Raw genomic sequence first — 106,290 nt, forward strand, 5'->3', positions numbered from 1 at the left:
CGCATGGCGCGTGGCGTTCGCTCTGCTTCAGCACGTCACCGACGTCACGCCCTAAACGGTCCAGCCGTCAACAACGGCCTCGAGCGGACTATTACTAAGGTTGGCACCTGGCGCGCAGTTTAGCGTAGCCGTTGGTTGGCAAGCAATAGCGCGTAGCGCAGGGCGCTGGCGGCCGGTGTCGTTATCGTGGCCTGCGTAAATGCCCGTTTATCGGCGGTTGGTACTGCTATGACGGTTGAGCGACAAGAGACAAGGCAATTGCTGCGCCCGCGCTCCTTGGTCCGTTCGATCTAGATCGCGTTCGCGTGATCCATCCGTTGGGCAAGGCACCACCCCTGGCCCTGAGTGTTTGAATATATGAAACCAGCAGCCGCAGTATTTGGCGGATGAATCCCCGGGGAACTAACTCTTCGACAATGCGTGCAGTTCGCGCAGACCTACCGCGAAATTCGCGACAAAAGTTTCGCACAGTCGATGCGGGGCTAGACAGAAGAGAATGCGCCGGAGTTGTCGGCACTGGGGCGCAGGCGCACGGCGGGATCCCCCAGAACCACGTAGTTGCGGCAATCATCGCGAGCGATACGCGCAGACAGTAACTCGCTGTCGCTAATTTTCATGCCGTATTCTCGGTTTGTGAGCAGGTCGGCCAGCTCTGTGCTGAGCACGCCCCATTGACTGTTGAACGAGTCGGTGGCTGCCCCCACGCGGTAGCCGGCGAGGAGCCGACCAATTACACCCCTGAATCCTTGCGTCTGTGCTTGACCGCGGCTCGAAAGAAAACTCGAAGCCCAGGCCTTGTCGATATGCCCTAAGGTCGCAAGCACCCCACCTTGTGGAAGCGTCATCAGGTGCTGCGGTAGTCGGGCGGTCATGGCGACTGGCGCGCAGCGCTTGGTGCCTGGCGGGGCGTTGAAATTATCGAACTCGGGTGTCCCGGCGCCGTAGCATGCAAAGAAGAAGTGGATGGCCCCATGCATTCGAGCATCGACTGGGACATCCTCGGCCGCAAACCAGTCACTGGCACCGATGTTGCCGTACCCCGCCCAGTCCTGACAAACGAGCGAACCTTGGTAGGCCGCGAGCCGTGGATCCTGCTTGTCAAAAGCCATCCCGTGTGACCCAGTGAGAATTATCGAAGGAGGTCCATCGTTGCAAGTCATTGCATTCGCCAGGCCTTTCCTCGTGGCCTCCGAGCCCAGAATCGGGTTCACGGAGAAGCCGGCGGATTTGCCGATCGGTGGCCGGGTTTTGTCACCCTCACAGAAGGGCCGCGCGACTCGCTCGGTGAATAACTGAGTCGCCCGATCGAAGTCATGGCAAGTTGCAAAAACATCTACGCTCCTTCGTGTTGTTCTGGAGCTGTCGGATTCGAATTTCTCGATGCTCTCGGCATACGCACGCAGGCCCTCTAGGTTGCCGAAGTCGAGACGTCCCACGGCCCCAACGATGTCCAGAGAATACTGGAAGGAGAACGGTACCGACGTTGGTGGGCCGACGATGGCGAGGTAGTACGGCACGCCATTACTGGGATCGATCATGCTAAGCGAAGCACCATGTCGAGTCAGCCACTTGCTCGCACTTTCGCCAGTTCGCCAACCATCGGCCCCGGAGAACACGCGAAACCGTTCGCCGGCTTCTGCCTTGCGCAATTTGATTAGCGGATGCAGTGCATCCAGGTAGGGGACTGGATCCTCTTCTGCACTAAATATTAGTCCCCAGCCGCACTGCTGCAAAGAGTTGGGGTCTGCTTCGAAGGATACGTCAAACGTCTTGTTGTAAGGTATGGGAGCACCGGCAGCTTCCTCGCCTTCACGTTGCGCGGCGCGCAACAGCGCCGGCACATCATTGGTTGGTGGCTCGAGAGGTCGGCATGTAGTAGCGTCAATGCCGAAGGAGATAGGCCCCAGCGAATCGTCCGAGATCATAGTCACACCGGCAGTGCGGCTTGCCAGATTAGATGGGCTACCTCCGGCCCGGCAATGTCGCTGTGCGCGCCGGACACGCCATCGATCTTGCAGATGAACTGACTTCCATCGACGTTGTAGATGACTGAAGACTTTAGGTCATAAGCTTCCGTTGCGGGGCGCATGAGCAGTGATTCGGTTGGCGTCCCGCAGATGCCAAAGGCACCTATAGCTCCAAACTGGGGAAGGGTGTCGTACGCGAACTGGTTCGCCACGCCCGCAGCCCACGGATAGAGCTTTCCGACGGCGTAGTCATGCTTCGATCGCGTAGTGACGATTGGCCCACTTACTTTGGAATCTGCCAGTACGCGGCTGAAGTAACCGGCTACGCCATCTTCGAACGGAATTTTTGACGCATAAGCCCATAGCGACATGGCGCCCTGTACTAGTACGCACGACGCGACAGGCCGTGGCAACGGAGACGTTGCATGGGGCCCCGCCAGAGCGGAACTCATCACGATGCACCCGAAGCTGTGTCCCATCAGGTGCACCCGCACATATGGATTCTCGGTCATTAGGCGCGCGATGAATCCGTGAAGGAAGAGTTCGCCAATCTTGCTGGCGCGCTTCTTCATCGTCCAGAAAGTTAGTTGCCGCAGAGGCGACAAAAGTGAGCCCGAGGCGCCTGACCCGAAGGACACTTCGTCCTGTGCGGTTTCAACGGTTTGGTCGGGGTTAAACGATGCGCGGTCGGCAGCGCCCTCGCCGGGCGTGCCATCTGCGCCTAGGGCCAGGGCCCGATCCAGCGCGAAGTATGCGTCGCGCGCTTTAGGTGTCAGTTCCAATGCGGCGGCGTTGGTTCGCAGTTCGGCGAACAACTGACCCAGCGCTTCACGCACGGCAGGCGTATCGCCAAGCGGCACCGCGTACTGGTCGACCAGAGTGTCTACGGTAAATGATAATTGCGGCGCGAAGCTGTCTCCGACCGCTGGCGTCTCGTCGCCCCAGGCCAGGCTTGGCCAGTGCAAGCCCACATGCAGTTCTTTGAAGCCGGGGCGGGACTTCTCCATCAGGGCCCTGTCGGCTGGTAGTCCGGAGAAGGCTCCAACCCATTTGTCGTACTGCTCATACGCCGCTGGCACATCGCCTTTCCAGCCGTGGCTCCACAAGAATACATCGGTCACGGGCGCTGCTTTCAGCAGCCGGATGATCTCGTCGGTGGTTCTGCCTCCGTTTACGTCAGGATCGGGAATCTCATGACCGTCAGAGTCGACGGCGAGCAGGTGGTACGTGGCTTGTACAGCGGGGATGTTTCTTTTGGGCATGGCTGAGATCCTTTTGTAGATCTATTTCTTTGCACAACTGACTAGGCGATCTGTGACTTGCTTGAAGAATGCCTGATATTCGGCCTCGGTAAAGTCCCCCCGCTTTGCAAGAGCACAAGCACGCCTTTTCCAGGTTTCGAGGCTTAGGTCCCACACGGCGACGCCTTCCTTTCCGGTCGAAACCAGCCATCGACCGTCCGGCGAGATGTCTAATCGCTTAACTGCAGAACGGTGGAACTCCTGTGTCACTTGCAGCGACAAGGGACGGTCTGGTTCAATGACGTAGAGCTTGCCGTTCTCGTCGCCTACGGCGATAGCACCTAACCGACTCACAGCCATTGCAGACGGGACGCTGACCGCGTCTCCTTTCCATGTCGTGAATACTCTCTCGCCGAGCGAGAAGCTGTAAATCAGACCGGCATAGTTGGCCACCCACAGTGCGGTGCCATCGGGATTGAATGCCAACGCGCGCACATCCCCGCGCGGAAGCTCCGGCAGAGCCCTGTCCATAACAGGCTCGACGCTGGGGCAGCCAATGGGGTTCGACCTGAGCCGCCAGAATGCTATGCCTTCGTTGTCTGAGGTAACGAACTCTTTGGACTTCGGCCGGAACGCAATGAGCCGAACACCACGAATTGGGAAGTCCGTCGAGAATGTCACCTCGCAAAGAGTTGTACCCCCGCCTTGTGGGTGGAAGCCCCACGCCTTCACCTGGGTTCTTATCGGTCGCCGTGTCGTCGTCGTCAACGCCATCAGCACAGATGCATCGTCGTCCACGACCACTGATTGGATTTCCTCGAAGTCCAGCTTTGCTCCTTCTAGCCGCTCGAAGGGGCGCACAGGATCTCGGCGCACAAACACCGCATCTTTTTGCGCCGCGAACAGCGCGCGACGTTCCGACGCCCATGCCAAGGCGACCGCTGAGTCCAGAGGAGCGCGCGTGAGATCGGCGCCGTGTGGTCCGTCATCGGAGACTTTTCCGGTCGATATGGCATCGGGTGTCGCGGCAAAATATACGACCGCGCCACTGGTGCCTTGTAGTGCTGCGGCATGTGCGCCCAAGAATACTTCGCGCGCGAGAGGGTGACTGTTCCCCAGCGAAACTTTCAACTGATCACCGATTTCAGTTGTCACGTAGACGGTTGTTTCGTCGGGTGCGAGTGCGGCGCTGATCAATTGGCGCGGGAGCTCGAGAATCGGCACAAGGGTTGGGGCGGACTTCCCGTCGACGGGCAACGTCCACAAGCGCAGTCGTCCGTCCCATCCCGCCGATAACAACCTGCCGTCCTTTAGGAAGCGCAGTTCGCTGACGGCGTCAGTATGTGCATCGATGCGCTGCAGGTGCTTGCCGGCAGAGTCCCACACATGGATTTTTCCCGCGCGATTGCCTGCTACTACAAGCTTCTGGGTTGGGCTCACGGCAACGCTATAGAACGCACCCCTGGAATCGTCCTCCCGCGGCTGTGCCGGCAGCGCGGTAGCTGTCGGCTTGTCGTTGGGTGAGGCAGGCGGTTTGATAATCATCACCTGCTCGTCGGTGGAGATATCGGCCGACACTAGGCGCTCCGGTGAGGTGAGTATCCCTAGCGATGACACCCGCGAGTTTTGCCTATATGTCCACAACGGCCGGGTCGGAGCCTCGGAACCGCGCGGAAGCGCCCACGCCGCTACGATTCCGCCTTCATTGCCGGAGTAGAGAACGTTCCCGGAACGCGCCAGCGCTCGTATGGGCCTGCGCATTAGAGGGTGAACACCGGTGTCGTCATCCGGGGGTACAAGAAGCGCCACACGCTTTTTGCCGGCCGGATCCCAGAGCGCAATGTTACCTTCCGAGCCCCCCGTGGCAATCCAATCATCAAGCACGAGGCCGGCCCGTACGCCCTTGGGGTGCGCTTGTTTTACTTGCTCTATCGGAATTTCCCAGATCGTCGCGCCATTTCCGGCGTCGGCGACGCGCAGCAAGTAGCGCTCTGCGCCCAATTCCGCGACCAACCGGTACTTGCCGTTGATCCAGGCATATGTAGATTTGCCCGTGCCTAAGGACTCGGTGCTTTGGATATGTCTTGTGCGGTTCAACCAGTCGCCGAGGAGGTTGCGAAAGTCGATGGCGACAAGTCCGGGATGCGCATTCTGCAGTTCCGTGCCGGCCACGACAGCAAGGCCTGCAAGGTCAACCGGTGGACTGCTGCTAAGGATTGAGTGCAGACCGGTTTGCGTAGCGGTCACGTTTTGCGTGAGTAGGAGTCTAGTTCGAGACCTGATGCTGTCCCACTGTAGGTAAGCGGCAGCGGAGACTGTCAATACGACTAGGCTAGCAAGTATGCGAAGGTTGCGCCACGTTGACCGTTGCACGCGATGGTTGCGGTGGCCCTCAAGGAAGCGTGCTTCGAGATCGGAGCAGGCCGCGCTGTCGTCATCGGGAATGCTGGCTCGGCTCTCTTGGCTCAGGGTCAAGTAGAAGGACGGTCGTTCGCCGCCGAGGTGCCACGACCTTGCCAGCTGTTGCCACACAGCAAAGTGCTCGCCACGCCATGTCTCGATGCTCAGCCGGATTGGTGCGGTTAGGCTGTCGTGCGCCAGTTCGTACCATTCATCATCTTGTCGGGACTGGCGCCGCACCAAATGCGCTTCTTGCAGCAACCGAAGTTCCTCCGCCGTCGGTGCCTCGGGGTCGGCCGGATCGACTGTCGCCGCGGAACGTAGCCCGCTTTGCGTCAGGAGCTTGCGATCGATCCAATCACGAACGATGCGCGCACGTTTCTTGTCAGTGGCACACCGAATGAGTTGTTCGTGACAGTATTCCTGGAGTGCGGTGTCAAGCCGAAAGTTTTCCAGATCCTCCGGGCTGATGGCACTGACAGGCCCTTTTTTAGCGAGCTTGCGCCACAGGTTCGCGCAAATGACCTGAAGCTGTACTGGCTCGACGGTAGTGCCAGGTACCAACTCCAGTTTGCCCTCTGGGGTTCGTACCTTTGTTTTGCTCAGCTCGTGCACGATCAGTTCGGATGCATCCATGCCAGTTTGGTCGAGCTTGAGCTCTACGCCTGCCGCCTTCAGAGGGCCTCGGATCGCTCTGATGGCCTGATCGGTGTTTAGCAGGTTAAGTCGGAACGTGTTCGACAGACGGGACGGGACTAGGTCTCTGAACTGATCCAACCAAGAAAAGTACTCCTCACGCATGCTCGCAATGAGCCAGACCGGGCTACCTTCGCGCGCAAGTAGCTCTCCTAGTTGGCGAAAGAAAGCCTGCTGCTCCCTGCCTGAGGCGCTGGTAGTGAACAGTTCCTCGAATTGGTCGATTACGAGCAGCAAGCGCTTAGGCGGTGTCGACGCGGGTAGTTCCAACCGCTCGAAATAGGTTATGAGTGAGTCTTCAATCTGAACAAGACCGAAGCCGTCCGCCTCCAGTTGCTTGAGCAGGCGCATCGTGAGCGATTTCTCCGTCGATCCGGAGAAGCGCAGGATGGGTGACACATGGAAGCGCTCGCGCAATTCGTTGAGAAGCCCATTCGCAGCCGTCAGCAACGACGTTTTTCCTGCGCCTGAGGTTGAATAGAGTACGACGATACGGTCGGCAACAGTACGCCAATGCAGTTCCTCGACCTCTGCGTCGCGACCGAATAGGAGGTCGGTTTTACCTAACGGGGCTGGCCCGACGAACGGCGAGTCCATCAGGCACCGTCGGCTCGCGTCTTCAGCTCCGCCACGAAGGTTGCGACATCGCCCCAGTACAAGCGCAGCTTGGCTTTGGCCTGCAGGTACTGTTCTATATATCGACGTGCGCTGCCCGGGTCCAAGATGCTATTCGGATCGATCTGTACTGAGAAGTGTGCGTAGTCGCTTCGCAGGTCGCGGCCCTCCAGCTGCAGCAGGCTGCGAAAGAGCACACGGAAGTCCCATGCATCGGCCTGGAAGCCGATGAAGAGTAGCCCACTGTCGCTAAGACGGCTGCGAACTGCAGGCGGAACAGCGTCCTTTGCGGCGGCGGCCATGGTCAGGTAATCGAAGAACTGGTCCTCGGTCATTACTAGTGAGCGAGGCGCTGACAGGTCACCAAACAGCTTGACTACTACGGGGAAGTCGCGCGTGGGCTTGGCGGGTGCATCCACCGGTGTGTTGTCGACGTAGGCCTGGTCGCAGGCGGCCGATGCATCATTCCATCTCAAAAGGCGCACCCGTGGATGCTTCGCACCTTGTTCTCTGAGCGCGTCGACCAACAAATCGCTGGGGTCTGTCGTGACATACACGGGGAGACGGTAACGTGCGAGCACGGTATGCGGATCCGTACCTTCGCTGTCCGCTGCACGCACTGAAATTCCGACCGCCGAGACGACTTCACTCAGGCGGTCCTGAAGATCGGCGGGCGACAATTCGGTCAGTTCCGCAGGCACGTGCTCCGGGAAACGATCCAGCAGGCGTTTGTACACGTGCTTATAGAACTCCTGCCTCGGGGACGCGGGCTGGCGGGTTACGGCAAGATACTGGGCAACTTGGGGCAGATCCTCCGTGTCTTTCCCACTCATGGGGTAGCGGTACATCTCGCCCCACTGCACCGCCAGTTCGCGCCGGGTGCCGAAGTACGGGTCGCACATTCCCGGACCAAGGATCGGCGTGCAAGAGGCGGTTCCAAGGTTGCTGATGATGGCCTGCCATGGATCGGCGCCGTCATCTGAACTGCCAAAGCCTGGGGGGTACCAAATTCTCGCACTGTCCAGCCGGGTGAAGAGGACAGGAAGCCACCAGTCCGTACGGTCCATCACCTCAAGTCGCGCAGTGGAGGCAGCGCGATCGACTTCACCGTGCTCCGAAAGTTCTCCGAAGAATATCGGCATAAATTTCTGGGCGGTATCAAAGGACAGCTTTCCTTGCATCGCGAGTACGGCAGGCACTCCCGCACTAGCGAGCATTGGCCCAATTGCGCCCATTGGATTGCGGCCGTTGCCCGTGCCCGCACTTTCGCACGAGCAGAGCACGATCAGGCTGGGCGGTCGATCCAGGCTAGCGATTCGAGCGACAAAATCTTCGCCCGTCACAATAGTTGCTTTGCCGCTGTCATCCTCTAGCCATAGCGCCGCGCCCTTGGGACCGAACGAGCCATGACACACGAGGTACAGAATATCGGCGCCATCGCGCAAACCCTGCATGATCTTTTCTAGAGTGGCAGCCCCCTCGCCGGTAAGCGTTCGCGCCTTGAGCCTTAGTAGGGATGCCTTCGCAATCCGCTCCTGATTCTCCACGTCGACGGGCTCAAAGCCTTCACTTAACTCACGCGGATTCGCGATCGCGAGTACGGCCTGGATTTCTTGTTTGGGGCGAAGCATCGGGAGGCGGAATTCGCGGGTGAACAGGTATCGCGAGAAAACGCACTTCGTGTTTCGTAGCAAAGGCATGTGGGAATCGTTCGGGTGCGTCATCGTTTCCCAGGGAATACCGTGCAACGATGCCGCAGCAGGATCCAGCCGCAGCCTCACGCGTAAGTGGAGGCCGTTGTTGGCGGAATACGTACTCGCAGCGACGAACGCATCGCGCAACTCCGTCGGCGTAAAGATCGCCTTCGACAAGATTGGACCGCTCTCGGCCGGGTTTCCGGAAAATAGGCCGGGGGCCTGCGGATCCAGGTCTAGCCTCACAAAAGGCGTGATGTTGTCGCCCGACGTCACGCGATGACGTGCGGAAGCAAACAACGCATCCGTGGAGTCGCGCTGGATGACTAGTTCCAGTTCTGAGTAGCCCCTCATCTACCCTCCTGCTGCCATTGCTGGCGCCTCGGGCATTCTGCAGCTCCGGCTCCTGGGATGCAAACGAATTTCTTCGTACGAGGTGAGCTGGTTAGAACTGTTGCGCTGTCTCGCGCCGCTGCCCTAAGCGGCTGTACGCCCTTTCTTGATCGCGGTCTCTTGAGTTGCATCGCTAGAACCGATACATCGGCTCAGCTTTAGGGCAGCGATTCATCATCCAATCTGTCGGTTCAGCGGTCGTGAACGACATCGAGTGTTCGGATGCCGTCGGGTCCTTTGCCGCTACATATAGACCTAAGACCACCGCATATGCGCATGCGCCCCAGTCCTGGAGTTTGTTCTCGCAGAAATTCTCTGCCTTTTTCGATCCCGGAGGTCCCGGAACGATCAGCACCTTTAAGCAATATCGTGCGTGATGCCTCACCGAATTCAGCGGGGAGGTGATGTTGTGATGAGTCTCGTCCCGATCAAGAAAAAGCTCGCGACGCAGCCTTGTGGCTGCACCCAGACCTTCGCTTTGGCGCTCAGTGTCTTTCAGTACCCGAAGGTTCTTCGTTAAATTCTTCGACCCTTTCGCTAGCTCTTCTTGCAGGTCTGATAGGGCCGCGATCTCGTCCCAGACTACCTTCTCGTACTGAGCGACGAGCGCTTCGCGATCCCGCCGGTCCTGCGTCTTACGAATTTCGTAGCTGATCCACAGACCGAGTCCGCCGATGGTGAGTGGCACGAGCAAGCTCGTGAAGATCTTCGCTACTTCAAGGGAGTTCCAAACACCTTTCCTCGCCTCTGGCGTGCGCTTGCGATTCTTACGAAGCGTTTGGGTTCGCGGTGGCCTGGATGTTAATGGTGCCATGCCTACCTTTCCTCTTGAAGATGGAGTAGCGCAGGTTTAGCTTGGAGGATTTTTAGATCCACCGGGGAGATGACTGCAAACTTGCCACCCCAACCAGCAGCGCGCCAAAAGGCAGAACGAACCAAAGGTTTGCTAAGGGCGCGCCGGGACCTTGTTTCCGAGAAAGGTTCTTGGCTTCAATCAAGGCTGTGGTGCCGATGCCGGCGAAGAAAAGGCCAAAACCCAACGACATCAGGGCGGCTTGATACTTGCCACTCTGTGCCATGGCGACGGTAGGCGCCGCGAAGAACACCATAGCCGCTACAACAAGCAACCTAGTTAACCAGCTCACTTAGTCTCCTACGGGGCCTTCGGCGTTCCGAAACGCCACGGCCGCGTCGGCATCGGCCCATTCGCCGTCGGCAGGTAGACGTAGCCGGCCTGACCCGCACTGTTCGCGCCGCCGCTGCCGGCCTCCGAGATCAACGTGCCGTTCTCGTCGTAGACGTACGCATAGCCCAACTGCTCGGCCGTAGGGTTCCACAGCTTTGTGAAGAACGCGATCACGCTCTGCATGACGCCCGGGCTGGCCCGGCGGGTACAGCGGCTCGGTCTTGAACACGAGCTGGCCCAGTGCGTTGTGCGCGTAGCGTGTGGTTGGACTCACGTCAGTGGCTTGCTTGGATAGTGGCATGAGCGGTTGCCGCGAGAAAAACATGCCCGACCAATATTGCAGCCAAATGGCGGCCAACGAGCTTGGCCGGGGCATGGCAAGTCCGTGCCAAGCGAGCCTCGAGCCCGTGCGTTAAAGATTTCATTTTTTTCCCTCACAGTGCCGGCCAACGGTCTTGGTTGATGCTCTGCTTTTCAGCGATTAGCCTTCGCTGTGCCGTTCCTCAACGACGACAAGCGGCAGTCTCGGAGAAACCAGATTGCCTGCGCAATCCCCTATTTGGGGGAGATGAGTTGGCGGGGGCCGAGGAATGCGGCGGGGGCGGAGTACCTGCCGACTCGGGAAACCTCAAAAGCTACAACCAGTCGAGGAGCTTCAGCGAGAGTGCGCAAACAAATGCGCAGATTTCAGCAGCCTCGGCTATCGTGAGCTGACCTTTACTTGTACGGAATCACAATGTTTTGATCTTTGGCTTCTCCTGCCGTTTCGTTGGAAGCTCGCCTTTTGTGCCATTACAACAGCCGTTTTCGGCTCCTGCCTAAGTCCGACATCTATTGCGTTGGGACTCGTCTTTGATCAGGATCAGCGGGGACATTGCGATAGGCAGTGGCAGAAGGATATTTCCCCCGCCGTTGCAACAGGGAAGAGTTCTGCGATGGATGAGGTCGACAGGGCTCGTTCCAAGTGCTCCCAGGAGGTCGATTCAAGCCTGATCGGTGAGGCAAAGGCCTTGCTGGCCGGGCGCTCTCTGATTGCCTCGAAAGATGACCATGGAGCAGAGGGCAACGCTCGTTGACAGAACTCCTTGGCGCGATGGCTGAGAACGGTCGTCGAACGAGAAAATCTGCGTGGCCTACTCATGCAGGCAGCACTTGCCTGCACTTATCCTAGAAGGTAGATGGCCCAGTCTTCCATTAGCTGCTTGCGCTTTTCCACCATGTCACTGCGGGCATACGCACGTACGGTTTGGTCTCCGACGACGTGTGCCAGCGCAAACTCCAACATCTCGTCGGGGTATTGAGTCACTTCCATGCCCCAGGTGCGGAAGGTGGCGCGGAAGCCATGCATCGTGTACTCCAGACCCATGCGGCGCATGAGCTGGGTGAACACCATGTCGCTGTAGGCTTTGCCCTTGGGGTTGAGAAACACCAAGCCGTTTGACGTCTGGTGATCTTCGATGCCCTGCAGTTTGCGCGTCTCGAGCAGGACTTCACGAGCGCGCGTTGACAGCGGCACCCGGTGCTCGCGACCGGCTTTCATGCGCTCACCCGGCACGGTCCAGGTTGAAAAATTGGCGTCGAATTCAGACCACCGAGCGCCACGAACTTCCCCGCTGCGGGCCCCTGTGAGCACGATGAATTCGAATGCGAGCTTGACGATAGGCGTGGCAGTGCCGGCTTTGACCTTGGACAGCAAAGCAGCAACTTCAGCATGCGGGCACGAGGCATGGTGCTCGACTTTCCGTGCGCGATCATTCGCACCTAGCGCCAGCTTCAGTTGCTCCCAGAATTCTTGATCGAGGCCGGTGCAATAGTCCTTGGCAGCGCCGTAGTTCAGAACGGTGCGAACCCGCTGAAATACGCGGCTTGCCGTTTCTGCCTTCTTCTTCCAAATGGGCAACAGCGCCTTCTGAATCTCGGCTTTTCCCACTGCGCCAACCGGAAGCTGGCCGCACACCGGGAAGACGTATGTTGTTAAGGTGTTGATCCACTGGTCGCCGTGCTTGGCGTTCTTCCAGTTGTCCGCGTGGGCCTTGTGGTACTCGCGGGCACATGCCTCGAAGGTCACGCTGGTTTGCGCTGCTTTAACCTCTGCAGCCTTTCGCTGCACGAGGACCGCTGAGCGATGGGCAATGGGGTCGATGCCCTGGTTTATTAGCTCCCGTTGCAGCTGCGCCAGCTCCCGTGCGCGTGCCAATCCCACGTCATACACGGAGCCCAGCCCCATCTCTCGCGATTTGCCGTTTAGGCTGTACCGCAGCAACCATGACCGGCCGCCCTTGGGTGCTATCTGAAGGTACAGGCCACGGCCGTCGAGGTAGTAGCCAGGCGGTTTGTTTTTGCTTTTTACGGCGGCGTCGGTCAGCAGGTTGTGGCGCATACAAAAGTGGTATAGCCAAAATCCGCATCCGAACTGGCTGTACCCCCAATCTTACCCCCTTTTTATACTGCGCTACCCTGGTTTTTGCTGCATTTTGCTGCACAACAGCTATCAGCTAAGTGGCTGTTTTTAAACAGTTTTTGTACCTTGTTGATTGCCCTTGCACAGCCCTGCAGTTAGAATGCGGGGGCCACACTCTCCGCCAAATCCGCCACTTCGCGCAACAGCCCATCGAAGCCGAAGCGCCGCCGCCCACTGCGCACCACTACTCAAACCGTATCTCAGCCACCGTAGGCGCATTCGGTTCCCGGGTATCGGCATTCGCAAGGGCGCCGTCCTTTTCGTTGCGGAACCAGTAGCGGCAGCCGGTTCGCGTAATCATCGTCACGCACATGGAGCCGTCGGGGTTGAAGAACCACTTGCCAGAGGCCTTGCCAGGCCCGCTTCGATTGGCAAAGTCGACGCGGCCGTCCGAATAGAACTGCCAGCGCGAGACCATGCCGGTCGAAAGATTGCTTGAAACGATGGGCTTGCCGATCAAGGTGGTCTCGATCTCGGCTTTGCTCAAAAACACGCGGTCATGGATTGGTGCGTGCTCTTCGGAGATGGCGGGCACGGCGGCAACGCAAAGCAGCGTGCGGATGGCGTAGCGTGTGAACATGACATGCCCCTCTGACGTCGCGTAGTCGGCGGGCGTACAGCCGTGCGCGTGCGTCCAACCGCCTGGTTGGCCTGTCGGTAACGCCGGATGGCGTTACATGGCATTAACTAAAAAGCGCTACATCTCTGCGCGCTAGATCCGGCCGGTGCACGCGAACGAGGCCTGCTTCTTCCTGAGCTCCACAGCCACGCCGGGAGGCTGTGGCTCGAGATCGACCCGAGGAAGGCGGCATTCTTTTTCGGCAATGACACGACTTGTGCTCCGATGGGCCCTCGGTAAGGTGGCCGAAGGGTGTTGTGGGGTGGCTTTCGCAAACTTCTTGGCAAGGTGCCAGCGACTGCGGATGAGCACTATGGATGCAACTGTGCAGTTGCTTGTATTGCGCTGTGTCGTGCGTACGGCGCTTGTAAACGGCCGCCTCGTGAAGCGCCTTGTGCGGGCGGAAGCGCGACCCCTTCGAGACCGTTGCGGAATGGCACGCTGGCCGCTTTTTTCTCGGTCTCGGCGTTGCCTAAATCCGTCAGAGTCGCACGGGTTGGTTACTGGATATGTTCGGCTAACCCAGGCCGCGGCTGCTGCTTCCCGATGCCTCGATTTCCGCGCTCCGGCGCTTTTTGCGGACGCGGCTTGGAGAGCTTGCTGGGCAACCCTGAAACCGGCTGGGTTTGCCTGCCGGACGAGGCCTTTTGTTGTCAACAGCGATAAATCCGACGCCACTGTAGGAAGTTAGCTCGACCGAATGGTCGGTCAGGATGTGAAGTCCGCACATCTTGTTGCTCACCGAAGCAGTGGTAATTCGGGTTTAGCCGTACCTTCGTATTGCACTGCAGCATGCGGACGCGGCGGCCCTCGAGGCGCCGGCGGCTCCGTTCGGGCTACAGGCGAGTTCCCTTTCATTCATGGATGTTGCGCCGATTTCCGGCGCACGCCTTTCGCATCAAGAGGTGGGGTATGCGTGTGTCGAAACTGCCTTCATTTGTTTTTCCCCGCGGCGATCGCCGCACTGCCAGCGCGAGGGCCCGTCGGGTTCCGCGCAGCCCTCATCGAGGCCGGCAGGCGGGCGCCTTCGTTCCCAAGCTGGCGGCCTATGCGCTGCTGGCCTTCGTGCTGTGGCTGATGGTGGCAACACTGGTCCAGCCGCTGTTGTCTTCGCAAGCCACCCGGGCGGTGCTGCAGGCGCCGGTCGGCCTGATCACGTCGCCGATCAACGGCGTGGTGTCGCAGATGGTGGTGCATGCGCGCGACACGGTGGAGCCCGGCACCGTCGTGGCCACGGTGCGCAACCCGACGGTGAGTCAGGAGATTCTCACCACGCTGCGCTCGCAGCATCTCGCGCTGCAAAGCCAGTTGGCGCAATTGGGCAACCAGTTCAAGGCCGACAACCAGGAGATGAGGTCGGTCGGGCAAGAGGCCACGGTTCACCGCGAGGCATCCGTGGCCCAGGCCTGGGAAGGCTGGCAGATTGCGCAGCGGCAGCGCGACGTGGCGCACAGCATGGTCGAAGAGCAGGAGAACAAGGTCAAGACCAACCAGGCCTTGCTCGAACAGGGCGCGATCAGCGAGCAGGTGATGAACGCGTCGATGGCGCAGCTGAACACGGCGCGCGCCAATGCGTCGGTGGCGGAGCAGGCCTTTGCCGGGCAGGCCCAGACCGTGGCCAGCGCGGGGCAGGGTGCGTTCGTGGGCACCGGTGGCAACAGTCTCTTTCAGACGCTCGCAAGCCGGCGCGAGGTGCTGCGCAACAGCGTGGGCCGCGCCCAGCAGGACGGCGCCGCCATCCTCCAGCAGCTCAAGCAGGTGATCCAGCTCGAAGACGAGGAACGGCGCCGGGTCGAGAAGCTGTCCTCTTACGAAATCAAGGCCTCGCAGGCGGGCCAGGTTCACTCGGTGCTCGCACCCGAAGGCGCGTACGTCACAGCGGGTGCCTCACTGGTGCGTGTGACGGACTGCAGCCGGCTCGGCGTGGTGGCGGTGTTTCCGGCGCGGGTGGCAAAGCGCCTCAGCATCGGCTCGACGCTGGACGTAACCCTGACCGAAAACGGCGCCGCGGTGCCAGCGCGCGTGGAGCAGTTGCTGCCCGTGGCGTCTGAAGAATTGCAGAGCACCTACAGCGTGCCGTTCCCCTTTGCCGAGCAGGGCTCCATCTACGCGGTGGCGCGCATCGAGGCCAAGGACGTGTCGTCGGCCGCCGCGGGCAACAACCTGTGCGCGCCCGGCAAGGTGGTATCGGCCACCCTCAAGTCCTGAGCGCGGACATAACGGCCTCGAAAGCAAACATGCAGCTGTTCCCGTTCTCCCGGACTCTGGCGCATTGCGCCGTGGCATCGGTGGCCTTGGCGCTGCCGATGTCCGCGGCCTTGGCCCAGCAGCCTCGGCAGCCCGGCAGCGCCGTGCAGAAAGAACTCGCGCGGCAGAGCTGCGAGGGCCTTCGGCGGGCCGTGGCGGAGGACCAGAAGGGCGCCGCTTCCGGGCCGCTGTTCCTCGCCAGCTACCGGCTCGCCGACCCGAAGCAGGGCACGCCGCTGGAGCCTGCGTTGGTGGGCGCGGCCTTCACGTATGACAACGCACTGGCCGGCATCGCCCTGCTGGCATGCGGCGACACCGCATCGGCCAGGCGCATCGGCGACGCCGTGGTGCGTGCGATGGAACGCGACCCGAACACGGCCGACGGGCGTGTGCGCAACGCCTATCGCGCGGGTCCGATGACCGAGGACAAAGCCGCGCTGCCGGGGCGGTGGGACACGGCCAAGAACCAGTGGATCGCCGACGCCTACCAAGTGAGCACGGCCACGGGCAACGTGGCCTGGGCGGCCTTGCTGCTGCTGAACTTGAATGAGGCCGAACCATCGCCCGCCTATCTGGCAAATGCACGCAAGCTGCTCGGCTGGATCGAGCAGCGCACGCGTGCCAAGAACGCGCCCGACGGCTACAACGGCGGCTGGTATGGCTGGGACAACGCACAACGTGCGCAGACCTGGAAGTCGACCGAGCACAACATCGACATCGCAATGACGGCCGCATGGGCGGCGCGTGCAGCAGGCGGGCAGGCTGACGCGGAGCGCCAGCAGGCGCGCACCGCGCTCGAGTTCGTGCGCCGCATGTGGAACCCGTCGGAGCAGCGCTTCTACATCGGTACCAAGGAAGACGGCGCCACCATCTCCACCGAGAGCTCCGGCCTGGATGCGCAGCTCTGGCCGTTGCTCGCCGCGCCCGAAGGCTCATGCGCCTGGACACGCGGGCTAGATTGGGTGGATAGGAACCATCGCTCCGGCGAGGGCTATGGCTTCTCGCGCAATCCCGACGGCATCTGGACCGAGGGCACCGCGCAGGCCGCTGCAACCCTGGTGGCACGCAAGGGTGCGGCGCCCGAAGCCTTGTGGCAGCTGCTGGCGTCGCAGCGCGCCGGCAACGGCCTGTACTACGCAACGCCCAGCGCGCGCATTTCCACCGGCCTGGCCATTGGCCCGGACTCCGCCGGTGCCGATTTCTTCTACTACCGCTGGCCCCACCTCGGCGCCACCGCCTGGATCGCGCTGGCCGCGACGGGCTTCAACCCCTTTACCGGCAAGACCACTGCCGCAGGAGCTGCTTCACCATGTCCCACCTGATTGCCACACCGGAGTTCCAGCTCAACGCACTCGTTGCGGGGCTCGCACTTCTCCTGATGACATGGGGGCGGGTCCAGCGCGCCTCCCATCGCACGCTGTTCGGCGGGCTCACGGCGCTGCTGTTGATGCGGTATGCGATATGGCGCGTGGCCGCCACCATGCCGCCTTCGGACCTGGGCTTTGAAACCTTGTTTGCGTGGGTGTTCCTCGCCTTCGAGCTCACGGCCATTGTCTACACGCTGATGTCCATCCACATGCTGGTGCGGCGGCGCGACAACCATGCGCTGGCCGACCGCGGTGAAGCCGAGCTGCGGCGCCTCGGTGCCAAGGTGCCGGCGGTGGACGTCTTCATCTGCACCTACAACGAAGAACTGGCCGTGCTTGAAAAGACCATCATCGCCGCACAGGCCATCGACTACCCGCAGGTGAAGGTCTGGGTGCTCGACGACACCCGTCGCGACTGGCTGCGCGACTATTGCGAGCGCAAGGGCGTGCACTATGCGCGGCGGCCCGACAACAGCCACGCCAAGGCCGGCAATCTCAACAACGGGCTGAGTATTTCAGCGGGCGTGACCAATGCGCCGTACATCCTGGTGCTCGATGCCGACTTTGCGCCGCAGCGGCAAATCATCTATCGCATGCTGGGCCTGTTCGCGGACCGCAAGGTGGGATTGGTGCAGACGCCGCAGTTCTATTACAACGCCGACCCCATCCAGCACAACCTGCGCGCGACCGACAGCTGGGTCGACGAGCAGCGCGTGTTCTTCGACGTGCTGCAGCCCGCCAAGGATGCGGTGGACTCGGCCTTCTGCGTGGGTACCTCGTTCATCGTGCGGCGCGACCTGATCACCGCCGCAGGCGGCTTTCCGGTGGGCAGCGTGTGCGAAGACATCCACACCACCTACTTGCTGCTGCGCCATGGCCACGTCACGCGCTGGCTGGGCGAGCGGCTGTCGAACGGCTTGTCGGCCGAGAGCATCATCGACTACATCAACCAGCGCAGCCGCTGGTGCCTGGGCACGGTGCAGCTTGCGCTCTTGCCCCAGGGTCCGCTGCGCGGCAAGGGCTACAGCTTCTCGGCGCGGATGCACTTCTTGCACGGCCTGCTGCACTGGCTCGGCAAGCCATTCATGGCGCTGATCATGCTGGCGCCCGCGTTGTACTGGTATGCGGGCGTCTCGGTCTTCCACGCCACGCCGCAGGCCTTTGCTGCCTACGGGCTGCCGCCGCTCGTGATGTTCTGGGCCTACAGCTACTGGATCAGCGAGCGGCGCTGCCTGCCCGTGTTCAGCGAGGTGAGCCAACTGGTGGCGGCCATGGCCGTCACCAGCACGCTCGCAAGCGCCATGCTGCGGCCTTTCGGCCGGCCTTTCAAGGTGACGAACAAGGGGCTCGACCGCTCGAAGACGGTCGTGCACTGGAAGCTGGTCGCGATGTTCGGCGGGCTCCTGGTCGCGCTGCAGCTCGGCGGCGCATCGGTCGCCTTGAACGGCGAGGCGCTCACGCCGGGTGACCAACTCAACCTGGTGTGGACCGGCATCGCACTGCTGCTGTGCCTGGCCGCGCTCATGGCCTGCGTCGATCTGCCGCGGCCGGAGCAGGAAGAGCGCTTCCCTTGGCGCGCGCGCACCCGGGTCCGCACCGCGGCGGGTGAGGGCGAGGCACGCTTCGTCAACATCGCGGCGGACGGCGCCCTGGTGGAAGCCAAGGCGCCGCTGAAACGCATGCGCGTGGGGCAGCCTCTGGAGGTGTATGTCGATACCGTGGGCTGGCTACCGGCGCGCCTTGCGCGCAAGAGCTCCGCGGGCGCCGAGTTGCGCTTCGACGCCACCTCCGAGGCCCAGCGCGAACAATTGGTGAGCCACGTGTTCACCGTGCCGCCGAGCCACGTCGCAGTCCAGGTGCGGCCATGGCGAGCCGCTTCGGCATTGCTCGAGAGCGCGGGATTCGGCGCGCCCGGCGCGGGCTTCATGCGTCTCTTTCTGCGGCTGTTCCTGCTGGTGATCGCGACATGCGTGGTGCTGGTGGTGAGCGGATGCAATCTCACCCCACCGATGAAGCAGCCAGACCTGACCGTGCCCACGCAATGGCCGGCCGGCACCGCGGCGCCAAGCGCCGAGCCGGTGGACTGGCGCAGTTTCGTGCAGGACGACGAACTGCGCGGGCTGATTGACACCGCTCTCAAGCAGAACCGCGACTTGCGCGTCTACGCTGCGAAGGCACGCGAGGCTCGAGCCGTGTATGCCGGAACCCGCGCTTCGCTGTTCCCGCAGATCGGGCTGTCGGGCCATGCCCAGCGGGCGCAGACCACGCCGCAGGGGTCGCTCAGCCCGATTGGCAACGTACCGACCAACGGGGGCGTGTCCAACAGCTTCGACGTGCAGGCGGGCGTGACCTCGTACGAACTCGACTTCTTCGGCCGCCAGCAGAGCACGGCGCAGCAAGGCGGCGCCTTGGCCGAAGCAGGCGACAAGGACTACGCGGCCGCGCGCATGAACCTGGTGGGCGAAGTGTCGAATGCCTACCTCACACTGCGGGCCGACCGCGCATTGCTCGCGCTGGCGAATACCAACGAAGGCGGGCTCTCCTCCAACGCCGACATGATCGGCCGCGCCAAGGCAGCCGGCGGCGCTGCGCAGCTTGACGTCTATCGCGCGCAGTCGCTGTTGCAGAACGCGCGCGTGCGGCAAGAGGAATACCGCATGCGCGTGGCGCAGGATCTTCAGTGGTTGAACGTGCTGGTCGGCCAGCCGGTCCCGCCCGACACGGGCAGCGCACGTCCCTGGCCAGAGCGCTCGACGGCTCCGGTGACGGCAGGCCTGCCCTCCAGCTTGCTGCAACGCCGGCCCGACCTGCTGGCGGCCTATGCGCGGGTCGAGGCTGCCAATTCAGGCGTGGGTGCGGCCAAGGCCGCGATGCTGCCGACCATCTCGCTCACGGCCTTGGCCGGCGGCATCAGCGGGGACTTGTCTTCGCTGCTCAGCAGCGGCAACAGGAGCTGGGCCGGTGTGCTTGGTGTGTCGCTGCCCCTGTTCGACTGGGGGCGCCGCTCGGCCAACATCACCGCCAACGAAGAGCGGCTTGCGGCGGCCATGTCGTCGTATGAATACGCGGCGCAAGTGGCCTTCCGGGAGACCGCCAATGCGCTGATTGCCGACGACCACCTGCGTCCGCAGTTGGAGGCGCAGCAGACCCGTGTGCAGTCGCTGGAAAAAGTGGCCAGCATTTCACGGACGCGCTTTCGCGGCGGCCTGGAAGACTACTTCTCGAGTCAGGATGCGCAGCGCGAACTCTATGCCGAGCAGCAGCAGCTGATCGAACTGCAGCTCAAGCAGGCCGTGAACCTGGTCAACCTGTACAAGGCGATCGGAGGCGGGTGGAGCAGCTCGCAGGGCTGAGTGCCTGCGAGCCGCCGGCGCAATGCGAGGGTGAGGATCAGCCCGCGTTGACGGCGTCTTTCAGCGCCTTGCCCGCCGAGAACTTGGGACTCTTGCTTGCCTTGATGGTGATCGGCTGGCCGGTCGACGGGTTGCGGCCAGTGCGTTCGGCACGGCTTGCAACGGTGAATGTGCCAAAGCCGATCAGTTGGACGGAATCGCCACGCACCAGGGCACGCGACAGGTGTTCGAGCGCCGAATCGAAAGCGCGGCCAGCGTCGGCCTTGCTGAGGTTCGTGTCTTCCGCGATGGCGGCAATGAGTTCGGTCTTGTTCAAAGCAGGAGTTCCTTTTAAGTTAGAACGGTTGTGAAATCTATCGGTGACAGCACGCGAGTTTGACGGAATGAGACCCTTGATTTTCGAACGGGCCCGCGACGGATGTCGCTGATCGTTCGTCGAATGCGGTCGCAAACTTCGCAAGTCGTGAAGTACTGGGCAGAGTTGCATCTTAGATAGCCCTTCTGACGGAAACCCAGCCCGAGCGTGAAACATTTCCTCGAAAAATGTTATCGGGCGACCTATCTTGACGCCCTTGCGGCCGGCGGCCTCAGGCTGCTCGCGCCGTCTATTCACAATTTCAACAAGGAGCCCCCATGAAAAAAACCGCTGCCACCCTGATGTTTGCCTTTGCCGTCTCTTTGCTCATGAGCGGTTGCGTGGTTCCCGTCTACGAGGGAGGGGGCGCGCAAAAAGGTGGAAACTTCTGCCCGCCCGGACAAGCCAAGAAAGGTAATTGCTGAAGGCGAACAGGCCTCCGCCATAAGTCGCCTGTCATCCCACGCGATCGATGAACCAACCCGAACCCCCCGCCTTTCGAATCCAGAACTGGCGGGGGACATTGATGGCCGCTCTGGTCGGCCTTTTGATCGCGCTCGCAATGGCCATGAAATGGCTTGTCGAATTCCAGGTCGAGGCGGCAGAGCAACGCCGCTCGCTCGAAGCGATCGCACGCGCGGCGCAGATGCGCTGCTTCGAGCTCGCATCGCATCGCGCCACCGAGGCATGCCGGGCCGCTGTCGAGGCCAAACGGGGATCCACGCCCTGACGCCCTGATGCCCTGAAGCAATGGTCACTGCTGACGCAGCTTCGGCGCCCGGACGGCGGGTGCCTGCGGCTTCTTGCTTGCGGCAGCCTCCAGCGGCGCACATCCCGCGAACTCCTGCGTACCCACATTCAGCAACGGCAGCAGTGCAGCAGCCGGTGCCACTGCACCCAGTGCCACCGCCGCACCCAGCTTGAGTGCGACCGCGCCCTTGTCGACACCGACATCCGGATTCTTGAGGGTGCCTTTGACGTACAGCGGGGAGCGCAGTGAAAGAACGCGCAGCGCCTTGTTTCGCGGCTGGATCTCCAGCGCCAGCTGTTCGTTCGAGAGGTTGATGATCCCGGTCACGTCGATGACCGATTCATCGGTGTCCAGAACGAAGGAGCGGGTCTGCATGGCGCCTTGCGTCACCTTGAAATCGCTGGCCAGGCAGTTGAGCTGAACCTGCCTGTCGCCAAAGAGCTGGGTCGCCACCACGTTGCCAATGTTCAAGCCCATGGCTTCGAGCAGAAACTTGCTCATGGTGCCCTTGCTCACCAGCGCTTTCACCTCTCCATTGGAAGTGCCCAGCAGGGCCGCAATGGAGTTGCCGGAGGCGGACAACGCGGCGTCGCCGCCCACTTCGCCCAGGCTGGCGCGCATCGTGTCCAGGCTTGGAAAGAGCTCCTTGATCTTGAGTTTGCGTGCCGACAGCTGCAGGTTCGCTCGAATGGGGTTTTGCCGGCCGTCGAGCCTCGCCGTTGCGGCCAGCGTGCCGCCCGCAACGCCAAAGCTGAGCGGCGTGAGCGAGAGCACGCTGTTTTCAAGATGCAGGTCGGCCACCAGGCTCTCGATGGGCAGGTCCTTGGCATGCAGGATCTTGCGGCCCGAAAACTTGACGTCCGCATCGATGCTGCCCCAGCTTGCCGTGTCGAACTTTTCCACCGGCAGCACCTTGTCCGCCGGCTGCACGGCAGGCGCGCCCCGCCTGGCCTTGCTTGCGTTGGAGTCCGCACCAATCAACGGCGCCAGGTCCTGCAGGCGCAGCTGGTTGGATTGCACCTGCCCGCGCAGCAGCGGCCTCGGCTGCCGGGAGATGTATTCCAGCGTGCCTGCAATGTCGCTCGCACCCACGCTGCCCTTGAAGTCCTCATACAGCCAGCGGCCGCCGGCCTTGTCGAGTTTGCCGACCAGGTGCCCTTCGGTGCTGAAAGGGGGCGTGTTGGGCAGGGTGATGCCGGTGATCGGGTACAGGTGCGCCATGCTAGCGCCCGAGAGCTTGAGCCGCAGGTCGAGTGCCGCCAGCGCATCGGGCTTGGTCAGCGTACCGGCGACGTCGATGCGGGTCGCGCCGATCTGCACGCCGGCTTGCAGCGGATAGGGCTTGCTGTCCTGCTGCAGCGAAAGCACTGCGCCGGCCTGGCCGGTTCCGCGCACCGGTGTTTGCCGGAAGGTGCCATTGAGCTTCCAGCCGATGCCGTAGCCCTCGGCGCTTTCTTTGGGCAGGCTGTCGATGTCGACCTTCAGATCGACCTTTGCCGTGGCATCCACGAGCTTGACCGTCCCATGGCTCAGCACCAGCCGCTGCAAATCGAGCTTCCAGACCGATGGGGCCGTATTGCCGGAGGCCAGCGTCCAGTTGTTCTTGCCGTCAGCGGTGCGTTCGAGCGAAAGCACCGGGCCGTCGAGTTCCAGCGTCGGAATGCGGATCGTGCGGTTCAGCAAAGGCAGCGGGTTGAGGGAAAAGGTCAGCTGCTTGATCTCGGCCAGGTGCGGGCCGGTCTTGCCCCATTCGGCATTGCCCAGCGTGATGTCTTGCGCCTTCAAGCGGGGCCAGGGTACCCAGCGCCGCCAGCCGGTTTCGGTCTCGGGGCTGTCCCACTGCAGGACCAGGTCGCCCTGGATTGCGAAGGGGCGACCAGTCGCTTCGCTGACGCGTTGGCTGATCCAGGGTTTGGCGCGGTTCCAGTCGAAGTTCAGGGCAACCGCGAGGCAGATGGCCACCAGGACCGACAGGATCAGCAGCGTCCATCCCGCGAGGCGGGGGAACATTGATTTCATTCAGACTCCCTTGGGAGGGCCCTTTGCGTGATGCAGCATTGCCGTGGACTTTACCTTCCACGGTTCTGCGTGGGCCGCAGAGGGAGTCAAAGGGGCGGGTCTTTCCGCCAACGCCGCGGGGCTATCGCAGCACGAGCACCGGAATGTGAGAGTGCGTCAGCACATGCAGTGTCTCGCTGCCCATCAGCAGCCGCGCAAAACTGCGCCGGCCGTGCGAGGCCATCACGATCAGGTCGCACTGCTGGTTCTTTGCCGTCGCGATGATGGCTTCGGCCACCTGGTTCGACTTCATGACGATGGCCTGTGCGCTGGGGACCCCCTTGGCGGTTGCGGTGCTCCGGACCGCATCGACCAGGCGCTGGCCGGTCTGGTTGGCCTGCTCTTGCGACGCTTCGATTTCGCGCTGGTTCAGCATCATCGAGCCTTCGAAATAACCGTAGGGCTGGACGTGCACGACGTTGACGCTCACCAGTTCGGCCCGGGTCAGCACGGCAAGGTCGATGGCGGTTGCAACCGCCTGTTCGGAGAGCGAAGAGCCATCGGTGGCGACGAGGATGCGCTTGTACATGGCCGACTCCTTGGCCCCCGGCACTGCGGGTGCCTTCGACTTCAGTCTAGGCACGCAACGTCCCCCCTTCAAGCAAAGTAGCTTGGCTGCGGCCTCTAATCGCAACAACATCGCTCAGCCCTGGCCCGGCGACTCCCACGCAAACCCCACGCCGTAGACCGAGCGGATCCAGTCGTGCGACGGCGTGACGACGCCGAGCTTGCGCCGCAGGTTCTTGACGTGGCTGTCGATGGCGCGTTCCGTCACGTCCATGGTGTCGTCGTAGGCCAGCTCCAGCAGGCGGGCGCGCGAGAAGATGCGGCCCGGGTGCCGCGACAGCACCTGGAGCAATCCGAACTCGCGTCGGGTGAGGTTGAGCGGCGTTCCCTCGAGCGAAGCGCGCCAGTGCACGTCGTCCAGCACGAGGCCCGGCGTGCCTTGCCGGCCCTGGCTGCGGTCATCAGGCGGTGCGGTGCGCCGCAGCACGGCGCGCACGCGCGCCACCAGTTCGCGCGGGGAGAAAGGCTTGCACATATAGTCGTCCGCACCCAGCTCCAGCCCGAGCAGGCGGTCGACTTCCTCGATGCGCGCGGTGAGCATGATGATCGGATGGCTGGTGTGCTCGCGCGCGCGGCGCAGCACTTCGATGCCGTCCAGCCGTGGCAGCATGATGTCGAGCAACGTGAGGTCGGGCGGCGAGGCGATGAGATGCTCGAGCGCGCTCTGGCCGTCGGCGAAATGCGCGGTTTCGTAGCCGGCGTGGCGCAGGTAGTCCTGCACCACCGAGGCGATGTCGAGCTCGTCCTCGACGATGACGATGCGGGTCATGGCGAAGTGCTCCTTGAAAGCGGAAGCGTGAGGGTCACGCGCAATCCTCCCAGGTCGGAAGCCTGGGCATCGATGGTGCCGCCGTGGGCCTCGATGGTCGCGCGGCAGATCGAAAGGCCGAGCCCGGAGCCGCCGAGCTCGCGGCTGCGCGACGATTCCCCGCGAAACAACCGGTCGAACAGGCGCGGCATTTCTGCCTCTGGAACGCCCGGCGCGCTGTCGTCGAAATGCAGCGTAAGGTGGTTGCCCGACCACGCACCATCGACCGTGACGCCGATGCGCAGCCGGCCACCGGCGTTGGTGTAAGCCAGCGTGTTCTCGAGCAGGTTCATGAACACCTGGTGCAGCCGGTGCGCATCGCCGTCGATCATCGGCTGCGCCCGCGCCGAGACCAGGTCGATCGCGCTGCGGTCCACCGCAATGCCGCGTGCGGCGAAGCGGTCGCGCGTGTGGTCGAGCGCTTCCTTCAGCAGCGAGAGCGGAAACACCGCCGTCGTGAGCAAGTCGCTTTGCGGCTCGCGCATGCTGCTGCGCAGGTCGTCCACCAGTTGGCCGAGCCGGATCACCTGCCGATGGAGCCGCAGCGCGGTGCGCTCGTCGAAGGTGCGCACGCCGTCCTGCAGGGCCTCGATTTCGGCGCGCATGGCGGCCAGCGGGGTGCGCAGCTCGTGCGCCGCGTCGGCCAGCCAGGCGCGGCGCGACGCCTCGACCGTGTCGAGGCGCTGCGCCATGTCGTTGAAGGTCTTGCCGAGCAGTGCGAGTTCGTCCGAACCCTGCACGGCCACGCGCGTGGACAGCCGCCCGCGCGCAACATCCTGCGCCGCCTGCGTGAGGTCGTCGATGGGCTTGAACCAGCGGCGTGCCAGCAGCCACGACAGCATCAAGGCAAACACCAGCCCGCACAGCCCGGTGAGGCCGATCACGCCCGACTGGCGCGCGAGAAAGGCGCGGTCGGCCTCGCTCTCCAGGCCCTGCACCGGTGCGAGCATCAGGTAGCCGACGACCGACCTGCCGTGCCGCAGCGGCAGGCGCGCAGCATTTTCCTGGTCGATCTGCGCCCCGACCACGTGCGCGCCCTGCGCGTCGACCACGGCCAGGCGCTGGTAGATCGAATCGGCGGCTTCGCGCGGATCGGGAAAAGACCATGGCGGCGGCAGCGGCACGAACCGCTTGGGCAGCAGGTCGAGCTGAGGCGATGACGGGGGAGGAGGCGGGCGAGAACCGTTCTCGGAGCCGCCGTCGGGACCGCTGCCGCCCGGCCCGCGGTTTTCGTACCAGGGGGGAAGCTTTCGTTCGTCGGGGTTGCTGGCACCATCGAGCACGGCCGCCAGCCGGCCCATCTGCAGGCGGTGCCAGGCATCGTCGTTGTCGCGCAGCTTCTTCCAGTCGCCATTGGCGGCGTAGTGCTTCAACAGCAGCTGGGAGAGCCAGTCCATGCGGCGGATCTCGATCTCGGCCACGTAGGAGCCGAGGCCTCGCTGCAATGCAACGATGGAAAGGCCTGCGAAGCTGAGCAGCAGAACGATCAGCAGCGCGGCCAGCGCCAGGAAGATTTTCCTGGAAAGCGTCAGACGCGGCATGGGCTCGGGAGATGCATGGCCGCATTCTGGGGCATGCGTTCGGGGCTAAGGGGCGTCATGGGGAAACCGTCGATCTTGGTTTCGAATTGCGGAGAAATATGGGAGAACCCGCCTCCCACATTTCTCCCGAATCGAATCGCACGATGCCTGCCATGAATCCGCGCATGCATCGACGTCCGAACAAGACTTTCCAGGCCCTTGCGGCCTCCGTGCTCGCATGGGCCGGGCCGGCCCATTGCGCGCCGCCGGCTTCCGCGTGGTCCTGGTCGGAGGTCTGGTCCGACCCGGGCACGGACACCCTGCTGTTCGCGCTGACCGCCCTTTTTTGGCTGGTGACCCACGTGTGGGCGCTGGTGGTCGTCTGGGCCGAGGCGCGCGCCACCCGCTCGGCCGCAGCTGGCACTGCGGCAAAGAAGGAGACGCCATGATGCAGGTGAAAAAAAAGCCGCGCTTCATCAGAGAGGGGGCCAATGTGCCCCGTCGCGCGTGAGCGCCGTGTGGCTCGCTCGCACCGAGGCGCGGCAGGACAACAGGCCCATGTCGATGCAGCGCGTGGTGGGCTTCCTGGTTTCTTGCGGGCTGGTGATCGGAGTCGTGGTGGCCGCGCGCGGCGGCTGCGCGGTAGATGACAAGGCCGATGCGGGTAACTCCGCGCTGTCCACCCTTGCCCCGATCATGGCCACGGGTGGCCAGGAAGCCCGGATGCCGAAACCCGCATGCAAAGGGCCTCAGGCCGGCCGCTCCTCGAAGACGAAGCCGACGCCATAGATCGAACGGATCCAGTCGTGCGAAGGTGACGCGGCGGCGAGCTTCTTGCGGAGGTTCTTGATGTGCCCGTCGACCGCGCGCTCGTTGACGTCGAGTGCGTCGGGGAACGCGGCTTCGAGTAGCGCCGAGCGCGGGAACACCCGGCCCGGCTCCCGGGAAAGCGTCTGCAACAGGCGCAGCTCGCGGCCTGTGAGCACAGCCGGCCGGCCCTCGATCTGCACGCGGCCCGGCGCATCCCCGAACGCCACCGAAGGCGACGGCGTGGCCAGTCGCCGCCGCTGCGCATGCCGGCGCAGGACGGTGTTCACGCGCGCCACCACCTCCCGGGGCGAAAAAGGCTTGCACACGTAGTCGTCGGCACCGAGTTCGAGCCCGCGCAGCATGTCCGCTTCGCGGGTGCGCGCCGTCAGCACGATGATCGGATGGTCGCTGTGCGAGCGCACTTCCTCGAGCACCCGCAAGCCGTCGATGCGCGGCAGCGCCGTGTCGAGCAGCGTGAGCGCCGGCGGTGACGTGAGGATGCGGTCGAGGGCGGCAACGCCGTCGTCGATGTGCTCGACATGATGGCCGGCGCGCTGCAGGCCTTCGAGCAGCAAGGAGGCCATGTCGCGGCCTTTTTCAACCAGCAGGATGCGGCTCATGGATGGGTGCTCCGCTTCAGAACGAGGTGCCGATCTGGAACTGGAAGCGCTGGGTCCGGTCCGCGGCAATGCCATTGGCTTCGTCGAGCTTCTGGTAGACGATGGGCACCGCGTAGGCCAGGCGCAGCGGACCGAGCGGGGAGATCCAGCTGATGCCCAGGCCAGCCGATGCGCGCAGGCGGTTCTGCGCCTTCCACTGCGCGTCGGTCATGCTCGCGGTGCGTTCCGCGAACACGTTGCCGGCGTCCAGGAAGGTGTAGAGCCGCAGCGTCTTGTCGTTGCCCGCGCCCGGAAAAGGTGTGCTGAATTCCATGTTGAAGATCGCCTTGCGCGTGCCCCCGAGCGCGCCGCCCGTCACCGCGTCCGTCGGCCCCAGCGAGTTCTGCTCGAAGCCGCGGATGGAGCCCAGCCCGCCCGCATAGAAGTTCTTGAAGATGGGGTACGTGGTGCCGCCGAGCGCTCTTGCGTAGCCGAGCTGGCCGTTGATGGCCAGCGTGTATTGCTTGGAAATCGGGAAGTACTGCTGGTACTGGTAGTTGGTCTTCAGGTAGCGCAGTTCGCTGCCCACGCCCACTTCGAGGTTGGCGGTTTGCAGGCGGCCGCTGGTGGGCACCAGTGCGCTGTCGCGGTCGTCGCGGCCCCAGCCGATGGTCGCGGGAATGCCCACCATGTTCTTCGATGCGCACACCACGCCCGGCGCGGTGCCCGTGCACTGGAAATAGTCGAGGTAGGCCTGCGGCGTGCCGGTGTAGACGTAAGAGCCTTCGACCAGCGTGTAGGCACCATTGGTGCCCGGCGTGAAGCTGTAGCGCTCCACGCCGATGCCCAGGTATACCGTGTCCAGCTCTCCCAGCGGCAGCCCGAAACGCACCGAACCGCCGTCGCTCGCCAGCTTGTAGTTGCCGTCGGCCTCGTAATAGGGGCGGGTGGTGTTGTGGAACACGTTGAACGTGCGCGAGATGCCGCCCGGCGTGAAGTACGGGTCGGTGGCGGTGAGGGAGATGGTGCGGTTGTACGAACTCGTGTTGACCTGCAGGCCCAGGTAGTTGCCCGAGCCGAACACGTTCTCCTGCGTGATGCCGAAGCTCAGCGACACCTTGTCGGTCGACGAATAGCCCGCGCCCAGCTGCAGCGAGCCGGTCGGCTTCTCGGCGACGGTGACCGTGAGGTCGACCAGGTCGGGCGAGCCCGGCACCTCGGTGGTTTCGACGTTCACGTCGGTGAAGAAGCCCAGGCGGTCCACGCGATCGCGCGAGAGCTTGATCTTGTTGCCGTCGTACCAGGCGCCCTCGTACTGGCGAAACTCACGGCGAATGACCTCGTCGCGTGTCCTCGCATTGCCGCCGATGTTCAGGCGCCGCACGTAGGCGCGCCGCGAGGGCTCGGCCCGCAGCATCATCACGACGCGGCGGTTGGTGCGGTCGATCTCCGGTTCCGCCTTCACGCGCGCGAACGCGTAGCCGAAGGTGCCGAAATAATCGGTGAAGGCCTTGGTGGTGGCGCTCACGTCTTCGCCGTTGTAGGGCTGGCCCGGGCGAATCGTGACGAGCGACTTGAACTCGTCTTCCCGGCCCAGGTAGTTGCCGTCGAGCTTGACGCCGGCCACCGCGAACTTCTCGCCTTCGGTGATGTTGACCGTGAGCGTGATCGTCTCCCGGTCGGGCGATATCGCAACCTGCGTGGATTCGATGCGGAACTCGAGATAGCCGCGGGTGATGTAGAACGAGCGCAGCGTTTCCAGGTCGCCATTGAGCTTGCTGCGCGAATACTGATTCGACTTGGTGTACCAGCTCAGCCAGCCGCCCTTGTCCTGGTCAAACAGGTCGAGCAGCGTGCCTTCGCTGAAGGCGTTGGCACCGACCACGCGCACGTCCGTGATGCGCGCCGACTCGCCCTCGGTCACCGTGAAGGTCAGGTTCACACGGTTGCGCTCGAGCGGCGTCACGGTGGTGATGACCTGTGCGTTGTAGAGGCTGTGGCTGATGTACTGGCGCTTGAGCTCCTGCTCGGCACGATCGGCCAGCGCCTTGTCGTAGGGCCGGCCATCGGCCAGGCCCACTTCGCGCAGCGCCTTCTGCAGCACGGCCTTGTCGAATTCCTTGGAGCCGACGAAATCGACGTCGGCGATGGTGGGCCGCTCCTCGACGACCACCACCAGCACGTTGCCGTCGGCGTCGATGTGCACGTCCTTGAAGAGGCCGAGCTCGAACAGCGACCGGATGGCCGCGCTGCCGCGCTCGTCGCTGTAGGTGTCTCCGGCCTCGATGCCGAGGGTCGAGAAGATCGTTCCCGGCTCGACGCGCTGCAGGCCTTCGAGCCGGATGTCCCTGACGGTGAACGGATCGGCGGCCCAGGCCGGGCCGCATGCAAGCGCGGTGAGCAATGCAGCGAGGGCCGCTGCGGACTTGGATGGATTCATATCGCCGCATGGTTCCCGCCAAAGTCGGAGAAATCTGGGACTCCCTCCAACGTGCAGGGGCGTGCCTGCGGCGCGTGCTATTGCAGTCCGATGCCACTCATGGCGTTGTTTGCACCCGCGATGTTCCAGCGCACCGAGATCTGCTCGCTTCTCTCGCGGCAGTTCTGCACGTGGTCTTCGACCGAGAGGCCGCCCTGGATGTCGAGCAGCCGCTGCGCCGTGCGGTCGATGGCCTCGGCATCGAGCAGCGGATAGGTGCGCGCGGTGCGCCCGTTGTTGCGTACCAGGCGCGCAATGTAGGGCAAGTCCTGCTGCGTGATCACCGCGGCCGGCATCACGCCTTCGAGCTCGACGCCCTCGCAGGGCAGCAGCACGAAGTACTGCAGGCGCAGTTCGTCGGCCAGCAGGCTTCGCAGTTGCGTGGTCTTGCGGCCGCCCTGCCATGCAGGGTCTTTCACTTCGCGTGCCCTCGTGCACCCCTGCAGGCGCAGGAACCAGCGCGGCGGCGCCTGGCCCGATTTCTTGCGGTACACGAAGGCGTTGCGCCAGGCCTTGATCTCGAACAGGTAGATGCCGGTTTCGCACACCAGCACCGCATCGATCTGTGCGGTGCGAACCGGGCTCCCCTCGGGCATGGGAATGATCAGGTTGCGAAGAATGCGCAGGTGGGAAAAGGCCGGGCTGAATGCGCTGGTGAGCTGCTGCACACCCAGCGACGCTGCGATGGTGTTCTGCAATGCAATGGTCATGTCGGGCTCCTTCGGTTGCCAAGCATTGCGCGGCTTTTGGGAGATTTCTGGTATGAAGCCTTGTGCGTTTGAAGGGCTTGGGCGTGCGCACAAACAACAGTCGGTGCAAAGCGCGCGGCATCGACCAGATTCCTCCAAATTTGAACAGGACCATCCGTCCAGCTGCTCGATGAAGAGCTGCTGAAAACCGGAGAAACCTGAATGAAGAAATCCCTCACGGCACTTGCCGCGCTGGCCGTTACCGGCCTGGCCTCTGCCCAATCGTCCGTCACGTTGTTCGGCGTCGTCGACGCCGGCGTGACCTACCAGTCGGCCACTTCGCGCGACGCGACCACGGGCTTGAGCTCCAAGCAAAGCAAGTGGAGCCTCGCCAACTCGGGCTACAACTCCAGCCGCCTCGGCTTCCGCGGCACCGAAGACCTCGGTGGCGGGCTCGCAGCGAGCTTCTGGCTCGAAGCACCGATCACCAACGACGACGGCGCCACCGGCGTTTCGACCTTCAACCGCCGTTCCACCGTGAGCCTCTCGGGCGGCTTCGGTGAAGTGCGGCTGGGCCGCGACTACACCGCCACGTTCTGGAACGACACCGTCTTCGATCCGTTCGGCACCAACGGCTCGGGTACCAACGTGATCAGCACGGTGAGCGGCAGCACCGGCCTGAACAATGCGAACTATGTGCGCGCCAGCAACATGGTCGGCTACTTCCTGCCGCCGAACCTCGGCGGCTTCTACGGGCAGTTGCAATACAGCTTCCACGAAAACACGGACACCGACTCCAGCACCACCACGACGTCGACCAACACCAACGCCGGTCGCTATGTGGGCGGACGTTTCGGCTATGCGAATGGTCCGTTGGACGTGGCCCTTGCGGTGGGCCAGAACATCGCCACCGACACCACGGCGCTGACCCGCAAGGTTCAGACCATCAACCTGGGTGCGTCGTACGATTTCGGTCCCGTCAAGCTGTTCGGCGAACTCTCGAACGTGAAGAACAAGTTCGACCTCGCCGTCGGCAACAGCCACGACAGCTACAACGGCTACCTGATCGGCGCGAGCATGCCGGTGGGCGCGGGCCTCATCCGTGCGTCGTATTCCACGGTTCGCTACAACGAAGGCGCCGTCGGCATCACCGGCGAAGATCCGCGCGTTCAGAAGCTGGCGCTCGGCTACGTGCACAACCTCTCGAAGCGCACGGCCCTGTACGCCACCGTTGCCCGCGTGAACAACCGCAACGACGCGGCCTACACCGGCAGCCTGAGCGCTGCGAGCACCACGGGCTACGGCAGCGCCGGCGTCAGCTACACGGGCTTGCCGCGTTCGTCCACCGGCTACGACTTCGGCATCCGTCACGCCTTCTGACGCCAAAGGCAGTGTGCGGCAGGGCAGTGCAGTGCGCAGCCCTGTCGCACGCGCTCGTGAACTTGCTCGTGAGTTTCAAATGATCAGATTCCATCACCTGTCGGGCGTGCTCGCCGCGGCCGTCCTTTCGGGTTGCATCATGCTTCCGCCGCCTCCACCTTTCGACCCGCCAGGCAGGGGCCCGTACCCGGGCTTTCACGGCGCCGTGCCGTTGCCGCCCGGCGGCCATGCCGCGCCGATGGCGGCATGGAATGTTTGCGAGGGGCAGCCCGAAGGTGCTCGCCCCGCGCTGCCCGGCCGGCGCGCGGATGCGTTGTCGGGGAGCTGTGAGCGCGGCGCTGGCGGCGAGCTGGAGTTCCGGCCTGTCCCGGGCCATTGAAGGCGGAGGGTTTCATGTATTCCACCAACCTGGGCCTGGGCATCGCCCTGGCCGTCGGACTGGGGCTCGCCGCGGTGCTGGGCTTCATCGTGTCGCTGTTCATCTCCAACGTGAAGGCCGGCAGGCTGGCGCGTGAAATGGCAGAGGAAGCGACGCGCGAAGCGCGCCAGAAGATGAGCCAGAGCAGCGTGCAGGACCTTCGGCCGCTCGTTGCTGCGCTGCGCGATTTCGGCCATGAGAGCGCTTCCGATCAACCCATTCGCTTCGACATCCGGGTTCCACACGAGGTGGTGCCCGTGTTCGGCATCGAGGCCGAGCTGGAAGAACTGCTCTCCAAGGTAGCCAGGTATGCGGCGAACGTGATGTCGCCCGGCGCCACCCTGCAGGTATCGGCGCGCGTGGAAAGTGGCCAGGCCGTGGTCCATTGGCGAGACCTCGATGCGGCCGACGCGAGTCCGCCGCTTGCGAGGTTTCTCGAGGCAACGCAGGCGGTCGCGCATCGCGCGAGCGCGCGGGTGTGCGAGCGCATTGCCGGCCGCCACGGCGGGCGCATCTACGCGGCACCGCACGCAGGCGGTGCGCTGGGCCTGACGCTGCGCCTGCCGCTGCTCGGGCAGGCCGCACAGTCGACGCACTGACCGGACCGAACACCGTAGGTCCTCGCACGTGGGGCTATGCGGGGACCGCAGGACGCCGGGCCTTCGCTCGCGCCATACTCGCGGCTGTCCTGGCCGCCAGTGTTTTCTCGTTCCCATGTCGAAGCTGCGATTCGTTGTTCTCCCTTTTTCTCCTGGCCGCGTCGTTCGCGTGCTCATCGCCTGCGCTGGATTCTTCGCCGTGCAGGCGCTGCATGCCCAGGCCTTGCCGCCTGGCGTGCGGCTTGGCATGACGGCCGATGAACTGCAAATTGCTGTGCCCACGGCCCAGCGTGTGCAGCGTCCGCAGCGGCTCGCGGGCGGGCTGCTGGGGAGCTGGCAGGCCGCGCCGGTTTCCATCGCCGGGCTGGTGTTCGAGCCGACTTTCTTCTTTGCCGGATCGCAGCTGCAGCGCGTCGAGTTTGTCGCGCCCGCGCAGGCCCTGCCCGATGGCGGCGCGGCCGCATTTGCCGAACTGGTTCGATGGGGACGCGGGGTCTTCGGCGGCGAGTTGGCATCGAACGATCCCGGCACCGCCTATGCGGCGTGGACGAACGACGCGGCCGATGTGTACGTGCAGCACGTGCGCGACGTGCGCCGCGCAAGCGTGCGGCTGGTTTACAAGGCGCGGCAAGTCCGCGACGGCAGCGAGCTCTGAAGAAGAAGCGGCTCAGGCCGTGGTGAGCATGCCGCGCTTCTCGATGAACGCCACCACCTCGGCCACGCCGGTGTGGGTCTTGAGGTTGGTCATCACGTAGGGGCGCTGCCGGCGCATGCGCTGCGTGTCCTGCTCCATCACGTCGAGATTCGCGCCGACGTACGGGGCGAGGTCGGTCTTGTTGATGACGAACAGGTCGCTCTTGGTGATGCCGGGCCCGCCCTTGCGCGGAATCTTCTCGCCGGCGGCCACGTCGATCACGTAGATGGTCAAGTCCGACAGCTCGGGGCTAAAGGTGGCCGCGAGGTTGTCGCCGCCCGATTCGACGAACACCACGTCGGCATCGGGAAAATCCTCGAGCATGCGGTCGATGGCCTCGAGGTTGATCGACGCGTCTTCACGGATGGCGGTATGCGGGCAGCCGCCGGTCTCCACGCCCATGATGCGCTCGGCGGGCAGGGCGCCGGCCACGGTGAGCAGGCGCTGGTCTTCCTTGGTGTAGATGTCGTTGGTGATGGCGATCAGGTCGTATTTGTCGCGCATCGCCTTGCAGAGCATTTCGAGCAGCGTGGTCTTGCCCGAGCCGACCGGTCCTCCGATGCCCACGCGCAGCGGCGGCAGTTTCTTGGTGCGGTGGGGAATGTGGTGCAGGGCGGAGGTCATGGGCGTTGTCCGGTTCGGTCAGCTTCGAAAGAGGCGCGAGTATTGTGTTTCATGGCGGGCCGACAACACCGCCAGCAGGGGCGCAAAGGCCTGGCGCTCGTCGTCGCCCAGGCGCATCGCGTGGGCGACGGCGGCAGGGATTTCGTGCGCCAGCCGCGCCAGGATGCGCTGGCCTGCGCTCTGGCCCAGGGGCACGGCCTTGACCGCCGCGGCCACCATGTTCTCGGCCCAGCCGAAGGCGAAGGCCAGGCAGCCGTCGTGTGTCGTGGCGCCGGTGCGGCTCAGCGCGAAGGCGAAGGCCACGGGGTAGCTTGCGGGCAGGTCCGCGAAGACCTCGGCCGTGTCCGCGTGGTGCAGCTTGAGCCACTCGACGAAGGAGCGGCCCATCTGCTCGGTCTGCAGGAAGAACTCGGCCGATTCGCGGGTGGCCAGGACCCACTCGTTGAGCGCGCGGATCCGTTCGGCGTCACCCGCGCGCCAGGCCGGGATGGCTTGCGCCACGAGCGCGAGGTCGCCGCGTGCGAAGCTCAGGTACAGCTGGTCGGAGAGCCATTCGATGGCTTTCGATTCCGAGTCGATGCCGGCCCATTCGACTGCAGCTTCGACTCCTTCCGAATAGGAGAAGCCGCCGACCGGCAGGGCGGGGGAGGCGAGCCAGATGAGCTGCAGGAGGCTGTGGGCGTTGTTGGACGCGTCGGACATGTCAGCTTTTGAAGTGCTCTTGTCCAGGGCGCGTGCGCAGGCCACCGGGTACTCCCCTCCGCGAATGTCCCCCGGCTTCGCCTCCTCCTTTATTTCGCTGCGGGGAGCACCCGGCGCCCTGCGCACACCGGGCGCTGCGGTTGTTCCGCTCGATCAACCACCGCTCTGAATCACGCATGGTCATGATCGTCCAGCAGCTCCGGTGCGAGTACCAGCGGCTTGGGGCCTTTTGCATGGGAGTGACCATGGTCATGCGCGTGGTCATGACCATGGCCTCCGCCGTGCGAATGCTCCTGCGACCCATAGGCACCGCCCTCGGGCTCGAAGGCTTCCTCGACCGCGACGACGATGAGGTGCATCGAACGCAACATGTCCGCCAGCACATGGTCGGGCTCGATCTTCAGGTGGTCGGGCTTGAGTTCGATGGGAACATGCCGGTTGCCCAGGTGATAGGCTGCGCGCGTCAGGTCGAACGGCGTGCCGTGGGCCGTGCAATGCGTGATGCGCAGCACCGGCTGCGGCGCGGCGATGACGCGGACCAGCGAGCCGTCTTCGGCCACCAGCACGTCGCCGCCGCGCACCGCCGTGCCGCGCGGCAGGAACACGCCGATCTGCCGGCCCTGCGAGTCGGTGGCATCGAACCGGCTTTTCTGGCGCACGTCCCAGTCGAGTTCGATCATGGCGGCGCGCTTCAGCAGCACGGGCGCAAGGCCGCGGCCTTGGGGCATGAGTTTATTGGCGGTGAGCATGGGGACTTGCTTTCAGCGGGAAGACGTCGATAATATAACGTTTGTTATAACTTTGGAGCCCTTCATGTCGGCACTCAAATTGACCCAGATCGGCAACTCCGTCGGGGTGATTCTTCCCAAGGAAGTGCTGGCGCGGCTCAAGGTGGAAAAGGGCGATACGCTGTTCCTGACCGAGGCTGCCAATGGGGTCACCCTGACACCGTACGACCCCGATGTCGAAGAACAGCTGAAACTGGGCCGCGAATTCATGCGCGAATTCCGCGACACCTTCCACCAGCTCGCCAAATGAGCGCCTGGCGCTGGATCGACAGGCGCACCCTCATCCTGTTGCACGACGAAAGCCTCGCTGAGCACGGCGGGGCCTCGGGCCTGCGCGACGAAACGATGTTGCAGTCCGCGCTGTCGCGCCCGCTCCACCTTGTGAGCTACGGATCGCCCGACGTGGCCGACCTCGCGGCAGCCTACGGGGTGGGACTGGCCAAGAACCATCCATTCATCGATGGCAACAAGCGCGCGGCTTTCTTGTCTGTCGGTCTGTTCCTTGCGCTGAACGGCCAGCGGCTGGTGGCAATGCAAGCCGAGGCCACGCTGGTGATGATCGACGTGGCGGCCAGCGCCATGGACGAAAGCAGCTTTGCCGGCTGGATCCGCGACCACATGACACCTCGTTCGGCCTGAGGCCCGCGGCATCTAGAACAGGAAATACCGCTGCGTCAACGGCAGCTGCACCGCCGGATCGCAGGTCAGCAGATGCCCGTCGGCGCGCACCGCATAGGTCTGCGCGTCGATCTCCATCTTCGGCGTGTAGCCGTTGTGAATCAGATCCTTCTTGCGCACGTTGCGGATGTTCTTCACCGCGCTGAGGTGCTTTGCCAGGCCGTAGCGTTCCTTGATGCCCGCAGCCAGCCCGGCCTGCGAGACGAAGGTGAGCGAGCTCTTGGCCAGCGAGCCGCCGTAGCTGCCGAACATCGGCCGGTAGTGCACCGGCTGTGGCGTGGGGATCGACGCGTTGGGGTCGCCCATGGCGGCCATGGCGATGGTGCCGCCCTTGATGAGGGTGAAGGGCTTCACGCCGAAGAAGGCGGGTTTCCAGATCACGATGTCGGCCCACTTGCCGACCTCGAGCGAGCCGACCTCATGCGCGATGCCGTGCGCAATGGCGGGGTTGATCGTGTATTTGGCGACGTAGCGCTTGGCGCGGAAATTGTCGTTGCGCTCGCTGCTGTCCAGCGGGTCCGCACTCGTACCGGGCGCGGGTGGCAGCCAGCCGCGCTGCAGCTTCATCTTGTGCGCGGTCTGCCAGCAGCGCAGCACCACTTCGCCCACACGGCCCATGGCCTGGCTGTCGGAGCTGAACATGCTGATGGCGCCCAGGTCGTGCAGCACGTCTTCGGCGGCAATGGTTTCCTTGCGGATACGCGACTCGGCAAAGGCCAGGTCCTCGGCAATGCCGGCGTCCAGGTGGTGGCACACCATGAGCATGTCGACGTGTTCGTCGAGCGTATTCACGGTGTAGGGCATGGTCGGGTTGGTGGAAGAGGGGAGGAAGTTCTCCTCGCCCACCACGCGCAGGATGTCGGGCGCATGGCCGCCGCCCGCGCCTTCGGTGTGAAAGGCGCAGATCGAGCGGCCGCCCACGGCCGCGATGGTGTTCTCGACAAAGCCGGATTCGTTGAGCGTGTCGCTGTGGATCGCGACCTGCGTGTCGGTGGCGTCGGCCACGTCCAGGCAGTTGCTGATGGCCGAAGGCGTGGTGCCCCAGTCTTCATGCAGCTTCAGGCCCATGACGCCCGCTTCGATCTGCTCGTGCAGGGCATCGGGCAGGCTGGCGTTGCCCTTGCCGAGGAAACCCAGGTTCATGGGGAACGCATCGGCGGCCTGCAGCATGCGTTCGATGTGCCACGGGCCGGGCGTGGCGGTGGTCGCGAAGGTGCCTGTGGCCGGGCCGGTGCCGCCGCCGAGCATGGTGGTCACGCCGGAAGCAAGCGCTTCCTCGATCTGCTGTGGGCAGATGAAGTGGATGTGGCTGTCGATGCCGCCGGCGGTGACGATGTTGCCTTCGCAGCTGATGATCTCGGTGCCCGGGCCGATGATGATGTCCACGCCCGGCTGCACGTCGGGGTTGCCGGCCTTGCCGATGGCGGCAATGCGTCCGTCCTTGAGGCCGATGTCGGCCTTCACGATGCCCCAGTGGTCGAGGATCAGCGCATTGGTCAGCACGGTGTCGACGGCGCCTTGGGCTCTTGTGCGCTGCGACTGGGCCATGCCGTCGCGAATGGTCTTGCCGCCGCCGAACTTCACTTCTTCGCCGTAGCCGCCTGCGCGCAGCGTGTAGTCGGCTTCCACTTCGATCAGCAGATCGGTGTCAGCAAGACGGACCCGGTCGCCCACCGTGGGGCCGAAGATTTCTGCATAGGCGCGTCGCCCGATGGTGGCCATTTTTTAGAGCTTCCCTTGGATCAGGCCGCGAAAGCCATAGACGATGCGGTCGCCCGAAAAGTCGACCAGCTCGACGGTGCGCTGCTGACCTGGTTCGAAGCGCACGGCGGCGCCCGAAGCGATGTTGAGCCGCATGCCGCGCGCGGCTTCGCGGTCGAAGCCGAGCGCGCCGTTGGTTTCGGCAAAGTGATAGTGCGATCCGACCTGGATCGGCCGGTCGGCGGTGTTCTGCACCACCAGCGTGAGCGTGCGGCGGCCAGGGTTGAGCGTGTGCTCGCCCTCGTCGGTGAAAAGTTCGCCGGGTGTCATGGTGGCGGTGCCCTTGTTCAGACGGCCTGCGACAGCAGCGTGGCGCCCAACGCCACCACGGCAGCGCCCGCCACGCGCGGCAGCCAGGCGTTGGCATGGCGCAGCGCCCATCCCACTGCGATGCCCGCCAGGTGCAGCAGCACGGTGGCGCCGACCATGCCGGCCAGCGTCAACGCCGCGCCTTGCTCGCCCGCGAGTTCGTGGCCATGCGCCACGCCGTGGAAGACGGCGAACACCCCGACCACCCCCGCGGCCGCCGTGGCCGGCAGGTGAATGCGCGTGGCAACCAGCAGGCCCAGCACCAGCAGCGAGGCCGCGATCATCGGTTCGACGGCCGGCAGCTGCACGCCCGCCAGTCCCATCAGCGCGCCCACGAGCAGCATGCCCGCGAAAGCCAGCGGCGCCCAAAGCAGATCGAGGCCGCGGCGCGCTGCCAGCGCACTCCAGAGGCCGACCGCGACCATGGCGGCCAAGTGGTCGGCGCCGGTGAGCGGGTGCATGAACCCAGTGACGAGGCTGTGGTGCAGGCCACCATCGACGCCGGTGTGGGCGCTGGCCGCAAACGGCAGCAGGAGGGCGACGACGGCGAGGGACTTGGAAGCGTTATGGCGCATGGCAGGTCTTTCTTGTTCTGGAGTAAGAGTCAGACGATGGGCTGGTGGACGGTGACCAGCTTGGTGCCGTCGGGGAACGTGGCTTCCACCTGGATGTCCGGGATCATCTCGGCGATGCCGTCCATCACGTCGGCGCGGGTGAGCACCGAGCGGCCTTCGCTCATGAGCGCCGCAACGCTCTTGCCGTCGCGGGCGCCTTCCATCACGGCGGCGGAGATCAGGGCGACGGCTTCGGGGTAGTTGAGCTTCAGCCCCCGCGCCTTGCGGCGTTCGGCCAGCAATGCTGCGGTGAAGATCAGCAGCTTGTCTTTTTCGCGCGGGGTCAGTTCCATGGGAGCGGCATCGGATGGCGTGGAGGTCGGCCATTATTGGGCAGGCTTCGGCTTTGCAACAGTCATGCCGGTGTTCGCCAAACGACGTATGGATGGCACGAAAGATGCACCGAAACGGTGTGAATCCCGCCGAGACTCCCACCAGCCCCGACGACGCGCCCCAGCGCATCGTCAAGGTGCGGCGTGACTACAACAGCTGGGTGGCGAGCGAAACGCTCGAGGACTACGCCCTGCGCTACACGCCGCAGCGCTTTCGCAAATGGTCCGAATGGCGCGTGGCCAACACGGCCTTCGGGGCGGCGTCGTTCCTGGTGCTGGAGGCCGTGGGCGCGACGCTGTTGGTGCAATACGGCTTCGCCAATGCGTTCTGGGCCATCGTGGTCACGGGGCTCATCATCTTCCTGGCGGGCGTGCCGATCAGCGTGTATGCCGCGCGCTACGGCGTCGACATGGACCTGCTCACGCGCGGCGCGGGCTTCGGCTACATCGGCTCCACGCTCACCTCGCTCATCTACGCGTCGTTCACCTTCATCTTCTTCGCGCTCGAGGCGGCAGTGATGGCCTACGCGCTTGAGCTGGCACTCGGCGTGCCGCCGGTCTGGGGCTACCTGGTGTGCGCGCTGGTGGTGATTCCGCTGGTCACCCACGGGGTGTCGGCCATCAGCCGGCTGCAGCTGTGGACGCAGCCGCTCTGGCTGGTGATGCTGGTGGTGCCTTTTGTTTTCGTGCTGGTGCGCGATCCTGGTGCGTTTGCGGGAATCGTGCACTACAACGGTGTCAAGACCGGTGCGAAAGGTTTTGATCTGCACCTGTTTGGCGCTGCACTGACGGTCGGCATCGCATTGATCACCCAGATGGGGGAACAGGCCGACTACCTGCGCTTCATGCCCGCGCGCACGGCGGTGAGCGCCCGGCGCTGGTGGGCAGGGGTTCTGGCTGGCGGGCCGGGGTGGGTGGTTCTGGGCGTGCTCAAGATGCTGGGCGGCGCGCTGCTGGCCTACCTGGCCATCACGCACATGGTGCCGGTCGAGCGCGCGGTCGATCCGAACCAGATGTACCTCGCGGCCTATGAGTACGTGTTCCCGAACTACGGCTGGGCCGTGGCCGCGACCGCACTGTTCGTGGTGATCTCGCAGCTCAAGATCAACGTGACCAACGCCTACGCGGGCTCGCTGGCCTGGAGCAACTTTTTCTCGCGCGTGGCGCACAGCCATCCGGGGCGCGTGGTGTGGGTGGTGTTCAACGCGCTCATCGCCTTCATGCTGATGGAGATGAACGTGTTCGAAGCGCTGGGCGACGTGCTCGGCCTTTTTGCCAACATTGCTATCGCCTGGATGATGGCGGTGGTGGCCGACCTGGTCATCAACAAGCCGCTGGGCCTGTCGCCGCCGGGCATCGAGTTCAAGCGAGCGCATCTGTGGGACATCAATCCGGTGGGCGTGGGTGCGATGGCGCTGGCCTCGGTGTTGTCCATCACCGCGCACCTCGGCGTCTTCGGACCCCTGGCGCAGGCGTTCTCGGCGCTCATCGCGCTGGGCACGGCATTGGTGGTTTCGCCGCTGCTCGCGTGGGCGACGGGCGGCAAGTACTACCTGGCGCGGGGTTCGGTGGCCCATGGCGCGGTGCCCTTCGCCCCGGCAGCCGGTCCGCGCGCAGTCCGCTGGGCGCGGGTCGAGCACGACGTGCACGAGGGCGGCGCGGAAGGCAGCTACCAGCGCCTGAAGGTGCAGCACTGCGTGATCTGCGAGCGCGAGTACGAAGGGCCCGACATGGCCCATTGCCCGGCCTACCAGGGGGCGATCTGCTCGCTGTGCTGCACGCTCGATGCGCGCTGCGGCGACCTGTGCAAGCCGCATGCAAGCCTCTCGGCGCAATGGTCGTCGGCGCTGCGCTGGCTGCTGCCGCGCTTCAGCTGGCGCTATCTCGACACCGGGCTTGGCCACTTCCTGCTGCTGATGCTGATCATCGTGCCGGTGCTGGCGGTGGTGTTCGGCGTGCTCTACCAGCAGGAGCTGCGCGCATTGGGCGAGGGTGTGCTGCAGATGGCGTCGCAATCGGAACTGGCCGAGGCCTTGGCCGGCGTGCAGCAATCGGCGTTGCGCTCGGGCTTTCTCAAGGCCTACATGGCGCTGCTGGTGATCGCGGGCGTCGTGGCCTGGTGGCTGGTGCTGGCGCACCAGAGCCGCCGGGTCGCGCAGGAAGAATCGAACCGGCAGACCCACTTGCTGATGCGAGAAATCGAGTTGCACCGCGCGACCGACCGCGCGCTGCAGTCTGCCAAGCAGACCGCGGATGAAGCGCGCGAAGTCGCCGAGCAGGCCAAGCTCGCAGCCGACGAGGCCCGGCGTGCCGCCGACCAGGCCAACCAGGCCAAGAGCCGGTACATCAGCGCCATCAGCCACGAGCTGCGCACGCCGCTCAACAGCATCCTGGGCTACGCGCAGCTGATGGGCGAAGACCAGTCCGTGCCGCCGCACCGCCAGCAAGCCGTGGCGGTGATCAAGCGCGGCGGTGAGCATCTGCTGTCGCTCATCGAGGGCACCTTGGCCATTGCCCACATCGAGGCTGGCAAGCTCACGCTGCATGCGAGGCCGATGCGCTTTGCCGACACCCTGCGCGAGCTGGCAGACATGTTCGAGCTGCAGGCGGCCGAGAAAGGATTGCGGTTTCGCTTCGAGACCACGGGCACCTTGCCCGAGTTGGTGCGTGCCGACGAGAAGCGGGTGTGCCAGATCCTCATCAACCTGCTGGGCAACGCCATCAAGTTCACGGCCGCGGGCGAGGTGACGCTGCGGCTTTCGTATGCGCGGGAGTTCGCCTCGGTCGAGATCGAGGACACCGGGCCCGGCATGACGGCCGAAGACATCGAACGCATCTTCGAGCCCTTTGCGCGCGGCGATGCGGCCGCGGCCTCCACGCCCGGCGCGGGGCTGGGCCTCACCATCGCCAAGATGCTGACCGACCTGATGGGCGGCGAGATGAAGGTGCGCAGCACGCCCGGGGAAGGCTCGCTGTTCTGCGTGCGGCTCTTCCTGCCGCGCGTGCACGACGCTGCGGGCGCCTTGGGCCGGCCGGCTCCGGTGCAGCGCGCGCGGCGCGGCTACGAAGGCCCCCGCCGGCGGCTGCTGGTGGTCGATAACGAGGAGGCCGACCGCGACCTGCTCGGCCACGTGCTGGCGCCGCTTGGCTTCGAGCTGCGCACCGCCGCCAGCGGCCACGACGCGCTCGACCTCATCGCGGCCGGCTACCGGCCCGATTCGATGTTCGTCGACCTTGCCATGCCGGGCATCGACGGCTGGGAGACGATTCGCCGCGCGCGCAAGCTCGGCTTGGCCGATGCCTCTGTGGCCATCGTCTCGGCCAATGCCTTCGACAAGGGCCTGGACAACGACGTCGGCATTGCGCCCGAAGATTTTTTCGTCAAGCCGGTGCGCCATACGGAACTGCTCGACTGGCTCGAGCGCCGCCTCGGCCTGCGATGGACCGACACGGCCGCCAAGCCGGCTCCCGCCACTGCGCCGCGCGCGATGCAGGCGCCTTCGATGGCGAGGCTGCGCGCCCTCGACGAAGCGGTGAGCCTCGGCTATTTTCGCGGCATCATGAACCAGCTCGACGAGATCGACGCCGAACAGCCCGAATGCCTGGCCTGGACCGAGACGCAGCGCGTGCTTGCGCGCCAGTTCCAGTTCGAGGCCATGGGCCGGGCGCTTGCCGCCGCGGTCAGCGCGGCCTGAAGAACAATCCCCATGGAAACCACACCGCTTGCGAAAACGCTGCGCGAACAGGGCGCCAACAGCGACCTGGTGCTGATCGTCGACGACGTGCCCGACAACCTCGCGGTGCTGCACGACGCGCTGGACGAGTCGGGCTACACCGTGCTCATTGCCACCAACGGCGAGCAGGCGCTGCAGCGTGCCGCGCAGGCGCGCCCTGACATCGTGCTGCTCGACGCGATGATGCCGGGCATCGACGGCTTCGAGGTGGCGCGCCGGCTCAAGGCCGATGCCGCGACGGCGCACATTCCCATCGTGTTCATGACCGGGCTCACCGAAACCGAGCACCTGGTGGCTGCGCTGGAGGCCGGCGGCGTCGACTACGTCACCAAGCCGATCAAGCCCAAGGAAGTGCTGGCCCGCATGAACGTGCACCTGCAGGGCGCCCGCCGCGCCCGGCAGGATGCGCGGCAGGCCGGCCAGGCGCGCAATGCGCTCGACGCCTTCGGCTACGCGAGCATTACCGTGCGCCTGCCCGAGGGCAAGCTGATCTGGCAGACGGCGCTCGCGCGCGATCTGCTACAGCGCTACTGCGACACCCGTGCACCCGAGACGCCGCCCGTGGTGCTCGAGTGGCTGCGGCGCCACGCGCCCGATGCCAGGCAGCAGGGCATCGAGCCGCCGGCGCTTTCCATCGTGCAGGGCGCGGCCGGGCCGGGCGTGGGGGATACGCCGAGCGCAAGCAGCCTCAGCTTGCGCTTGCATCGGCAGACCGGCCAGGACGACGACGGCGATGAATGGATGATCGTCATGCGCGAGGTTTCCGATACTGCCGTGATCGAAGCCATGAGCCTGAGCCTGAAGCTCACAGCGCGCGAGGCCGAGGTGCTCTACTGGGTGGTGAAGGGCAAGACCAACAAGGACATTGGAGAAATTCTCGGCAGCAGCCCCGCCACGGCCAAGAAGCACCTGGAGCGGGTGTACGTGAAGCTTGGCGTCGAGACCCGCACGGCAGCGGCCGGGGTGGCCATCAAGCGCATTCGCGAGTTGCAGCCGCAATTCGAGATCTGAAGGCGCGTCTTCATCCCTAGAATCTCCAGGTCCTCGGGGGATGCAGGCGATGAAAGACAACAAGCGCACAAGAATGATTCGACCGCCGCGAGCCGCCTGGCTGCTGGCGGGTGCCTGCGGCCTTGGGAGTGCGGGTGCGCAGGCCGCGGGTCATTTCGATATCGACGATGCCGGCACGCTCGATCCGGGCCAATGCCAGTACGAAGCCTGGTGGGGCCGCACCGGTCCGGAGCCGGTAAACGGCCTGCACATCGGCCCCTCCTGTCGCGTGGGGCCTGTCGAACTCGGGCTGAACCTCGACCGGTTTTCGGCAGCGGGCATGCACTCGGTCGTCGCAGGCCCGCAGGTCAAATGGAATTTCTTCGGCGCGGCGGCCGATGCGCCGTTGAGCGCGGCACTTTCGCTCGGTGCCGCGTTCGACCTGACGCGCGGCGGCCGGGCGGGCGGGCAGTTTGTGCTGCCGGTCACGTGGCGTCCGACGGGCAGCCTGCAGATTCACGCCAACCTCGGCGCCGATTGGGCCACCGGAACCGGGGTTCGCACGCCGCGCGGCGGGCTGGCCGCGGAATGGGCGCTCGACGACAAGGTGTCGCTCATCGCGGAGCGCAGCCGCGCGGCGGGCGTCTGGACCTCGCGCATCGGCGGGCGCTTCAGCCTCACGCCGCTGATCAGCGTGGACGTCAGCGCTTCGAGGACCGGACCGCAGGGCGTGCGTGGCTTCGTCGTGGGGCTGAATCACGAGTTCGCCTGGAAGTAGGCCCGTACGGAATCAGCGCAGGTAGCGCTGAATGCGCTTCTCGTCTTCCGCCAGTTGCTGGCGCATGAGCGAAAGAAAGTCGCGGGCAGTGGTGGAAAGCACCTTGCCCGCGGGCAGGGCCAGCACGCAGCTAAAAAATACGTCGACCGAGAGCCGGCGCACCACGAGGCCGCGTTCTGCGTAGTCGAGCGCCGTGATCGGGTTGACCAGCCCCACGCCCAGGCCGCGCACGGCCATCTCGCACACACTGGCCGCGTAAGGCGTCTGCACCATCACCCGAAGCGCTGCGCCGCGTTCGGCCAGTGCGGTTTCGAGCCCGCGGTGCGAAGGGTCCTCGGGGTTGAGGGCCAGGAAAGGCGCTTCTGCGAGCTGCTCCGGCTCGATGCACTTGAAGCGCGCCAGCGCATGGCCTTGCGGCATCACGACCACGCCGGGAAACCGCGCGAAGGTCGAGTGCTCGATGCCTTCGAGCGGCAGTTCGTCGGCCATCAGGCCGAAGTCGGAGACGCCCTTTGCCACGCGGTCGCGCACGTCCTTGGAGCTGAGCACCTGCAGCGACACCTGTGGCCAGGGACTGTCGCCCCGGTGCGCCTTCAGGCGTTCCAGCGCACGGGGCATGAAGCCGAGGCCGAAGGCCGGGTAGCAACTGAGTTCGAGCTGGTTGGTGCCGAAGTCGCGCAAGCTGCGCATGCGGTGCTCGATGGCCTCCATGCCGATGAAGACGCGCTCTACCTCAGTCCACAGCGCACGCGCCTCGGGCGTGGGCACCAGCCGTCCACCGGTGCGCTGGAACAGGAGCATGCCGGCTTGCGCCTCGAGCCGCTTGAGCGACTGGCTGATGGCCGGTTGCGTCACATGCAGCAGCGCCGCGGCCTTGCGGGTGGAGCCGGCCCGCATCAGGGCCCGGAACGTCTCTATTTCGGCGAAGCGCATCGATAAGTTTATTTATCGCTTGAGTATTTCAAGCTAGATGATTTTATTTCCAGATGCCTAAGATTTGGGCACGACTTACCCGCCTAGACCGCCTGTGAACACATCTCCGCCCGTTCCGGACTTCAAGTCCGCCGCGCTTCCCGACCTGTCGGCAAACCCATCGGGCGTCGCGCTGGCTCGAACGCTGCCGCCGGTGAGAAACCCTCGCCTGCAAGGCTTTCGGTGCCTGCGATGCGATGCCCCCTATCCCCTCACATTGGCGAACGATGGCTGTCCCGCCTGCCGGGACATCGGCATCCATGTCGGATTGCGCGCCAGCTACCTGCCCGACAGCGGCAGCCCTCTGTCCATGCCCTACACGCCCGGCTTCACGCTAGGCGAGGGCCAAACGCCGCTCACGGAGATGCCAGAGCTGGCGCGGCAGTTCGGCGTGGCGCGCCTCGCAATCAAGGACGAATCGCGCAACCCCACGGGCTCTCACAAGGACCGCATGACCGCCGTGGGCGTGGCTCAGGCGCTGGATTTCGGCGCCCACACGCTGGTGCTGGCCTCTTCGGGCAACGCCGCGATTTCGGCGGCGCACTATGCGTGGGCCGCGGGCCTGGTTTGCGAAGTGGCGACCTACGAGGGCTTGCCCGCCGCCTATGCACGGCAGCTCGACGCCCTGGGCGCCCGGCGCCACGTCTTTGCGGACAACGCCGGCCGCTGGGATTTCGTGCGTGAGCGCTCACGACATCCGGGCTATTTCGCACTGACCAATTACCGCCTGCCGGCATTGGGAAGCGCGCCGCTGGCGATCGAGGGCTACAAGCCCATTGCCCTGGAGTGCCTGATCGACGGCGGCCTGCCCGATCATGTCGTGATCCCCACGGCGCGCGGCGATCTGGCCTGGGGCATCTACGCGGGCTTTCGCGATCTGCTGGCCGCCGGACGCATTTCGCGCCTGCCGCGGCTCTGGCTGGTGGAGCCTTTTGCGCGCCTCTCGCGCGTGCTTGCCGGTGGCGCGCTCGACGGCATGTATCCCGGCGACACGGCGCAGTTTTCCACCGCCGGCGCCACCGTGACTTTCCTGCAGTGGCAGGCCGCCGTCGCCTCCGGCGGGGGCGTGGTGATGGTGAGCGACGACCAGGCCCGCGCGGCGCGGCGAAAGCTCACGGCGGCCGGCGTGAGCGCCGAACTGTGCGCGGCGGCCGGATTGGACGCCCTGCGCCAGCTGCGCGAAAGCAATGCCGTTGCCGGCGACGCCCACGTGGTGCTGATGCTCACCGCCAACGCCTCGCGCGACCCGACTTGGCCCGACGAGGCCGCCTGAACGTCCGAGCCACCCTTAAGGAATTGAAACCATGCAAGCAATGCAACGCCGCGCCTTCCTGGCTGCCGGTTCGGCCGCCCTGTTCACCGCCGCGGCGCCGCGCGCCTGGGCGGCTTTTCCCGACAAGCCCATTAAGCTGATCGTGCCGTGGGCGGCTGGCGGGAGCACCGACGCCATTGCGCGCGCCATGGCGAAACGCATGAGCCAGACGATCGGCAGCTCGGTGATCGTCGACAACCGCCCGGGTGCTGCCGGCCAGATCGGCACCGAAGCGGCGGCCAAGGCCGTGCCCGACGGCTACACGCTTGCCATTGTCGAGTTGCCGCACGCCATTGCGCCCGCGGTGACGACGCGGTTGCCCTACGACCTGCTGCGCGACTTCACGCCGGTGACGATGATCGGCACGTCGCCCCTCGTCTTCTTTGCCGGCATGGACGACGACAGCCGGGATTTCAAGACCTTCATCAAGACGGCGGCCGCCCGGCCGATGCCGCCGGCCATCGCGCACAGCGGCGCCGGCACGGTGAGCCACCTGGCGGCCGAACTGCTGGCGAGCCGCACGAAGATCAAGTTCAACATGGTTCCCTATCGCGGCTCGGCGCCTGCACTCACCGACGTAGCGGCGGGCACGGTGGCCGGACACTTCGCGACGCTGGCCAGCGGTTCCAGCCTTCTGGGCGGCAACAGGATCCGCCCGCTGCTGGTGACGAGCGCGCAGCGCGTGAACATTCCGGGCCTCAAGGATGTGCCTGGCTTGGCGGAGAGCGGGCTCAAAGGTCTCGAGATCGACCAGTGGTGGGCCATGGTGGCGCCCGCCACCACGCCGCTGGAAGTGATCGAGCGGCTGCGGCGCGAGGCGATCGCGGCGCTGGACCATCCGTCGGTGAAGGAGCGCATGGCGGTGCTGGGTGTGCAGCTGAAGGGCTCCACCACGGGTGAACTGCGGGCTTTCATGCGCTCGGAAGCCGAGCGCTGGCAGAAGGTGGCGCACGACATCGGGCTTCAGCCGCAATAAACCAGGTTCCGATGGGTCCGGCCGTTTGCCCGGCCCGCCGTTTTTTGGTTCAGCGCCCGGTTTGCACCTTGATCCGGATTGTGTTCACGTCCCAGCCCTTGCTGCGCAGCCGGGTGACCAGCATCGGGGACAGCTGGCGCAGCTTGGCGGCCGCGGCGCTGCCGTTGACCAGCAGGCACCATACGTCCCCTTCCGCCGGGCCGGCCTGCACGGCGGGCCGCATGGCCGGCGGTATCAATCCTTCGACCGCCCGCAGCCGCTCGCTGGCGTCGCGTGCGCGCGCAATCAGGCTCGCCAGGGTGGGCGAGCCTTCAGCGGCCTGCTGCAACGTGAAGGGAGGGACGGAGCGGCGATTCATGGGTAATCCGGAGGATGGAACAAGACAGCTAAAATGCCCGGTTTGCCGACGCTTGCGCCGGCAGATCGGTCTGGAGCCGCTTGCTTTCGAGGCTTGCATTCGAAGAAGGCGCGCCCAACTGCTTTCACCATATCTTAGGGAATCCGGTCGCAGTGCCTGTGTGTCAGGTGCCCGTCCATCTCCACGCCAATGGCAACCAACTTCCTGACCCAGATTTTCGGCAGTCGCAACGACCGGCTCCTCAAGCAGTATCGCAAGACGGTGGAGCGCATCAATGCGCTCGAACCCGAGTTCGAGAAGCTCAGCGACGACGGGCTGCGCGCCAAGACGCAGGAATTCAAGGACCGCATCGCCAAGGGCGAAACCCTCGATGCCGTGCTGCCGGAAGCATTCGCCACCGTGCGCGAAGGCTCCAAGCGCGTCATGAAGATGCGTCATTTCGACGTGCAGCTGCTCGGCGGCATGGCACTTCACAATGGCAAGATCGCCGAAATGCGCACTGGCGAAGGCAAGACCCTGACCGCCACGCTGCCGGTGTATTTGAACGCGCTCACTGGCAACGGCGTGCACGTGGTCACCGTGAATGACTACCTCGCCAATCGCGACGCCCAGTGGATGGGACGCCTGTACAACTTCCTGGGCTTGTCGGTGGGCATCAACCTGCCGCAGATGCCGCGCGAGGAAAAGCAGCAGGCCTACGGCAGCGACATCACGTACGGCACCAACAACGAATACGGCTTCGACTACCTGCGCGACAACATGGTGTACGAGCCCGGCGACCGGGTTCAGCGCGGCCTGAACTACGCCATCGTCGACGAGGTGGACTCCATCCTGATCGACGAGGCCCGCACGCCGCTGATCATCAGCGGCCAGGCCGAAGACCATACCGACCTGTACCTGGCCATCAACAAGGTGGTGCCCCTCTTGACCAAGCAAGAGGGCGAGGCCGATCCGCGCACGGGCGAGGGCGTCACGGTGCCTGGCGACTTCACGGTCGACGAGAAGACGCACCAGGTGTTCCTGACCGAAGACGGCCACGAGAAGGCAGAGCAGCTGCTGAGCGAATTCAAGCTGCTGCCCGAAGGCGCGTCGCTCTACGACCCGGCCAACATCACGCTGATGCATCACCTGAACGCGGCGCTGCGTGCACGTCATCTGTACCACCGCGACCAGCATTACGTGGTGCAGCAGGGCGAGGTCGTCATCGTCGACGAATTCACCGGCCGCCTCATGACGGGTCGGCGCTGGAGCGACGGCCTGCATCAGGCCGTGGAAGCCAAGGAAGGCGTGCAGATCCAGGCCGAGAACCAGACGCTCGCCTCCATCACCTTTCAGAACTATTTCCGCCTGTACAACAAGCTGGCCGGCATGACCGGCACGGCCGACACCGAGGCCTACGAGTTCCAGGAAATCTACGGCCTCGAGACCGTCATCATTCCGCCGAACCGCATCAGCAAGCGCGACGACCAGCTCGACCGCGTCTACAAGACCACGCGCGAAAAGTACGAAGCGGCGATCCAGGACATCCGCGAGTGCTACGAGCGCGGCCAACCGGTGCTGGTGGGCACCTCGTCGATCGAAAACTCCGAAATCATCGACGGCCTGCTCACCAAGGCGGACCTGCCGCACCAGGTGCTCAACGCCAAGCAGCATGCGCGCGAAGCCGACATCGTGGCGCAGGCCGGCCGCGCGAAGATGATCACCATCGCGACCAACATGGCCGGCCGCGGTACCGACATCGTGCTGGGCGGCAACATCGAGAAGATGATCGAGGCGATCGAGAACGACGAAGGCCGCGACGACGCCGCCAAGCAGGCCGACATCGCGCACATTCGCGCCGAATGGACCAAGGATCACGAGTTCGTGAAGTCGCTGGGCGGCCTGCGCATCATCGCGACCGAGCGCCACGAATCGCGCCGCATCGACAACCAGCTGCGCGGACGTTCGGGCCGCCAGGGCGACCCGGGCTCCTCGCGCTTCTACCTGAGCCTGGACGATCCGCTGATGCGCATCTTCGCGGGCGACCGCGTGAAGGCGATCATGGACCGCCTCAAGATGCCCGACGGTGAAGCCATCGAAGCCGGCATCGTCACGCGCAGCATCGAGAGTGCGCAGCGCAAGGTCGAGGCGCGCAACTTCGACATCCGCAAGCAGCTGCTCGAATACGACGACGTGTCGAACGACCAGCGCAAGGTGATCTACCAGCAGCGCAACGACATCCTCGATGCGGCCGACCTCACGGCGCAGATCGCGGCGTTGCGCGAAGGTTGCTTTACCGACCTCGTGCGGCAGTACGTGCCGTCCGAATCGGTCGAGGAACAGTGGGACCTCGACGCCCTCGAGAAGGCGCTGTCCAACGAGTGGGGCATCGACATGCCCCTCAAGAAGGAAATCGAGGCGGCCGAGGCCGTGGCCGACGAGGACATCGTCGAGAAGGTGGTCAATGCCGCCAACGACAGCTTCGGTGCCAAGGTGGCGCTGATCGGCCAGGAGAACTTCACCCAGTTCGAGCGCATGGTGTTGCTGCAGGGCATCGACACGCACTGGCGTGAACACCTGGCCTCGCTGGACTATCTGCGCCAGGGTATTCACCTGCGCGGCTATGCGCAGAAGCAGCCCAAGCAGGAATACAAGCGCGAAGCCTTCGAGCTCTTCGGCCAATTGCTCGACTCGGTCAAGAACGAAGTCACGCGCCAGCTGATGACGGTGCGCGTGCAGTCGGGCGAGCAACTCGAAGAGGCGGCGGAAGCGCTGGAGAGCCGCGGCGAGAACGTCTCGAACATCACCTACAGCGCGCCGACCGAAACCGGCGAGGTCGAGGTTCGTCTCGACGAGGAAAACCAGCGCCGCATCGCGGCCGCGGGCCTGGGGCTCGGCACGCTCAGCGCCGAAGCTGCGGCGTTCGCACGCGTCGGTCGCAACGACCCGTGCCCGTGCGGCAGCGGCAAGAAATACAAGCATTGCCACGGCAAGCTCAGCTGACCCAGAAACATCCGAAGAGAAATAACCGCCATGCCCGTGAACCTGTCCGCTCCTGATCCTGCCGCCTTGTTCGCGGTGCCCGGCGTCCGCATTGGCGTGGCCGAAGCGGGCGTGCGCAAGGCGAACCGCAAGGACCTGACCGTCGTGCTGATCGATGAAGGCTCTGCGGTTGGCGGCGTGTTCACCCAGAATCGCTTCTGCGCCGCACCGGTGCAGGTCTGCCGCGACCACCTGGCCGCCAACTACGGCATTCGCGCGATGGTGATCAACACTGGCAACGCCAATGCAGGCACGGGCGAAGACGGCCTGATGCGCACGCGTTCCACCTGCATCGCGCTCGCGCGCCATCTGGAAATCGCGCCCGAGCAGATCCTGCCTTTCTCGACCGGCGTGATCATGGAGCCGCTTCCGGTGGACCGCATCGAAGCCGGCCTGCCCGCCGCGCTGGCCGACGCTTCGGAGAACCACTGGGCACGTGCCGCTGAAGGCATCATGACCACCGACACGATCCCCAAGGCTTTCAGCCAGCAGGTTCAGGTCGGCGGTGCCACCGTCACCATCACCGGCATCAGCAAAGGCGCCGGGATGATCCGTCCGAACATGGCGACCATGCTGGGCTTCATGGCCACCGACGCCAAGATCGACGCTGCGCTGATCCAGCCGCTCGCCAAGTTGTTGGCCGATGCCTCGTTCAACCGCGTGACCATCGACGGCGACACTTCGACCAACGACTCCTTCGTGGTCATTGCCACGCAGAAGGCCGCGCACGCCACCATCACCTCGCTGGAGTCGGCCGCCGGCCAGGCACTCGTGGCCGCCATGCAGAACGTGGCCCGCCAGCTGGCGCAAGCCATCGTGCGCGACGGCGAAGGCGCCACCAAGTTCATCACCATCCAGGTCGAAGGCGGCCGCGATGCTGCCGAGTGCAAGCAGGTGGCTTATGCCGTGGCGCACTCGCCGCTGGTCAAGACCGCGTTCTTTGCCAGCGACCCGAACCTCGGCCGCATCCTGGCGGCCGTGGGCTACGCGGGCATTGCCGATCTCGACCAGACCGGCATCGACCTTTTCCTCGACGACGTGCACGTGGCGGTCAAGGGCGGGCGCAACCCGTCGTACCGCGAGGAAGACGGCCAGCGCGTGATGAAGCAGAGCGAGATCACGGTGCGCATCGCCTTGGGCCGCGGCAACGCGAGCGAGACCGTGTGGACCTGCGACCTGAGCCACGAGTACGTGACCATCAACGCCGACTACAGGTCATGAATGAAAAGTTCGAAAAGCTGATCGAACGTGCCGAACAGCTGATCGGCCGCATCGAGTCGATCCTGCCGCAGCCGCTGGCGGCGCCGGCTGATTGGAACGCGTCGATCGCGTGGCGTTACCGCCGCCGCAGCTCGGGCCATGGCGTGCTCGAGCCGGTGAAACACGTGGCCTCCATGGCGCTCGATTCGCTGAGGGAAATCGACGTCCAGAAGGAAAAGATCGAGCGCAACACGCGCCAGTTCGTCGAGGGCAAGCCGGCCAACAACGTGCTGCTGACGGGTGCGCGCGGCACGGGCAAGTCGTCGCTCATTCGCGCCTGCCTGCAGGCCTATGCGCCGCAGGGGCTGCGCCTGATCGAAGTCGACAAGGCCGAACTGACCGACCTGCCCGACATCGTCGAGGTGGTGTCGCAGCGGCCCGAAAAATTCATCGTGTTCAGCGACGACCTGAGCTTCGACGAAGGCGAGCCCGGCTACAAGGCGCTGAAGTCGATCCTGGACGGCTCGATTGCGGCGGCCACGCCCAATGTGCTGATCTACGCGACCAGCAACCGGCGCCACCTGCTGCCGGAATACATGAAGGACAACCTCAGCTACACCCATACCGAGGACGGCGAAGTGCATCCCGGCGAAGTGATCGAGGAGAAGATCTCGCTGTCGGAGCGCTTCGGCCTGTGGGTGAGCTTCTATCCCTTCAGCCAGAACGAATACCTGGCGATCGTCGCGCAGTGGCTGTCGTCGTTCGGTGTCGACAAAGCTGCCATCGAGGCAGCGCGTGCCGAGGCGCTGGTGTGGGCGCTGGAGCGCGGTTCGCGCAGCGGCCGCGTGGCCTACCAGTTCGCACGCGACTATGCCGGACGGGCTTCCGCATGAGCGCGCAGCCGCAGCCTGAAGGCCGCAAGCACACCGAGGTGGCTGTCGGCGTGTTGATTCGCCCGGCCGACGAAGCGCTGCTGCTGTCGACCCGGCCCGAGGGCAAGGCCTATGCCGGCTTCTGGGAGTTTCCGGGCGGCAAGATCGAGGCCGGCGAAACGGTGGAGCAGGCACTGCGCCGCGAGCTGCACGAAGAACTGGGCATCACCATCGCGGGCGCCGAGGTCTGGAAAGTGACCGAACACGACTACCCGCATGCGCTGGTGCGATTGCACTGGTGCAAGGTCACGGCCTGGAGCGGCGAGTTCGAAATGCGCGAAGGGCAGGCCATGTGCTGGCAGCAACTACCGCTCGACGTGGCTCCGGTGCTGCCGGGTGCCTTGCCGGTGCTCGAATGGCTGACCCAGGAGCGCGGGCTGCCCGCGTCGGCGGCGCTGGCGGTTTCGACCCTGGCCTGATGGACTGGGCCGCGAGGTCGGGCGAGCGCGGCTTGCTGGCGCCGCGGGCCTGAGACAAGAAGACATGCTGCATCCCAAGTACCGTGCCGACATCGATGGCCTGCGTGCCGTGGCGGTGGCGTCGGTGCTGGCCTTCCACGCGTTTCCCGACGCGTTGCCAGGCGGCTTCATCGGGGTCGACATCTTCTTCGTGATCTCGGGCTTCCTGATCACGACGATCATCATGCAGAGCCATGCGGTGGGCGATTTCAGCTACCGCGATTTCTATGCACGGCGCATCCGGCGGATCTTTCCGGCACTGACGCTGGTGCTGCTGGCCACGCTCGCCTTCGGCTGGTATGCGCTGCTGCCCAGGGAGTTCACCGAACTCGGCAAGCAGGCGGCGGGCGGCGCGGCCTTCATTGCCAACTTCATCTTCTGGGGCGAGGCCGGCTATTTCGATACGGCCGCGGAGACCAAGCCGCTGCTGCACCTGTGGTCGCTGGGCATCGAGGAGCAGTTCTATATTTTCTGGCCCATGTTGCTGGCGTTGGCCTGGCGTCGGCGCTGGCCGATTCTCCGGCTGCTCTGGGTGCTGGCGGTGGTTTCGTTTTTGGTCAACGTGCTGACGATCCATCCTTTTCGCACGGCGGCCTTCTACTCACCCGCTTCGCGCTTCTGGGAGCTGATGGTGGGCGGCATCCTGGCCTGCATGCGCCTGCGGCCCGCCAAGGAACCGGTGCCGGCCTGGCGCAGCCACGTGCAGTCGTGCATGGGCGTGGGACTGATCGTGCTGGGGCTCGTGATGACCCGCAGCGACAAGGCGTTTCCGGGGTGGTGGGCGCTGCTGCCCACGCTGGGCGCGGCGAGCTGTATCGCGGCCGGGCCTGCGGGCGTGCTGAACAGGCATGTGCTCGCCAGCCGTCCGATGGTGTGGATCGGTCTCATCAGCTATCCGCTCTATCTCTGGCATTGGCCCTTGCTGGTCTACGCACGTATCGTGAACGAAGGCGAGCCGGCGCCCGTCGTGCGTGCGGCGATGGTGCTGGCGAGCGTGGCGCTGGCCTGGCTCACCTATCGATTCGTCGAGCGCTTCACCCGGGCACGAGCTAACGTCGGCATCCTGCGCTTGCTCGCGGGCGGCAGCATGGCGATTGCGGTCGCCGGGCTGCTGGCGCTGGGCGGCATGGCACCGCGCAACGGCAGCGACCTGCTGCGCAAGGTGACCGACGCCACGGTGGACGACAACTACTACGCCGGCTTCGAGCAGCAGAAGATCGGCGCCTATCCGGTCAAGCGCGTGGGTAGCGGCGATCGCAAGGTCTTGCTGATCGGCGACAGCCACATCCAGCAGTACGCGCCGCGTGCGATGGAGCTTGCACGCAGCTCGCCCCAGCGCATGGCCACGACCTACTTTTCGACGTATGGCGCCTGTCCACCGGTGCCCGGCATGGTCGCCGAGGGCAACCCCGGCTGCGAGCAGGCGCGCCGCGAAATGCTCGCGCTGGCCGTCGATCCGCGGATCGACACGGTGGTGGTCGGGGCCTGCTGGAACTGCTACTTCACGGGCAACTTTCCGCTGCCGTTCTACTTTCAGGATGGCGCCTCGGGCTACCTTGTGAACAATGGCGGCGCGGGCCTCGGGCCGTCGCTCGCGTCTCTCGAAAAGCTGCTGGTGCAACTGGTGCAGCACAAGAAGAAGGTCTACCTGCTGCTGGACAACGCCAGTGGCCCCGAGTTCGAGCCGCGGCGCCTCATCGAAGGCAGCCGCATGGGCAAGATGGTGGCGCTGACCAGCACGCCTGCCGCCCCGCTGCCGCCGGAACAGGCGAGACTCAATGAGCAGCTGCGCGCGCTCGCGCTCTCCAGCGGTGCGGAGCCCATCGACGTGATGTCAAGGCTCTGTGCAGAGGGGCAGTGCCTCCGGGCGACACCCGACGATGCGCCGGCTTACAAGGACCGGGAGCACCTGCGTCCGGCGTACGTCCGCAAGCACGCGGACTACCTGGACCGCGTCTTTCTTGCGCCGTAGCGCAAGGTGCGCTTATTGGACCTTCTTCGGGTCGCCGAAGGGCTCGTCGTCGGCCGGCGCTTCTGTCGGCATCCGGAACTCCTCGCTGGCCCAGGCCCCGAAATCGTTGCCCTTGCAGCGCGCACTGCAGAACGGGCGATAGGGGTTGCGCTCGGCGTAGACACTGTCGCCGCCACACGAGGGGCAGCGGACGATCCGCTCGCCGATCTTGTTCACGTCGCTCATTGGGTAACCTCCGTGCTCCGCACTGCGGCGCGAGCCCCCTTCGGAGCGGCCGGGCGGGGGCTCATGCGCAAAGGGTGAGTTCGAATGCCGTGTCGTCCGTGCTTGAATGCAGCCGGTCGTCGGCTTCGTGCCGCATCAGCCGCACCGAAACCATGAGCCGGTTGCCACTGATCTCGGGAATGAGCCCGAGCGCGGGATCGATGCGTAGCCGCAGCAGCTGGAAGCTGCGGCCTTGCGGCAGGTTTTGCTGGAACTGGCCGCCCGCGGCAATGACCTTGTACGGTACATCGGCATCGCGCAGCAGCTTGAGTAGCAGATAGATGGATTCAGCCAGCGGGGACAGCGTGGCGGACCAACGCTCGAGATCGGCCCGGCGGCTTGCCGCGCTGCGGTGCTGCCAGGCGTAGTAGGCGGGCAGATCGAATTCGCAGGTGCCGCCCGGAATGCCCGCGCGGCTGCGAATGCTCATGAGCCACTCATTTTCGGTCAGGGCCTGGCCAGCCTTGCCGGCAACGCCGTTCAGCGTTGCGAAGTTGCGCTCGAGCTGGCTCACCACCTGGTCGAGCACGGCTTCGGCGATGGCCGGATTGCCGCGGTAGCTGTTGAAGACGTTCTTGTGCTTGTCGAGATCGCGCATCACGTCGGCCTTGAGGTCGGCGCGCGCGGCAACGTCCATGATCTCGAAGATCGTGACCAGCGCGTAGTGATGCGAGAGCGCGGATTCCGAGGGCACCAGTTCCCCGAGCCGGCGGAAGAGGTGCTCCAGCCGCAGGTAGGTGCGGATGCGCTCGTTGAAAGGGTACTCGTAGAGGATCACGCGTTTTTGTCGGTTTCCTGTCGCGCCATCATAGCTTCAGGGCGATTTCGATGGGGGCGTGGGCAGCACTTCGCGCACGGCGGTGAGCATGCGTTCTCCCAGCGCGAGCTGGCCGTGCATGGACATGTGGGTGTCGTTCGAGAAATAAAAGTCGCGAATCTGCGTGTGCTTTTCGCGTGTGAACGCGTAGAGATCGGGCCCGAGGCCGGACGCGCGGAACCCGGCTTCGAAATCCTTGGAGTAATCGGGCTTCAGGTACACGGTGGTCTTGTTGGGAATCACCATCCACATGATAGGAAGCTTGCCGTGCGCCTTTGTGAAATTCTTCATCCACTCGAGGTGCGCGGGAGTCAGCGGGCCATTGTCGTCATCTTCGGCGAAAAAGGGCATCTTGTCGCAGGAGCGATGGGAGAAGAGCTTGCAACCATCGGGCACCGGCCGCACCCAGGTGTTCCAGTCGAAGTGAACGTCTGTTGCAGAATTTTTCGCTTTCCAGGTGTTGTAGTAGGTCGTGATCCCCGTCATGAACTGCACGTTCCAGTTGGGTGCGGGGCTCGGCACGGTCTCATCGGGCGTGATCAGGGGATGGTCCATGGCGTCGAAGGGCCGGATCATCTTCTGGCACTTCATGCTGTCCTTGGTGCGGTCGCCCAGCAGGCGCTCCACGCTCTCGATGATGATCAGCTTGCCCTTGAATCCGGTGCGCGCGATCCACTGGTCGAAGTCGCCGCAGAGCGCGTTCTCGTACTGGCCCCAATAGGTGGTCGAGACGCGGTAGCCGGCCTTGGCAAGCACCGACTGCCAACGGAAGGTCATCGAGAAGCTGTCGCCGATGACCAGGACGTCGGCTTGGTCGACGGGCTTGCCCTTCAGCACGGCAGGGTCGACCTTGGGCGGCGGGGCGGTCCAACCGAATTCGCGTTCGGACAGGCGGCCGATGCGCGTGAGGTCGCCGTAAGGCACGGGGCTGGTGAGCGAAACGATCCAAAGCGCCATCAGGGCGATGTAGCCGATGAGGAAGAATCGCAGCCAGACTTTGGCGGGCGTCGTCATGTCGAATCAGAATTGGAAATAGAGGAACGGGCTGTAGTTGCCCAGCTTCGAGACGCACCAGGCGAAGAGCGCGAAAGTGCCGATCGCGAGCACGGCCGAGGAGACCCACGCCATGACAGGCTGGCCCGCAACCGCCTTCGGGTGGGGAATCCAGCGCTCGAGCGAGATCGTCGGAGGCAACGCAAGGCAGATGATGATGCCCACCAGCATGGTCTGGAAGAACTCGGGTTTGCGGAACGGCACGGGGCCGAGTTCGCTGAACGCCGACGCCGGTGCGCCATGCATTCCGAGCATGCCCTTGTAGATGGCCATGGCGGTATGCACGCCGTCGGCGCGGAAGACGATCCAGGCCAGCACCACGCAGAGGAAGGTCAGCAGCCAGCCCAGTACGTGGGCCACGCGGCCCGGCGTGGCGTTGCGCCGCACCCTGGCATTCCACAGGTGGTTGATCATCAGGAACACGCCGTGCAGCGCGCCCCAGATCACGAAGGTCCATGCGGCGCCGTGCCAGAGCCCGCCGAGCAGCATCGTGAGGAACAGGTTCAGGTAGCGCCGCGCCGGGCCCTTGCGGTTGCCGCCGAGCGGCACGTAGAGATAGTCGCGCAGGAAGTTCGACAGCGAGATGTGCCAGCGCCGCCAGAATTCGATGATGTTGGTCGACTTGTAGGGCGAGCGGAAATTGAGCGGCAGCTGCACGCCCAGGCACAGCGAGAGGCCGACGGCCATGTCCGAATAGCCCGAGAAGTCGAAATAGATCTGCAGCGTATAGGCCAGCGCGCCGAACCATGAGGTGTAGAGCGTGGGCTCGATGCCCTTGTGCACGCCGTTGAACATCATGTCGGCGTATTGGCCCATCGGGTCGGCAATCAGCAGCTTCTTTGCGAGGCCGAAGGTGAAGATCGCTACGCCGAGCGCCACCTTGTTGGGGTCGAGCCGATAGGTGGCCGGGTTCGCGAACTGCGGCATCATCTGCGCGTGATGCAGCACCGGGCCTGCGATCAGGTGCGGAAAGTAGGTGACGAACAGCACGTAGTGGATGAAGCTGCGCTCATGCACCTTGCCCTGCCAGCAGTCGACCAGGAAGGCGATCTGGGTGAAGGTGTAGAACGAGATGCCGATCGGCAGCACGATGTGCAGCATCGGAATCTGCGACAGGCCCGCCGAGGCCAGTCCTTCGTTCACGTTCGACACAAAGAAGTTGGCGTACTTGAAGACCGCGAGCACACCCAGGTTGACGACCAGCGCCAGCACCAGCAGCGACTTTCGCTTGCGGTCGTCTCGGCCGGGCGCGGGCGAGAGGTGCAGTCCGAACCAGTAGTTGATGCAGATGGACGCCACCAGCAGCGGAAGTGCCTTGACGCTCCACCAGCCGTAGAAGAACAGCGAGGCCAGGGCGAGAAAGCCCGCCGCGGACCGGGCGTTGCGCTTGCCGATCAGGAAGAAGCCGATCAGGACCAGCGGAAAAAAGACAAAAATAAAGGGATACGAATTGAAAAGCATCGCGGGAGGGAGGGCACTCCGGCGAGCGCCTTTTTGTCTTGGTCGTTATGCGGCCGCTGCGGCGGCAAGTCTCGGATTATCGCGTGCCGCGCGGAGCCCACCGCTTCCAGAGACTCCGCACCTGTCCACCGAGTTCCTCCAGTGAGAGCGACTCGTTGAAAATGACCGCATCCGCGGCAGCCCGGCGCAACTTGCGCGCAGCCTGCTGGGCGATCACCGCGCGCACGGCTTCGGCTGTCCAGCCGGAGCGCGCCACGACGCGCCGCAACTGCGTTTCCTCGCTGGCATCGACCACGAGCACCCGGTCCACGAGTGCCCGCCAGCGACCGGATTCGACCAGCAGCGGGACGTCGAAGACCACTGCGGCATCCGGACCCGCTGCGGATGCCAGACGCTCCGTCTCGGCACCGATCAGCGGGTGCAGGATCGATTCGAGGCGCTTTCTCGCGCTGTCGTCGGCGAAAACGAGTTGCCGCATGCCGGCGCGATCCAGGCCGCCGTCCGGCGCAATGGCCGTCCGTCCGAAAGCAGTCTCGATGGCGGGCATTGCGAGGCCTCCGGGCTGCGCGATGCGGCGTGCGATGGCGTCGGTGTCGACCAGTACCGCACCCTCTGCAACCAACAGCGCGGCGACGGTGCTCTTGCCGCTCCCGATGCCTCCCGTCAAGCCGATGCGCCGCATCACCGGCTCTTCAACGGGCGAATGCGCCGAGCGGGAAGGCGAAGGGAATCCATTGCCGGACGAGTTCGGGGCCCGCCACGAGGCACACGAGGCCAGCGCCGGCAAGGAAGGGACCGAAGGCCATGGGAATGTCCTTGTGCGCCAGCTTGCCGACAAAGCGCAGGGTCAGGCCGATCACGGCGCCCACCAGCGATGAGACGAGGATGATGGCAATGAGGTAGTCGGCCCCGAGCCATGCGCCGAGCGCAGCCAGCAGTTTGAAGTCGCCATACCCCATGCCTTCCTTGCCCGTGACCAGGCGATAGCCATGGTACACAAGCCAGAGGCTCAAGTAGCCGAACACGGCGCCCCAGAGCGCCGAACTCAGTGCAACGCCGGTCCAGCCCATGGCCGCGCCGATAAGCCCCAACCAGAGCAGCGGATAGTTGAGCGCGTCGGGCAGGAACTGGGTGTCGAAGTCGATCAGGAACTGGCAGATCAATAGCGCCGCGAAGGCGGCCCAGAGCGCGCCGGTGGGCGTGAGGCCGAAGCGGTAAGCGCAAAGGGCGAAGAGCGCCCCGGTGATCAGTTCGACCAGCGGATAGCGCGGGCTGATGGGTGTCTTGCAGGCACCGCAGCGGCCCCGCAGCACTAGGTAGCTCAGCACTGGAATGTTCTCGTACCAGCGGATCTTGTGGCCGCAGGCCCCGCAGCGCGAGGCCGGACGGGCCAGGTCGAAGGGCGGCAGGCCCTCGATCGCGAGCGCCGCCTTGTCCGCCGCGGCCTCGAGGCCGGCCGGCGGCGCGGTCTTCGGCCCGAACACCAGCGACCAGAGCGATGGAACATCCTTGGACGACATCAGGTTGGCCACGGCATCGGCCAGCCAGCCGCGGTACATCATCACCGGCGTGCGGTAGATCACCACGTTGAGGAAACTGCCGACCAGCAACCCGAGGACGCCGGCGAAAGCGGCGTCGAACTCCTGCGAAACCAGCATCAGACGACTTGGCCCAGCTTGAAGATGGGCAGGTACATCGACACCACGATGCCGCCGATGATCGTGCCAAGGAACACGATGATGATGGGTTCCATCAGGCTGGAGAGGCCCGCGACCATGTCGTCCACTTCGGATTCGTAGAAGTCCGCGGCCTTGCCGAGCATGTGGTCGATGGAACCGGACTCCTCGCCGATGGCCGTCATCTGGATCACCATCGAAGGAAACAGGTTCACGTTGGTCATGGCCGAGGTGAGGCTGGTGCCGGTCGAGACCTCTTGCTGGATCTTGGCCGTGGCGTCGCTGTACACCGTGTTGCCCGACGCGCCGCCCACCGAGTCGAGCGCTTCGACCAGCGGAACGCCGGCGGCGAACATGGTGGCGAGGGTGCGGGTCCATCGGGCCACGCATGATTTTTCGATCAGCGTGCCGAAGATCGGCACCCGCAGCAGCGCACGGTCCATGACTCGCTGCACGCGTTCGTTTCGCTTCCAGGCCTGCAGAAAAAAGTAAGTACCGCCGCCGATCACACTGAAGATCAGCCACCAGTAGGAGACGAAGAATTCGCTCATGGCCATCACGAACAGCGTCGGGGCCGGCAGGTCGGCGCCAAACGACGAGAACACCTGTTTGAACGCTGGAATCACGAAGATCATGATGATGGCGACCACCACGAACGCGACCACAACCACGGAAGTCGGATACATCAGCGCCGACTTGATCTTGGACTTGATCGCCTCGGTTTTTTCCATGTAGGTGGCCAGGCGGTCCAGAAGGTCTTCCAAAATACCGGCCGCTTCGCCGGCTTCCACCAGGTTGCAGTAGAGGTTGTCGAAATACTTCGGAAACTTGCGGAAGGCGGCCGAGAGCGAGGTTCCGGTCTCCACGTCGCTGCGGATGTCGTTCAGCAGCTTGGCGACGCTTGCATTGGCATTGCCCCGGCCGACGATGTCGAACGACTGCAAGAGCGGCACGCCGGCTTTCATCATCGTTGCCAGCTGGCGCGTGAAGATCGCGATGTCCTTGGGCTTGATCGCCTTGCCCGAGCGCATGCGGCGCTTCTTGATCTTGGATGCGAGAACTCCCTGGCGCCGCAAGGCGGCCTGAACCTGGTTCTCGCCGGCGGCCCGAAGCTCGCCGCGCACCAGCTTGCCGTTGCGGTCCTTGCCCTCCCACTCGTAGACGTATTCCTTGAGCGTGCTTGAGGTGCGGGTGGATGCCACTGTTGCCATTCGATCTCCGATTTGCAGTGTGTTCGTTCGTTATTCGTTGGTGACCGCCACCACTTCTTCGAGTGAGGTGAGCCCTTGCATGACTTTTCTGAGGCCGGACTGCCGTAACGAGCGAACGCCCTCGGCTTCGGACTGGCGCGCAATGTCCAGCGCACTGCCGTCGCGCAGGATGATGGCCTGGATCGTTTCGGAGATCGGCATTACCTGGTAGATGCCGACCCGGCCCTTGTAGCCGCCGTTGCACACCGAGCAGCCGACCGGACGATAGGGCTTCCAGGAACCATCGAGTTCGGCTTCCTTGAAGCCCGCGTCGAGCAGGGCCTGGCGCGGCACGTCGGCCGGCGCGCGGCATATGTGGCACAAGCGTCGGGCCAGCCGCTGCGCGGTGATCAGGATCACGCTGGAAGCAATGTTGAACGGCGCAATACCCATGTTCCGCATGCGCGTGAGCGTGGTCGGCGCGTCATTGGTGTGCAGCGTCGAAAGCACCAGGTGGCCCGTTTGCGCGGCCTTGATCGAAATGTCGGCGGTTTCGAGGTCCCGGATTTCGCCGACCATGATGATGTCGGGATCCTGCCGGAGGAAAGCGCGCAGCGCGGCGGCGAACGTGAGTCCGGCACGCTCGTTCACGTTGACCTGGTTCACGCCGGGCAGGTTGATTTCGGACGGGTCTTCGGCCGTGGCGATATTGACGCCGGGCTGGTTCAGCAGGTTCAGGCAGGTGTAAAGCGACACCGTCTTGCCGGAACCCGTGGGGCCCGTTACCAGCACCATGCCGTAGGGGCGGCCGATCGCGTTCAGCAACCGCTCCTTTTCATCGGCATCGTAGCCGAGCGCATCGATGCCCAGGCGTGCGCTGCTCGGGTCGAGAATACGGATCACGATCTTTTCGCCGAACAGCGTGGGCAGCGTGCTCACACGAAAGTCGATCACGCGGTCCGGGCCGATCTTGAGCTTCATGCGGCCGTCCTGCGGCACGCGCTTCTCGGAAATGTCGAGCCGCGAAATGACCTTGATCCGTGAAGCCAGCTTGTCCTTGATCAGCGTGGGCGGGCTCGCGATCTCGCGCAGTTCGCCGTCGATGCGAAAGCGCACGCGGTAGTTGTGCTCGTACGGCTCGAAGTGAATGTCCGAGGCCCGCATGCTGACGCCGTCGAGCAGCATCTTGTGCAGGAACCGGACGACCGGGGCATCCTCGACTTCGGCAACGGCCGCCTGTTCGTTGGCATCGCCCGACGTATCGGCTGTGACGTCGTCGAACTCGAAGTCCCCGCCGCCGACGATGTTGTTGAGGGTTTCCGACGCGCTGACAGCGGCGGCCTCGATCATGCGCGACAGCTTGTCGTATTCCGCAATGACCCAGTCCACGCCCATCTGGGACGCGAACTTGATCTTCTCCACGGCCTGCTGGTCCGAGGGGTCCGCCGTTGCAACAATGAGACGATTGTTGCGCTTGCTCAGCACCACGATGCGGTAGGCGAGGCACAGCTTCGGGTCGAGCAGATCCTTGGGCAGACGCTGGTGGTCGATGGCGTCCAGATCGAGCAGCGGCGCGCCGAAAGCGGAAGAAAGCGTGTGGGCCAGGTCTGCGGCCGATACGGCACCGCTGCCGGTCAGCTCGGCAATGAAGCTGGTGCGACTGCTCAGCGATTTCTGGTAGATGTCTTCCGCAGTCCTCGCAGGAAGCTTGCCGGCTGAAACCAGGGCGCGCGCAAGGCCCGGGAGGGCGATTTGCGTGTTTTCTTTAACAGGAAGTTCGGCGGCAGCCATTCAGCGAATTTGCAAGAGATGTGAAAAAGTGCTTCACGATCATCGCTGAACGCCCTCGCCATGTAAATCGCTACGCAGCAACAGGCATGGGCATTATTGGTGCCAGCCGAAAAGACTGGTCGGGGTGAGAGGATTCGAACCTCCGGCCTCTACGTCCCGAACGTAGCGCTCTACCAGGCTAAGCTACACCCCGATTGGTTGCAGAAAAAGAGAAGTCGTCCTTGCCAACTCTTGTGAGGTGTTCAGGCACGTCGCTCAAGCAACTGAGCCGCCAATTGTAGCAAACCGTCGGCGTACAAATTGGACGGAAAGTCGCGCAACGCATGAATCGCGCGTTTTGCCTCGTCGGCCGCGGCGGCGCGCGAGGCCTCCAGCGCGCCCGTGCTGTGAACGATCTCGACGATCTTGCCCAGTTGAGCCGTGTCGCCGGCCTCGATGGCCGCGCGCACCAGCGCGCCCTGGGCGGGGTTGCCGCGCCGCATGGCGAAGATCAGCGGCAGCGTGGTCTTGCCTTCGCGCAGATCGTCGCCCACGTTCTTTCCGGTTTCGTGGGCGTCTCCGGCGTAGTCGAGCACGTCGTCGATCACCTGGAACGCCGTGCCCAGTGCTTGGCCGTAGGTGGCGCAGGCTTCTTCGACCTCGGGCGTGGCCCCCGCCAGCACCGCAGCCAGCCGTGTGCTGGCCTCGAAAAGCTTGGCGGTCTTGGAGCGGATCACGCGCAGGTACGCCGCTTCGTCCAGCGAGGCGTCGTGCATGTTCATCAGCTGGAGCACCTCGCCTTCTGCGATCACGTTGGTCGCCTCGGCCAGAATTTGCATGATGCGCATGTTGTTTGCATCCAACATCATCTGGAAGGCGCGCGAATACAGGAAGTCGCCGACCAGCACGCTGGCGGGGTTTCCGAAGGATTCGTTGGCCGTCGGGCGTCCGCGGCGCAGCGTGGATTCGTCGACCACGTCGTCGTGCAGCAGGGTGGCCGTGTGGATGAACTCCACCACCGCCGCCAGGTTGAAGCGCTGCTCGCCCGTGTATCCGAGGGCGCCCGACATGAGGAGCAGCAGCGCCGGCCGCAGGCGTTTGCCGCCGGCGGAGATGATGTATTTGGAAACCTGGCTGACCAGGGGCACGCCAGTATCGAGGCGCCGCGCGATCACACGGTCGACTTCGACCATGTCGCCGGCGATCAAATCCAGCACGGTGGCGGTGGGGGAGGTATCGGCGGCGTGAACTGGCAAAGCGTTTGCGCGCGGCGCGTCTGAATACGAAGGTGGCAGCGGCACAAGGCCGGAAGGCGCAGATTATAGGGAGGAGCGCGTGCGGTCCCGGCGCACTTCGCGCCTAAACCATGTTAGCGCGCGCAAACCGTGCTAGAATCTTGGGCTCTGCGGAATTCGCCGCGGAGCTCATATTCCCAAGAGGTTCACATGTACGCGGTCATAAAAACCGGCGGCAAGCAGTATCGCGTTGCTTCCGGCGAAAAAATTAAAGTAGAACAGATTGCTGCGGATGTAGGCCAGGAAATCGTGATCGATCAGGTTCTCGCAGTCGGCAACGGCAGCGAAATCAAGGTTGGTACGCCCCTGGTGTCCGGCGCAACGGTGACAGTCACGGTACTGTCGCACGGCAAGCACGACAAGGTTCGCATCTTCAAGATGCGCCGTCGTAAGCACTATCAGAAACGTCAAGGCCATCGCCAGCAGTTCACCGAACTGCAAATCGGCGCGATCGCCGGCTAAGGAGCAGATTCCATGGCACAGAAAAAAGGCGGCGGCTCAACGCGAAACGGGCGCGATTCCAAGCCCAAGATGCTCGGCGTGAAGGCGTTCGGCGGCGAACTGATCAGCGCAGGCTCGATCATCGTGCGCCAGCGCGGCACCCAGTTCCACCCCGGCGTGAATGTCGGCGTGGGCAAGGACCACACGCTGTTTGCACTGGTTGACGGCCATGTGTCGTTTGGCGTCAAGGGCGCACTGAACAAGCACATGGTCAACGTGACCCCCGCGGCATAAGCCCAGGTCACTTCGATCAGCTCGAAGCCCCGCTTTGCCGGGGCTTCTTCATTTGTACACTGGATACCCCATGAAGTTCGTCGACGAAGCCTTCATCGACATCGCCGCAGGCGATGGCGGCAACGGCTGCGTGTCGTTCCGTCATGAAAAATACAAGGAATTCGGCGGCCCCAACGGCGGCGACGGCGGCCGCGGCGGCCACGTTTACGCGGTGGCCGATTCCAACCTCAACACCCTGGTCGATTTCCGCTACTCGCGCCGCCACGAGGCCAAGCGCGGCGAGCACGGCATGGGCTCCGACATGTTCGGCGCCGCGGGCGACGACATCGTGTTGAAGATGCCGGTCGGCACCATCGTTTCCGATGCCGAAACGGGCGAGGTGCTGTACGAGCTGTTGACGGAAGGCGAGGTCGTCACCATCGCCAAGGGCGGCGACGGCGGCTTCGGCAACATGCGCTTCAAGAGCGCCATCAACCGTGCCCCGCGGCAGAAGACGCCGGGCTGGCCCGGCGAGAAGAAGAGTCTCAAGCTCGAACTGAAGGTGCTTGCCGACGTCGGCCTGCTCGGCATGCCGAATGCGGGCAAGTCGACCCTGATCAGCGCCATTTCGAATGCGCGCCCGCGCATCGCCGACTATCCCTTCACCACGCTGCATCCAAATCTCGGTGTGGTGCGCGTCGGCCCGGAGCAGAGCTTCGTGGTGGCGGACCTTCCCGGCCTGATCGAAGGCGCGTCGGAAGGCGCGGGCCTCGGCCACCTGTTCCTGCGCCACCTCCAGCGCACCCGCCTGCTCTTGCACGTGATCGACATGGCGCCCTTCGACGACGCCGTCGACCCGGTGGCGCAGGCGAAGGCCATCGTCGGCGAGCTGAAGAAGTACGACACCGCGCTCTACGAGAAGCCGCGCTGGCTCGTGCTCAACAAGCTCGACATGGTGCCTGGCGACGAACGCGCGGCGCGCGTGAAAGACTTCGTGAAGCGCATGCGCTTCAAGGGGCCGGTGTTCGAAATCTCCGCGCTCACGCGGGAAGGCTGCGAGCACCTTGTGCAGGCGGTCTACCAGCACATCAAGGCGCAGCAGGTGGCGGAGCAGGTGCCGGTCGAGGTCGATCCGCGCTTTGCCGAGCTGCCGCCCGATCCGGCCTGAGCGCAGCTGAGCATCGGCAGCCGATGCAACTCCATGGATAGACCGCCGAACACGCAGTATTCACGACACGACCGCCAAAGCCTCCAATGACTTCGAACTCCGGATCCACTGCCTTGCGGGATGCCCGCCGAATCGTCGTCAAGGTGGGCTCCAGCCTCGTGACCAACGAAGGGCGAGGCCTTGACGAGGGCGCTATCGGCGAGTGGTGTCGGCAGCTTGCTGTGCTGGTGCGCGAAGGACGCGAGGTCGTGATGGTGTCGAGCGGTGCCATCGCCGAAGGCATGAAGCGGCTTGGCTGGCGCACCCGGCCGCACGAGGTTCACGAGCTGCAAGCGGCCGCCGCCGTCGGACAGATGGGCCTGGCCCAGATGTACGAAACCAAGCTGCGCGAGAACGAAATCGGCAGCGCCCAGGTGCTGCTGACCCATGCCGACCTGGCCGACCGCGAGCGCTATCTCAATGCGCGCTCGACCCTCGTCACGCTGCTCGGCCTGCGCGTGGTGCCGGTCATCAACGAGAACGACACCGTCGTCAACGACGAGATCAAGTTCGGCGACAACGACACGCTGGGCGCGCTCGTGGCCAACCTGGTCGAGGCCGACGCGCTGATCATCCTCACGGACCAGAAGGGCCTCTACACGGCCGACCCGCGCAAGGACCCTGACGCAAAGTTCGTCCATGAGGCCGCCGCCGGCGACCCCGCCCTCGAAGCCATGGCGGGCGGCGCGGGCTCCAGCCTCGGCCGCGGCGGCATGATCACCAAGATCCTCGCTGCCAAGCGCGCGGCCGGGTCGGGTGCTTCCACGGTCATTGCCTGGGGGCGCGAGCCCGATGCCCTGCTGCGCCTGACGCGCGGCGAACCCATCGGCACCTTGCTGGTGGCGCAGACGGCCAAGCACCAGGCGCGCAAGCGCTGGATGGCTGACCACCTGCAATTGCGCGGCGCCGTCACGGTCGATGCCGGGGCCGCGGCCAAGGTGCGCGCCGAAGGCAAGAGCCTGCTGCCGATCGGCATGACCAGCGTGTCGGGCGAGTTCTCGCGTGGCGACGTGATTGCGGTGCGCGATGTCGATGGCGTCGAGCTGGCCCGCGGCCTTGCCAATTACTCGAGTGTCGAGGCCCGGCTGCTGTGCCGCAAGCCTTCGAGCGAGTTCGAGCGTCTGCTGGGCTACGTGGCGGAACCCGAGATGGTCCACCGCGACAACATGGTGCTGATGCCCGGCTGATGAAAGAAGCGGGGCGCATGGCCCCGTTCTTCTTGGTTCACTGCACTTCGCGAACCGGATTGCGCAGGTTCTGGACCATATCTCCGACCGAGTTGCGCGGCGCGTTGCCGCGGCACAGCGCCTGGGTCGACAGCGCCTTGGCGTAGCGCGAGTTCAGATCGTTGATGCGCTTCCACTCCGGCGTCTTCGTTTCTTGCCAGGCGCCGTTGTTGTAGCGGGCGTAGCTCTTCAGCTCGCCGGTCGAGCAACGCACACCTTCATAGAACGCATTGACGCCGCCGCCATTGCGGTTCTGCGCCACCACCACGTAGCGCACGATGCCATCGCGGGTGATTGCGATCGTGTTCGGGTCGATGCCGAACTTCAGGCTCATGTACGGAGGCATTTCGATCGGCAGCAGACGGCTTTCGCTGAAGGCCGGCGGCGGCGGTGCCGCGGTTTCTACCCATTCGGCGTCCGCCTCGGAGCGCTTGGGCGGCGGCGGCATGCCCGATTGCGCCCAGTCCGGGTTGTCGGTGTCGTGATTGCCCGATGCGCAGCCGGCAAGAATGCCAAAGCAGGCGAGAAGAAGAATGCGCTCAGCGCTGCGACGGAAAGAAGGGCGTTTTGTTGGGGGGAAGAGAAGGTTCATCGCTCGCGGAATGGATGTCGGGATGCGGGTCGAAACTGCCGCCCGGCGGCAGGTCCAGGCCCGCGGGCGCGCCGCCGTCTGGCATGTGGCGCTCGAATTCACGGGCGCGTACGTTGCTGCGAAGGAAGCGGTTGCGGAAATCCTGCCGTGGCAGGTAGCGAGCAAGCTCGGTCAGCGCCATCTCGTAGACGCCGCGCTTGAACTCGACGACCACGTCGAGCGGCACCCAGTAGTCGTGCCAGCGCCAAGCGTCGAATTCGGGATGGTCGGTGGCACGCAGGTTCAGATCCCAGTCGTGGCCGATGAGTTGCAGCAAATACCAGATTTGTTTCTGGCCCTTGTAGTGGCCCCGTGCGTCACGGCGGATGAACCGATCCGGCACCTCGTAGCGCAACCAGTCGCGGGTACGGGCCACGATGCGCACGTGCTCCGGATGGAGCCCCACTTCCTCGTGCAGTTCCCGGAACATGGCTTGCTCCGGACTTTCGCCGCGGTCTATGCCGCCTTGCGGAAACTGCCAGGAATGCGTGCGTATGCGTTTGCCCCAGAAAACCTGGTTTCTCTGGTTGAGCAGGATGATGCCGACGTTGGGCCTGAAGCCGTCCCGGTCGAGCATAATCAAACCCCAATTTTTGAACTGAGTCGATTATGCATGCCGGGTTGCACTCGGCAAGCAACCGATGCCAGGCTCTCAGGGTCTCCCCGGAGAGTTGTCCCCCACATCCCATACCGATTCCATCACGCGCGATCCCGATGAAAGCTTCCCGATTTTTTGTCTCCACCCTCAAGGAAGCGCCCGCTGACGCCGAGGTCGCGAGCCATCGGCTCATGATGCGGGCCGGCATGATCAAGAAGCTCGGCACGGGCATCTACACCTACATGCCCATGGGCCTGCGCGTGATCCGCAAGGTCGAGGCGATCGTGCGCGAAGAGATGAACCGCGCCGGCGCCGTCGAGCTCACGATGCCCGTGGTGCAGCCGGCCGAGTTCTGGCAGGAGACCGGCCGCTTTGACAAGATGGGCCCCGAGTTGCTGCGCATCAAGGACCGGCATGACCGCGACTTCGTGATCCAGCCCACCAGCGAAGAGGTGGTGACCGACATCGCGCGCCAGGAAATCCGCAGCTACAAGCAGCTGCCGAAGAATTTCTACCAGATCCAGACCAAGTTCCGCGACGAGCGCCGTCCGCGCTTCGGCCTGATGCGCGGGCGCGAGTTCATCATGAAGGACGCCTACAGCTTCGACCGCGACCTGGGCGCTGCCAAGGCCAGCTACCAGGTCATGGCCGATGCCTACCGCCGCATCTTCGATCGCTTCGGGCTGCGCTACCGCGCGGTGGCGGCCGACAGCGGCGCCATCGGCGGCGACCTGAGCGAAGAGTTCCAGGTGATCGCCGCCACAGGCGAAGACGCCATCGTCTATTGCCCGGGCAGCGACTACGCGGCCAACATGGAAAAAGCCGAGGCACTGGCCCCGGCCGGCCCGCGCCCTGCGGCAGCCAAGACGCTCGAGAAGACGCCGACCCCCGGCAAGAGCACCTGCGCCGACGTGGCCGAGCTGCTCGGCGTGCCGCTCTCGACCACCGTCAAGTCGCTGGTGCTTGCGACCGACATCCTCGATGACGCCGGCAACTTGAAGGGCTCGCAGGTCTGGCTGCTGCTCCTGCGCGGCGACCACGACATGAACGAGATCAAGGTCAGCAAGGTGCCCGGGCTGGACAAGGGCTTCCGCTTCGCGACCCTGACCGAGATCGAAGACCACTTCGGCTGCAAGCCAGGCTACCTCGGCCCGCTCAACCTCAAGAAGCCGGTCAAGCTCGTGGCCGATCGCGAGGCCGCGGTGCTGGCCGACTGGATTACCGGTGCCAACGAGATCGACTTCCACATGACCGGCGTCAACTGGGGCCGCGACCTGCCGGAGCCCGAGCTGGTGGCGGACTTGCGCAACGTGGTGGCCGGCGACCCGTCGCCCGACGGCAAGGGCGTGCTCGCGATCGAGCGTGGGATCGAGGTGGGCCATGTGTTCGTGCTCGGCACCAAGTACAGCAAGGACATGAACGCCACCTTCCTCGACGAAGCGGGGAAGCCGCAATTCCTCGAGATGGGCTGCTACGGCATCGGCATCACGCGCCTGCCCGCCGCCGCCATCGAACAGAACCACGACGAGCGCGGCATCATCTGGCCCGACGCGCTGGCCCCGTTCACCGTGGTGGTTTGCCCCATCGGCATGGACCGCAGCCCGGAGGTCAAGGTGGCCGCCGAGGCGCTCTACGAGCAGCTGCTCGCAGCCGGTGTCGACGTGCTGCTCGACGACCGCGGCGAGCGCCCTGGCGCGATGTTCGCCGACTGGGAGCTGATCGGCGTGCCGCACCGCGTGGTCATTTCCGACCGCGGCCTGAAGGAAGGCCAGCTCGAATACCAGCATCGCCGCGACACGGCCGCTACCAAGGTGCCGGCAGCCGGCATCGCCGAGTTCATCACCGGCAAGCTCGCGAAATGAGCCTGGAGGGCGGCCTCTCGCGACGCCAGTGCCTGCGCGGCGCCGTGACGGCAGGCGCCCTGACGATGCTGTCGCTGCCTCAGGTTGCTCGCGCCGGCGCGCAGATCGAAGAACCGCTGATCGATTCGGTGCGCACCGCACTGAGTTCGGCCGTGCACAACAAGGCGCCGCCGGTGCCCGAGTTCTCGAACACCGAGGCCCGCCTGGCCTACCTGCGCTGGCTGGGCGAGATGAGCGAGCGCCTCAAGAAAAAAATAGCCGACTGGCCGACGCGCAAGGAATTCCTGCAGACCGTCTGGTACGAAAGCAAGCGCTCGGGGCTCGACGTGAGCCTGGTGCTCGGGCTGGTCCAGGTCGAGAGCAATTTCCGCAAGTTCGCCGTGTCCAGCGCCGGTGCGCGCGGCTACATGCAGGTCATGCCGTTCTGGACCCGCGTGATCGGCGACAGCGACCCGGCCAAGCTGTTCCACATGCAGACCAACCTGCGCTTCGGCTGCGTCATCCTGCGCCACTACCTCGACCGCGAGAACGGCGACTTGTACATGACCCTCGGCCGCTACAACGGCAGCCGCGGCAAGGCGCCGTACCCCAACGCCGTGTTCGCAAACCAGCGCCTCTGGACCTTCGTCGACAGAGACCGCTCGGCCGCCTGACAGTGGGCTAAGTTTTTGTCACCATGACCTGGTCGATACGGTAGCTGTCGACGTCCATCACCTCGAAGGTGTAGCCGCCCCAGCTCACGCTGTCGGTGCGTTTGGGCACTCGGCGCAGCATCACCATCAAGAAGCCCGCCAGCGTTTCGTATTCGTCCGCATGCGGCAGCTCGTCGATGTGCAGCGCGCGCTGAACGTCTTGTATTGGCGTGACACCGTCGATCAGCCACGAGCTCTCGTCGCGCTTCACGATTTGTTCCTCGTCGGGCGTCGACACCAGGTCGCCCATCACCGTGCTCATCACGTCGTTGAGCGTAATCACGCCCACCACCAGGCTGTACTCGTTGACGATGATCGCGAAGTCTTCACGCGCCTGCTGGAACTGCTCGAGCACCTCGGTGAGCGAGAGCCGGTCGGGGATGACCAGTGCCTTGTGCAGCGTCAGGCCCTGGTCGAAAGCCAGGGGCTGCCCGCTCAGCACGCGCTGGAACATCTCCTTCGCGTCGACATAGCCAAGCACGTGGTCGATGTCGCCGTCGCACACGGGGTAGGCCGAAAAAGGCTCGGCCATGATGCGAGCCCGCAGCACCGACTCCGGGTCGTCGTGCAGAAACCACGCGATGTTGTCGCGCACCGTCATCACGCTGCTGACCAGCCGCGTGTCGAGCTCGAACACGTTGGCGATCACCTGCTGCTCGCGCACGGCGAGCACGCCCGCGAGTGCGCCGGCTTCGGTCATGGCCAGGATGTCGGCCGAGGTGATCTTGTCGTCACGCACCAGCGGCATGCCAAGCAGCTTGAAGAGCATGTCGGTCGTGCGCGTGAACAGCCACACCAGCGGCTTGAAAGCGGTGATCAGCAGCAGCATCGGGCCGACCATGCGCACGGCAATACGCTCCGGGTCGCTCATGCCGAGCCGCTTGGGGAACAGGTCGGCAAACACCAGGAACACCGCGATGACGATCACGAAAGAACACAGGAAGGCCACGTTCGCCGAGGCCTCGACGCTTATCCAGTTCTCGAAGAAGCGCGCGAAGTACGGGCTGAGCGAGCCCTCACCCACTACGCCGCCGAGAATCGCCACCGCGTTGAGGCCGATCTGCACCACGGTGAAGTAGTGGCCCGGCTGCTCCTGCACGCGCAGCACTTTTTCCGCGCGCGCATCGCCATCGTCCGCCATCTGGCGCAGGCGCAGGCGCCGCGAGGCGGCAAGGGTGATCTCGGCAATGGAGAAGAACGCGCTCATCGCGATCAGCAAGACGATGATGAGCAGGCTTTGGGTAAGAGTCATGGCGGCACGGCGAAGAGTGCCATCGTGCCATGACTGGCGAGGCTAAATGCCGCCGTGTGGGTGGGTGGGGTCGATCCAGAGTACCGATTCAGGTTTTTCGACGGGTTCGATGTCGAGATTGACGGCCACGGCCTCGCCGTCGCTTCTGCACAGTACGCATTCCAGCGACTCGGTCGCGCTGGCATTGATTTCCTGGTGCGGCACGAAGGGCGGCACGTAGATGAAATCGCCCGGACCGGCTTCGGCCGTGAACTCGAGCTGCTCGCCCCATCGCATCCGGGCCCGGCCGCGTACCACGTAGATCACCGATTCAAGGTGCCCATGGTGGTGGGCGCCGGTCTTGGCATCGGCATGGATGGTGACGGTGCCGGCCCAGAGCTTCTGCGCACCCACGCGGGCGAAGTTGATCGCGGCCGCCCGGTTCATGCCGGGCGTCTGCGCAGTGTTGGCGTCGAGCTGGTTGGCGGGGATCACGCGCACGCCGTCGTGCTTCCAGGCCGGCGCGGACTCGCCGCCGTGCGAGTGGCCGTCGTGGTCGTGGCTCATGGCGGGAGCGGAGAAAATCAGGCGGGGTTGCTGCCGCCCAGGACCTGCTGCAGCTCGCCCGATTCGTACATCTCCATCATGATGTCCGAGCCACCGACGAATTCACCCTTCACGTAGAGCTGGGGAATCGTGGGCCAGTTGCTGTATTCCTTGATGCCCTGGCGGATGCCGTCGTCTTCGAGCACGTTGACGGTCTTGAGCGACTTGGTGTCGACGCCGACCGCCTTGAGGATCTGGATCGCGCGGCCGGAAAACCCGCACATCGGAAAACTCGCATTCCCTTTCATGAAGAGCACGAGGTCGTTGGATTTGACGAGATCGTCGATGCGTTGCTGGGCGTCGGACATGGGGACTCCTGAAAAGTGGGCTGGGGGGATTATTTCACCGTGCGCCAGACTCCGCCGGAGCAGCGCTGGATGCCGGCAAGATCATTGCGGCTTTGGACTTCGGCGAAACCGCGCGTTTGGAGCAGCTGGCGCACGGCCGCGGCCTGGTCGTGCCCGTGTTCGAGCAGCAGCCAGCCGCCTTCGGCGAGGTGCAAAGGAGCGTCCCGCACGATCTGGCGGATGTCATCGAGCCCGTCGGGCCCGGCTACCAGCGCGCCCATGGGCTCGTGCTGCAGCGCGGGCAGGTGCGGGTCGTTGGCGGCAATGTAGGGCGGGTTGCTGGCGATGACCGTGTAGCCGCTTGCAGCGCCGGCGAGCCAATAGGCTTGGCTGAAGCGCACCGGCAGGGCCAGGCGCTGTGCATTGGCCTGTGCAACCGCCAAGGCATCGGCACTGGCATCGACTGCGTCGACCTGCGCATCGGGCCGCGCATGCTGCAGCGCCAGCGCGATGGCGCCGCTGCCGGTGCCCAGGTCGAGCACGCGCGGCGCCTCGCGGCCTTCGAGGCACTGCAGGGCCCAATCGACCAGCGTTTCGGTGTCCGGACGCGGAATGAGCACCCGCGGGTCCACACGAAGGCTGAGGCCGTGAAACTCTTTTTCGCCGAGCAGGTAGGCGACCGGTTCGCCGACCAGGCGGCGCGACACCTGCGCTGAAAGCGTGACCCACGCCTCATCCGAAAGGGCATCGGTGTCGTGCGCCAGCAGCCACGCGCGGTCATGCGGGGCGCGGCCCAGCGCATGCAGCAGCAGCAACTGCGCGTCGAGCCGGTCGATGCCCAGCGCCGCGGCAGCAGCCAGCGCCTGCGCCACGGTGGCGGGTGTGGAGGCCGTCGTCATCGTCATGCCGGCAGGCTCGACTCCAACTCGGCCAGCTGCTCGGCCTCGCGCGCGGCGCGCAGCGCCTCCAGCACGTCGCCCAAGTCGCCTTCCATGATGGCCAACAGCTTGTAGAGCGTGAGGTTGATGCGGTGGTCGGTGAGACGGCCCTGCGGAAAGTTGTAGGTACGGATGCGGTCCGAACGGTCGCCGCTGCCGATCAGCCCCTTGCGCATCGCGGCGTCCTTGGCGGCGCGCTCGCTGCGTTCCTTTTCCTGGATTCGCGCGGAGAGGACCTGCAGCGCCTTGGCCTTGTTGCGGTGCTGGCTGCGGTCGTCTTGGCATTCGGCCACGATTCCGGTTGGAATGTGCGTGATGCGCACGGCCGAATCGGTCTTGTTGATGTGCTGGCCGCCCGCGCCGCTGGCGCGGTAAGTATCGATGCGCAGGTCGGCTGGGTTGATCTGCACCGCCACGGTCTCGTCGGGCTCGGCCAGCACGGCCACCGTGCAGGCGCTGGTGTGGATGCGGCCCTGGGTTTCGGTGGCTGGCACGCGCTGCACGCGGTGGCCGCCCGACTCGAAGCGCAGGTGACCGAACACGTCGGTGCCGACGATGCGGATTACCACTTCCTTGTAGCCGCCGAGCTCGCTTTCGCTTTCGCTCACCACTTCGCAGCGCCAGCCGGCGCGCTCGCAATAGCGCGTGTACATGCGCAGCAGGTCGCCCGCGAACAGCGCCGATTCGTCGCCGCCCGTGCCGGCGCGGATCTCGAGAAAGGCATTGCGCGCGTCGTCTGGGTCCTTGGGCAGCAAGAGGCGCTGCAGCTCTTCCTCGAGCTGCACCAGCTCGGCTTCGGCACCCGCAATTTCCTCTTTGGCCATCTCGGCCATGTCGGGGTCATCGAGCATCTCCTTCGCACCGGCGATGTCGGCCTCGCGCTGCTTGTAGCGTTCGTAGCGGCCGGCGATCTGCGTCACCTCGGCATGCTCGCGCGAGATGGTGCGGTACTGCGCCATGTCGCTCATGATGTCTTCGCGCGAAAGCAGGAAGTCGAGTTCACCGAGGCGCTGCGCGTAGCGCTCAAGTTGGTGGCGCAGAAAAGGTTTCACGTCGATAGGGGCCGAAAAGAAGAGGGGGCGCGGCTCGCGGCGGCAAGGCGCGGGGAGGCCGCGGCAACCAGGCCGGGCCGGCAGCGGCAAGCGTCGCTAACGCTCTTTGCGCAGAAAGAGGCGCGAAATGGCGTGCGCCGTCTGCTCGCGAGAAGCCGCATCGCCCGAATGCAGTTCGGCCAGCGCGCCGTGCAGCATTTTTTGCGTGAGCCCGCGCGACATGGCTTCGAGCACCGCATCGACCGACTCGCCCTTGGCCAGCAACTTGCGCGCGCGTGCGATCTCGGCCGCGCGCCATTCGTCGGTCTGGGCGTTGAGCTGCAGGATCAGCGGCACCGTGCCGCGCTGGCCCAGCCAGTGCATGAAGCTCTGCACACCGGCGTCGATGATGACCTCGGCCTGCGCCACCGCGGCCTGGCGATTGGCCTGCCCCTGCTGCACCACCTGCGCGAGATCGTCGACCGTGTACAGGTAGATGTCCTCGAGCGCCTTCACTTCGGGCTCGATGTCGCGCGGCACCGCCAGGTCGACCATGAACATCGGGCGGTGCTTGCGCGCCTTGAGCGCGCGTTCCACGGCGCCCAGGCCGATGATCGGCAGCGTGCTGGCGGTGCAGCTCACCACGATGTCGAATTCGGCCAGCCGGCTCGGCAGGTCGGCCAGCCGCATCGCCTCGCCGCCAAAGCGCGAGGCCAGCTTTGCGCCTCGTTCGAGCGTGCGGTTGGCAATGGCGATCGACTTCGGGTCCTTGGCCGCGAAATGCGTGGCGGCCAGGTCGATCATTTCGCCCGCGCCGACGAACAGCACGCGCGTCTGGTGCAAGTCTTCGAACAGCTGGCCCGCCAGTCGGACGGCCGCGGCCGCCATGCTGATGGAATGCGCGCCGATCTCGGTCGCGGTACGGACTTCTTTCGCGACCGCGAACGAGCGTTGAAACAACTGGTTGAGCGTGCTGCCGAGCGCGCCGGCGGTTTCGGCCGCGCGTACGGCGTCTTTCATCTGGCCGAGGATCTGGGCCTCGCCGAGGACCATCGAATCGAGCCCGCTGGCCACGCGGAAGACGTGGCGTGCGGCCTCGTCGTCCTGCAGGGTGTAGGCATGCGAGCGCAGCAGCGCGGGCGCCACGCCGCCGCTCTCGGCCAGCCAGCCCACCGTGTGGTCGAGCGCCGCATGCTCGGCGGCGCAGTAAATTTCGGTGCGGTTGCAGGTCGAGATGATCGCGGCCTCGACCTGGGGATGGCGGCCGGCGGCAAACGAACTGCGCAGGCTGTGCAGCGTAGGAGCCAGCTGGTCGAGCGCGAACGCGAAGCGGCCGCGCAGATCGAGCGGCGCGGTCGTGTGGTTCAACCCGAGGGCCCAGACTGACATATCCGCTGATTATAAAATCAGCAGGAGCTATGCGGCTGCCGAGGGGTTTGGCTGCCTCTCTTCTACCCACTCCATGTCCCTGCTGGATCTCCTCAACCATCTGATCAACTTCCTGGCACCCGCCTTGGCGGTCGGATTCGTGTGCGCGCTGGCGGGCGGAGTTTTAGGGCGAAAGTCCGGCGCGCCCGCCTGGTGGATTCAAGCCGCGGTCAATTCCGGCGCGGGAGCGCTGGCGCTCCTGGGCGGGCTGATCCTTTCAGGACGCGATGGCACGATGGGCGCCTACGCCGCGCTCGTGCTTGCGTGCGGTATCAGCCAATGGCTGGTGTCGCGCGGCTGGCGAGGGTAGACAGTTCGACAGGCGTGATCCGAAGGGCGTTTCAAGATGTTGCTTCGGGCAACGAAAGAATCGAGCTGACCGGCGCGGTACCTAGGCGGCGGCCACCGGTCCGGTTTCGCCGGCAGCCACAGGCGGAGGTATGGCCGCATACGGCACCAGCTCGATCCGCTCCACCCGCATCCGCTCGAGAATAGTGAACAGCAGGTCGCTTCGCACCCCGCCCGCCAGCCGCGGGCTCGGCACATAGGCAATCGCCTGGAATATGAGCAGGCCCCCTTCGACACCTTCCAGCGTGAGCGAAGGCGCGGGCGTCTCGAGGACGCCTTCGTGCGCTCGGCATGCCTCCAGGATGAGCTCGCGCACACGCTGCGCGTCGGTGGTCATCGGCATCGGCAGGCGGATGAGCACCCGGCCTTCGGCGTTGGCCAGCGTCATGTTGCGCACGGTCTTGGTAATGAACTCGGAGTTGGGCACGATCAGCGTCGAGCGGTCTCCAAGCTGGATTTCGGTGGCGCGCACGTTGATGCGCCGCACGTCGCCCTCGGTAGTGCCCAGCACCACCCAATCGCCTACCTTCACCGGCTGCTCGGCCAGGAGGATGAGGCCCGAAATGAAGTTCTGCACGATGGCCTGCAGGCCGAAGCCGATACCCACCGACAGCGCACTGGCCACCCAGGCGATGCGCTCGATGCCGATGCCCAGCGCCGACAGCGCGAACGCGACCACCAGGATGCCACCCACGTAGCCGAGCAGCGTGGTGATCGAGCTTTGCATGCCGGGCTCGAACTGCGTGCTGGGCAGATAGCTGCGCGAAAGCCAGCGCTTGAAGACGCGCAGCACGATGAAGCCGATCACCGCCACGGCGATGGCACTCAGGATGGCGCCCGGCACCAGCTGGAACTCGCCCACCTTCACGCCGGTGCCGAACTTGCCGCTGCGCTGGAACACTTCGCTGGGACCGGTGCCCAGGGGCGCCGCGAGCGCGATCAGCATGTAGAAGAAAAGCCCCACGCGGCTCAGGCCGGAAAGCACCGTGGCCGCCTGGTCGAGCGTCTGCGGCGCGAGCCCGAAGCTTTTCTGCAGGCGCTGGCCGAAGGTGCTGCGCGACGACACGCCGGCCATGAAGACGTCGTCGGCAAACTTGAACAGCACGTAGAAGGCGGCCGCGACGATGCCGCTCCAGGTGAGTTGCGAGGCCAGGAAGCTGGCGAGCGCCACGTAGCCCAGGGCCACCAGCACCCAGATCGCGAGCATCAAGATGCCGATGCAGGCCACCAGCAGCCCCACCCACATCGGCCGCTCCGGCGGGTCGGCGTCAGGCGTATCGGCGCGCAGCGGCCGCAGCCGGCGGAGCACCGCGCCGACCAGCGCGGTGAGCATCAGCGCGGTGAGCACGTGCGTGGCAACCACGGCCGCAAAGCTGGCTTCGACCAGCGCATTGATCTCGACCGGCGCCCATGCCAGCGCGGCCACCATCGCCACCAGCCACGGCAGCGGCGCGAGGCGTGTTGCCATGGCGTCGGGAATCGGCGGCAGCCGCCACGACGGCCGGCGGGTGGCCAGCAGGCCGCGGCCCAGGCCGATGACGAAGGCCATGAACACCAGCGCCTGGGCCATCGAACGCATCGCCTTGCGCGCCTGCGGCTCCCAGGTCGCGTATTCCTCGAGCACGCGAACGAACCCGTGCGCCGCCGCGGCGACCAGAAGCACATGGCTCGCCACGATGGCAATCACCAGCAGCGAACGCCGAAGCCGGCCCGCCGGCAGCAACCGCGCGGCGATGCGCGTCAGCAGATGCTCGGCCACCCAGTTACCGAGTACCGCGAGCAGCAGCGCCAGGATCAGCGCGCCAATCAGGGCGATCCGCGTCCCCTCCTGCATTGCTTGTGCGAGCCCGTCGCGCAGGCTGGCCACCATCGCTTTCAGGCGCGTCAGGTCATTCGGCCACGCCGCCTCCAGGTCGCGCCAGAACTCGCCGGTCAACGGCGAAGCGGCGCGCTCGGTGATCTGCGCTTCGAAGAGTTCGCGGCGCTGGGTCACCAGTTCGGCGGCGCGCTGCCGCACGTCGATGGAGAGCAGGCGCGCCAGCCGGATATCGGCATCCAGTGCGTTGCGTTCTTTTGTCAGCCGGGTGCGCTGGCGCGTGATGTCCGGGTCTTCGGTGACGCCTGCGGCCGGCGGATTTCCGAGTTCGCCGAGGCGGGCGTTCAGGTCGGCCAGTTCGCTGGCGCGCGCGGCGACGAACTTGTCGGCCTGCGTGCCGATGTTGCTGATCTGCGCCAGGAGCTTGCGCATGTCCTCGTTGGAATCGGCGGAGGCGGTGATCTTGGTGAGCTGCTCGCGCAGTTCGGCCACCGTGGGTTCGGGCACGGGAGCCGCGGCGGTGCTGCTGGTGCTACCGCCGATATTGCTGTCGGGCTGCGCCATCGCAGTGCCGCACGACAGCAAGGCGGCCAGGCAAAGGGCCATCAGGCGTGGGATCAAACTCATGGCTGCCATCATAGAAGGCGCCATTTCCGGGCCGCGGCGCGGCTCGTTGAAGCGTGTGACGAGCCGCTGCGGCCGGCGGCGGTCAAACGGCGGGACTGAACAGGTCGACGCGATCGGTGATGATGCCGTCGGTGCCGAGCTCGATCAGCCGCTCTGCGGCCCATTCGTCGTTGACGGTGTAGCTCAGCGCGCGCAGCCCCGCATCGTGTACTTGCGCCACCGTGGCGGCGTCCCAGAGTGCGTGGTTGCAGACGATGGCGGCGCAGTCGAGGTCGGTTGCCAGGGCGAGCCAGCCCTTGCGGAGCGTGTCGAGCAGAAGCCCGCGCGGCAGTTCGGGCTGGACCGTCTTCGCTCCCGCCAGCGATTCGGCCTGGAAAGAAGTGAGCAGCGGAGGAATGGCTGCGCCTTGCCAAAGCCGGGCCGCGAGCCGTGCCACTGCTTCGCCAGTCTCGCGCTCGGCGCCCGGGGTCGGCTTGATCTCGATGTTGAGCAGATGGCCGTTGGCAAGGCAGAAGCGCGCCAGGTTCTCGAGCGTGGCGAGCGGCTCGCCAGCAAAGGCGCGCGAGTGCCAACCGCCCGCGTCGAGCTGCGCGAGCGCACTCCAGGGCTGCGCGCCGCCGGTGCCACGGCCGTTGGTGGTGCGGTCGAGCGTGGCGTCGTGCATGAGAAAAGGCACGCCGTCGGCGCTGAGCTTGGCATCGCACTCGAACATGCGGTAGCCGTGCGAGGCGCCGAGCCGGAAGGCAGCCAGCGTGTTCTCGGGCGCCAGTTTGCCGGCGCCGCGGTGCGCGATCCAGCGCGGATAGGGCCAGGGCTTCAGCGCCGCCACTTTTTTCAGTCCGCGCGCTTGCCGGAACCGGCGTCGAACCAGTGCAGCTTGTCCTGGCGGGCCGCAATTTTTACCGTGTCGCCAGCGACCGGCGGGTGATCGCTTTCGTCGGTGCGCATGATGATCTGCTCTTCGCCGATGCGGCCGTACACCAGCCGTTCTGCGCCCAGCAGTTCGACCGACTCGACCTGCACGGACCAGCCGCTTTCGTCCAGCGTCAGGTGCTCGGGACGGATGCCGAGGATCTGGCCCGGCCGCACGCCGGGCGCGTGGTGCAGCAGGTTCATCGGCGGCGAACCGATGAAGCTGGCGACGAAGGTGGTGGCGGGCCGGTTGTAGACCTCTTCGGGCGTGGCGAACTGGTCCATCACGCCGCCATTCATCACGATGATGCGCTGGGCCAGCGTCATGGCCTCGACCTGGTCGTGCGTGACGAACAGGGAGGTGATGCCGAGTTCGCGGTGCAGCTTCTGGATCTCGATGCGGGTCTGCGCGCGCAGCTTGGCGTCGAGGTTGGAAAGCGGCTCGTCGAACAAGAACACCTGTGGCTGGCGCACGATGGCGCGGCCCATGGCCACGCGCTGGCGCTGTCCGCCGGAGAGCTCGCGCGGCTTGCGCTCGAGCAGGTGGCCCAGCTCGAGGATCTTGGCCGCCTTGTCGACCCGCGTCTTGATCTCGGGCTCCGGCACCTTGGCAATCTTGAGGCCGTAGGCCATGTTCTTGAACACGCTCATGTGCGGATAGAGCGCATAGTTCTGGAACACCATGGCAATGTCGCGCTCAGAGGGCTCGAGCTGGTTCACCACGCGCCCGCCAATGGAAATTTCGCCCGCCGAGATTTCCTCGAGGCCGGCCACCATGCGCAGCAGGGTGGACTTGCCGCAGCCCGAGGGCCCGACGATCACGATGAATTCATGGTCGGCAATCTCGGCGCTCACGCCGTGGATGACCTGGTTGGCTTTCGGCCCGTGGCCGTAGCGCTTGATGACGTTGCGAAGGGAAAGTGCAGCCATTCGAATTCTCGTTATTTCTCTGTATCAACCAGGCCCTTGACGAACCACTTTTGCATCAGCACCACCACCAGCGCGGGCGGCAGCATGGCGAGGATGGCGGTGGCCATCACGACGTTCCATTCGTTCTGGCTGTCACCGCCGGCAATCATTCGCTTGATGCCGACCACCACGGGGTACATGTCTTCGCCAGTGGTTGCGAGCAGCGGCCAGAGGTACTGGTTCCAGCCGTAGATGAACTGGATGACGAACAGTGCCGCAATCGAGGTCTTCGACAACGGCAGCAGCACGTCGAAGAAGAAGCGCATGGGGCTTGCCCCGTCCATGCGCGAGGCTTCGGTGAGCTCGTCGGGTACCGTGAGGAAGAACTGGCGGAACAGGAAGGTGGCCGTGGCCGACGCGATCAGCGGCACCGTGAGGCCCGCGTAGGTGTTCAGCATGTTCAGGTCGGACAGCACCTTGTAGGTGGGCAGGATGCGCACCTCCACCGGCAGCATCAGCGTCACGAAAATGGCCCAGAAGCAAATTTTCTTGAACGGGAACCGGAAGTAGACGATGGCGAAGGCCGACAGCAGCGAGATGGAAATCTTGCCGATCGAAATCACCAGTGCCGTCACCAGGCTCACCCACATCATGTGGGCCACGGGGGCGTTGGAGCCGGCGCTGGTTTCGCGCCCGAAGAGGGCGCCCTTGTAGCTGTCCAGCATGTTGGTGCCGGGCAAAAGCGGCATCGGCGCCTGCACGATTTCCTGTGCCGTGTGCGTGGAGGCCACGAACGCCAGGTAGAGCGGAAAGGCGACGATGAATACGCCGAGGATCATCACCACATGGGCCAGGATGCCCTGGGTGCCGCGTTTCTCAACCATGGAACGCCCCCTCGGAATTCTTGTTTTTTTTCTGCTTCATCAGTATTGAACCTTCTTTTCCACGTAGCGGAACTGGATGACAGTGAGCGCCACCACGATCGCCATCAGCACCACCGACTGCGCCGCCGAGCCGCCCAGATCCATGGCCTTGAAGCCGTCGTAGTAGACCTTGTAGACCAGGATGGCCGTGTCCTTGCCGGGGCCGCCTTGGGTGGCCGCGTCGACGATCGCGAAGGTGTCGAAGAAGGCGTAGACCACGTTGATCACCAGCAGGAAGAACGTGGTGGGCGAGAGCAGCGGAAACTGCACGGTCCAGAAGCGGCGCCACGGACGCGCGCCGTCGATGGCCGCGGCTTCGATGAGCGACTTGGGAATCGACTGCAGGCCGGCCAGGAAGAACAGGAAGTTGTAGGAGATCTGCTTCCACACCGAGGCCATCACGATCAGCGTCATGGCGTGGCCGGAGTCGAGCAGGTGGTTCCAGTCGATGCCGATCTTTCCGAGCGCATAGGCCACCACGCCCAGCGATGGGGAGAACATGAAGACCCAGAGCACGGCCGCCACGGCGGGCGCCACGGCGTAGGGCAGGATCAGCATGGTCTTGTAGAAGGTGCCGCCGCGCGTGATGCGGTCGGCAAACACCGCAAGCCCCAGCGACAGCGTGATGCCGATGCTCGCCACCAGCACCGAGAACAGCGCGGTGGTCTTGAACGACTCCACGTAGCTCGGATCGCTGAATATTTGCCGGAAGTTGTCGAGGCCGACGAATTCGACCGATGTGCCGAACGCGTCCTGCTGCTGCAGCGACTGCAGCAGTGCCTGCCCCGCCGGCCAGAAGAAAAACACGAGGATCACCGCCATTTGCGGCGTCAGCAGCAGCCAGGGCAGCCAGCCCGAGCGAAAGAAAACGCGTTTTTCCATGAACCCTCTACATAAAAAACCCGCCCGGCCCGCTCTTCTGCACGAGCGAACGGGGGGCGGGCGATATTAGCCGGACACGCGGGCCCGGTCGCCAATCGTTAGCTTTTGTTCGCCTTCTGGAAGCGTTCCAGCTGCTCGTTGCCGCGGGTCACGATGGAGTCGAGGGCTTCCTTGGCGGTCTTCTTGCCGCTCCAGACTTGTTCGAGCTCTTCGTCCTCGATGGCGCGGATCTGCACGTAATTGCCAAGGCGGATGCCGCGGCTCTTGTCGGTGACCTTGCGCACCATCTGCGTCACGGCCACGTCGGTGCCGGGGTTCTGCTTGTAGAAGCCCGAGTCTTCGGTGAGCTTGTAGGACGCCATGGTCACGGGCAGGTAGCCCGTACGCTTGTGGCTGGCCGACTGCACTTCAGGCGTCGAGATGAAGCTGAAGAACTTGGCCACGCCCTTGTACTCGGCCGGCTTCTTGCCCGACATGACCCACAGGCTGGCGCCGCCGATCACGGTGTTCTGCGGCACGCCGGGCACGTCCGGGTAGTAGGGCAGGGGAGAGACCGCGTAGGCAAACTTGGCGTTCTTGGCTACGTTGCCATAGAAGCCGGAGGACGTATTGATCATGGCGCACTCGCCCGACACGAACGAGGCTTCCGGAACGTTGCCGCGGCCCTTGTAGATGAACAGGCCCTGCTTGGCCATGTTGGCCAGGTTCTCGATGTGGCGCACGTGCAGCGGCGAATTGACCTTCATGCGCGCATCGAGCCCGGCGAGGCCGTTGCTCTTGGTCGCGAATTCGACGTTGTGCCAGGCGGAGAAGCTCTCCAGCTGCGTCCAGCCTTGCCAGGCCGTGGTGAACGGACACTTGTGGCCGCTTGCCTTCAGCTTGGCCGCGGCAGCCGTCACCTCGGGCCAGGTCGCGGGCAGCTTGGTGGTGTCGATGCCTGCGGCCTTGAAGGCGTCCTTGTTGATGTAGAACACCGTTGTCGAGCTGTTCAAGGGGAAGCTCAGCATCTGGCCGTTCGGCGCGGTGTAGTAGCCGGCCACGGCGGGAATGTAGGCGGCCGGATCGAACTTCTCGCCCGCGTCCTTCATGACCTGGCCGACGGGCACGATGGCGCCCTTGCTGGCCATCATGGTGGCGGTGCCGACCTCGAAGACCTGCAGGATGTGCGGTGCGTTGCCGGAGCGGAAGGCCGCAATGGAGGCTGTCATCGATTCGTCATACGTGCCCTTGTAGGTCGGCACGACCTTGTATTCCTTCTGGCTCTCGTTGAACTGCTTGGCCAGGTCGTTGACCCACTCGTTGTTGACGGCGGTCATGGAATGCCACCACTGGATCTCGGTCTGGGCCTGTGCCACATTGAACAGCGTGGCGGCCAACGCCGATGCCAGCGCGAGCGTCTTGAATCGCATGAAGACTCCTGATGGGAAATGAAAGCGCGGATGCTAGGCCATGTGGATGACACAGCCGCGTCACATTGGCGCACGGACCGTTGTCATCTTCCAATCGGGAAAACCCCTTTGGCGCAAGGCTTCCGGCAGAGCGCGAGCCTTCATGTTGCGTCGCAGCATGCTAGCATCGCATTCGCCTTTTTCGGCCTAGCCTGTTGCCGCGGCCGGGGCTTCCGCGAGTACGTCATGAGCAGCAAAACCTCCCTCGAAAAAAGCCGGATCAAGTTCCTTTTGCTTGAGGGCATCCACCCTTCGGCCGTGGAGGTGCTGCGCGGTGCGGGCTACACCAACATCGAGTCGCTGCCGGGTGCGCTGCCCGATGCGGAGCTCAAGGCCAAGATCGCCGACGTCCACTTCCTGGGCATCCGTTCGCGTACGCAATTGACGGCCGAGGTCTTCGCGGCCGCCCACAAGCTGGTGGCGGCAGGGTGCTTCTGCATCGGCACCAACCAGGTCGACCTGGAAGCCGCGCGCGAGCATGGCGTGGCGGTGTTCAACGCCCCGTATTCCAACACCCGCTCGGTGGCCGAGCTGGTGCTGGCCGAAGCCATCCTGCTGCTGCGCGGCGTGCCCGAAAAGAGCGCGGTGGCGCACCGCGGCGGCTGGCTCAAGTCGGCCGAGAACGCATTCGAGATCCGCGGCAAGACGCTGGGCATCGTGGGCTACGGCTCCATCGGCGCCCAGTTGTCGGTGCTGGCCGAGGCGCTGGGCATGAACGTGGCCTTCTACGACGTGGTGACCAAGCTGCCGCTGGGCAATGCGCGCCAAGTGCGCGAACTGCACCAGTTGCTGGCCCAGAGTGATATCGTGACCCTGCACGTGCCGGAGACGCAGGCCACGCAATGGATGATCGGCGCGGCGGAAATCGCCGCCATGAAGCCGGGCTCGATCCTGATCAATGCCTCGCGCGGCTCGGTCGTCGAAATCGAGCCGCTGGCCGAGGCGCTGAAGCAGAACAAGCTGCTGGGCGCCGCGATAGACGTCTTCCCGGTCGAGCCGCGCACCAACAAGGATGAGTTCCAGTCGCCGCTGCGCGGCCTCGACAACGTGATCCTCACGCCCCACATCGGCGGCTCGACGATGGAGGCGCAGGCCAACATCGGTCTCGAGGTGGCGGAAAAACTGGTGAAGTACAGCGACAACGGAACCTCGACCTCGTCGGTCAACTTTCCAGAGGTGGCGCTGCCTGCGCACCCTGGCAAGCACCGGCTGCTGCACATCCACCGCAACGTGCCGGGCGTGCTGTCGGAGATCAACAAGATCTTCTCGGACAACAACATCAACATTTCTTCGCAGTTCCTGCAGACCAACGAGAAGATCGGCTACGTGGTGACGGACATCGACGCGGCGTATTCCGACCTGGCCCTGGAAAAGCTGGCCAAGGTGAACGGGACGATCCGCAGCCGCGTGTTGTTCTGAGGTTCCCGGGGGCTACTTATAGGGGAACGGAAGCGCCCCCGGGCAAACCCCCGGGCGCTGCCCTAAAATCTCCACCCCCGGCTATGGGCGCGCAGCGCCCGGCCGAGGTGCCACCCCGATGAATGCTCCGACCGCGTTGACCACGCTGTTGTCGCAGGCCGCAGAGCCTGTACGACTGCGCGAGATCCCCTATAACTACACCAGCTTTTCCGACCGAGAGATCGTGATCCGCCTGTTGGGCGAGCGCGGCTGGGAACTGCTCCAGACCCTGCGCGCCGAGCGCCGTACCGGCCGATCGGCCCGCATGCTCTACGAGGTGCTCGGCGACATCTGGGTGGTCCAGCGCAACCCCTACCTGGTCGACGACCTGCTAGACAACCCTCGCCGCCGCGGGCAACTGGTAGATGCGCTCAGGCACCGCCTCGCTGAGGTGCAGAAGCGCCGCACCCCCGACAGCGACCTGCCACGCGACCAGCTCGTGGGCGAACTCACGGGCCTCGTCGGCCAGGCCGTCGCGGCCTTCGACACCGCCTTTCGCGATGTGGCGGCCCTTCGCCGCAAGGCCACGCGCGTACTGGGCCGCCTCACGGCCAAGGACAACATCAAGTTCGACGGCCTCTCGCGCGTGTCGCACGTGACCGACGCCACCGACTGGCGCGTGGAATATCCCTTCGTGGTGCTGTGCCCCGACACCGAGGCCGAGATGGCCCTGCTGGTCAAGGGCTGCATCGAACTGGGGCTCACCATCATTCCGCGCGGCGGCGGCACCGGCTACACCGGCGGCGCCATTCCGCTTACGTGGAAGAGCGTGGTCATCAACACCGAGAAACTCGAGGCCATGACCGAGGTCGAGATGGTCTCGCTGCCCGGCCTCGATGCGCCCGTGGCCACTGTCTGGACCGAGGCGGGCGTGGTCACGCAGCGCGTGGCCGATGCCGCCGAGCGCGCGGGCTATGTGTTCGCGGTCGACCCGACCTCCGCCGAGGCCTCGTGCGTCGGCGGCAACGTGGCGATGAACGCGGGCGGAAAGAAGGCCGTGCTCTGGGGCACGGCGCTCGACAACCTGGCGTCGTGGCGCATGGTGACGCCGCAGGCCGAATGGCTCGAAGTCACGCGCATCGGTCATAACCTCGGCAAGATCCACGACGTCGAGAGCGCCGTGTTCGAGCTGCAGTACTACGCCGCCGACGGCAAGACCAAGCTGCGCACCGAGCGACTCGACATTCCGGGCCGCACCTTCCGCAAGGAAGGCCTCGGCAAGGACGTGACCGACAAGTTCCTTTCCGGCCTGCCGGGCATCCAGAAAGAAGGCTGCGACGGCCTCATCACCAGCTGCCGCTGGGTGGTGCACCGCATGCCGGCGCACACGCGCACCGTGTGCCTCGAATTCTTCGGCAACGCGAAGGATGCGGTGCCCAGCATCGTCGAGATCAAGGACTTCATGTTCGCCGAGCAGAAGCGCTCCGGCGTACTGCTGGCCGGCCTGGAGCATCTGGACGACCGCTACCTGAAGGCAGTCGGCTACGCCACCAAGTCGAAGAAGCACGGCGGCTTGCCGAAGATGGTGCTGTTCGGCGACATCGCGGGCGACGACGCCGATGCCGTGGCGCGGGTCACGTCGGAAGTGGTGCGCATCGCCAATTCGCGCAGCGGCGAAGGCTTCATCGCCATCAGCCCTGAGGCGCGCAAGAAATTCTGGCTCGACCGAAAGCGCACGGCCGCCATCAGCAAGCACACCAACGCCTTCAAAATCAACGAAGACGTGGTGATTCCGCTGCCGCGCATGGCCGAGTACAGCGACGGCATCGAGCGCATCAACATCGAGCTCTCGCTCAAGAACAAGCTGGAGCTCACCGACGCCCTCGAAGCCTTTTTGCTGCGCGGGAACCTGCCGCTCGGCAAGAGCGACGACGCGCACGAGATTCCGGCGGCCGAGCTGCTCGAGGACCGCGTGGCGCAGGCCGTGGCGCTGGTGCAGAGCGTGCGTGCGCTCTGGGCCGAATGGCTGCGCGATGCCGACAGGCTGTTTCCGCAGCTGCAGGACCACACCCTGCGCGCCAGCTGGAAGACCCAGTTGCGCCAGCCGCTGCAGGAGATCTTCAGCGGCGCCGAATTCGCGCCCATCGTTGCCGAATGCGTAGCCATCCACAAGCAGGTGCTCAAGGGCCGCGTGTGGGTGGCGCTGCACATGCATGCCGGCGACGGCAACGTGCACACCAACATTCCCGTCAACAGCGACAACTACGACATGCTGCAGACCGCGCATGCCGCGGTGGTGCGCATCATGGCGCTGGCGCGCAGCCTCGACGGCGTGATTTCGGGCGAGCACGGCATCGGCATCACCAAGCTCGAATTCCTGAGCGACGAAGAGCTGAAGCCCTTCATGGATTACAAGCAGCGCGTCGATCCCGAAGGCCGCTTCAACAAGGGCAAGCTGGTGCGCCCCCCCGCCGGCGAAAACGTCGAGCTGCATGCCGATTTGACCAACGCCTACACGCCGAGCTTCGGCCTCATGGGTCACGAGTCGCTGATCATGCAGCAGAGCGACATCGGCGCCATTGCCGACAGCGTGAAAGACTGCCTGCGCTGCGGAAAGTGCAAGCCGGTTTGCGCCACTCACGTGCCGCGCGCCAATCTGCTGTACAGCCCGCGCAACAAGATCCTGGCAACCTCGCTGCTGGTCGAAGCCTTCCTGTATGAAGAGCAGACCCGGCGCGGCATCAGCATCAAGCATTGGGAAGAGTTCGAGGACGTGGCCGATCACTGCACCGTGTGCCACAAGTGCCTCACCCCGTGCCCGGTGAAGATCGACTTCGGCGACGTGTCGATGAACATGCGCAACCTGCTGCGCAAAATGGGGCAGAAGAGCTTCCGCCCCGGCAACGCGGCGGCGATGTTCTTCCTCAACGCGACCAATCCGCAGACCATCAAGGCGGTGCGCGCGGGCATGGTGGGTATCGGCTTCAAGGCGCAGCGCCTGGCGAACGACCTGCTGCGCGGGCTTGCCCGCAAGCAGACCGCCGCACCGCCGGCCACGCTCGGCCCGGCACCGCTCAAGGAGCAGGTGATCCACTTCATCAACAAGAAGATGCCGGGCAACCTGCCGAAGCAGACGGCACGCGCGCTGCTCGACATCGAGGATGCCGACTACGTGCCGATCATCCGCGACCCGAAGGCCACCACGTCGGAGACCGAGGCGGTGTTCTACTTTCCGGGCTGCGGGTCGGAGCGGCTGTTCTCGCAGGTGGGCCTCGCCACGCAGGCCATGCTCTGGCATGCCGGCGTGCAAACGGTGCTGCCGCCAGGATATCTGTGCTGCGGCTATCCGCAGCGCGGCAGCGGCCAGTTCGACAAGGCCGAGAAGATGATCACCGACAACCGCGTGCTCTTCCACCGCGTGGCCAACACGCTCAACTACCTGGACATCAAGACCGTGGTGGTGAGCTGCGGAACCTGCTACGACCAGCTGCAGGGCTACCAGTTCGACAAGATCTTTCCTGGCTGCCGCATCATCGACATTCACGAGTACCTGCTCGAAAAAGGCATCACGCTTGCCGATGCGGGCGGTGGCGGCTATCTGTACCACGACCCCTGCCACAGCCCGATGAAGCTGCAGGACCCGATGAAGACCGTCAAGGCGCTGGTCGGCGACAACGTGCTCAAGAACGACCGCTGCTGCGGCGAATCGGGCACCCTGGGCGTGTCGCGGCCCGACATCTCGACGCAGATCCGCTTCCGCAAGGAAGAAGAGCTGAAAAAGGGCGAGGCAGCCTTGCGCGCGAACGGCCAAGTCGGCGAAATGGACAACGTCAAGATCCTGACCAGCTGCCCGAGCTGCCTGCAAGGCCTCTCGCGCTACGGCAACGACCTGAACAACGGCCTGCTCGAAGCCGACTACATCGTGGTCGAGATGGCCAACAAGATTCTCGGCAAGAACTGGATGCCCGAGTACGTGGCTGCCGCCAACCAGGGCGGGATCGAGCGGGTGCTGGTATGACCATGGCCTCCACGATCGGCGGCGGCCCGGTTCCCGGCTGTCCATTCTGCGAAGGCCCCGGTGGCCGGATCGTGTTCGAAGGCGCGAAGCTTCGCGTCATCCATGCCGAAGAGGCGGGCTTCCCGGCCTTCTACCGCGTGATATGGCGCGAGCATGCGGCGGAGTTTTCGGATCTCGATACCGCCGACCGCGTGCTGTGCATGGAGGCGGTGGCGATAGTCGAGCAGTGCCTGCGCGAGCATCTGTCGCCGGCCAAGATCAACCTCGCGGCGCTTGGCAACATGGTGCCGCACTTGCATTGGCACGTGATTGCGCGCTTTGCAGGCGACACCCATTTTCCCGGCTCGGTCTGGGCTCCGGTGCAGCGCGAGGCGAGTGCTGCCCAACTGGCTTCCGTGTCCGCGCGCCTGCCGGAATTGGAGCGTGCGATGATGGCCCGACTGGGCACAAGGAGCTTCTGATGGCAGGTTTGCAAGCCGGCGCACCGACGCCGCAATCGATCACCGTGCATGGCCAGTCGCGCGTGCTCGAGGTCGGGTTTTCCGACGGTGCCACTTTCCGCATTCCGTTCGAGCTCATGCGCATCTACTCGCCGTCCGCGGAAGTGCAGGGCCATGGTCCCGGGCAGGAAATCCTGCAGACCGGCAAGCGAGACGTCGAACTGGTCGACCTGAAGCCGGTGGGCAACTACGCAGTGCAGCCGGTCTTCAGCGATGGCCACGACACCGGCATCTTCTCGTGGGACCTGCTGTACGAACTCGGTGCCAAACAGGTCGAGCGCTGGGCCGAGTACGAACGCCGGCTCGCCGCGGCGGGCGTCGACCGCGATGCGCCGATGATCGACAAGGGTGGTGCCGCCTGCGGCAGCCACTGACCCGGCGCGAACGCGCCCGCTCCTGAAAACATAGCCTCGCACGCAGGCGCGGCGCGTCCTGCGGCGGCCGGCTATTTGAAGAAAAAGCAACAAAAGCCCGCCGTCTTCGGAGGGTCGCGTTCTTGAGGTGTGTGCTTCCGCCCTAATATCAGCCTCATGAGCACCACCCACTTCGGCTTCGAAAAAGTCGACGAAAGCGAGAAAGCGCAACGTGTCCGCGGCGTCTTCGATTCCGTCGCCACGCGTTACGACCTCATGAACGACCTGATGTCGATGGGGCTGCACCGCGCCTGGAAGGCCTACACCGTGATGGTGGCCAACGTGGGCGAAGGCTCGCGCGTGCTCGACATCGCGGGCGGCACCGGCGACCTCGCGCTGGCCTTCTCCAAGAAGGTCGGCGCCAGCGGCCAGGTGGTGCACACAGACATCAACGAAGCCATGCTGCGCACCGGCCGCGACCGCCTGCTCGATGCCGGCGTGGCGCTGCCCACGCTGGTCTGCGACGCGGAGAAGCTGCCGTTCCCGAGCGACCATTTCGACGTGGTGACCGTGGCATTCGGCCTTCGCAACATGACGCACAAGAACATGGCGCTGAAGGAGATGAACCGCGTGCTCAAGCCGCGCGGCAAGCTCCTGGTGCTCGAGTTCTCGAAGGTCGCCAAGCCGCTCGCCAAGGCCTACGACTGGTATTCGTTCAACGTCCTGCCGCGCCTGGGCAAGCTGGTGGCGGGCGACGATGCGAGCTATCGCTACCTGGCCGAATCCATCCGGATGCATCCCGCGCAGGACGAACTCAAGACCCTCATGAAAGAGGGCGGTTTCGGGCATGTGGACTATCACAACATGACGGGTGGCGTGGTTGCCCTTCATGTTGGAATCAAGTGTTGATGACGCGAATTCTTCGCTCAAAAGAGGAGACGACATGAAAAGTTTGAGTTCTTTGTTCCTGGCCTGCGTGCTGGCCCTGGTCAGCGTGCAAGCCGATGCAGCACGCATCGGCGGCGGCAAGTCGGTCGGCCGCCAGTCGTCCAACGTGACGCAGCGCGAATCCGCATCGCCCACCGCGCCCACGCAGCAAAGCGCAACCAACGCAGCGCCGAAGCCCGCCACGCCGGCACCCGCCGCCGCGGCTCCGAAGCGTCCATGGGGCGCCATGCTCGGCGGCCTCGCCGCCGGCTTGGGTCTGGCCTGGCTCGCGAGTTCGCTGGGCCTTGGGGCCGGGTTTGCCAACATCCTGTTGATCGGGCTGCTCGTGATGGCCGCGTTGTTCGTCTGGCGCATGTTCAAGGCGCGTTCGGCAGCCTCGTCGGGTGCCAACCGCCCGGGCGGCTTCGCATTCGAAGGCGCGGGTAACCCGGCGAATGCCAGCTCCCCCGCGCAGTACAGCCCGAACAATGTCGGCAATGATGCGTCCGCCCGGCCCTGGGAGCGCAACACGAGCGCTTTCGACGCCACGCCCGCACACACCGACGAGCGGCATGGCAGCAGCCTTTCCGCGGCAGGTGCGGCGGCCGGCGGCAGCATGATCGGCTCGGCGCTGTCGGGTTCGCAGTCGTGGGGCATTCCGGTCGGCTTCGACGTGGACGGCTTCCTCAGCGCCGCCAAGCGCAACTTCGTGACCCTGCAGGACGCATGGGACCGCGCCGACGTCACGACCCTGCGCTCGATGATGACCGACGGCATGGTCGACGAGATCCGCACCCAGCTGGCCGATCGCGCCAGCCACACCGGCGGCGCCTCGAACAAGACCGAAGTCGTGATGCTCGACGCCAAGCTGCTGGGCATCGAGGAACTGGCCGACGTCTACATGGCGAGCGTGGAGTTCTCCGGCATGATCCGCGAAGACGCTTCCGCCGGCCCGGGCCCGTTCCGCGAAGTCTGGAACATGACCAAGCCCACCAGCGGCACCAGCGGCTGGCTGGTGGCGGGCGTGCAAGCGCTGCAGTAAGCGCATTCGGGCGGCCGGGAGGCCGTCTGCAGAACCGATAATGGGGACATGGCCACACCATCGTCCCCATTTTCTTTTCTCGACGACCTGTTCAACCGCATCGGCGAGCGCCTGCAGCCGCCCGCCTGGGCGGTGCACGAGATCCAGCATCGCGCGGTGCTGTTTCTGAACCATGTGCTGCAGCAGGAGCCCGAGGCCCAGCAGCGGCTGCTCCGCCAGCAGGGGCGGGTGGTGCGATTCCAGTGGCGCTTCGTGACGATGGAGCTGGTGGCCACGCCCGCCGGCCTTCTCGATCTGGCGCCTGCCGGATCGGTGCCCGAGCTCACGCTCACCGTCACCGACGAATCCCCCTTCGAGCTGGCCCGTGCCACGCTGCGCGGCGGCAAGCCTTCGGTGCAGATCATCGGCGACGTGCAACTCGCGGCCGAGGTCAACTGGCTGGTCGACCACGTGCGCTGGGATGTCGAGGACGACCTCGCCCGCGTGGTCGGCGACGTGCCGGCACACACCATTGCCAATGGCGCGCGCCGGGTCGTGGGCGCACTGCGCCAGTTCGTCGGCGATCGCAAGCCCCAGCAGGCCGGCGGTTCGTCGGCTGGCTCGGCGAGCACGCCCGAATGAGGCGCTTCTACCGCGGGCTTTTCATCGTCTTGGTCGCGCTGCGCTACGGCCTGGACGAACTCGTGCTCACGAGCTTCCAGAAACCCTGGCTGCGCGTGGTGGCGCGCGTCGTCTCCATCGGCCGCAACCTCGATGCGCCCCGCGGTCAGCGGCTGCGTGAGGCGCTCGAAAGGCTGGGCCCGATCTTCGTCAAGTTCGGCCAGGTGCTGTCCACCCGGCGCGACCTGCTGCCGCCCGACATTGCCGACGAGCTCGCGTTCCTGCAGGACCGCGTGCCGCCGTTCCCCTCGTCCGTGGCCATTGCCACCATCGAGCGCGCCTTCCGCCGTCCCGTGGGTGACGTGTTCGTGCAGTTCGACGAGACGCCGATCGCCAGCGCGTCGATCGCTCAGGTGCACTTTGCGACCATTCGCACCAACGAGGGCGAGGTGCGCGAGGTCGCGGTCAAGGTGCTGCGCCCCAACATGCGCGGCGTGATCGAGAAAGACCTGGCGCTCATGGCCATGATGGCCGGCTGGGTCGAGAAGCTCTCGCCCGACGGCAAGCGCCTGAAGCCGCGCGAGGTGGTGGGCGAGTTCGACAAGTACCTGCACGACGAGCTCGACCTGGTGCGCGAAGCGGCCAACGCTGCCCAGCTGCGCCGCAACATGGTCGAACTCGACCTGGTGCTGATCCCGGAGATGTTCTGGGACTTCTGCCATCCCGAGGTGATCGTGATGGAACGCATGAATGGCGTGCCCATTGCCCAGCTCGACCGCTTGCGTGCGGCTGGCGTCGACATTCCCAAGCTGGCGCGTGACGGTGTCACGATCTTCTTCACGCAGGTGTTTCGCGACGGCTTCTTTCACGCCGACATGCACCCGGGCAACATCCAGGTGAGCCTCGAGCCCGAGACCTTCGGGCGCTACATTTCGCTCGACTTCGGGATCATCGGCACGCTGACCGAGTCCGACAAGGAATACCTCGCGCAGAACTTCGTGGCCTTTTTCCGGCGCGACTACAAGCGCGTGGCCGAGCTTCACCTTGAAAGCGGCTGGGTGCCCGAAGGCACCCGCATCGACGAGCTGGAAGCGGCGATACGCACCGTTTGCGAACCGTACTTCGATCGGCCGCTGCGGGAAATCTCGCTCGGCATGGTGCTGATGCGTCTGTTCCAGACCTCGCGCCGCTTCCACGTCGAGATCCAGCCGCAGCTGGTGTTGTTGCAGAAAACCCTGCTCAATATCGAGGGGTTGGGCCGCCAGCTCGACCCCGAGCTCGACCTCTGGCATACCGCAAAGCCGTTTCTCGAGAAGTGGATGGTCGACCAGATCGGGCCCAGGAAGCTGTTCGAGCAGCTCAAGGCCGAGGCGCCGCGCTATGCAAAATTGCTGCCGCAATTGCCGCGCCTGCTGCACGATTTCCTAGAAAATCGGCCCGCCGACCACCGCCGCGAGCTGCTGGAGCTGCTGGCCGCGCAGAAGCGCACCAACCGGTTGCTGCAGGCCATTCTCTATGGTGGCATGGGATTTGTATTGGGGTTGCTCGCCATGCAAGTGCTGGTGCGCGTGAAGTTGTTCTAGAGGAGAGTCCCCGTGCTGTTGACGCTGGTTGTCGTTTATCTGCTGGTCACCATCGCGATCGGCCTCTACGCCGCCAAGCGGGTGAAGAACACCACCGACTTCGCGATCGCCGGGCGGCATCTGCCGCTCTACATGATCGTGACCACCACCTTCGCGACCTGGTTCGGGTCCGAAACGGTGCTGGGCATCCCGGCCAAGTTCATCGAAGGCGGCCTGAACGGGGTGATCGAAGACCCCTTCGGCGCGGGCACCTGCCTGATCCTGGTGGGGCTGTTCTTCGCGGGCAAGCTCTACCGCATGACGCTTTTGACCATCAGCGACTACTACCGCGAGCGCTATGGCCGCGGCGTCGAGGTGGCCTGCTCGCTCATCATCATGCTGAGCTACCTGGGCTGGGTGTCGGCGCAGGTCACGGCACTGGGGCTGGTGTTCAACGTGCTCTCTGCCGGTGCCATCAGCATTCCGATGGGCATGGTGATCGGCGTCGTCTCGATCCTGGCCTACACCCTGTTCGGCGGCATGTGGTCGGTGGCGGTGACCGACTTCATCCAGATGATCATCCTCGTCTCGGGGCTGGCCATCATTGCCGTGTTCGCCGGCAACATGGCCGGCGGTGCCGACAAGGTGGTGGCCTTCGCGGTCAGCAAGGATCTCTTCAAGTTCTGGCCCGAGCCCAACTGGCACGACATGGTGTTTTTCTTTGCCGCGGCCATCACGATGATGCTGGGCTCCATTCCGCAGCAGGATGTGTTCCAGCGCGTCATGTCGGCCAACAGCGCCAAGGCCGCCACGCGCGGCCCTGTCATCGGCGGGGTCGCGTACATCCTGTTCGCCTCCGTCCCCATGTTCCTGGTGGCGAGTGCGCTCCTGATCATGCCGGAGCAGACCGCCGCGCTGCTGAAGGAAGATCCGCAGAAGGTGCTGCCCACGCTGGTGCTGGAGAAGATGCCCTTTGTAATGCAGGTGCTGTTCTTCGGCGCGTTGCTGTCGGCCATCAAGTCAACCGCCTCGGCCACCTTGCTGGCGCCGAGCGTCACGTTCACCGAGAACATCTGGCGCCAGTTCCGGCCCGCGGGAACCGACCGCCAGAATCTCATGACCATGCGCATCACCGTCCTGGTCTTCAGCGCGGCCGTGCTGGCCTACGCCATCCGCATGCAGGGCACGCCCATCTACGAACTGGTGTCGGGCGCCTACCAGGTGCCGCTGGTCGGCGCTTTTGTGCCGCTGGTGTGCGGGCTGTACTGGCGCCGCGCCACCACGCAGGGCGCCGTCGCCTCGATCGTGTTCGGCATCGGTGTCTGGCTGCTGTTCCTGTCGATGCCCTGGGGCACGGCATTTCCGGCCCAACTGGCCGGGGTGCTCGCCTCGTTCACCGGCATGGTGGCCGGATCGCTTGCGCCGCAGTGGGTGGCCAATACCCGCACGCCACACCGGCTGCTGGCCACTGAACCGGCCTGAAGACGCGTCTGTTGGCGGGGCGGCCCTTATAATCGAGGGCTTTGCGAGCGGCCTTTCCCAGGCCCTAGTCAGGCCTTTGCGCCGAGTTCGCGCTGCTTTTCCACTCAATTCCAATGCCCATTTACGCCTACAAGTGCAGCGCCTGCGGCTTTGCCAAGGACGCCCTGCAAAAAATGTCCGATGCGCCGCTCACGGTGTGCCCGACGTGCGGCGCGAGTGCGTTCGAGAAGCAAGTCACCGCTGCAGGCTTCCAGCTCAAGGGTTCTGGCTGGTATGTAACCGATTTTCGCGATGGCGGCGGCAAGAAGGCTGAGCCCGCAACGGCCCCGGCAGCGGCCAATGGCGACTCCGCCGCCGCGCCAGCCCCAGCCGCCAAGACCGCGGAAGCTTCGAGCCCTGCGCCTGCCCCCGCGCCGAGTCCTGCTCCGGCGCCAGCCCCTGCAGCAGCCGCCAAGGGCGCCTGAGAACACACACCATGCTCGCCCTGCGCAAATGGCTGTTTTCCGGCTTGCTGGTGATCGTTCCGCTGTTCATCACCCTGGCGGTGCTGAAGTGGATCATCGACACGCTGGACCAGACGCTCTGGGTGCTGCCGTCGGTCTGGCAGAAATGGCTGTACGACAACAACGTGCGCGGGCTCGGCGTGCTGCTCACGCTGGGCATCCTGCTGGGCGTGGGCGCCACCGCGAGCAATTTCGTGGGCAAGCGCCTGCTCGGCTGGGGCGACGCGGTGGTGCGGCGCATCCCCGTCGTCCGCTCGATCTATTCGAGCGTCAAGCAGGTCTCTGACACGCTCTTTTCCGAGAACGGCAATGCCTTCCGGACGGCCGTGCTGGTGCAGTGGCCGCGCGAGGGGGTCTGGACCATCGCCTTTGTTACCGGCACGCCCGGCGGTGACGTGGTCGAGCACCTGGGCGGCGGCGACTACCTCAGCGTCTACGTACCGACCACGCCCAATCCCACGGGCGGTTATTTCGTGATGCTCAAGCGCAGCGACTGCATCGAACTCAAGATGAGCGTGGACGAAGCGCTCAAGTACATCGTCTCGATGGGGGTGGTCGTTCCCGGCGGCCCTTCGTCCCTCGCGAACAAGTAGAAAACGCGCCTTCGCGGCGCTGGAATCCAAGATATGGCCATGCGTACTCACTATTGCGGTCTTGTGACCGAAGCCCTGATGGGCCAAACCGTTACCCTGTGCGGCTGGGTCAACCGCCGCCGCGACCATGGCGGCGTGATCTTCGTCGACGTGCGCGACCGCGAAGGCTACGTGCAGGTGGTGTGCGACCCCGATCGCGCCTCCACCTTCGCCGTGGCCGAGAACCTGCGCAACGAGTTCTGCGTGCAGATCACCGGCCTGGTGCGTTCGCGCCCCGAAGGCACCACCAACGACCAGCTCAAGAGCGGCAAGATCGAAGTGCTGTGCCACGAGCTCAAGGTGCTGAATCCGTCGGTCACGCCGCCGTTCCTGCTGGACGACGACAACCTCAGCGAAACCACCCGCCTCACACACCGTGTGCTCGACCTGCGCCGCCCGGCCATGCAGCGCAACATGATGCTGCGCTACAAGGTGACGATGGAGACGCGCAAGTTCCTCGACGCCAACGGCTTCATCGACATCGAGACACCGATGCTCGGCAAGTCGACGCCCGAAGGTGCGCGCGACTATCTGGTGCCCAGCCGCGTGCATGACGGCAGCTTCTTCGCGCTGCCGCAGTCGCCCCAGCTCTTCAAGCAGCTGCTGATGGTGGCCGGCTACGACCGCTACTACCAGATCGTGAAGTGCTTCCGCGACGAAGACCTGCGCGCCGACCGCCAGCCCGAGTTCACGCAGATCGACATCGAGACCTCGTTCCTCGCCGAAGAAGAAATCCGCGAGATGTTCGAGGGCATGATCCGCACCGTGTTCCGCAATGCCGCGAGCATCGACCTGCCGGTGTTCCCGACCATGAGCTATGCCGACGCGATGTTCAAGTACGGCTCCGACAAGCCCGACCTGCGCGTGAAGCTCGAATTCACCGAACTCACCGAGCTCATGAAGCGCGTCGAGTTCAAGGTGTTCTCGAACGCCGCCACCATGAAGGGCGGCCGTGTCGTCGCGCTGCGCGTGCCGGGCGGCGGTGCAGAGGGCGGCCTCTCTCGCGGCGAGATCGACGCCTACCAGGAGTTCGTCAAGATCTACGGTGCCAAGGGCCTGGCCTACATCAAGGTCAATGACGCGCAGGCCGGCCGCGAAGGCCTGCAGAGCCCGATCGTCAAGAACCTCGACGACGCGGCGCTGGCCGAGATCATTGCCCGCACGGGTGCCCGCAACGGCGACATCCTGTTCTTCGGTGCCGACAAGGAAAAGGTCGTCAACGACGCCATCGGCGCGCTGCGCGTGAAGATCGGCCACAGCGCCTTCGGCAAGAAGAGCGGCCTGTTCGACGACCGCTGGGCGCCGCTGTGGGTGGTGGACTTCCCGATGTTCGAGTTCGACGAGGAAGGCCAGCGCTGGTCGGCCGTGCACCATCCGTTCACCGCACCCAAGGACGGTCATGAAGACCTCATGGACACCGCGCCCGAGAAGTGCATTGCCAAGGCCTACGACATGGTGCTCAACGGTATCGAGATGGGCGGCGGCTCGGTGCGTATCCACCGTGAGGAAGTGCAGAGCAAGGTGTTCCGCGCGCTCAAGATCAACGCAGAGGACGCGCAGCTCAAGTTCGGCTTCCTGCTCGACGCGCTGCAATATGGCGCACCGCCGCACGGCGGCATCGCCATCGGCCTTGATCGCCTGGTCATGCTCATGACCGGCGCCGAGTCGATCCGCGACGTGATTGCCTTCCCCAAGACCCAGCGCGCGCAAGACCTGCTCACGCAGGCGCCAAGCCCGGTCGACGAAAAGCAGCTGCGCGAGCTGCACATCCGGCTGCGCAACGTCCAGCAGCCCGCCTGATGCGCCCATGACGACCATCGACCGGCCCTGGAAGATTCCGGAGTCGGTGCTGGTCGTCATTCACACCCCGGCGCTCGAGGTGCTGCTGATCCGGCGCGCCGATGCCCATGAGTTCTGGCAGTCGGTCACGGGCAGCAAGGACGTGCTCGACGAGCCGCTTGTGCTCACTGCGGCGCGCGAAGTGGCCGAAGAAACCGGTATCCAGTGCGGGGAGGGCAGCCCGCTGGCGGCCCGGCTGGTCGACTGGCAGCTGCGCAACGTCTACGAAATCTATCCCGGCTGGCGTGCTCGCTACGAGCCCGGCATCACGCACAACACCGAGCATCTCTTCGGACTCTGCGTGCCCGAGCGCGTGGTGCCCACGCTCCACCCCCGCGAGCACACGGCCTGGAAATGGCTGCCCTACCGCGAGGCCGCCGATGCGTGTTTTTCCCCATCGAATGCCGAAGCCATTCTGTTGCTGCCAGAATTTGCGCGATGAACCTGCCGGCACACACGCTTCGGGTCGCGACCTACAACATCCACAAGGGTGTGCAAGGCATCGGGCCTGCCCGGCGCCTCGAGATCCATAACCTGGGGCACGCGATCGAGCAGCTCGACGCCGACATCATCTGCCTGCAAGAGGTGCGCAAGATGAACCGGCAGGCTCAGGCGCGTTTTGCGCGCTGGCCCGAGATGCCGCAGGCCGATTTTCTGGCGCCCGAGGGCTACACCGCCGTCTACGAAACCAACGCCGTCACGCGCCACGGGGAACATGGCAACGCATTGCTCACCCGCTGGCCGGTGATCCGTACCGGACACCAGGACATATCGGACCACCGCTTCGAGCAGCGCGGGCTGCTGCACGTCGTCATCGAATTCGAGGAACGGCCGGTGCATGCGATCGTGGTGCATCTGGGGCTCATCAAGGGCAGCCGCGTGCGGCAGGTGGCGCGGCTGCGCGAGTTCATCGAGCGCGAAGTGCCGGCGGGCGAGGCGGTGGTCGTCGCGGGCGACTTCAATGACTGGGGCGCGCGCATGCGCCACGCCATGAACGCCATGGGCCTGCGCGACACCAGCGACCTGCGCGGCCCGCCGACGCTCACCTATCCTTCGCGCCTGCCCGTGGCACAGCTTGATTTCATCTACGCGCGGCAGCTCGAGCCGGCCGCATGCTCGGTGCCGCGGGGCCCGATCTGGGCTCGCATGTCCGACCACCTGCCGCTGGTGGCCGATTTCACACTGGGCTGAGGCCGATCCGGCGGGCTTTGCATCCGGTGCACCGCTTCTCCCGCCCCGGCAGCCCAAATGCGTTCGCTGCTACCATGCGCGGATGCTGAGGAAAACCGACGTGGAACCGCGCCCTGATGGCAACAATGACGACGAGGGCACACCCGTCTCGGTGAAGATCCGCGAGCGCCTGACGGCCGCGCGCAAGCGCTTCAACGCCAACGACAACATCGCCGAGTTCATCGCGCCGGGCGAGCTCGAGTCCTTGCTCGACGAGGTCGAGGTCAAGATGAAGGGCGTGCTCGAAAGCCTGGTGATCGATCTCGAGAACGACCACAACACCGGCAACACCGCGCGCCGGGTGGCCAAGATGTACCTCAACGAAGTGTTCAAGGGCCGCTACGTGGCGCCGCCTTCGCTCACCGAGTTTCCGAATGCCGAGCATCTGAACGAGCTGATGATCGTCGGCCCGATCACCGTGCGCAGCGCCTGCTCGCACCACTTCTGCCCGATCATCGGCAAGCTGTGGATCGGCATCATGCCGAACGAGCACACCAACGTCATCGGCCTGTCCAAGTACGCCCGCCTGGCCGAATGGGTCATGGGCCGTCCGCAGATCCAGGAAGAAGCCGTGGTGCAATTGGCCGACCTGATCCAGGAAAAGACGCAGCCCGACGGCTTGGCGCTGGTGATGGAAGCCGAGCATTTCTGCATGGCCTGGCGCGGCGTGAAGGAAATGGACAGCAAGATGATCAACTCCGTGATGCGCGGCGTGTTCCTCAAGGATCCGAGCTTGCGCCGCGAATTTCTTTCCCTCCTGCCGAGAAGGAGCTGAACATGCTCGTGAGACTTCTCTACGCCAGCCGCGCCGTGGACAATAGCCCCGAGGCGGTCGAAGCCATCCTTGCGCAATCGCGCGCGCACAACACGTCCTGCGGCATCACCGGCATTCTTTGTTATGGCGCCGGTACCTTCCTGCAGGCCATCGAAGGCGGCCGCACGGCCATCAGCGAGCTGTACGGCCACATCCAGCGCGACGCGCGCCACAAGGACGTGGTGCTGCTGCACTACGAAGAAATTTCCGAGCGCCGCTTCGGCGGCTGGACCATGGGGCAGGTCAATCTCTCCAAGCTCAATGCCTCGACCCTGCTCAAGTATTCGGAAAAGCCCGAGCTCAATCCGTACGCGGTGTCGGGCAAGGTCTCGCTGGCGCTGCTCGAAGAACTGATGGCCACCGCCGCCATCGTCGGTCGCCACTAGCACGTGCCCCCACGCTCGGCACTTCGTGTCCTCGCTGCCCCCCGAGGGGGCCGCTCGCGCCTTGGGGCGGCCCGGCGGCGCGGTCACGTGCCCCCACGCTCGGCACTTCGTGTCCTCGCTGCCCCCCCAGGGGGCCGCTCGCGCCTTGGGGCGGCCCAGCGGCGCTCGATCGCGCGTAGCTTGTAGTCGGGGTGCCGCTTTCCGCCTTTGCGCTGATCCTGCTCGCCGGGATCATCCACGCCAGCTGGAACATCGCCGCCAAGAAGGCGAACGGCGATGCGCGCTTCGCTTTCCAGAGCGGCGTGCTCATGGCCGTCGTGTGGGCGCCCGTGGGCATCGCACTGGGATGGAGCGTGGTGCCGGGATGGGGTTACACGGAGTGGGGATTCATCGTGCTGAGCGGCGTGCTGCACGTCTTCTACTACGTCATCCTGCTGCGCGGCTACCGCAAGTCCGACCTCACGGTGGTCTATCCGCTGGCGCGCGGCTCGGGCCCGCTGCTGTCGTCGCTGGTCGCGATCCTGTTCCTTGGCGAACGCATCAGCCTGACGGGCGTCGCGGGCATTGCCGGCGTGGTGCTCGGCGTCTTCCTGGTGGCGGGCGGACCGGGCCTGTGGCGAAAGAAGCACGACCCGGTCCAGCGCGAACGGGTGAAGAAAGGCATTCGCTACGGCGTGCTGACCGGGGCCTTCATCGCAGCCTACACGGTGGCCGACAGCTACGCGGTCAAATTCCTGGCGATGTCGCCGATCCTGCTCGACTACTTCGGCAACTTCGTGCGGGTGGGCCTGTTGCTGCCCGCGGCGCTGCACGACCGCGCCACGACCGCGCGCATGTGGCGCGCGCAATGGAAGTACGCGCTGCTGGTGGCCGCGATCAGTCCGGTCTCCTACGTGCTGGTGCTCTATGCGGTGCAGCAGGCGCCCATTTCGCACGTCGCGCCGGCACGCGAGGTTTCGATGCTCTTCGCAGCGCTGATCGGCGGCCATCTGCTGCGTGAGGGTGACCGCCTGCTGCGCCTGCTGGGCGCCGCATTCATCGCCGCCGGCGTGGTGGCGCTCGCACTGGGGTGAGGGCTGGCGCGATGCTGCTCATCGGTTGCGATTTTTCATGCGCACCCACGCCACGCAAACCGATCGTCGTGGCGATGGGCAGCCCGGGCAGCTCGGGTGATGCGGGCACCTTGGCGCTGACAGGCCTGCAGCGCTTCACGACCCTCGATGCCTGGGCCCGGTGGCTGCGCACCGAGCCTGAATGGATCGGCGGCTTCGATTTTCCGTTCGGCCTTCCGCGCGAGCTGGTCGAGCATCTGCGCTGGCCGCAAGAGTGGGGCCCGCTCATGGCCCACTACGCCAGCCTCCGCCGTGCCGACATCCGTGCCACCTTTGCCGCCTTCTGCGCGGCCCGGCCGGTCGGCGGCAAGTTCGCGCACCGGGCGACCGACGCGCCCGCCGGTTCGAGCCCGTCGATGAAATGGGTCAACCCGCCCGTCGCCTTCATGCTTCATGCGGGCGTGCCACCGCTGCTGGCCGCGGGCGCGAGCCTGCCGGGCCTGCACACTGGCGGCAACCGGAACCGCGTGGCGCTGGAGGCCTATCCGGGACTGCTGGCGCGCGAGCTGATCGGGCGCCGTAGCTACAAGAGCGACGAGCTGGCCAAGCAGACCCCTGAGCGACTGGCGGCACGAGGCGACTTGCTCGCCGCGCTCGAAGCAGGTGCTTCGCGGCTGGGCCTCCGGCTGCTGGTGAGCGGTGCGCAGCGCACCGAATTGCTGAACGACGCCCGCGGCGACCACATCGATGCGGTGCTTTGCCTGGTGCAGGCGGCCTGGAGTGCACAGCGCGCTTCCACACCCGGGCCGGGCTATGGCCTGCCGGAGCAATTCGATCCGCTCGAAGGCTGGATCGTCACGGCTTGACCTTTCCTGTCCTACAGGATTTCGGGCCGCCGGCTACCCCCTGGTTGGCCTGCACGAAAGCTAGAGTGGAGGCGGCCACTGCCGTGGCCATGCCTTTTTTCCCGCTCCCTCCGAGCGACCTGGAGGATTTCAAATGAACAAGACTCGACAAACCACCGCTGTGGCGTATCCGCGCACATGGCTTTACGTATTGCTGGCCGGCGCCGCACTGACGCTCGCCGCATGCGACAGGTCAGACAACCGCACGGCCGGCGAAAAGCTCGACAGTGCCATCTCGAAGACCGAGAAGGCTGCCGATACCGCTGCCGCCAAGACTGGAGAAGCCGTCCGGGACGCCAAGGCCAAGATCGACGCCTCCGGCGCCACCGCCGAGGTCAAGGAAGGAATGGCCAACCTGAAAGACGCTGCCAAGAGCGCGGGCACCGCCATGAGCAAAACGGTGGACGACGCCGCGATCACCTCATCGGTTTCCGCCGGCCTTGCGAAGGATCCGGACCTGAGCGCAACCAAGATCGACGTCGACACCAAGGGCGGCGTCGTGAGCCTCAAGGGGCCCGCCCCCAATGCCGCCGCCAAGGCGCGGGCCGAGGAGATTGCCAAGGGTGTGCAGGGAGTGACCTCGGTGAACAATCAGCTCGAGGTGAAGGGCTGACCGTTTCCTCCGCTTCTCGCTGACCCGTCCTGCCATAGGTTGACACCTATGAAGGACATATAACCGGCTTGATCCAGCCGGCCAGAGACGCCCGATGAACTTCATCGGGCGTTTT

Annotated in this window: 99 protein-coding genes and 1 tRNA gene; 50 read left to right on the forward strand and 50 right to left on the reverse strand. The window is 64.9% G+C overall.

The genetic code is table 11. The features are described 5' to 3' along the window. Positions 1 to 482: 482 nt before the first annotated feature. The 7 genes from BLR24_RS28175 to BLR24_RS28205 form a co-directional block, all read right to left on the reverse strand. On the reverse strand, positions 483 to 1,925 hold the full coding sequence (locus BLR24_RS28175; RefSeq protein ID WP_254787637.1) for a hypothetical protein: 1,443 nt from the start codon (positions 1,923 to 1,925) through the stop codon (positions 483 to 485). A 2-nt stretch (positions 1,926 to 1,927) separates the two neighbouring features. Further along, positions 1,928 to 3,229 carry a hypothetical protein gene (locus tag BLR24_RS28180; protein ID WP_093023636.1) on the reverse strand — a complete coding sequence of 434 codons (1,302 nt, stop codon included), beginning with the start codon at positions 3,227 to 3,229 and terminating at the stop codon, positions 1,928 to 1,930. A 21-nt stretch (positions 3,230 to 3,250) separates the two neighbouring features. Then, complete coding sequence (locus BLR24_RS28185; protein ID WP_139188810.1) at positions 3,251 to 6,901, reverse strand: nSTAND1 domain-containing NTPase; 3,651 nt, start codon at positions 6,899 to 6,901, stop codon at positions 3,251 to 3,253. Then, on the reverse strand, positions 6,901 to 8,967 hold the full coding sequence (locus tag BLR24_RS28190) for a CHAT domain-containing protein (RefSeq protein ID WP_093023640.1): 2,067 nt from the start codon (positions 8,965 to 8,967) through the stop codon (positions 6,901 to 6,903). The genes BLR24_RS28185 and BLR24_RS28190 overlap by 1 nt, the downstream gene beginning before the upstream one ends. 172 nt (positions 8,968 to 9,139) lie before the next feature. After that, a complete protein-coding gene (locus BLR24_RS28195; RefSeq protein WP_139188811.1) occupies positions 9,140 to 9,694 on the reverse strand; it encodes a hypothetical protein in 555 nt (184 codons plus the stop codon). Between the two features lie 178 nt (positions 9,695 to 9,872). Further along, complete coding sequence (locus tag BLR24_RS28200; RefSeq protein WP_139188812.1) at positions 9,873 to 10,151, reverse strand: hypothetical protein; 279 nt, start codon at positions 10,149 to 10,151, stop codon at positions 9,873 to 9,875. Between the two features lie 8 nt (positions 10,152 to 10,159). Beyond that, positions 10,160 to 10,375 (reverse strand): hypothetical protein, encoded by a 216-nt coding sequence (locus BLR24_RS28205; RefSeq protein WP_093023646.1) that lies wholly within the window; start codon positions 10,373 to 10,375, stop codon positions 10,160 to 10,162. A 752-nt stretch (positions 10,376 to 11,127) separates the two neighbouring features. On the opposite strand from BLR24_RS28205, the gene BLR24_RS30815 reads away from it, so the two are divergent. Continuing rightward, positions 11,128 to 11,268 (forward strand): hypothetical protein, encoded by a 141-nt coding sequence (locus BLR24_RS30815; RefSeq protein WP_175543372.1) that lies wholly within the window; start codon positions 11,128 to 11,130, stop codon positions 11,266 to 11,268. An 86-nt stretch (positions 11,269 to 11,354) separates the two neighbouring features. Here BLR24_RS30815 and BLR24_RS28210 read toward each other — a convergent pair whose 3' ends face one another. Both BLR24_RS28210 and BLR24_RS28215 read right to left on the reverse strand, forming a co-directional pair. Beyond that, positions 11,355 to 12,572: a tyrosine-type recombinase/integrase gene (locus BLR24_RS28210; RefSeq protein ID WP_093023648.1), complete on the reverse strand. Its 1,218-nt coding sequence runs from the start codon at positions 12,570 to 12,572 to the stop codon at positions 11,355 to 11,357. Between the two features lie 265 nt (positions 12,573 to 12,837). Continuing rightward, the gene (locus BLR24_RS28215) at positions 12,838 to 13,233 is read right to left on the reverse strand and encodes a hypothetical protein (RefSeq protein ID WP_093023650.1); all 396 of its coding nucleotides are present in this window, start codon (positions 13,231 to 13,233) and stop codon (positions 12,838 to 12,840) included. 951 nt (positions 13,234 to 14,184) lie between these two features. On the opposite strand from BLR24_RS28215, the gene BLR24_RS28220 reads away from it, so the two are divergent. The 3 genes from BLR24_RS28220 to BLR24_RS28230 are packed head-to-tail and all read left to right on the forward strand — an operon-like array spanning position 14,185 to position 20,239. Next, positions 14,185 to 15,480, forward strand: coding sequence for an HlyD family secretion protein (locus tag BLR24_RS28220; RefSeq protein WP_093023652.1), 1,296 nt, complete (start codon positions 14,185 to 14,187; stop codon positions 15,478 to 15,480). Between the two features lie 29 nt (positions 15,481 to 15,509). Next, positions 15,510 to 16,841, forward strand: a complete 1,332-nt coding sequence (locus tag BLR24_RS28225; protein WP_093023654.1) for a hypothetical protein — start codon at positions 15,510 to 15,512, stop codon at positions 16,839 to 16,841. After that, on the forward strand, positions 16,829 to 20,239 hold the full coding sequence (locus BLR24_RS28230; protein ID WP_093023656.1) for an efflux transporter outer membrane subunit: 3,411 nt from the start codon (positions 16,829 to 16,831) through the stop codon (positions 20,237 to 20,239). The genes BLR24_RS28225 and BLR24_RS28230 overlap by 13 nt, the downstream gene beginning before the upstream one ends. Positions 20,240 to 20,276: 37 nt before the next feature. Here the strand turns inward: BLR24_RS28230 and BLR24_RS31150 are convergent, their stop codons facing one another. Beyond that, on the reverse strand, positions 20,277 to 20,555 hold the full coding sequence (locus tag BLR24_RS31150) for an HU family DNA-binding protein (protein WP_093023659.1): 279 nt from the start codon (positions 20,553 to 20,555) through the stop codon (positions 20,277 to 20,279). Between the two features lie 317 nt (positions 20,556 to 20,872). On the opposite strand from BLR24_RS31150, the gene BLR24_RS30825 reads away from it, so the two are divergent. Then, complete coding sequence (locus BLR24_RS30825; protein WP_175543374.1) at positions 20,873 to 21,019, forward strand: hypothetical protein; 147 nt, start codon at positions 20,873 to 20,875, stop codon at positions 21,017 to 21,019. 101 nt (positions 21,020 to 21,120) lie between these two features. After that, a complete protein-coding gene (locus BLR24_RS28240) occupies positions 21,121 to 21,324 on the forward strand; it encodes a general secretion pathway protein GspL (RefSeq protein WP_254787639.1) in 204 nt (67 codons plus the stop codon). A 24-nt stretch (positions 21,325 to 21,348) separates the two neighbouring features. Here the strand turns inward: BLR24_RS28240 and BLR24_RS28245 are convergent, their stop codons facing one another. The 4 genes from BLR24_RS28245 to BLR24_RS28260 all read right to left on the reverse strand — a co-directional run bounded on the left by BLR24_RS28245 (position 21,349) and on the right by BLR24_RS28260 (position 26,319). Then, on the reverse strand, positions 21,349 to 23,364 hold the full coding sequence (locus tag BLR24_RS28245) for an AsmA family protein (protein WP_093023663.1): 2,016 nt from the start codon (positions 23,362 to 23,364) through the stop codon (positions 21,349 to 21,351). 121 nt (positions 23,365 to 23,485) lie between these two features. After that, on the reverse strand, positions 23,486 to 23,932 hold the full coding sequence (locus BLR24_RS28250; protein ID WP_093023811.1) for a universal stress protein: 447 nt from the start codon (positions 23,930 to 23,932) through the stop codon (positions 23,486 to 23,488). Positions 23,933 to 24,046: 114 nt separating this feature from the next. Further along, positions 24,047 to 24,739, reverse strand: coding sequence for a response regulator (locus BLR24_RS28255; RefSeq protein WP_093023665.1), 693 nt, complete (start codon positions 24,737 to 24,739; stop codon positions 24,047 to 24,049). Next, entirely contained in the window at positions 24,736 to 26,319 is a 1,584-nt protein-coding gene (locus BLR24_RS28260; protein WP_093023667.1) for an ATP-binding protein, read from the reverse strand. Before BLR24_RS28260 ends, BLR24_RS28255 begins: the two co-directional genes overlap by 4 nt. Before the next feature lie 164 nt (positions 26,320 to 26,483). Here BLR24_RS28260 and BLR24_RS28265 point away from each other — a divergent pair, with 164 nt between their 5' ends. Together BLR24_RS28265 and BLR24_RS28270 are read left to right on the forward strand one after the other, a co-directional pair. Next, the gene (locus BLR24_RS28265; RefSeq protein WP_254787640.1) at positions 26,484 to 26,747 is read left to right on the forward strand and encodes a hypothetical protein; all 264 of its coding nucleotides are present in this window, start codon (positions 26,484 to 26,486) and stop codon (positions 26,745 to 26,747) included. 109 nt (positions 26,748 to 26,856) lie between these two features. Next, a complete protein-coding gene (locus BLR24_RS28270; RefSeq protein WP_254787642.1) occupies positions 26,857 to 27,087 on the forward strand; it encodes a hypothetical protein in 231 nt (76 codons plus the stop codon). Here the strand turns inward: BLR24_RS28270 and BLR24_RS28275 are convergent. The 3 genes from BLR24_RS28275 to BLR24_RS28285 form a co-directional block, all read right to left on the reverse strand. Continuing rightward, entirely contained in the window at positions 27,048 to 27,728 is a 681-nt protein-coding gene (locus BLR24_RS28275) for a response regulator (RefSeq protein ID WP_093023673.1), read from the reverse strand. The two genes, BLR24_RS28270 and BLR24_RS28275, sit on opposite strands and share 40 nt — an antisense overlap. 16 nt (positions 27,729 to 27,744) lie before the next feature. Then, a complete protein-coding gene (gene bamA, locus BLR24_RS28280; protein WP_093023675.1) occupies positions 27,745 to 30,147 on the reverse strand; it encodes an outer membrane protein assembly factor BamA in 2,403 nt (800 codons plus the stop codon). 77 nt (positions 30,148 to 30,224) lie between these two features. Beyond that, positions 30,225 to 30,896 (reverse strand): nuclease-related domain-containing protein, encoded by a 672-nt coding sequence (locus tag BLR24_RS28285; protein WP_093023677.1) that lies wholly within the window; start codon positions 30,894 to 30,896, stop codon positions 30,225 to 30,227. A gap of 201 nt (positions 30,897 to 31,097) precedes the next feature. Here BLR24_RS28285 and BLR24_RS28290 point away from each other — a divergent pair, with 201 nt between their 5' ends. From BLR24_RS28290 to BLR24_RS28305, 4 genes are all read left to right on the forward strand, one after another. Then, on the forward strand, positions 31,098 to 32,255 hold the full coding sequence (locus tag BLR24_RS28290) for a porin (protein WP_093023679.1): 1,158 nt from the start codon (positions 31,098 to 31,100) through the stop codon (positions 32,253 to 32,255). 79 nt (positions 32,256 to 32,334) lie between these two features. Continuing rightward, positions 32,335 to 32,634 carry a hypothetical protein gene (locus BLR24_RS28295; RefSeq protein WP_093023681.1) on the forward strand — a complete coding sequence of 100 codons (300 nt, stop codon included), beginning with the start codon at positions 32,335 to 32,337 and terminating at the stop codon, positions 32,632 to 32,634. A gap of 14 nt (positions 32,635 to 32,648) precedes the next feature. Further along, positions 32,649 to 33,272, forward strand: coding sequence for an ATP-binding protein (locus tag BLR24_RS28300; protein WP_093023813.1), 624 nt, complete (start codon positions 32,649 to 32,651; stop codon positions 33,270 to 33,272). Between the two features lie 115 nt (positions 33,273 to 33,387). After that, positions 33,388 to 33,927 carry a hypothetical protein gene (locus tag BLR24_RS28305; RefSeq protein WP_093023683.1) on the forward strand — a complete coding sequence of 180 codons (540 nt, stop codon included), beginning with the start codon at positions 33,388 to 33,390 and terminating at the stop codon, positions 33,925 to 33,927. 12 nt (positions 33,928 to 33,939) lie between these two features. On the opposite strand, the gene ureG is transcribed toward BLR24_RS28305, so the two are convergent. The 3 genes from ureG to ureE form a co-directional block, all read right to left on the reverse strand. Then, positions 33,940 to 34,590 carry an urease accessory protein UreG gene (gene ureG, locus BLR24_RS28310; RefSeq protein WP_093023685.1) on the reverse strand — a complete coding sequence of 217 codons (651 nt, stop codon included), beginning with the start codon at positions 34,588 to 34,590 and terminating at the stop codon, positions 33,940 to 33,942. Positions 34,591 to 34,608: 18 nt separating this feature from the next. Next, entirely contained in the window at positions 34,609 to 35,292 is a 684-nt protein-coding gene (locus BLR24_RS28315) for an urease accessory protein UreF (RefSeq protein ID WP_093023687.1), read from the reverse strand. Positions 35,293 to 35,462: 170 nt separating this feature from the next. Continuing rightward, a complete protein-coding gene (gene ureE / locus BLR24_RS28320; protein ID WP_093023689.1) occupies positions 35,463 to 36,041 on the reverse strand; it encodes an urease accessory protein UreE in 579 nt (192 codons plus the stop codon). 64 nt (positions 36,042 to 36,105) lie between these two features. On the opposite strand from ureE, the gene BLR24_RS28325 reads away from it, so the two are divergent. Beyond that, the gene (locus BLR24_RS28325) at positions 36,106 to 36,330 is read left to right on the forward strand and encodes an AbrB/MazE/SpoVT family DNA-binding domain-containing protein (protein WP_093023691.1); all 225 of its coding nucleotides are present in this window, start codon (positions 36,106 to 36,108) and stop codon (positions 36,328 to 36,330) included. Then, a complete protein-coding gene (locus tag BLR24_RS28330; protein WP_093023693.1) occupies positions 36,327 to 36,719 on the forward strand; it encodes a type II toxin-antitoxin system death-on-curing family toxin in 393 nt (130 codons plus the stop codon). Before BLR24_RS28325 ends, BLR24_RS28330 begins: the two co-directional genes overlap by 4 nt. Positions 36,720 to 36,731: 12 nt before the next feature. Here BLR24_RS28330 and ureC read toward each other — a convergent pair whose 3' ends face one another. Genes ureC through BLR24_RS28350 form a run of 4 tightly spaced genes read right to left on the reverse strand, consistent with a single transcriptional unit; the run spans position 36,732 to position 39,735 of the window. Beyond that, complete coding sequence (gene ureC / locus BLR24_RS28335; RefSeq protein WP_093023695.1) at positions 36,732 to 38,480, reverse strand: urease subunit alpha; 1,749 nt, start codon at positions 38,478 to 38,480, stop codon at positions 36,732 to 36,734. A gap of 3 nt (positions 38,481 to 38,483) precedes the next feature. After that, positions 38,484 to 38,789 (reverse strand): urease subunit beta, encoded by a 306-nt coding sequence (locus BLR24_RS28340; RefSeq protein ID WP_093023697.1) that lies wholly within the window; start codon positions 38,787 to 38,789, stop codon positions 38,484 to 38,486. 17 nt (positions 38,790 to 38,806) lie between these two features. Beyond that, on the reverse strand, positions 38,807 to 39,403 hold the full coding sequence (locus tag BLR24_RS28345) for a HupE/UreJ family protein (protein ID WP_093023699.1): 597 nt from the start codon (positions 39,401 to 39,403) through the stop codon (positions 38,807 to 38,809). A 29-nt stretch (positions 39,404 to 39,432) separates the two neighbouring features. Next, the gene (locus tag BLR24_RS28350) at positions 39,433 to 39,735 is read right to left on the reverse strand and encodes an urease subunit gamma (protein ID WP_018906796.1); all 303 of its coding nucleotides are present in this window, start codon (positions 39,733 to 39,735) and stop codon (positions 39,433 to 39,435) included. Between the two features lie 104 nt (positions 39,736 to 39,839). Between BLR24_RS28350 and BLR24_RS28355 the strand changes: the two genes are divergently transcribed. From BLR24_RS28355 to BLR24_RS28365, 3 genes are all read left to right on the forward strand, one after another. Beyond that, on the forward strand, positions 39,840 to 43,469 hold the full coding sequence (locus tag BLR24_RS28355) for a hybrid sensor histidine kinase/response regulator (RefSeq protein WP_093023815.1): 3,630 nt from the start codon (positions 39,840 to 39,842) through the stop codon (positions 43,467 to 43,469). A gap of 12 nt (positions 43,470 to 43,481) precedes the next feature. Then, the gene (locus BLR24_RS28360; RefSeq protein WP_093023702.1) at positions 43,482 to 44,519 is read left to right on the forward strand and encodes a response regulator transcription factor; all 1,038 of its coding nucleotides are present in this window, start codon (positions 43,482 to 43,484) and stop codon (positions 44,517 to 44,519) included. Positions 44,520 to 44,592: 73 nt separating this feature from the next. Continuing rightward, positions 44,593 to 45,276, forward strand: coding sequence for a hypothetical protein (locus BLR24_RS28365; protein ID WP_254787644.1), 684 nt, complete (start codon positions 44,593 to 44,595; stop codon positions 45,274 to 45,276). A 12-nt stretch (positions 45,277 to 45,288) separates the two neighbouring features. Here the strand turns inward: BLR24_RS28365 and BLR24_RS28370 are convergent, their stop codons facing one another. Next, a complete protein-coding gene (locus BLR24_RS28370) occupies positions 45,289 to 46,209 on the reverse strand; it encodes a LysR substrate-binding domain-containing protein (protein WP_093023704.1) in 921 nt (306 codons plus the stop codon). A gap of 256 nt (positions 46,210 to 46,465) precedes the next feature. Between BLR24_RS28370 and BLR24_RS28375 the strand changes: the two genes are divergently transcribed. Together BLR24_RS28375 and BLR24_RS28380 are read left to right on the forward strand one after the other, a co-directional pair. Continuing rightward, positions 46,466 to 47,521 carry a pyridoxal-phosphate dependent enzyme gene (locus tag BLR24_RS28375; RefSeq protein WP_254787646.1) on the forward strand — a complete coding sequence of 352 codons (1,056 nt, stop codon included), beginning with the start codon at positions 46,466 to 46,468 and terminating at the stop codon, positions 47,519 to 47,521. 31 nt (positions 47,522 to 47,552) lie between these two features. Next, positions 47,553 to 48,536, forward strand: coding sequence for a Bug family tripartite tricarboxylate transporter substrate binding protein (locus BLR24_RS28380; RefSeq protein ID WP_093023708.1), 984 nt, complete (start codon positions 47,553 to 47,555; stop codon positions 48,534 to 48,536). Between the two features lie 49 nt (positions 48,537 to 48,585). Here BLR24_RS28380 and BLR24_RS28385 read toward each other — a convergent pair whose 3' ends face one another. After that, positions 48,586 to 48,894, reverse strand: a complete 309-nt coding sequence (locus BLR24_RS28385) for a DciA family protein (protein WP_093023710.1) — start codon at positions 48,892 to 48,894, stop codon at positions 48,586 to 48,588. 189 nt (positions 48,895 to 49,083) lie between these two features. Between BLR24_RS28385 and secA the strand changes: the two genes are divergently transcribed. The 5 genes from secA to BLR24_RS28410 all read left to right on the forward strand — a co-directional run bounded on the left by secA (position 49,084) and on the right by BLR24_RS28410 (position 56,477). Further along, on the forward strand, positions 49,084 to 51,876 hold the full coding sequence (gene secA / locus BLR24_RS28390) for a preprotein translocase subunit SecA (RefSeq protein WP_093023712.1): 2,793 nt from the start codon (positions 49,084 to 49,086) through the stop codon (positions 51,874 to 51,876). Positions 51,877 to 51,906: 30 nt separating this feature from the next. Then, a complete protein-coding gene (gene argJ, locus BLR24_RS28395) occupies positions 51,907 to 53,136 on the forward strand; it encodes a bifunctional glutamate N-acetyltransferase/amino-acid acetyltransferase ArgJ (RefSeq protein ID WP_093023714.1) in 1,230 nt (409 codons plus the stop codon). Then, on the forward strand, positions 53,133 to 54,008 hold the full coding sequence (locus BLR24_RS28400; RefSeq protein ID WP_093023716.1) for an ATP-binding protein: 876 nt from the start codon (positions 53,133 to 53,135) through the stop codon (positions 54,006 to 54,008). Before argJ ends, BLR24_RS28400 begins: the two co-directional genes overlap by 4 nt. Beyond that, on the forward strand, positions 54,005 to 54,466 hold the full coding sequence (locus tag BLR24_RS28405) for a (deoxy)nucleoside triphosphate pyrophosphohydrolase (RefSeq protein ID WP_093023718.1): 462 nt from the start codon (positions 54,005 to 54,007) through the stop codon (positions 54,464 to 54,466). Before BLR24_RS28400 ends, BLR24_RS28405 begins: the two co-directional genes overlap by 4 nt. A gap of 64 nt (positions 54,467 to 54,530) precedes the next feature. Further along, positions 54,531 to 56,477: an acyltransferase family protein gene (locus BLR24_RS28410; RefSeq protein WP_093023720.1), complete on the forward strand. Its 1,947-nt coding sequence runs from the start codon at positions 54,531 to 54,533 to the stop codon at positions 56,475 to 56,477. Positions 56,478 to 56,489: 12 nt separating this feature from the next. Here BLR24_RS28410 and BLR24_RS28415 read toward each other — a convergent pair whose 3' ends face one another. The 10 genes from BLR24_RS28415 to BLR24_RS28460 all read right to left on the reverse strand — a co-directional run bounded on the left by BLR24_RS28415 (position 56,490) and on the right by BLR24_RS28460 (position 65,964). Next, positions 56,490 to 56,702, reverse strand: a complete 213-nt coding sequence (locus tag BLR24_RS28415; protein WP_093023722.1) for a DNA gyrase inhibitor YacG — start codon at positions 56,700 to 56,702, stop codon at positions 56,490 to 56,492. A 61-nt stretch (positions 56,703 to 56,763) separates the two neighbouring features. Then, positions 56,764 to 57,519, reverse strand: coding sequence for a cell division protein ZapD (zapD, locus tag BLR24_RS28420; protein ID WP_093023724.1), 756 nt, complete (start codon positions 57,517 to 57,519; stop codon positions 56,764 to 56,766). 36 nt (positions 57,520 to 57,555) lie between these two features. Beyond that, positions 57,556 to 58,572, reverse strand: coding sequence for an alginate O-acetyltransferase AlgX-related protein (locus BLR24_RS28425; protein WP_093023726.1), 1,017 nt, complete (start codon positions 58,570 to 58,572; stop codon positions 57,556 to 57,558). Positions 58,573 to 58,578: 6 nt separating this feature from the next. Beyond that, positions 58,579 to 60,072, reverse strand: a complete 1,494-nt coding sequence (locus tag BLR24_RS28430) for an MBOAT family O-acyltransferase (protein WP_093023728.1) — start codon at positions 60,070 to 60,072, stop codon at positions 58,579 to 58,581. Positions 60,073 to 60,148: 76 nt separating this feature from the next. Then, the gene (coaE, locus tag BLR24_RS28435; RefSeq protein WP_093023730.1) at positions 60,149 to 60,754 is read right to left on the reverse strand and encodes a dephospho-CoA kinase; all 606 of its coding nucleotides are present in this window, start codon (positions 60,752 to 60,754) and stop codon (positions 60,149 to 60,151) included. Positions 60,755 to 60,764: 10 nt separating this feature from the next. Then, positions 60,765 to 61,730 (reverse strand): prepilin peptidase, encoded by a 966-nt coding sequence (locus BLR24_RS28440; RefSeq protein WP_093023732.1) that lies wholly within the window; start codon positions 61,728 to 61,730, stop codon positions 60,765 to 60,767. Then, complete coding sequence (locus BLR24_RS28445; RefSeq protein ID WP_093023734.1) at positions 61,730 to 62,959, reverse strand: type II secretion system F family protein; 1,230 nt, start codon at positions 62,957 to 62,959, stop codon at positions 61,730 to 61,732. Before BLR24_RS28445 ends, BLR24_RS28440 begins: the two co-directional genes overlap by 1 nt. Positions 62,960 to 62,989: 30 nt before the next feature. Next, positions 62,990 to 64,729 carry a type IV-A pilus assembly ATPase PilB gene (pilB, locus tag BLR24_RS28450; RefSeq protein WP_093023736.1) on the reverse strand — a complete coding sequence of 580 codons (1,740 nt, stop codon included), beginning with the start codon at positions 64,727 to 64,729 and terminating at the stop codon, positions 62,990 to 62,992. 116 nt (positions 64,730 to 64,845) lie between these two features. After that, a tRNA-Pro gene (locus tag BLR24_RS28455) sits at positions 64,846 to 64,922 on the reverse strand. Positions 64,923 to 64,971: 49 nt separating this feature from the next. After that, on the reverse strand, positions 64,972 to 65,964 hold the full coding sequence (locus tag BLR24_RS28460) for a polyprenyl synthetase family protein (protein WP_093023738.1): 993 nt from the start codon (positions 65,962 to 65,964) through the stop codon (positions 64,972 to 64,974). A gap of 189 nt (positions 65,965 to 66,153) precedes the next feature. Between BLR24_RS28460 and rplU the strand changes: the two genes are divergently transcribed. The 4 genes from rplU to proB all read left to right on the forward strand — a co-directional run bounded on the left by rplU (position 66,154) and on the right by proB (position 69,111). After that, complete coding sequence (gene rplU / locus BLR24_RS28465) at positions 66,154 to 66,465, forward strand: 50S ribosomal protein L21 (RefSeq protein ID WP_028259151.1); 312 nt, start codon at positions 66,154 to 66,156, stop codon at positions 66,463 to 66,465. A 12-nt stretch (positions 66,466 to 66,477) separates the two neighbouring features. Next, positions 66,478 to 66,738 (forward strand): 50S ribosomal protein L27, encoded by a 261-nt coding sequence (rpmA, locus tag BLR24_RS28470; protein ID WP_028259150.1) that lies wholly within the window; start codon positions 66,478 to 66,480, stop codon positions 66,736 to 66,738. Positions 66,739 to 66,808: 70 nt separating this feature from the next. Further along, positions 66,809 to 67,885, forward strand: a complete 1,077-nt coding sequence (gene cgtA / locus BLR24_RS28475) for an Obg family GTPase CgtA (RefSeq protein WP_093023740.1) — start codon at positions 66,809 to 66,811, stop codon at positions 67,883 to 67,885. Between the two features lie 86 nt (positions 67,886 to 67,971). Next, positions 67,972 to 69,111, forward strand: coding sequence for a glutamate 5-kinase (gene proB / locus BLR24_RS28480; protein WP_093023742.1), 1,140 nt, complete (start codon positions 67,972 to 67,974; stop codon positions 69,109 to 69,111). Positions 69,112 to 69,148: 37 nt separating this feature from the next. Here proB and BLR24_RS28485 read toward each other — a convergent pair whose 3' ends face one another. Together BLR24_RS28485 and BLR24_RS28490 are read right to left on the reverse strand one after the other, a co-directional pair. Then, entirely contained in the window at positions 69,149 to 69,742 is a 594-nt protein-coding gene (locus tag BLR24_RS28485; RefSeq protein ID WP_082517552.1) for a CNP1-like family protein, read from the reverse strand. Continuing rightward, positions 69,690 to 70,358: an RNA pyrophosphohydrolase gene (locus BLR24_RS28490; protein WP_093023744.1), complete on the reverse strand. Its 669-nt coding sequence runs from the start codon at positions 70,356 to 70,358 to the stop codon at positions 69,690 to 69,692. Before BLR24_RS28490 ends, BLR24_RS28485 begins: the two co-directional genes overlap by 53 nt. Before the next feature lie 137 nt (positions 70,359 to 70,495). On the opposite strand from BLR24_RS28490, the gene BLR24_RS28495 reads away from it, so the two are divergent. Next, the gene (locus BLR24_RS28495) at positions 70,496 to 72,241 is read left to right on the forward strand and encodes a proline--tRNA ligase (protein WP_093023746.1); all 1,746 of its coding nucleotides are present in this window, start codon (positions 70,496 to 70,498) and stop codon (positions 72,239 to 72,241) included. Beyond that, the gene (locus tag BLR24_RS28500) at positions 72,238 to 72,894 is read left to right on the forward strand and encodes a lytic transglycosylase domain-containing protein (RefSeq protein WP_093023748.1); all 657 of its coding nucleotides are present in this window, start codon (positions 72,238 to 72,240) and stop codon (positions 72,892 to 72,894) included. The genes BLR24_RS28495 and BLR24_RS28500 overlap by 4 nt, the downstream gene beginning before the upstream one ends. A 7-nt stretch (positions 72,895 to 72,901) precedes the next feature. On the opposite strand, the gene BLR24_RS28505 is transcribed toward BLR24_RS28500, so the two are convergent. The 6 genes from BLR24_RS28505 to hemA form a co-directional block, all read right to left on the reverse strand. Further along, on the reverse strand, positions 72,902 to 74,185 hold the full coding sequence (locus tag BLR24_RS28505; protein WP_093023750.1) for a polyamine export protein PaeA: 1,284 nt from the start codon (positions 74,183 to 74,185) through the stop codon (positions 72,902 to 72,904). Between the two features lie 42 nt (positions 74,186 to 74,227). After that, on the reverse strand, positions 74,228 to 74,731 hold the full coding sequence (locus BLR24_RS28510) for a cupin domain-containing protein (protein ID WP_093023752.1): 504 nt from the start codon (positions 74,729 to 74,731) through the stop codon (positions 74,228 to 74,230). Between the two features lie 17 nt (positions 74,732 to 74,748). After that, positions 74,749 to 75,078, reverse strand: coding sequence for a Grx4 family monothiol glutaredoxin (gene grxD, locus BLR24_RS28515; RefSeq protein WP_093023754.1), 330 nt, complete (start codon positions 75,076 to 75,078; stop codon positions 74,749 to 74,751). A 29-nt stretch (positions 75,079 to 75,107) separates the two neighbouring features. Beyond that, the gene (gene prmC, locus BLR24_RS28520) at positions 75,108 to 75,962 is read right to left on the reverse strand and encodes a peptide chain release factor N(5)-glutamine methyltransferase (RefSeq protein WP_175543375.1); all 855 of its coding nucleotides are present in this window, start codon (positions 75,960 to 75,962) and stop codon (positions 75,108 to 75,110) included. Continuing rightward, on the reverse strand, positions 75,959 to 77,047 hold the full coding sequence (prfA, locus tag BLR24_RS28525) for a peptide chain release factor 1 (RefSeq protein WP_093023758.1): 1,089 nt from the start codon (positions 77,045 to 77,047) through the stop codon (positions 75,959 to 75,961). The genes prmC and prfA overlap by 4 nt, the downstream gene beginning before the upstream one ends. Positions 77,048 to 77,143: 96 nt before the next feature. Further along, on the reverse strand, positions 77,144 to 78,415 hold the full coding sequence (hemA, locus tag BLR24_RS28530) for a glutamyl-tRNA reductase (protein WP_093023760.1): 1,272 nt from the start codon (positions 78,413 to 78,415) through the stop codon (positions 77,144 to 77,146). A gap of 73 nt (positions 78,416 to 78,488) precedes the next feature. On the opposite strand from hemA, the gene BLR24_RS28535 reads away from it, so the two are divergent. Further along, entirely contained in the window at positions 78,489 to 78,764 is a 276-nt protein-coding gene (locus BLR24_RS28535) for a hypothetical protein (RefSeq protein WP_093023762.1), read from the forward strand. Positions 78,765 to 78,845: 81 nt separating this feature from the next. On the opposite strand, the gene BLR24_RS28540 is transcribed toward BLR24_RS28535, so the two are convergent. The 6 genes from BLR24_RS28540 to ugpB all read right to left on the reverse strand — a co-directional run bounded on the left by BLR24_RS28540 (position 78,846) and on the right by ugpB (position 86,280). Continuing rightward, positions 78,846 to 81,245 (reverse strand): DUF3772 domain-containing protein, encoded by a 2,400-nt coding sequence (locus BLR24_RS28540; protein WP_254787648.1) that lies wholly within the window; start codon positions 81,243 to 81,245, stop codon positions 78,846 to 78,848. Between the two features lie 82 nt (positions 81,246 to 81,327). Then, positions 81,328 to 82,074, reverse strand: coding sequence for a glycerophosphodiester phosphodiesterase (ugpQ, locus tag BLR24_RS28545; protein ID WP_093023766.1), 747 nt, complete (start codon positions 82,072 to 82,074; stop codon positions 81,328 to 81,330). A 5-nt stretch (positions 82,075 to 82,079) separates the two neighbouring features. Next, the gene (locus BLR24_RS28550; RefSeq protein WP_093023768.1) at positions 82,080 to 83,087 is read right to left on the reverse strand and encodes a sn-glycerol-3-phosphate import ATP-binding protein UgpC; all 1,008 of its coding nucleotides are present in this window, start codon (positions 83,085 to 83,087) and stop codon (positions 82,080 to 82,082) included. A gap of 11 nt (positions 83,088 to 83,098) precedes the next feature. Further along, positions 83,099 to 83,950 (reverse strand): sn-glycerol-3-phosphate ABC transporter permease UgpE, encoded by an 852-nt coding sequence (ugpE, locus tag BLR24_RS28555; protein WP_093023770.1) that lies wholly within the window; start codon positions 83,948 to 83,950, stop codon positions 83,099 to 83,101. A gap of 39 nt (positions 83,951 to 83,989) precedes the next feature. Beyond that, on the reverse strand, positions 83,990 to 84,871 hold the full coding sequence (ugpA, locus tag BLR24_RS28560) for a sn-glycerol-3-phosphate ABC transporter permease UgpA (protein ID WP_093023772.1): 882 nt from the start codon (positions 84,869 to 84,871) through the stop codon (positions 83,990 to 83,992). A gap of 98 nt (positions 84,872 to 84,969) precedes the next feature. Next, positions 84,970 to 86,280 (reverse strand): sn-glycerol-3-phosphate ABC transporter substrate-binding protein UgpB, encoded by a 1,311-nt coding sequence (gene ugpB, locus BLR24_RS28565; RefSeq protein ID WP_093023774.1) that lies wholly within the window; start codon positions 86,278 to 86,280, stop codon positions 84,970 to 84,972. Positions 86,281 to 86,505: 225 nt separating this feature from the next. Here ugpB and serA point away from each other — a divergent pair, with 225 nt between their 5' ends. The 19 genes from serA (at position 86,506) to BLR24_RS28665 (ending at position 106,175) form a co-directional block, all read left to right on the forward strand. Further along, positions 86,506 to 87,738, forward strand: coding sequence for a phosphoglycerate dehydrogenase (serA, locus tag BLR24_RS28570; RefSeq protein WP_093023819.1), 1,233 nt, complete (start codon positions 86,506 to 86,508; stop codon positions 87,736 to 87,738). 118 nt (positions 87,739 to 87,856) lie between these two features. Further along, entirely contained in the window at positions 87,857 to 91,735 is a 3,879-nt protein-coding gene (locus tag BLR24_RS28575; protein ID WP_093023776.1) for a DUF3683 domain-containing protein, read from the forward strand. 2 nt (positions 91,736 to 91,737) lie between these two features. Continuing rightward, positions 91,738 to 92,196, forward strand: a complete 459-nt coding sequence (locus BLR24_RS28580) for an HIT family protein (protein WP_093023821.1) — start codon at positions 91,738 to 91,740, stop codon at positions 92,194 to 92,196. Beyond that, on the forward strand, positions 92,196 to 92,609 hold the full coding sequence (locus tag BLR24_RS28585) for a gamma-butyrobetaine hydroxylase family protein (RefSeq protein ID WP_093023778.1): 414 nt from the start codon (positions 92,196 to 92,198) through the stop codon (positions 92,607 to 92,609). The genes BLR24_RS28580 and BLR24_RS28585 overlap by 1 nt, the downstream gene beginning before the upstream one ends. A 156-nt stretch (positions 92,610 to 92,765) precedes the next feature. Then, positions 92,766 to 93,497 carry a bifunctional demethylmenaquinone methyltransferase/2-methoxy-6-polyprenyl-1,4-benzoquinol methylase UbiE gene (ubiE, locus tag BLR24_RS28590; RefSeq protein ID WP_093023780.1) on the forward strand — a complete coding sequence of 244 codons (732 nt, stop codon included), beginning with the start codon at positions 92,766 to 92,768 and terminating at the stop codon, positions 93,495 to 93,497. 34 nt (positions 93,498 to 93,531) lie between these two features. Next, positions 93,532 to 94,557 (forward strand): Tim44 domain-containing protein, encoded by a 1,026-nt coding sequence (locus tag BLR24_RS28595; protein ID WP_093023782.1) that lies wholly within the window; start codon positions 93,532 to 93,534, stop codon positions 94,555 to 94,557. A gap of 48 nt (positions 94,558 to 94,605) precedes the next feature. Then, entirely contained in the window at positions 94,606 to 95,178 is a 573-nt protein-coding gene (locus BLR24_RS28600) for a ubiquinone biosynthesis accessory factor UbiJ (RefSeq protein WP_093023784.1), read from the forward strand. Next, positions 95,175 to 96,740 (forward strand): ubiquinone biosynthesis regulatory protein kinase UbiB, encoded by a 1,566-nt coding sequence (gene ubiB / locus BLR24_RS28605; protein WP_093023786.1) that lies wholly within the window; start codon positions 95,175 to 95,177, stop codon positions 96,738 to 96,740. Before BLR24_RS28600 ends, ubiB begins: the two co-directional genes overlap by 4 nt. A 12-nt stretch (positions 96,741 to 96,752) precedes the next feature. Then, positions 96,753 to 98,201: a high affinity choline transporter 1 gene (locus tag BLR24_RS28610; RefSeq protein WP_093023788.1), complete on the forward strand. Its 1,449-nt coding sequence runs from the start codon at positions 96,753 to 96,755 to the stop codon at positions 98,199 to 98,201. A gap of 113 nt (positions 98,202 to 98,314) precedes the next feature. Continuing rightward, the gene (locus tag BLR24_RS28615; protein ID WP_093023790.1) at positions 98,315 to 98,665 is read left to right on the forward strand and encodes an FmdB family zinc ribbon protein; all 351 of its coding nucleotides are present in this window, start codon (positions 98,315 to 98,317) and stop codon (positions 98,663 to 98,665) included. Between the two features lie 11 nt (positions 98,666 to 98,676). Further along, the gene (locus BLR24_RS28620) at positions 98,677 to 99,297 is read left to right on the forward strand and encodes a DUF502 domain-containing protein (protein WP_093023792.1); all 621 of its coding nucleotides are present in this window, start codon (positions 98,677 to 98,679) and stop codon (positions 99,295 to 99,297) included. Between the two features lie 33 nt (positions 99,298 to 99,330). After that, positions 99,331 to 101,136 (forward strand): aspartate--tRNA ligase, encoded by a 1,806-nt coding sequence (aspS, locus tag BLR24_RS28625; protein ID WP_093023794.1) that lies wholly within the window; start codon positions 99,331 to 99,333, stop codon positions 101,134 to 101,136. A gap of 7 nt (positions 101,137 to 101,143) precedes the next feature. Further along, entirely contained in the window at positions 101,144 to 101,617 is a 474-nt protein-coding gene (gene nudB / locus BLR24_RS28630; protein ID WP_093023796.1) for a dihydroneopterin triphosphate diphosphatase, read from the forward strand. Next, complete coding sequence (locus BLR24_RS28635; protein ID WP_093023798.1) at positions 101,614 to 102,366, forward strand: endonuclease/exonuclease/phosphatase family protein; 753 nt, start codon at positions 101,614 to 101,616, stop codon at positions 102,364 to 102,366. Before nudB ends, BLR24_RS28635 begins: the two co-directional genes overlap by 4 nt. An 82-nt stretch (positions 102,367 to 102,448) precedes the next feature. Beyond that, positions 102,449 to 103,180 carry a GTP cyclohydrolase I gene (gene folE, locus BLR24_RS28640; protein WP_093023800.1) on the forward strand — a complete coding sequence of 244 codons (732 nt, stop codon included), beginning with the start codon at positions 102,449 to 102,451 and terminating at the stop codon, positions 103,178 to 103,180. Between the two features lie 2 nt (positions 103,181 to 103,182). Beyond that, on the forward strand, positions 103,183 to 103,605 hold the full coding sequence (locus tag BLR24_RS28645) for a BLUF domain-containing protein (RefSeq protein ID WP_093023802.1): 423 nt from the start codon (positions 103,183 to 103,185) through the stop codon (positions 103,603 to 103,605). A gap of 191 nt (positions 103,606 to 103,796) precedes the next feature. Then, on the forward strand, positions 103,797 to 104,678 hold the full coding sequence (locus tag BLR24_RS28655; RefSeq protein ID WP_093023805.1) for a DMT family transporter: 882 nt from the start codon (positions 103,797 to 103,799) through the stop codon (positions 104,676 to 104,678). An 11-nt stretch (positions 104,679 to 104,689) separates the two neighbouring features. Next, entirely contained in the window at positions 104,690 to 105,523 is an 834-nt protein-coding gene (locus tag BLR24_RS28660) for a DUF429 domain-containing protein (RefSeq protein ID WP_093023823.1), read from the forward strand. A 133-nt stretch (positions 105,524 to 105,656) separates the two neighbouring features. Further along, positions 105,657 to 106,175 (forward strand): BON domain-containing protein, encoded by a 519-nt coding sequence (locus BLR24_RS28665; protein WP_093023807.1) that lies wholly within the window; start codon positions 105,657 to 105,659, stop codon positions 106,173 to 106,175. Positions 106,176 to 106,290: the final 115 nt, after the last annotated feature.

It is taken from the genome of Variovorax sp. OV700, from assembly GCF_900099805.1.
Lineage (GTDB): Bacteria > Pseudomonadota > Gammaproteobacteria > Burkholderiales > Burkholderiaceae_C > Variovorax.

What these genes read in the sequence shown, in the direction of transcription:
- BLR24_RS28370 (WP_093023704.1), bottom strand. Translation starts at nt 46,209, where the DNA reads ATGCGCTTCGCCGAAATAGAGACGTTCCGGGCCCTGATGCGGGCCGGC.
- BLR24_RS28190 (WP_093023640.1), bottom strand. Translation starts at nt 8,967, where the DNA reads ATGAGGGGCTACTCAGAACTGGAACTAGTCATCCAGCGCGACTCCACG.
- argJ (WP_093023714.1), top strand. Translation starts at nt 51,907, where the DNA reads ATGCCCGTGAACCTGTCCGCTCCTGATCCTGCCGCCTTGTTCGCGGTG.
- BLR24_RS28540 (WP_254787648.1), bottom strand. Translation starts at nt 81,245, where the DNA reads ATGAGTTTGATCCCACGCCTGATGGCCCTTTGCCTGGCCGCCTTGCTG.
- BLR24_RS28400 (WP_093023716.1), top strand. Translation starts at nt 53,133, where the DNA reads ATGAATGAAAAGTTCGAAAAGCTGATCGAACGTGCCGAACAGCTGATC.
- BLR24_RS28295 (WP_093023681.1), top strand. Translation starts at nt 32,335, where the DNA reads ATGATCAGATTCCATCACCTGTCGGGCGTGCTCGCCGCGGCCGTCCTT.
- BLR24_RS28425 (WP_093023726.1), bottom strand. Translation starts at nt 58,572, where the DNA reads ATGACGACGCCCGCCAAAGTCTGGCTGCGATTCTTCCTCATCGGCTAC.
- BLR24_RS28620 (WP_093023792.1), top strand. Translation starts at nt 98,677, where the DNA reads ATGCTCGCCCTGCGCAAATGGCTGTTTTCCGGCTTGCTGGTGATCGTT.
- BLR24_RS28385 (WP_093023710.1), bottom strand. Translation starts at nt 48,894, where the DNA reads ATGAATCGCCGCTCCGTCCCTCCCTTCACGTTGCAGCAGGCCGCTGAA.
- aspS (WP_093023794.1), top strand. Translation starts at nt 99,331, where the DNA reads ATGGCCATGCGTACTCACTATTGCGGTCTTGTGACCGAAGCCCTGATG.
- folE (WP_093023800.1), top strand. Translation starts at nt 102,449, where the DNA reads ATGCTGAGGAAAACCGACGTGGAACCGCGCCCTGATGGCAACAATGAC.
- BLR24_RS28300 (WP_093023813.1), top strand. Translation starts at nt 32,649, where the DNA reads ATGTATTCCACCAACCTGGGCCTGGGCATCGCCCTGGCCGTCGGACTG.
- ureG (WP_093023685.1), bottom strand. Translation starts at nt 34,590, where the DNA reads ATGACCTCCGCCCTGCACCACATTCCCCACCGCACCAAGAAACTGCCG.
- BLR24_RS28445 (WP_093023734.1), bottom strand. Translation starts at nt 62,959, where the DNA reads ATGGCAACAGTGGCATCCACCCGCACCTCAAGCACGCTCAAGGAATAC.
- BLR24_RS28505 (WP_093023750.1), bottom strand. Translation starts at nt 74,185, where the DNA reads ATGACTCTTACCCAAAGCCTGCTCATCATCGTCTTGCTGATCGCGATG.
- BLR24_RS28365 (WP_254787644.1), top strand. Translation starts at nt 44,593, where the DNA reads ATGATTCGACCGCCGCGAGCCGCCTGGCTGCTGGCGGGTGCCTGCGGC.
- BLR24_RS28305 (WP_093023683.1), top strand. Translation starts at nt 33,388, where the DNA reads ATGTCGAAGCTGCGATTCGTTGTTCTCCCTTTTTCTCCTGGCCGCGTC.
- BLR24_RS28580 (WP_093023821.1), top strand. Translation starts at nt 91,738, where the DNA reads ATGGCCTCCACGATCGGCGGCGGCCCGGTTCCCGGCTGTCCATTCTGC.
- rplU (WP_028259151.1), top strand. Translation starts at nt 66,154, where the DNA reads ATGTACGCGGTCATAAAAACCGGCGGCAAGCAGTATCGCGTTGCTTCC.
- BLR24_RS28495 (WP_093023746.1), top strand. Translation starts at nt 70,496, where the DNA reads ATGAAAGCTTCCCGATTTTTTGTCTCCACCCTCAAGGAAGCGCCCGCT.
- BLR24_RS28330 (WP_093023693.1), top strand. Translation starts at nt 36,327, where the DNA reads ATGAGCGCCTGGCGCTGGATCGACAGGCGCACCCTCATCCTGTTGCAC.
- BLR24_RS28215 (WP_093023650.1), bottom strand. Translation starts at nt 13,233, where the DNA reads ATGTTCACACGCTACGCCATCCGCACGCTGCTTTGCGTTGCCGCCGTG.
- BLR24_RS28325 (WP_093023691.1), top strand. Translation starts at nt 36,106, where the DNA reads ATGTCGGCACTCAAATTGACCCAGATCGGCAACTCCGTCGGGGTGATT.
- proB (WP_093023742.1), top strand. Translation starts at nt 67,972, where the DNA reads ATGACTTCGAACTCCGGATCCACTGCCTTGCGGGATGCCCGCCGAATC.
- BLR24_RS28255 (WP_093023665.1), bottom strand. Translation starts at nt 24,739, where the DNA reads ATGACCCGCATCGTCATCGTCGAGGACGAGCTCGACATCGCCTCGGTG.
- BLR24_RS28510 (WP_093023752.1), bottom strand. Translation starts at nt 74,731, where the DNA reads ATGAGCCACGACCACGACGGCCACTCGCACGGCGGCGAGTCCGCGCCG.
- BLR24_RS28440 (WP_093023732.1), bottom strand. Translation starts at nt 61,730, where the DNA reads ATGCTGGTTTCGCAGGAGTTCGACGCCGCTTTCGCCGGCGTCCTCGGG.
- coaE (WP_093023730.1), bottom strand. Translation starts at nt 60,754, where the DNA reads ATGCGGCGCATCGGCTTGACGGGAGGCATCGGGAGCGGCAAGAGCACC.
- BLR24_RS28585 (WP_093023778.1), top strand. Translation starts at nt 92,196, where the DNA reads ATGGCAGGTTTGCAAGCCGGCGCACCGACGCCGCAATCGATCACCGTG.
- BLR24_RS28360 (WP_093023702.1), top strand. Translation starts at nt 43,482, where the DNA reads ATGGAAACCACACCGCTTGCGAAAACGCTGCGCGAACAGGGCGCCAAC.
- BLR24_RS28345 (WP_093023699.1), bottom strand. Translation starts at nt 39,403, where the DNA reads ATGCGCCATAACGCTTCCAAGTCCCTCGCCGTCGTCGCCCTCCTGCTG.
- BLR24_RS28415 (WP_093023722.1), bottom strand. Translation starts at nt 56,702, where the DNA reads ATGAGCGACGTGAACAAGATCGGCGAGCGGATCGTCCGCTGCCCCTCG.
- BLR24_RS28315 (WP_093023687.1), bottom strand. Translation starts at nt 35,292, where the DNA reads ATGTCCGACGCGTCCAACAACGCCCACAGCCTCCTGCAGCTCATCTGG.
- BLR24_RS28595 (WP_093023782.1), top strand. Translation starts at nt 93,532, where the DNA reads ATGAAAAGTTTGAGTTCTTTGTTCCTGGCCTGCGTGCTGGCCCTGGTC.
- BLR24_RS28665 (WP_093023807.1), top strand. Translation starts at nt 105,657, where the DNA reads ATGAACAAGACTCGACAAACCACCGCTGTGGCGTATCCGCGCACATGG.
- ugpE (WP_093023770.1), bottom strand. Translation starts at nt 83,950, where the DNA reads ATGGTTGAGAAACGCGGCACCCAGGGCATCCTGGCCCATGTGGTGATG.
- BLR24_RS28175 (WP_254787637.1), bottom strand. Translation starts at nt 1,925, where the DNA reads ATGATCTCGGACGATTCGCTGGGGCCTATCTCCTTCGGCATTGACGCT.
- BLR24_RS28250 (WP_093023811.1), bottom strand. Translation starts at nt 23,932, where the DNA reads ATGTACAAGCGCATCCTCGTCGCCACCGATGGCTCTTCGCTCTCCGAA.
- BLR24_RS28230 (WP_093023656.1), top strand. Translation starts at nt 16,829, where the DNA reads ATGTCCCACCTGATTGCCACACCGGAGTTCCAGCTCAACGCACTCGTT.
- BLR24_RS28550 (WP_093023768.1), bottom strand. Translation starts at nt 83,087, where the DNA reads ATGGCTGCACTTTCCCTTCGCAACGTCATCAAGCGCTACGGCCACGGG.
- ureC (WP_093023695.1), bottom strand. Translation starts at nt 38,480, where the DNA reads ATGGCCACCATCGGGCGACGCGCCTATGCAGAAATCTTCGGCCCCACG.
- BLR24_RS28285 (WP_093023677.1), bottom strand. Translation starts at nt 30,896, where the DNA reads ATGACCATTGCATTGCAGAACACCATCGCAGCGTCGCTGGGTGTGCAG.
- BLR24_RS28220 (WP_093023652.1), top strand. Translation starts at nt 14,185, where the DNA reads ATGCGTGTGTCGAAACTGCCTTCATTTGTTTTTCCCCGCGGCGATCGC.
- BLR24_RS28205 (WP_093023646.1), bottom strand. Translation starts at nt 10,375, where the DNA reads ATGCAGAGCGTGATCGCGTTCTTCACAAAGCTGTGGAACCCTACGGCC.
- BLR24_RS28575 (WP_093023776.1), top strand. Translation starts at nt 87,857, where the DNA reads ATGAATGCTCCGACCGCGTTGACCACGCTGTTGTCGCAGGCCGCAGAG.
- cgtA (WP_093023740.1), top strand. Translation starts at nt 66,809, where the DNA reads ATGAAGTTCGTCGACGAAGCCTTCATCGACATCGCCGCAGGCGATGGC.
- BLR24_RS28275 (WP_093023673.1), bottom strand. Translation starts at nt 27,728, where the DNA reads ATGAGCCGCATCCTGCTGGTTGAAAAAGGCCGCGACATGGCCTCCTTG.
- hemA (WP_093023760.1), bottom strand. Translation starts at nt 78,415, where the DNA reads ATGTCAGTCTGGGCCCTCGGGTTGAACCACACGACCGCGCCGCTCGAT.
- BLR24_RS28185 (WP_139188810.1), bottom strand. Translation starts at nt 6,901, where the DNA reads ATGGACTCGCCGTTCGTCGGGCCAGCCCCGTTAGGTAAAACCGACCTC.
- BLR24_RS28490 (WP_093023744.1), bottom strand. Translation starts at nt 70,358, where the DNA reads ATGCTCGACCGGGACGGCTTCAGGCCCAACGTCGGCATCATCCTGCTC.
- BLR24_RS28535 (WP_093023762.1), top strand. Translation starts at nt 78,489, where the DNA reads ATGTCCCTGCTGGATCTCCTCAACCATCTGATCAACTTCCTGGCACCC.
- BLR24_RS28430 (WP_093023728.1), bottom strand. Translation starts at nt 60,072, where the DNA reads ATGCTTTTCAATTCGTATCCCTTTATTTTTGTCTTTTTTCCGCTGGTC.
- BLR24_RS28260 (WP_093023667.1), bottom strand. Translation starts at nt 26,319, where the DNA reads ATGCCGCGTCTGACGCTTTCCAGGAAAATCTTCCTGGCGCTGGCCGCG.
- BLR24_RS28410 (WP_093023720.1), top strand. Translation starts at nt 54,531, where the DNA reads ATGCTGCATCCCAAGTACCGTGCCGACATCGATGGCCTGCGTGCCGTG.
- ubiB (WP_093023786.1), top strand. Translation starts at nt 95,175, where the DNA reads ATGAGGCGCTTCTACCGCGGGCTTTTCATCGTCTTGGTCGCGCTGCGC.
- BLR24_RS28290 (WP_093023679.1), top strand. Translation starts at nt 31,098, where the DNA reads ATGAAGAAATCCCTCACGGCACTTGCCGCGCTGGCCGTTACCGGCCTG.
- BLR24_RS30825 (WP_175543374.1), top strand. Translation starts at nt 20,873, where the DNA reads ATGAAAAAAACCGCTGCCACCCTGATGTTTGCCTTTGCCGTCTCTTTG.
- BLR24_RS28245 (WP_093023663.1), bottom strand. Translation starts at nt 23,364, where the DNA reads ATGAAATCAATGTTCCCCCGCCTCGCGGGATGGACGCTGCTGATCCTG.
- BLR24_RS28270 (WP_254787642.1), top strand. Translation starts at nt 26,857, where the DNA reads ATGTCGATGCAGCGCGTGGTGGGCTTCCTGGTTTCTTGCGGGCTGGTG.
- serA (WP_093023819.1), top strand. Translation starts at nt 86,506, where the DNA reads ATGAGCAGCAAAACCTCCCTCGAAAAAAGCCGGATCAAGTTCCTTTTG.
- BLR24_RS28210 (WP_093023648.1), bottom strand. Translation starts at nt 12,572, where the DNA reads ATGCGCCACAACCTGCTGACCGACGCCGCCGTAAAAAGCAAAAACAAA.
- BLR24_RS28635 (WP_093023798.1), top strand. Translation starts at nt 101,614, where the DNA reads ATGAACCTGCCGGCACACACGCTTCGGGTCGCGACCTACAACATCCAC.
- nudB (WP_093023796.1), top strand. Translation starts at nt 101,144, where the DNA reads ATGACGACCATCGACCGGCCCTGGAAGATTCCGGAGTCGGTGCTGGTC.
- prmC (WP_175543375.1), bottom strand. Translation starts at nt 75,962, where the DNA reads ATGACGATGACGACGGCCTCCACACCCGCCACCGTGGCGCAGGCGCTG.
- ureE (WP_093023689.1), bottom strand. Translation starts at nt 36,041, where the DNA reads ATGCTCACCGCCAATAAACTCATGCCCCAAGGCCGCGGCCTTGCGCCC.
- BLR24_RS28355 (WP_093023815.1), top strand. Translation starts at nt 39,840, where the DNA reads ATGCACCGAAACGGTGTGAATCCCGCCGAGACTCCCACCAGCCCCGAC.
- ugpA (WP_093023772.1), bottom strand. Translation starts at nt 84,871, where the DNA reads ATGGAAAAACGCGTTTTCTTTCGCTCGGGCTGGCTGCCCTGGCTGCTG.
- BLR24_RS28615 (WP_093023790.1), top strand. Translation starts at nt 98,315, where the DNA reads ATGCCCATTTACGCCTACAAGTGCAGCGCCTGCGGCTTTGCCAAGGAC.
- BLR24_RS28350 (WP_018906796.1), bottom strand. Translation starts at nt 39,735, where the DNA reads ATGGAACTGACCCCGCGCGAAAAAGACAAGCTGCTGATCTTCACCGCA.
- BLR24_RS28380 (WP_093023708.1), top strand. Translation starts at nt 47,553, where the DNA reads ATGCAAGCAATGCAACGCCGCGCCTTCCTGGCTGCCGGTTCGGCCGCC.
- pilB (WP_093023736.1), bottom strand. Translation starts at nt 64,729, where the DNA reads ATGGCTGCCGCCGAACTTCCTGTTAAAGAAAACACGCAAATCGCCCTC.
- grxD (WP_093023754.1), bottom strand. Translation starts at nt 75,078, where the DNA reads ATGTCCGACGCCCAGCAACGCATCGACGATCTCGTCAAATCCAACGAC.
- bamA (WP_093023675.1), bottom strand. Translation starts at nt 30,147, where the DNA reads ATGAATCCATCCAAGTCCGCAGCGGCCCTCGCTGCATTGCTCACCGCG.
- BLR24_RS28660 (WP_093023823.1), top strand. Translation starts at nt 104,690, where the DNA reads ATGCTGCTCATCGGTTGCGATTTTTCATGCGCACCCACGCCACGCAAA.
- BLR24_RS28340 (WP_093023697.1), bottom strand. Translation starts at nt 38,789, where the DNA reads ATGACACCCGGCGAACTTTTCACCGACGAGGGCGAGCACACGCTCAAC.
- BLR24_RS28500 (WP_093023748.1), top strand. Translation starts at nt 72,238, where the DNA reads ATGAGCCTGGAGGGCGGCCTCTCGCGACGCCAGTGCCTGCGCGGCGCC.
- BLR24_RS28600 (WP_093023784.1), top strand. Translation starts at nt 94,606, where the DNA reads ATGGCCACACCATCGTCCCCATTTTCTTTTCTCGACGACCTGTTCAAC.
- rpmA (WP_028259150.1), top strand. Translation starts at nt 66,478, where the DNA reads ATGGCACAGAAAAAAGGCGGCGGCTCAACGCGAAACGGGCGCGATTCC.
- BLR24_RS28405 (WP_093023718.1), top strand. Translation starts at nt 54,005, where the DNA reads ATGAGCGCGCAGCCGCAGCCTGAAGGCCGCAAGCACACCGAGGTGGCT.
- BLR24_RS28240 (WP_254787639.1), top strand. Translation starts at nt 21,121, where the DNA reads ATGGCCGCTCTGGTCGGCCTTTTGATCGCGCTCGCAATGGCCATGAAA.
- BLR24_RS30815 (WP_175543372.1), top strand. Translation starts at nt 11,128, where the DNA reads ATGGATGAGGTCGACAGGGCTCGTTCCAAGTGCTCCCAGGAGGTCGAT.
- BLR24_RS28265 (WP_254787640.1), top strand. Translation starts at nt 26,484, where the DNA reads ATGCATCGACGTCCGAACAAGACTTTCCAGGCCCTTGCGGCCTCCGTG.
- BLR24_RS28225 (WP_093023654.1), top strand. Translation starts at nt 15,510, where the DNA reads ATGCAGCTGTTCCCGTTCTCCCGGACTCTGGCGCATTGCGCCGTGGCA.
- ubiE (WP_093023780.1), top strand. Translation starts at nt 92,766, where the DNA reads ATGAGCACCACCCACTTCGGCTTCGAAAAAGTCGACGAAAGCGAGAAA.
- BLR24_RS28485 (WP_082517552.1), bottom strand. Translation starts at nt 69,742, where the DNA reads ATGAACCTTCTCTTCCCCCCAACAAAACGCCCTTCTTTCCGTCGCAGC.
- BLR24_RS28645 (WP_093023802.1), top strand. Translation starts at nt 103,183, where the DNA reads ATGCTCGTGAGACTTCTCTACGCCAGCCGCGCCGTGGACAATAGCCCC.
- ugpB (WP_093023774.1), bottom strand. Translation starts at nt 86,280, where the DNA reads ATGCGATTCAAGACGCTCGCGCTGGCATCGGCGTTGGCCGCCACGCTG.
- secA (WP_093023712.1), top strand. Translation starts at nt 49,084, where the DNA reads ATGGCAACCAACTTCCTGACCCAGATTTTCGGCAGTCGCAACGACCGG.
- BLR24_RS28180 (WP_093023636.1), bottom strand. Translation starts at nt 3,229, where the DNA reads ATGCCCAAAAGAAACATCCCCGCTGTACAAGCCACGTACCACCTGCTC.